The sequence below is a fragment of the Citrobacter sp. Ce006 genome, from assembly GCF_030336535.1.
GTDB lineage: Bacteria > Pseudomonadota > Gammaproteobacteria > Enterobacterales > Enterobacteriaceae > Citrobacter > Citrobacter europaeus.
This window is the reverse complement of the sequence record NZ_JAOWDO010000057.1, coordinates 1-112,954: the sequence shown is the minus strand read 5'-3', so window position 1 is coordinate 112,954 and position 112,954 is coordinate 1. Positions and strand designations below refer to the sequence as shown.

The window sequence follows — 112,954 nt, the reverse complement described above, 5'->3', positions numbered from 1 at the left end:
TCCCAAACCAACGTTTAAGAAAATGCTGTTTTCCCGTCTGGCTGGCATTATTTGGGCTTTTGCATAAGGGAAAACAAATGTTAGTCGGCTATGTGCGCGTATCAACAAGTGAGCAAAACACAGCGCTGCAGCGTGATGCACTGGAACGCTCAGGATGTGAGCTAATTTTTGAAGACAAAATGAGCGGAAAAACAGCAGACAGGCCAGGGCTAAAAAGGTTGCTCAGGACGTTATCAGAGGGAGACACGCTGGTTGTATGGAAGCTCGACAGGCTGGGAAGAAGCATGCGACACCTTGTTACCCTGATAGAAGAACTCCGGCAGCGCGGAGTTAATTTCCGTAGTCTGACTGACAGCATAGACACCAGTACGCCAATGGGGCGGTTTTTCTTTCACGTTATGGGGGCACTGGCGGAGATGGAACGCGAGCTGATAGTGGAACGAACCCGTGCGGGACTGGAAGCTGCAAGAGCTAAAGGCAGGATTGGAGGGCGAAGACCAAAACTGACGCCAGAGCAATGGGCACAGGCTGGCAGGTTACTTGCTGCAGGTGAAACACGGCAGCGGGTTGCTTTAATTTTTGATGTGGGGATCTCGACGTTATACCGCAAATATCCTGCGACATTGTGTGATTAACAGGACAACGCCGCGCAGCTGTCTGCGTGACGTAATCAATACAACATAGGGCGAAGCCTATTCCAATCAGGAGGTTCGCCGCTATGGCTCAGGATTACCACCACGGGGTGCGCGTTGTTGAAATCAACGAGGGCACCCGATCCATTACCACGGTGAGCACCGCCATCGTGGGCATGGTCTGCACCGGCGATGATGCTGATGCGTCTATGTTTCCCCTCAACAAGCCGGTTCTGCTGACCGATGTGCTGACCGCCAGCGGCAAAGCGGGAGAGTCCGGTACGCTGGCCCGTTCGCTGGATGCGATTGCAGACCAGGCTAAACCCGTGACCGTCGTTGTGCGCGTGGCGCAGGGCGAAACCGAAGCGGAAACCACCTCCAACATTATCGGCGGTGTGACTGCTGACGGTAAAAAAACGGGCATGAAAGCGCTGCTATCGGCGCAGTCGCAGCTCGGTGTCAAGCCGCGCATTCTCGGTGTGCCGGGACACGACGCGCAGGCAGTTGCCACTGAGCTGCTGAGCGTGGCGCAGAGTCTGCGCGGGTTTGCCTATCTGTCCGCCTACGGCTGCAAAACGGTAGAAGAAGCAATTGCCTACCGTGACAATTTCAGCCAGCGCGAGGGGATGCTGATCTGGCCTGACTTTATCAACTTTGACACTGTGCTGAATGCAGACGCGACAGCTTACGCCTCCGCCCGTGCGCTCGGCCTGCGAGCCAAAATTGACGAGCAGACCGGCTGGCACAAGACCCTGTCCAACGTGGGCGTGAACGGTGTCACCGGCATTTCCGCTGATGTGTTCTGGGATCTGCAGGACCCGGCAACCGATGCGGGACTGCTCAACCAGAATGACGTCACCACGCTTATCCGCAAAGACGGCTTCCGCTTCTGGGGTTCCCGCTGCCTCAGTGACGATCCGCTGTTTGCCTTTGAGAACTACACCCGCACGGCGCAGGTGCTGGCTGACACCATCGCTGAAGCGCACATGTGGGCGGTGGATGGCGTGCTCAACCCATCGCTGGCCCGTGACATTATCGAAGGTATCCGCGCTAAGCTGCGCAGCCTGAAAACGCAGGGCTACATCATCGGTGCAGACTGCTGGCTGGATGAGTCGGTGAACGATAAAGACTCCCTGAAAGCAGGGAAACTCACTATCGACTACGACTACACGCCGGTGCCGCCGCTTGAAAACCTGATGCTGCGCCAGCGCATCACCGATCAGTACCTGCTGGATTTCTCCAGCCAGGTCAGCGCGTAAGGGGACACCATGGCTTTACCACGTAAGTTAAAACACCTGAACCTGTTCAACGACGGGAACAACTGGCAGGGGATTGTCGAGTCTCTGACCCTGCCGAAATTCACCCGCAAGTTTGAGAAGTATCGCGGCGGCGGTATGCCGGGCGCGGTGGATGTGGACATGGGGCTGGATGACGGCGCACTGGACACGGAATTTTCAATCGGCGGCACCGAACTGCTGTTATTCAAGCAGATGGGCAAGGCAACCGTTGACGGCATCCAGCTGCGTTTCACCGGTTCCATTCAGCGTGACGATACTGGCGAAGTGCAGGCCGTTGAGCTGGTTGTGCGCGGGCGTCATAAAGAAGTGGATTCCGGCGAGTGGAAAACCGGCGAGAGTAGCGCCACCAAGGTCAGCAGTACCAACAGCTACGCGAAGCTGACCATTAACGGTGAGGTGCTCTATGAGGTCGATCTGGTCAACATGGTTGAAATCGTTGACGGCGTGGATCTGATGGAAGAACACCGTAATGCCCTCGGCCTCTGATTAACCTTAACGGCGCGGGCAGCCGCGCCAGTATTTCATTAACAGGATACGAACATGAGCGACAAGCTGACTGAAAAGACCGTAAAACTGGATACCCCCATCATGCGCGGTAAAACTGAAATTACCGAAATTGTGCTGCGCAAGCCGCAGTCCGGCACACTGCGCGGCACCCGTCTGCAGGCCATTATGGATATGGACGTGGGCGCGATGATGACTGTGATCCCGCGAATCTCCACTCCGACGCTGACCGCGCAGGAAATGGCAGAGCTGGACCCCGCCGATCTGACAGCAATGGCTGTAGAGGTGGTGACTTTTTTGTTGCCGAAGTCGGTGCTTGTCGATTTGCCGACAACCTGACGGTTGATGATCTGGTGGCAGATATTGCCACCATCTTTCACTGGTCGCCGTCCATCACTGACGTTATGCCGCTGACTGATGTGCTGGAGTGGCGGCATAAGGCAATTCAGAGAAGCGGGGCCAGCGATGAGTGATAATAACCTGCGACTGCAGGTAGTTCTGGGGGCGGTGGATAAGTTAACCCGCCCATTTAAAAATGCACAGGCTGGCTCTAAGGAGCTGGCATCAGCTATTCGACAAACCCGCGATCAGATTAAAAAGCTGAGTGATGCTGGAGGTCAGCTTAAATCTTTCGATCAACTAACTAAAAGTGTTAGCCGTACTGGTGCCGAACTGGATCAGGCGAGGCTACGCGCTCAAATGATGACGCGCGAAATGTCATCTTTGGAATCCCCGACAAAAAAACAAACGCAGGCGCTGGAAGCTCAGTGGCGTGCTGTTTCACGTCTTGAACAAAAACAGCAACAGGAAACTCGCCAGATGGCGGCAGCCAGGGCTGAGCTTTATCGGCTGGGGTTATCTGCTGGGGGCGGAGCGCGCGAGACGGCACGGATTGCACGAGAAACTGAACGGTATAACCGACAGTTGGCTGAGCAGGAGCGCAGGCTGCGTGAAGTTGGCGAGCGTCAGCGAAAGCTCAACGCTATCAAAGCCAAGGCTGAAAAGACCCGCGAGTTAAGGAACTCTCTGGCAGGTAATGGTGCAGGGGCGATGGCGGCTGGGGTAACTACTGGTATGACGTTGTTGGCTCCAGTAAAAGCCTATTCAGAATCAGAAAATGCAGCGAATCAGCTCGCCGGTTCAATGATGGGACCGGGCGGAAAGGTAGCGCCTGAATTTGAAAAAATTAACCGGCTTGCAGTTGCTTTGGGCGATAAGCTGCCGGGAACAACAGCCGACTTTCAGAACATGATGACTATGCTACGCCGTCAGGGTATGTCGGCGCAGGTCATCCTGGGCGGCTTGGGAGAGTCAGCAGCTTATCTTGGCGTGCAGTTACAGATGGCTCCCACTGCAGCAGCTGAGTTTGCGGCTAAGTTACAAGATGCTACTCAGACCTCCGAAAAAGACATGATGAATCTGATGGACGTGATCCAGAAAGGATTCTACGCGGGGGTAGATTCAGGAAATATGCTGCAGGGGTTCTCAAAAATCAGCAGCGCGATGGATATTATTCATAAAAAGGGATTGGACGCGGCTAAGACATTTGCTCCTCTATTAGTTATGGCTGATCAGGCTGGTATGGCTGGAGAGTCAGCTGGTAATGCCTACCGAAAAGTATTTCAGTCCGTCATGAATACGGAAAAAGTGAAGGATGCTAATGATGAACTAAAAGGCACTGGCGTTAGGTTCGATTTTACTGATGGAAAGGGGGAGTTTGGCGGGCTGGAGAAAATGTACACGCAATTAGCTCAACTCCAAAAGCTTAATACTGAGAAAAGGTTAGCTACGTTAAAAGGTATTTTTGGGGATGATGCGGAAACGCTGCAGGTGCTAAATATTATGATTACCAAAGGCATCTCAGGGTATCGTGAAACGGCTTCAAAGCTACAAAATCAGGCTTCTCTGCGCGAGCGTGTTGATGCCTCCTTGAATACTCTTGGTAATAAATGGGAAGCCGCTACAGGTTCCTTTACCAATGCTATGGCTAGTATCGGTGAAACAGTTGCCCCTGCATTAAAGAAGCTGGCTGACTGGTTGGGTGAACTGGCTTCGCGTCTGGATGGTTTTGTTAAACGACACCCTCAATTGACCTCTGCGCTGTTTAAGCTGGCAGCAGGCTTTGCCATTGTTGCCACCGCCGCTGGGGTTGTTTCACTGGCGCTGGCGTCTGTGTTAGGGCCAATGGCAGTAGTGCGAATGAGCGCAGGGGTGATGGGGCTAAAATTTTCATCTGCATTTGGTCTTATTGGGAAAGCAATAAGTTCTGTTGGCAAGTCAGTTATATGGCTGGGCCGATTGATGTTTGCAAACCCTATACTGGCTGTCATAGGGCTGATCGCCGCTGGTGCTATTTATATCTGGCAGAATTGGGACACTCTTGGGCCAAAGTTCAAGGCCATGTGGGATGCCGTATGTAATGCCACAGGTACGGCATGGGATTGGATTAAAGAAAAGGCCAGTGCCGCATGGGAGGGGATTAAGTCACTGTTATTTAATTATACCTTGCCGGGATTAATAGCTAAAAATTGGGATGCAATAAAATCTGGCGTTTCTGACGCGTGGGCCAATATCAGACAATCTATTAGTGATAAATGGAATTCGATCCTGGCTGATGTTGCCGCGCTTCCTGCGAAGTTTCAGGACATGGGCAGCGCCATTATTGACAGCATTCTCGATGGAGTTAATGCCAAATGGGAGACACTCAAAAGCAAGCTTTCCTCAGTCACCGATTATCTGCCTGACTGGATGACCGGAAATAATAAAACACAAGGTAAAGCACAGGTGCAGGTGGTTGGTGGAGCTGCAGCTGCAGCTGCAGCCGTTCCGTTTGCCGGGATGTATGACAGTGGTGGGATTATTCCGCGTGGTCAGTTTGGTATTGTTGGGGAGAACGGCCCTGAAATTGTGAACGGCCCCGCAAATGTGACCAGCAGGCGGCGCACTGCCGCGCTGGCTTCCGTCGTTGCAGGTGTCATGGGCGTAGCGGCAGCGCCTGCAGAGGCTGCTCCACTACATCCTTACAGTCTGCCTACTGTGGCATATAAACAAAGCCAGCCTGCGAAATCTGCCAGTGCGCCGCCAGTGATGCACTTTGAGACTCACGCGCCGATCACTATCTATGCTCAGCCTGGGCAGAGTGCGCAAGATATTGCCCGTGAAGTTGCCCGACAGCTTGACGAACGCGAGCGCAAGACCAGGGCTAAAGCGCGCAGTAATTTCAGTGATCAAGGGGGATATGAATCATGATGATGGCGCTGGGGTTATATGTCTTTATGCTGCGTACAGTGCCATATCAGGAGCTGCAGTATCAGCGAAGCTGGCGACACGCCGCCAACAGTCGGGTGAACCGACGACCATCAACGCAGTTTATTGGCCCGGATAATGACTCGCTGACGTTATCTGGCGTACTGCTGCCGGAGGTCACCGGGGGCAGGCTGTCATTGCTCGCGCTGGAGCAAATGGCAGAGCTGGGCAAAGCATGGCCCCTGATTGAGGGAAGCGGGACCATTTACGGCATGTTTGTAATCGAGAGCCTGAGTCAGACAAAAACGGAATTTTTTGAAAGCGGAATACCCAGGCGCATTGAGTTTACGATCACCCTCAAACGGGTTGATGAATCGCTGTCTGACATGTTCGGGAGCCTGAGTGACCAGCTCAGCAACCTGCAGGACTCTGCTGCCTCTGCGATTGGGGGGATTAAGAACACGATAGGAGGATTGCTGCAGTGAACGTTAATTCTGATCTCCTGAATCTGAACAGCAAAAGCCCGGCATTCAGTATCGTCATTGAAGGTAAGGACGTGACGACCGTGCTGGATACCCGCCTGATGAGTCTGACGCTGACGGATAACCGGGGCTTTGAAGCGGACCAGCTTGATCTGGAGCTGGACGACGCCGACGGGCTGATCTCCCTGCCGCGACGTGGGGCAGTGATTCAGCTGGCGCTGGGCTGGAAAGGCCAGCCGCTTTTCCCTAAAGGGGCTTTTACCGTGGATGAAATTGAACACAGCGGCGCCCCTGACCGGCTGACCATCAGGGCGCGTAGCGCAGATTTCCGTGAAACCCTCAATACACGGCGCGAAAAATCATGGCATCAGACAACGGTGGGGGAGGTGGTAAAGGAAATAGCCGCCCGGCATAACCTCAAAATGGCGCTGGGCAAAGACCTGACGGATAAGGCGCTGGATCATCTGGACCAGACCAATGAAAGCGATGCAAGTTTTCTGATGAAACTGGCGAGACAGTATGGGGCGATTGCTTCCGTTAAGGACGGGAATCTGCTGTTTATCCGGCAGGGACAGGGAAGAACGGCGAGCGGCAAGCCGCTGCCGGTTATCACCATCACGCGCAAATCCGGTGACGGTCATCGGTTCACCCTTGCTGATCGTGGTGCCTATACCGGTGTTATTGCCAGCTGGTTGCATACGCGTGAACCCAGGAAAAAAGAGATAACCAGTGTTAAGCGTCGTCGAAAGAAAACCACCACACCCAAAGAGCCGGAAGCAAAACAGGGCGATTATCTGGTGGGAACGGATGAAAACGTGCTGGTTCTTAATCGTACCTACGCCAACCGGAGCAATGCAGAGCGCGCAGCAAAAATGCAGTGGGAACGTCTGCAGCGTGGGGTTGCTTCATTTTCCCTGCAGCTCGCTGAGGGGCGGGCTGATCTCTATACGGAAATGCCGGTGAAGGTGACGGGGTTTAAGCAGCCGATCGATGATGCAGAATGGACCATTACCACCCTGACGCATTCTGTCAGCCCGGATAATGGATTTACAACCAGCATGGAGCTTGAAGTAAAGATTGATGATTTAGAAATGGAATGAATTTGTTCACAAAATGGATGTGTAGTGTATCATTATGTGATTGCAGGAATTGGTGGGGGAAACGGATATGATGAATTGTCCAAAATGTGGGCATGCGGCGCATACTCGTAGCAGCTTTCGGGTATCTGATAACACTAAGGAGCGTTACTGCCAGTGCCAGAATATTAATTGTGGCACCACCTTTGTCACACATGAAACGGTGGTGCGCTTTATTGTCACCCCTGGACTAATCGATCACGCTCCGCCACACCCATTAAACAGTGGTCAAGGCCACATGAATTTCTAACAAGAAACCCGCCTCGGCGGGTTTTTTATTGGAGGCAGTAAAAATTCTGCTGCCATTTTGCTGCCAATTAGGTTCTATTAAATAAAAAAGCCACTCGCTAGAGTGGCTTAATTATATGATTTTAAAGCTAAAATTTGGTGGCCCCTGCTGGACTTGAACCAGCGACCAAGCGATTATGAGTCGCCTGCTCTAACCACTGAGCTAAGGGGCCGTGGCGGTGGATTATAAAGTAACTCTGCGTTGCAATCCAGACATAAGCGTACGGATGCTGTTTTTATAAACAATGTATTTTCAGTCCGTTATACTTGTTCCCTTGATGTATTGTTCGGAGTAATTATGGTTAAGGACATACTGGCGCCGGGGCTACGGGTGGTGTTTTGCGGCATTAACCCAGGGCTGTCTTCCGCAGGTACAGGATTCCCCTTTGCACACCCCGCTAATCGCTTCTGGAAGGTCATCCATCAGGCGGGATTTACCGATCGTCAGCTAAAACCTGAAGAGGCACAGCACCTGCTGGACTTCCGCTGCGGCGTGACTAAATTTGTCGACAGACCAACGGTGCAAGCCAATGAGGTGAAGCTGCAGGAGATGCGTAGCGGCGGTCGTCTGCTCATTGAGAAAATTGAGGAGTATCAGCCTGCGGCGCTCGCTATCCTTGGCAAGCAGGCATTTGAGCAGGGTCTTAGCCAGCGTGGGGCGCAGTGGGGGAAACAGACGTTGACCATTGGCGCGACGCAAATATGGGTATTGCCGAATCCCAGCGGGTTAAGCCGGATCACGCTGGATAAACTGGTGGAGGCGTATCGGGAAGTGAATGACGCCTTGCTCAGGCGAGGACTATAAAGAAAAACGCCACCTTGCGGTGGCGTTTATGCTTATGCGGCGAGATTAATCGTCGAGGAAGCTACGCAGTACTTCAGAGCGGCTCGGGTGACGCAGTTTACGCAGCGCCTTTGCTTCGATCTGACGGATACGTTCACGGGTAACGTCGAACTGTTTACCCACTTCTTCCAGCGTGTGGTCGGTATTCATATCGATACCGAAACGCATACGCAGAACTTTCGCTTCACGGGCGGTCAGGCCAGCCAGCACGTCGTGCGTTGCGGCACGCAGGCTCTCGGTGGTCGCAGAGTCCAGCGGCAGCTCGAGGGTGGTATCCTCGATGAAATCACCCAGATGCGAATCTTCATCGTCGCCTATCGGCGTTTCCATGGAGATAGGCTCTTTAGCGATCTTCAGCACTTTACGGATCTTGTCTTCCGGCATTAGCATGCGTTCAGCCAGTTCTTCCGGCGTCGGCTCACGGCCCATCTCTTGCAGCATCTGACGGGAGATACGGTTGAGCTTGTTGATGGTCTCAATCATATGTACCGGGATACGGATGGTACGCGCCTGATCCGCGATCGAACGAGTGATCGCCTGACGGATCCACCAGGTTGCATAGGTGGAGAACTTGTAACCACGACGGTATTCAAACTTATCAACCGCTTTCATCAGACCGATGTTACCTTCCTGAATCAGATCCAGGAACTGCAGACCACGGTTGGTGTACTTTTTGGCGATAGAGATAACCAGACGTAAGTTCGCTTCAACCATCTCTTTTTTCGCACGACGGGCTTTCGCCTCACCGATGGACATGCGACGGTTGATATCTTTAACCTGCTCGATGGTCAGGCCGGTTTCTTCTTCAATCTGCTGCAGTTTCTGCAGGCCGCGGTGAACGTCATCTGCTACATCGTGCAGTTTTTCAGACCACGGTTTGTTCATCGCGATTGCCGCGTTGAACCAGGTTTCGCTGGTTTCATTGCCAGTGAACAGAGTGATGAAGTTTTTCTTCGGCATTTTGCACTGCTCAACGCAGAGCTTCATGATCAGACGTTCCTGAGTACGCACGCGGTCCATCATGACGCGCATGCTGTTTACCAGGTAGTCGAACTGCTTCGGCACCAGGCGGAACTGTTTGAACACTTCAGACAGCTTCTGAATTTCTTCCTGCGCGGCAGCATGACTGCGGCCTTTCGCTTTGATGGTGTCGCGAGTGATTTCGTACTGAGTACGCAGTTCACCAAATTTTTCACGCGCTAATTCAGGATCGATGCTGTTGTCGTCATCGCTGCTGTCGTCGTCTTCTTCTTCATCTTCGTCTTCATCGTCATCCAACTCTTCCTGAGAGAGTTCAGAACCGACGTGCGTCGCCGTTGGCGCCATGTCCTCTTCCGCGTTCGGATCGACAAAGCCGGTGATCAGATCGGAAAGACGCGCTTCTTCAGCTTCTACGCGATCGTATTGCTCAAGCAGGTAGGTGATGGCTTCCGGGTATTCGGCAACGGAGCATTGAACCTGGTTAATCCCGTCTTCGATGCGTTTAGCGATGTCGATTTCGCCTTCACGGGTTAACAGTTCAACGGTACCCATTTCACGCATGTACATGCGAACCGGGTCAGTTGTACGACCGATTTCGGACTCAACGCTGGACAGAACCTGGGCAGCCGCTTCTTCCGCGTCTTCATCGGTGCTGTTGGAGGTTTCAGCAAGCAGCAGATCATCGGCATCAGGTGCTTCTTCCATCACCTGAATACCCATGTCATTGATCATTTGGATGATGTCTTCGATTTGATCTGAATCGACGATATCTTCCGGCAGATGGTCATTGACCTCGGCATAGGTCAGATAGCCTTGCTCCTTACCACGTTGGACAAGAAGCTTCAGCTGTGACTGCGGGTTTTGCTCCATAAGACGGTATCCACACTTAATTCGTTTGATTGGTGTTGGGCGGTAAAACCGCCAACGGCAAAACGAGGGCATACTTATATTTTGCCGCTGCCTCTCCGTGCGGCTGTCGGGGGCTTCCCGATCGATATTCGGCAGTTAAGCCGTTAAATACTTCATCCTTCACGTTGTCTCTGCGTTAGCTGCGTTCGTTACTCGGCTCATCCTGAGCCTCGCCCCTTACGGGGCCGCCGCAAGCAGCGTTCAAATCCGCTCCCGGCGGATTTGTCATCCTGGTCATGTACTTATGTACACTTCCAGGCGTTCGTTCACTTGCTGCCTTGATACAACGCGAATGATTTTGTCTTTGTTTTATCTTTCGCTTATTTCTTGGCCAGTTCCTGGTTCAGCGTCCAGAGTTCCCGGCGTTCTTCGCTGCTTAAACCGTGTGTGCGCTCACGAGCTATCAACTCTTCCTGGCGCAGTTCAAGCATCGAATCAAACATATGGTTGAGTGAGTCGGTGAAGGTTTTTTCTGCGATATCTTTATCTGCTATATCGTCCCACATCGACAGTTTTTCAAGGGTCGCAGCATCATTTGTGCCACGATAGTGTTCTAAAAGTTGCCCGGTGGTCAGACCTGGCTGAGCCAGACAAGTGTTGACCAGTTCTCTGAATAAGCCAAGACCAGGCAGCTTATTGCTATCCAGTGCGCCTAACGGTGGAACCAGCGGGGCGAGGCCCGGATTCTGCACCAGCAACCCTATAAGTATACGCATGGTCGTACGTTTTAGCTGTGGAACAGGACGGGAAGCTCCATTTTCTGCCAGTTTTGGCATTAAACGTTCAAGCTGGCTGTCATCCAGAATGCCGAGCTTGTTTCCCAACTCCTGTCGCAGATAAATGCGCAACGTTTCGCCTGGTACCTGAGTAATCAGCGGTAATGCCAGCGTGCTGAGCTGTGCGCGTCCGTCCGGGGTACTCAAATCTACCTGCGGCAACAGGCTGTTAAATAAAAACGCGGAGAGCGGCAGCGCCTGCTCCATCCGGGCTTCAAAGGCCTCTTTCCCTTCTTTACGCACCAGCGTATCGGGGTCTTCGCCGTCAGGTAAAAACATAAAGCGTAGCTGGCGTCCGTCTGTCATATAGGGCAGTGCGGTTTCCAGCGCGCGCCATGCTGCATCGCGTCCGGCACGGTCGCCGTCGTAACAGCAAATTACGTTGTTCGTCGCGCGGAACAACAGCTGGATGTGATCTGCGGTGGTTGACGTCCCAAGGGATGCCACGGCGTAGTTAATGCCGTATTGCGCCAGCGCCACCACATCCATATAGCCTTCTACCACTAACAGGCGCTGCGGATCGGCGTTATCCTGCTGGGCTTCATAAAGGCCATATAGCTGGCGACCTTTATGGAAAATATCGGTTTCCGGGGAGTTGAGATACTTCGGCAGGGCATCGCCCAGCACGCGTCCACCAAAACCAATGACCCGACCGCGTTTGTCGCGGATGGGGAACATCACCCGTTCGCGGAAGCGATCGTAACTGCGTCCTTGATCGTTGGTGACCAACATCCCCGCATCGACCAGCGATTTGCGATTCTCAGCATTGCCGCCAAACCGTTTCAGGACGTTGTCCCAGCCGGGGGGCGCAAAACCAATAGCAAAACGGGTGATAACGTCGCTACTTAATCCTCGCTTTTCCAGGTACTGGCGCGCGGGGGTAGCGGCGGGTTGCATCAAAGACTGTTGATAAAAAGTGTTCAGGCCGTCCATCAATTGATAAAGGCTTTGCCGTTGATGGCGCTCTATCTGACTGGGGCCACTGCCTGCTTCATAGGGCACTTCAAGGTTGTGCATTGCGGCCAATTCTTCGACGGTTTCCACAAACTCGAGCTTGTCGTAGTTCATGAGAAAGTCGACGGCGTTGCCATGCGCGCCACACCCAAAGCAGTGATAAAACTGTTTTTCACCGTTTACGGTGAAAGAGGGGGTTTTTTCGTTATGGAACGGACAGCACGCGTGATAATTTTTGCCCTGCTTTTTCAGCTTTACCCGCGCGTCGATGAGATCGACGATGTCGGTTCTTGCCAGCAGGTCATTAATAAAAACGCGAGGAATTCGTCCAGCCATAAGCCCCTGTTTTTTGATGACTCATATACACAAAATCATTCAGGATGCATCAAGGCGGCAATGGAGCGAATCCTCAGGAGCGTACATAAGTACGTGACTGGGGTGAACGACTGCAGCCAACGCAGAGGCAGCTTGAATGATGACGTGTATAAACGAAAATAAGCCGCGCATTCCTTCCGGAAGCACGGCCTTACAACTACAACTCAGTCTGAATTGAGAGCTTTAGCTCTCAATGGATTAGTACAGACGAGTACGGCGTGCGTTTTCGCGAGCCAGTTTCTTCGCGTGACGTTTCACAGCAGAAGCTTTAGCGCGCTTACGTTCGGTAGTCGGTTTTTCATAGAACTCACGACGACGAACTTCCGCCAGAACACCTGCTTTTTCGCATGAACGCTTGAAGCGACGCAGTGCTACGTCGAACGGCTCGTTTTCACGTACTTTAATTACCGGCATGTAACTCTCACCTTTAATAAATTCGGTTTGCCGCTGGCATCAACGCCAGCTTATTTCAAAATGGTGCGGAATTTTACTGCAATTGCTGCTGCTTTGTAAAGCACCGACGCGATTTTGAAAGGGACTTTTATAAGGACAAGGAGTATACACGAGCGAAACTCCTGGGGCGAACAAAGTTTTACATCAACCCGCATTGGTCCTACACTGCGCGGTAATAAAGCGAGGTAAAACAAGTCATGCGTGTACTGGGTATTGAAACGTCCTGCGATGAAACCGGCATCGCCATTTACGACGATGAAAAAGGTCTTTTAGCCAACCAATTGTATAGTCAGGTGAAATTACACGCTGACTACGGCGGCGTAGTGCCAGAACTGGCCTCGCGCGATCACGTACGTAAAACCGTACCGCTGATCCAGGCCGCGCTGAAAGAAGCGGGGCTGACGGCAAAAGAGATTGATGCGGTAGCGTATACCGCAGGTCCTGGTTTGGTTGGCGCGCTGCTGGTTGGCGCAACCGTAGGACGTTCGCTGGCGTTCGCCTGGGGCGTACCGGCAATTCCTGTGCACCATATGGAAGGGCATCTGCTGGCGCCGATGCTGGAAGATAATCCTCCTGCTTTCCCGTTTGTCGCGCTGCTGGTTTCCGGCGGTCACACGCAGTTGATCAGCGTCACCGGTATCGGTCAGTATGAATTACTCGGCGAATCGATTGATGATGCCGCAGGCGAAGCGTTCGACAAAACAGCCAAGCTGTTGGGGCTGGATTATCCTGGCGGCCCAATGCTGTCAAAGCTGGCTTCGCAAGGCGTTGAAAAACGTTTTGTTTTCCCGCGTCCAATGACCGACCGTCCGGGGCTGGATTTCAGCTTCTCCGGTCTGAAAACCTTCGCTGCGAATACCATTCGTAATAACGAAAATGACGATCAGACCCGCGCAGATATCGCCCGTGCGTTTGAAGATGCGGTGGTTGATACGTTGATGATCAAGTGCAAACGCGCGCTGGATCAAACCGGTTTTAAACGTCTGGTGATGGCGGGGGGCGTGAGCGCGAACCGTACGCTGCGCGCAAAACTGGCAGAGATGATGCAAAAACGTCGTGGCGAAGTGTTTTATGCGCGTCCGGAATTTTGCACCGACAACGGGGCGATGATCGCCTACGCGGGCATGGTGCGTTTTAAAGCGGGTGCAACGGCGGATCTTGGTGTGACCGTGCGTCCACGCTGGCCGCTGGCGGAATTACCGGCAGCATAAGCTCACAATATCGTAGGCCCGGTATGCGTAGCGCCACCGGGCAATACGCTACATCCGCAGCATTCCTTTCTCTTCCAGAAACGCGATAATTTTTTCCAGACCATCTCCGGACTTTAAATTACTAAACGTCCATGGACGCTCGCCGCGCATGCGTAAGGTATCGCGCTCCATCACCTCCAGCGAGGCGCCCACATAAGGGGCCAAATCGGTTTTATTGATCACCAGAAAATCGGATTTGGTGATCCCCGGCCCGCCTTTACGCGGGATCTTCTCGCCTTCAGCAACGTCGATCACATAGATCGTCAGATCCGCGAGTTCCGGGCTGAAGGTGGCGCTCAGATTATCGCCGCCGCTTTCCACAAAAATCAGATCCAGATTGCCGAATTTCTCACTCAGCGCTTCTACGGCAGCCAGATTCATCGATGCATCTTCACGGATGGCGGTATGCGGACAGCCGCCGGTTTCCACGCCGACGATCCTGTCCGGTTCCAGTGCGCCTGCCTCGGTGAGAATGCGCTGATCTTCTTTGGTGTAGATATCGTTGGTCACCACCGCCAACTGATAGCTCTTGCGCATGGCTTTGCATAACGCTTCCAGCAGCGCCGTTTTGCCCGAGCCAACCGGGCCGCCAACGCCCACACGCAGGGGATGCTTGTTATTACTCATTTTTTCTCCTCAGGAGCGGAATAATCGGGAATATTGGGTTTCATGCCGGGCAGACGCGATAGCGGCCAGCGGCGTTGCGGAGCCGAGGCTGGCGTCAGGACACGCCAGCGCCTGTGCCAGACCCTGCGCATAGCGATCGCAGAGCGCAATAATCAAACGCTGGGCCGCCTGTTGTCCAAAGGGAACAAGTTTGACGCCGGCCATGACTGCGCTCTCAATCCAGCTGTAGCCGAGGCTTAACGCCAGCTGCGTCAGGGGGATTTTCCAGCGCACGCCCAGCCAGGCCATGCCGCAGAGTTGGCTGTCGATAAAGAGCGCGCGCCACTCCCGCGAGCAGTCCGCTTCCCAGTCGGTGACCAGCCGTGTAAACGCCGCGCCCCGACTGCGTTCTTCATCTCGTAATTCGCGGGTTTCGCGACAGGCCAACAGGTAAGCGCTCCAGCGGCGTGCGGCGGCGAGATCGTCCTGCTCGCAGGCGCGATACAGTCTTGCCAGCAGCGGCAGGTCGACGGTAAAAAAGTTCTGCTCCATCTGCTGGATTTGCCAGGCAGAGAAGTCATCGACGCTTTTCACCCAGCCGATTTCCACCGCCCATTCCAGGCCCTGGGACCAGGTAAACGAACCCACCGGGAGAGCGCTGCTGGCGAGTTGCATCAGACGTAGCTGTTGGGTGTTATGCATCAGTGCGCATGGCCATGATGATGCCCATGTGATTCGCTGGCATAAGCGCCTGCTTCAGGTTCAAACGGCAACTGGGCGAACGTCACCTCAAGATTGAACTGGCGCAGCATGTCGTCCAGCACATGATCGTGATGGTAGCGTAGTTGGTCGGGGAGAATTTGCAGTGGAACGTGACGATTGCCGAGGTGATAACAGGCTTTGGCGAGCAGAAAAGGATCGGCGCAGCTCACCACGGAAACCGACTCCGGCGCGGCGATCACTTCGATCACTTCGCTGCCATCTTCGGTACTTAGCAGATCGCCGCCGCGCAGCAGCAAACCACGCGGTAGCATTAGCCCGGCTTCGCGACCGTCGTTCAGCGCCACTCTGGCGCGACTTTTAACCCGAACATCAATGGGTAGCGTGACGCTTGCGGTGGCGCGGTGGGCGTGGTCAAGGCGTTGGGTCAGGTAGATCATCGTCACTCCTCAAAACAGAAAATAGCGTTGCGCCATCGGCAAAACGTCTGCCGGTTCGCTGGTGATAAGTTCGCCATCAATACGCACCTCGTAGGTCTGAGCATCGACGGTGATATTGGGTTGCAGGCCGTTGTGGATCATGTCGGCCTTTTTCACCGTCCGGCAGCCTTTGACGACGGCGATAGTGCTTCGCAAACCGAGCTGCTGCGGGATGTTTTGCGCGTCAGCGGCTTGCGAAATAAAGGTCAGCCGGGTGTGATGCCGCGCTGCGCCAAGTGCGCCGAACATCATGCGGTAATGCACCGGCTGCGGGGTGGGGATCGAGGCGTTGATGTCGCCCATCGGCGCGCAGGCGATCATCCCGCCCTTGACGATCGTCGCCGGTTTTACGCCAAAAAAGGCGGGCGACCACAGCACCAGATCGGCCAGTTTGCCAGGCTCAACGGAGCCGACTTCATGGGCGATACCATGGGTTAACGCCGGGTTGATGGTGTATTTAGCAACGTAGCGTTTAACGCGCTGATTGTCGTTGTCGCCGGTTTCTTCTGCCAACGGACCACGCTGAACTTTCATGCGATGTGCCACCTGCCAGGTGCGCAGGATCACTTCGCCCACGCGCCCCATCGCCTGTGAATCGGACGAAGTCAGGGAAAACGCGCCAATGTCATGCAGAACATCTTCGGCAGCGATCGTTTCCCGGCGAATGCGTGATTCGGCAAAGGCTACGTCTTCGGCAATATCCGGGTCGAGGTGGTGGCAAACCATCAGCATGTCGAGATGCTCGTCGATGGTGTTGACGGTATAGGGCAGCGTCGGGTTAGTGGAGGAGGGCAGAATATTCGGATGTGCGCAGGCGGTGATGATATCCGGCGCATGGCCGCCGCCCGCGCCTTCGGTGTGGAAGGTATGAATGGTGCGATCGCCAATCGCCGTCAGCGTATCTTCAACGAAACCGGACTCATTGAGCGTGTCGCTGTGCAGCGCTACCTGGATGTCCATTTCGTCGGCCACGGTTAGCGCGCAGTCGATAGCGGCAGGCGTGGCGCCCCAGTCTTCATGGATTTTCAGGCCAATTGCCCCCGCGCTGATTTGCTCGCGCAGGGCGTCAGGATTTGAGCCGTTGCCTTTGCCCAGCAAACCGATGTTAACCGGCAATGCGTCTGCCGCCTGCAGCATACGCGCGATGTACCACGGGCCCGGCGTGCAGGTGGTGGCGTGAGTTCCTGCCGCCGGACCGGTGCCGCCGCCGATCATCGTCGTCACGCCGGAAACCAGCGCCTCCTGGGCCTGCTGTGGGCAGATCCAGTGAATATGCGTATCTACGCCGCCCGCAGTGACGATCTTGCCTTCCCCGGCGATGACTTCAGTTCCCACGCCTATCGGGATCATGACGTTGGGCTGAATATCGGGATTACCCGCTTTGCCGATGGCGAAGATCCTGCCTGCTTTGATACCGATATCCGCTTTCACGATCCCCCAGTGATCGACGATTAGTGCGTTGGTAATCACCAGATCCACACACGCTTGCGCGCGCATTTGGCCCTGGCCCATGCCGTCGCGGATCACTTTTCCGCCGCCAAATTTGACCTCTTCGCCGTAAGTGGTGAAGTCTTTTTCCACCTCGATCCACAGGTCGGTATCCGCCAGGCGCACTTTATCGCCGGTGGTTGGGCCAAACATGTCGGCATACGCTTGCCGGGAAATTTCACTCATTATCTGCCTCCAGCGCGCCCATCACTTCGCTGCGAAAGCCCACGATCCTTTGTGCGCCGGCTACATGCACCAGTTCGACTTCGCGTTTTTGCCCCGGCTCAAAACGTACCGCTGTGCCCGCCGCAATGTTCAGACGAAAGCCACGTGCGGCCAGCCTGTCAAAATGTAGCGCCGGGTTCACCTCGTAAAAGTGATAGTGCGATCCCACCTGGATGGGTCTGTCGCCATGATTTTCCACCACGATCGTGCAGGTCTCCCGTCCCTGATTGAGCGCGATAGTGCCTTTTGCGATCTGATATTCACCTGGGATCATTGCCGCTCCTTAGACGATCGGATTGTGGACGGTGACCAGCTTCGAACCGTCCGGAAAGGTGGCTTCAACCTGAATATCCGGGATCATTTCCGGCACGCCTTCCATCACCTGATCGCGGCGCAGGACGTGACGCCCGTCCTCCATCAACGCGGCCACGGTTTGCCCGTCGCGTGCCCCTTCCATGATGAAAGCGCTAATCAGCGCCACCGATTCCGGGTAGTTCAGCTTAAGCCCGCGGGCCAGGCGACGTTCCGCCACCAGCGCGGCGGTAAACAGCAACAGCTTGTCTTTTTCTCTGGGGGTCAGTTCCATAAGGATTCTCTTAGGTTTGCCAGATTCGCGGTAGTACGGGCACTTTGTGCGTCAGCAGCGGGCGCAGAAATTGCCAGATGTCACGCATAACGCGCTGAACAACCAGGTTGTCGTCGGCAAGAAAGCGAATTGTCAGCAGCGAGTCGTTAAGCGTTGCCCCGGCGTAATCGCCAAGTGACGTAAGCCGCTCGCGGGTGCCCTCCAGCATGAGTTCGCTGGCCGGATAACACAGTAACGTGCCGACCCAGGGAAAGTGCGCGACGCCGCTCAGATTCCCCTCTCGCAATTGCAAGCGTTCTATCAGCAGCGGCTGCCCATCCCGCCACACTTCCAGACGGTTTTGCAGCGTGCCGTGGCTGAAGACTTCCTGCATAACCGGTCGCCCAAGACACAGCAGATCCCAGGCCAGCAGGTGGCTTGCGGATGTCAGATGAAAGACGGTCTGAATAGCGGCGTTGGCACCGGGAAAGAGGATCGTATCCTGCGGCAGCCACTCCAGCGTGGCGTGTGAGGCAAGCGTGAAATGCTGGCGCAACAATGCCTGTGGTCCGCGGCTGCGATAAAATTTTCCCGCGCCTGGCTGGGTGATTAACGCGTGGCTGTTTTCGTCGAGCGTTACGGCGATATGGAGCTCATCCCCGCCGACGATCCCCGCCGGTGGATGAAGCAAATAGAGATGGCAAACGTCCTCTTCCGGGTAAAACGGGCGCTGAACCGTCAATGGACCCTGATGGCGCGCCGAGACGAGCACCGTTTTGTGCCCGGTGCGGGTAAAATGCAGATCCAGTTCGGCCTGCCAGCCCCGTGTGAGTGTCTCGTGCGCAACCGTGTCCAGAGCGTTTCCCTTATCAGCATGAGGGTGTTTGCATACAAAAAAGTATGCCTCAGCGCATCGGGAAATCGATCATATGAGAAGCTTATGGATAAAGGGGCGGCAATACGCCGCCCCACCAGAGTCTTACAGTAAAACGAGGGGCATCCAGACCAGACCGGTAATCACCAGCAGCACGAGGAAAATCAGGCCAAAAATAGCACCGAGTCGCCAGTAATCCGCCGTTGGCAAGTAGCCGCTGCCATAGTAGATAGGGCTGGGACCGGTGGCGTACGGGGTCAGAATGCTTCCGAGGCCAATGGCTGCGCCGACCATCAGGCAGAAGACCGGAAGCGGGATTTCCGGCATTGCCAGCGCGGCGGCAATCATCATCGGCGCCAGGGCGGAGGTATACGCCGTGGCGCTGGCAAAGAAGTAGCGCAGCAGATAGAAAACCACGATCAGCGCCACCATCACCATCATTGGCGAATAGCCGCTCAGCCCGTTTGCCAGCAGCTTGCCAAACCAGGTAATAAAACCGGTGTTATTGAGCCCGGTGGCCAGCGTGATCAGCGAGGCCAGCCAGAAAAAGACGTTCCACGCGGCTTTATTGCTGATAATGTCATCCCAGCTAATGATGCGCAGTACCAGCATCAACGCCACCACGCTGTATCCGACCATCGCAGCGTCAATGTAATCGCCGCCGAAGATCCACAGCACCAGCGCGCCGACCATCAGCACCAGCATCTTTTTCTCGCGAGCGCAGAGCGGTCCCATCGCTTTTAGCTCCGCATCCGCCCAGCGCGGAACCTGATCGCCGGATTTCAGCACCGGTGGATACAACACGTACGCCAGCCAGGGCACAATCAGCACCAGTAAAATGCTCAGCGGCAGCATGCCTAAGAACCAGTCGCCCCAGCTCAGCGCCGTGTGGGAGGCTCCTTTCATCAGGCCGATCAACAGCAGGTTCGGTGCCATCGCCGTTAAGAAAATAGCGCTGGTAACGCAGTCGGCGACAATGCCCATCCACATGATATATGAGCCAATGGAGCGTGAACTGGCGCTATTGGGCTGTGAGTTATACAGCGGCGGCAGGTTGCGGATAATCGGGTAGATTATTCCGGCTCCGCGCGCGGAGTTGGAAGGCGTGACGGGGGCGAGGATAAGCTCAGAGAACATCACCGCATAGCCGAGAAACAGCGTCCGGTGCCCCATCTTTTTCACCAGCATCAGCGCGATACGCCGCCCAAGCCCGGTTTTCTCATAGCCGGTACCAAACATAAAGGCCGCGAAGATCAGCCAGATGACCGAGTTTGAAAAGCCAGATACCGCCCACGACAGCGATTTGGCGGTAAATTTAAAACCGTCCTGCGCGAGTTGCTCCGGGCTGAACAGCAGCCATGGCGAAAGGACGGCGATGATCGAAATACCAATCATCGCCACCACCGCGCCCGGTACAGGTTCCAGAATAAGCCCGACAATCACACCGGTAAAGACGGCAAAATAGAGCCAGGTGTGGCTCTCAAGACCGGTGGGAACGGGCAGAACAGCAATAATGGCGATGACCACCAGCGGAGCCAGGTATCGCCACCAACCAGCTAAAGGTGCCATTGTTGTATCCCTACGAAAGGGGAGAGGCGCAGCGCCTCTCCGGGAGGGTTATTTGATGTAGTGCACGTGCTCGCAGATTTCATCGACGATAGGATCGCGACGTTCAGCGAACAGTTTTTTGTTTTCGGCGATCAGGTTGTTACCGTGGGTATCGATGGAAACGATCAGCGGGCCGAACTCTTTTACCCGACACACCCACAGGGACTCCGGCATGCCGAGTTCCGTCCAGTGAACCTCTTCGATCTCCTCAACCTGGGTTGCCGCCACGACCGCACAGCCTGCCGGGAAGATGACGTGTAGCGCTTTAAACTGCTTGCAGCCTTCTTCTGTCAGCGGTCCCATGCCGCCCTTGCCGACCACCAGCTTGACGCCAGTCTGTTCGATAAAGTCTTTCTCAAACGCTTCCATACGCATGCTGGTGGTTGGGCCGACGGAGACCATCTCCCATTTCTCACCGTTCTTACGTACGATTGGGCCTGCGTGGAAAATGGCTTTGCCGTTCAGGTCATAAGGAATCGGGCGCTTCAGTTCGATCAGGCGACGGTGGCAAACGTCACGGCAGGTCACCAGCGTACCCGTCAGGTAAATAACATCGCCAACGCGAATGTCTGCCAGATCTTCGGCTTTGATCGGGGTTGTGAGGATCTTTTTCATAACGCGCTCCGGGTGTGAGACAGGTTTTCGAAGGAGAGGTCTGCATGAACCAACAGCGTGCCGCGGCGGTGCGCCCAGCAGCCGGTAGAGACGGCAACGCCGATAGTCGACGGATGGCGTGCGGCGGATTCGATATGCACGCCCATTACCGAGCTATTCCCGGTCAACCCTTGTGGACCAATACCCAGACGGTTAAGCCCTTCTTCCAGACGCAGTTCCAGTTCGGCCGCTTTCGGATTCGGATGACGTGATCCGATAGGGCGCAGCACCGCTTTACGAGATAGAACAGCGGCGGTTTCTACGGAGGTGGCAATACCTACGCCCACCAGCACCGGCGGACAGGCGTTGACTGCCAGCGTGGAGATATTTTCGAAGACAAATTTCACCACGCCTTCGTAACCTTCAGAAGGCATTAACACTTTCGAGCGTCCCGGCAGCGTACAGCCGCCGCCTGCCATGTAGACTTCGATTTCCGCGTCATCATTATCAGGAATGATGTCCCAGGTGACCCACGGCACACCGGTACCGGTATTTTTGCCGGTATTCACTTCATCAAAAATCTCGACAGCGTTATGGCGCAACGGCGCTTTTACCGTGGCGTCTTCAACGGCCTGCTTCAGGATGCTTTGCAGTTCGCCGAGGAGTGGAAAACGGGAACCAACCTTCACAAAAAACATAATCTCGCCGGTGTCCTGACAGGCAGGACGGTTCAGGTCGATAGCCTTCTGCATGTTGTCAAACATGGTGTGGTAGATGATTTTACCCATCGGCGAGGTTTCGCCTTCACGCAGTTGCTTTAATTTATCCACGACGTCGTCGGGCATGCGGGTAGAAATCATGGCGGTAAAGTCCGCGACAATGTTCGTCAGCGTAGTTATCGCATTTTGGTTATTTTGATTGCTCATCTTGTTAACTCCAGTTCTTTTATTTGTCTGGAAATAAATTCTCCGTCACAAACTACCATTAAAAGTGTGGTTTTATATTATTTGCCACTGTGAATATCCAATTAACAGTTCGTGAATGATGTCCGGATAAGACAATAAAAATTGCGCAAAGGCAGGGTTTAATACGCATGAGGGAATTACACTGCGGTTAACAACATTACGGATCTACCGATCATGCTGAACACGTATCCCCTGGCGAAAGACCTGCAGGTGCTGGTCGAAATTGTGCGTAGCGGCAGCTTCAGCGCCGCCGCAGCGACGCTTGGCCAAACGCCGGCGTTTGTGACGAAACGCATTCAGATCCTTGAGGCCACGCTGGGAGCGACGCTGCTAAGCCGCTCTGCGCGCGGTGTGGCATTAACGGAGAGTGGTCAACGTTGCTATGAACATGCGCAGGCTATTCTTGCGGGCTATCAGCATCTGGTCGATGACGTCACGCAGCTCAAAACACGCCCGGCAGGGATGATTCGTATCGGCTGTAGCTTTGGTTTTGGGCGCAGTTATATTGCACCGGCAATTACCGAATTGATGCATAGCTATCCTGAATTACAGGTGCATTTTGAACTTTACGATCGGCAAATTGATTTGGCACAGGATAATATTGATTTGGATATTCGTATTAATGACGAAATTCCTGATTATTATATTGCGCATTTGTTAACGAAAAACAGAAGAATATTATGTGCAGCACCGATGTATTTACAAAAATACGGCAAACCGATGACGCTACAGGAATTAAGCCGGCATGATTGTCTGGTTACCAAAGAACGCGATATGACTCACGGGGTGTGGGACCTGGATAACGGCAAGGAGAAAAAGTCGATCAAGGTAGCGGGTCATCTTTCCTCTAACAGCGGTGAGATTGTGCTGCAGTGGGCGCTTCAGGGGAAAGGGATTATGCTGCGTTCCGAATGGGACCTGCAGCCGTTTCTGGCAAGCGGTGAACTGGTGCGTGTGCTGCCGGACTATGCGCAAAGCGCCAATATCTGGGCGGTTTATCAGGAGCCGCTGTATCGCAGCGTGAAGCTGCGCGTGTGCGTGGAGTTTCTGGCGACGTGGTGTCAGAACCGTTTAGGCAAACCGGTGGAGGGGTATCACATTCCTCACGCCGGATAAGACGCCGTCGCGTCGCTATCCGACATCGAAATCACTCGGGATCTCTTTCGCGCTTTTTCTTCAGCTTGGTCCAGATCTTTGGTTCCTGACGACGCCACAGACGCTGAATGTTGTCATGGTGACGTAGCAGAATTAAGCACGACAGCATAGACACCGGGAACGTGAACTGGGGATTGAACCACCAGACGTAGAAGGGGGCGATCAGCGCGCTGACGATAGCGCCTAACGACGAATAGCCGCTTAATAAGACGGTCAGCAGCCAGGTTCCGGCCATCACGCCGGTTAAGTCCCAACCAATCGGCGCAATTGCGCCAAAGGCGGTGGCAACGCCTTTCCCACCTTTAAAGCCGAAGAATACTGGCCAGATGTGTCCCAGACAGGCGGCGATCGCGATCAATCCCAGCCAGAAGGGGCTGACGCCTAGCGCATAGGCACCCCAGACGGGTAACATACCTTTCAGGACGTCGAAAATTAGTACCGCGACGGCGGCTCCCTTGCCACCAATGCGCAATACGTTCGTCGCGCCCGGATTCCCAGAGCCGCTGTCGCGCGGGTCCGGCAATCCAGCAAGGCGGCATACCAGAATAGCACTGGAAATTGAGCCACAGAGGTACGCGAAGATAATCATTCCAGGCGCGATTGCACTCATAAGCTGTTCCGTTTTGAAAATGTCGTGTAAAACGCTACTTCTGTGGATAATACGCATATTTCGCCGGAAGTGGTATCCGGGTTAGCCAAAAAGCAGGCAGGTCGTGATGGATATTGTATTTATAGAGCAACTTTCTGTAATCACCACTATTGGTGTTTACGACTGGGAACAAACGATCGAGCAACGATTGGTGTTCGATATCGAAATGGCGTGGGATAACCGCAAATCGGCTAAAAGCGATGATGTGGCTGATTGCCTGAGCTATGCTGATATTGCTCAAACGGTTGTTAATCATGTGGAAGGTGGGCGTTTTGCGTTGGTAGAACGCGTGGCGGAAGAGGTGGCGGATCTGCTGCTTAGCCGCTTTAATTCTCCCTGGGTACGGATCAAACTCAGTAAACCTGGCGCGGTAGCCCGTGCGGCGAACGTCGGGGTTATCATTGAGCGTGGCAATAATCTGAAAGAAAATAATTAATTTAATAATTTCTAAAACAAACGGGTATAAAAGGGTCCTTTCGTCGGCTCTTTTTTGCCGTGGTTTCTCTATCTAGGGGTTTATTAATGAGTGATATGCACTCGCTGCTGGTGGCGGCAATTTTGGGTGTGGTCGAAGGGTTGACGGAATTTTTACCCGTTTCCAGTACCGGCCATATGATTATTGTTGGCCACCTGCTGGGTTTTGAGGGTGACACCGCAAAAACTTTCGAGGTGGTAATCCAGCTAGGTTCTATTCTGGCAGTCGTGGTGATGTTCTGGCGACGTCTGTTTAGTTTGATTGGCATTCACTTCGGCAAAGCCCCGCATGAAGGTACTGGCAAAGGTCGACTGACGCTGGGACATATTCTGTTGGGGATGATCCCAGCCGTAGTGCTGGGGCTGATATTCCACGACACCATCAAATCGCTGTTTAACCCGATCAACGTGATGTATGCGCTGGTGGTAGGGGGCGTGCTGCTGATTGCCGCAGAATGCCTGAAGCCGAAAGAGCCGCGTGCGCCGGGTCTGGATGATATGACCTATCGGCAGGCGTTTATGATCGGCTGTTTCCAGTGTCTGGCCCTGTGGCCGGGCTTTTCTCGCTCCGGGGCGACGATTTCTGGCGGTATGCTGATGGGCGTGAGCCGTTACGCGGCGTCTGAGTTTTCTTTCCTGCTGGCCGTGCCGATGATGATGGGTGCAACGGCGCTGGATCTCTACAAGAGCTGGTCGTTTCTCAGCGCATCAGATATCCCGATGTTTGCCGTCGGTTTCGTGACGGCGTTTATCGTGGCGCTGGTAGCGATCAAAACCTTCCTGCAGCTGATTAAGCGTATCTCGTTCATTCCGTTTGCGATTTATCGCTTTGTTGTAGCGGCTGCCGTTTACGTCGTGTTCTTCTGATGACTTACCGTGGTGCCGGATGGCGGCGTTCCGCCTTATCCGGCCTACGGGTTATATCCGTTTAGGTGGTGGGTTTAGGGCAACGCTGCTCCTTCCAACATGCCACTGCCGCGATGCGACGCCGGGTCAGCTCCTCGCGAATAGCCTGACCTTTGAATCCCGCCTCAACGACGTCTTTCGTTGGCACCGCCTGCGCAACCCGCCAGGCTTCGCGCAACAGTCTGCCTTGCGGGTAATCCGCCGCTTCAAAACCGGTTCGCCCGCGTACGTCGGCCTCGCTGGTCAGGGCGATTTGCTCCACGCGCTGCGGTTTACGCCAGGCATCGATGGAATCAAACAGCTTAACGATGGTTTTTGGCTGCAGGATCGGGAAGGTATGAATGAGGTCGTGGAACTCGGCCACCAGTTTGGCTAAATCACGGATGTCATTCGGCACGCGCAGGCGCAGACACAGTTGCTCGACCAGCTTAACGCCAGCCGGACCGTGGCCGTGGTGGCGCGGCCACAGCGCTTTTGGCGTCAACGCCTTGCCAAGATCGTGGCACAGCGTGGCGAAACGCACGTCGACCTCCGGACTTAACATGGCTGCCATCGACAGCGTCATCAACGTGTGAATACCGGTATCGATTTCCGGGTGCCACTGAGCGGGCGCGGGAACGCCGAACAGAGCATCCACTTCCGGAAACAGAACGCGCAGTGCGCCGCAGTCGCGCAGGACCTGAAAAAATACCTGTGGGTTGCGGGTGGTTAATGCGCCTTCTGTTTCTTTCCACACCCGCTCTGGCGTCAGGTGTTCCAGTTCGCCAGCGTCGTTCATGTCGCGCATCAGCGTCATGGTTTCGTCAGCGATACGAAAGCCGAGGTGCGCATAGCGGGCAGCAAAGCGCGCCACGCGCAGCACGCGCAGCGGATCTTCGCTAAAGGCAGGAGAAACATGGCGCAGCAGACGCCTTTCCAGATCGTCGCGTCCGTTATACGGATCGATAATCTCTCCATCGTCATCGCGGGCGATTGCGTTGATAGTCAGGTCGCGCCGCTGAAGATCGGCCTCCAGCGTTACATCCGGCGCGGCGTAGCAGGTGAACCCGGTATACCCCGAACCGGATTTACGTTCGGTACGCGCCAGCGCATACTCTTCCCGGGTTTGCGGATGCAGAAACACGGGAAAATCGCGGCCTACCTGCTGGTAGCCCGCGTCGAGCATCTCTTGCGGCGTGGCGCCGACAACAACCCAATCTTTATCTTTAATCGGTAGCCCTAATAACGCATCCCGAACAGCACCACCGACCAGATAAATCTTCACGCCACTTTCCTTTTGAAATTATGATCTCTTAATCATATGTCAGTGTGGCGGAGAAGGCGATTCAGTTCATCCAGCGATCTTTGCGTTTACGGCTTGGGATCATGTGTGGCAGAACCAGACCGAGCAGCAGACCAAGACCCAGTACGCCGCCGCCGTACATGAACCACTGCATAATGATGGTGCGCTGTTTGTCATCAAGCTGAAGGTTGGCTGCGCTGACCTTCTTTTGCGCCACAATAAGCTCGTTCTTCAGCTTCTGGTTTTCTTGTTTCAGACCGTCGATCACGCTGTCGCTTTGCGATACTTTTTGCTGCATATCGGCGGTGCGCTGATTCCACGTGGTATCGATATTATTGAGCTTATCGGTCAAGGTCTTAACCTGGTTTTCCAGATCGGGAACGCGGGTACGCAGGCTCGGCGTACTGTTCAGCTCTTTCAGCGGGATCCAGGCGGTACGACCGGTGCTGTCTTTCACCTGGCCGTAGTTAGTGTTGGCATCGGTCTGTAATAGCGTAACTTCCTCGCCGGCGTTAACCGTGCCCACGAGGCGATAATTATCTCCCGGACCGCTGCGGACCCAGGTGTTCAGTTCGTCAGAGACATAGCGCTTTTCTTCGGCATGAGAAACTGCAGTGGCGCTAAGTGCGAGTAAAGTTAATCCAATCAGGCGTAATTTTGGCATCAGGCTGTCGTTATTGTCATAGAAAGTGGAACGATAGTAGTGGCATCAGTGTCTCTACGCAAAGCATTCGACATCAATCGGAATCATCTGTGTCCTTTTAGCCACCACCCGAAACTTTTACGCCCGTCAAATTGCTCGTTGCATGGCAATTTGGCGCAAAATACTATCTACTGACCATAAAGAACGAACTTAGTTCGCAGTCAGTTTTCTCAACTGTGACATAACCCATAAGTACAAGACCATGGCCCAGGAAATCGAATTAAAATTTATCGTCAATAGTGATGCTGTAGATGCGCTACGTGAACGTCTGAATACGCTGGGGGGGGAGCATCATGCGCCCAGTCAGTTGCTGAATATCTACTACGAAACGCCGGATGCGTGGTTGCGTGGTCACGATATGGGGCTGCGTATTCGTGGTGAGAATGGTCATTACGAAATGACCATGAAAATTGCCGGACGGGTGACGGGCGGCCTGCATCAGCGGCCTGAATATAACGTTGCGCTAAACGCGCCAGAGCTGGATCTCGCTCTGTTCCCAACGGAAGTCTGGCCCGATGGCGAGCTGCCTGCTGAACTTGCCTCTCAGGTGCAGCCGCTGTTCAGTACCGATTTTTATCGTGAGAAATGGCTCCTTGATGTTGACGGCAGTCGAATTGAAATGGCTCTCGACCTTGGGGAAGTGAAAGCGGGCGAGTTTGCTGAACCTATCTGTGAGCTTGAACTTGAACTGCTAAGCGGCGATACCCGTGCGGTATTGAAGCTGGCAAACCAGCTGGTTTCGCAAGCCGGCTTACGCCAGGGCAGTCTGAGTAAAGCGGCGCGTGGCTATCATCTGGCTCAGGGGAATGCGCCGCGTGAACTCAGACCTACGCGCATTTTGAAGGTTCCGGCGAAGGCGAGCATTGAGCAAGGGCTGGAAGCGGCGCTGGAGCTGGCATTATCACAGTGGCAGTACCATGAAGAGCTGTGGGTGCGCGGCGTCAAAGGAGCGAAAGCCGAGGTGCTGGCGGCAATGGGCCTGGTGCGTCACATACTGATGCTGTTTGGCGGTAATGTGCCGCGAAAAGCGAGCGCTCACTTACGTGATTTGCTGACCCAGTCGGAAGCGGTCATGGCGTCGGATGTTTCTGCCGTTTCGGCGGTTTACAGCACGCAAACAGCAATGGCTAAACTGGCCCTGACCGAATGGCTGGTGACCAAAGGATGGCAGTCGTTCCTGGATGAGAAGGCGCAGGGCAAAATTGCCGACTCCTTTAAGCGTTTCTCAGATACTCATCTTTCGCGCCATGCCGCTGAACTGAAAACCGCTTTTGCTCAGCCGCTTGGCGATCAGTACGCCGATCAACTTCCACGCCTGACGCGCAATATTGATAGCATGCTGATGCTGGCGGGGTACTACGACGAAAATGTTGCCTCGGAATGGATCGCCAACTGGCAGGGTCTGCGTCACGCCATTGCGGCCAACCAATATATTGAAATTGAACACTTCCGCAACGAGGCAATCGCGCTGGAACCGTTCTGGCTGCATAGCGGTAAACGATAATCAGGGTTGAGACCGGGATGCCTGATGGCGCTGCGCTTATCAGGCCTATAAGGCCATACCTTGGGCCTCAATACGCAAAGGATGTCCATAAATGAAGCAGCTCTCTTCACCGTTACAGCAGTACTGGCCGACCGTTGTGGGGCGGCTGCCAGCAGCAATATCTGAGTCCTCGCTTAGCGTGCAGGCGAAGTCAGTGCTTACATTCAGTGATTTTGTCCGCGACAGCATTATTGCCCATCCCGAATGGCTGGTAGATCTGGAAAGCGCGCCCCCTCAGGCGGATGAATGGCAACACTATGCCGACTGGTTACAGCAAGCATTGGCCGACGTCAGCGATGAAAACACGCTGATGCGCGAGCTACGCCTGTTTCGCCGTCACATCATGGTGCGTATCGCCTGGGCGCAGACGCTGTCGCTGGTGGCGGAAGAGAGTATTTTGCAGCAGTTAAGCCATCTGGCTGAAACGCTGATCGTCGCCGCGCGCGACTGGTTATACGCCGCCTGCTGTCGCGAGTGGGGAACGCCCTGTAATCCTGAAGGTGTTGCGCAGCCGCTGCTGATTTTAGGCATGGGGAAACTGGGCGGCGGCGAGCTGAATTTTTCCTCTGATATTGACCTGATTTTTGCCTGGCCGGAGCACGGCAGTACGCAGGGTGGGCGTCGCGAACTGGATAACGCGCAGTTCTTTACCCGTATGGGCCAGCGGCTCATCAAAGTGCTGGATCAGCCCACAATGGATGGGTTTGTTTATCGAGTGGATATGCGATTACGTCCGTTTGGCGACAGCGGCCCGCTGGTGCTGAGCTTCTCCGCGCTGGAGGATTATTACCAGGAACAAGGGCGCGACTGGGAACGCTATGCGATGGTCAAAGCCCGCATTATGGGCGATTCCGATGGCACTTACGTCAGCGAGCTTCGCGCTATGCTGCGACCTTTTGTCTTCCGCCGCTATATTGATTTTAGCGTGATCCAGTCTCTGCGTAACATGAAAGGGATGATTGCCCGAGAAGTGCGCCGCCGTGGCCTGAAAGACAACATCAAGCTGGGGGCGGGCGGCATTCGTGAAATCGAATTTATCGTACAGGTATTCCAACTGATTCGCGGTGGGCGCGAGCCGTCGCTGCAATCCCGCTCGCTGTTACCGACGCTTAGCGCCATCAATGCGCTGCACCTGCTGTCTGATACCGATGCGGAACAACTGCGAGCAGCCTATCTCTATTTACGCCGCCTCGAAAACCTGCTGCAAAGCATCAATGATGAACAGACCCAAACGCTTCCTGGCGATGAACTGAATCGCGCGCGGCTGGCGTGGGGGATGAACGTCGATGACTGGCAGCAGTTAACCGATGTGCTGGCAAGTCATATGAACAACGTGCGCCGGGTATTTAACGAGCTGATTGGCGATGACGAAGCTGAAACCCAGGAAGAGTCGCTCTCAGAACAATGGCGCGAACTGTGGCAGGACGCCTTGCAGGAAGATGACACCACGCCGGTGCTGACGCATCTGGCTGATGACGATCGCCGGCGCGTGCTGTCTCTGATTGCTGATTTCCGCAAAGAGCTGGATAAACGCACCATTGGCCCACGCGGACGGCAGGTGTTGGATCATTTAATGCCGCATCTGCTGAGCGATGTCTGTTCGCGTGACGACGCCTCGGTACCGCTGTCGCGCATTACACCGCTGCTGGTGGGTATTGTGACCCGCACGACCTATCTGGAGCTGCTGAGCGAATTCCCAGGAGCGCTGAAGCACCTGATCTCGCTCTGTGCCGCCTCGCCGATGATCGCCAGCCAGCTGGCGCGGTATCCGCTGTTGCTCGATGAACTGCTGGATCCGAACACCCTGTATCAACCCACCGCGACGGACGCCTACCGTGATGAGTTACGCCAGTATTTGCTGCGCGTGCCGGAAGATGACGAAGAGCAGCAACTGGAAGCGCTGCGGCAGTTTAAGCAAACGCAGTTGTTGCGTATTGCCGCGGCTGATATCGCCGGAACGCTGCCGGTGATGAAGGTAAGCGATCACCTAACCTGGCTGGCGGAAGCTATTATTGATGCGGTAGTCCAGCAAGCGTGGATGCAGATGGTTGCTCGCTACGGGCAACCCACTCATCTTAGCGAACGCGAGGGGCGCGGTTTTGCCGTCGTCGGTTATGGCAAGCTGGGCGGCTGGGAGCTGGGATACAGCTCGGATCTCGATTTGATCTTCCTGCATGACTGTCCGATGGACGTGATGACGGACGGTGAGCGTGAGATTGACGGGCGACAGTTCTATCTGCGTTTGTCGCAGCGCATTATGCACCTTTTCAGCACCCGTACCTCGTCCGGTATTTTGTACGAAGTGGATGCGCGCCTGCGTCCGTCTGGCGCGGCGGGAATGCTGGTGACATCAACCGACGCCTTCGCCGATTACCAGCGCAACGAAGCCTGGACATGGGAACATCAGGCGCTGGTACGTGCGCGCGTGGTATACGGCGACCCGCGGTTGACCTCTCAGTTCGATGCGATTCGTCGCGATATCATGACCCTCGTTCGCGATGGCAAAACCTTGCAGACCGACGTGCGCGAAATGCGTGAGAAAATGCGTGCCCATTTGGGCAATAAGCATCGCGATCGTTTTGATATTAAAGCGGATGAAGGCGGTATCACCGACATTGAGTTTATTACGCAATATCTGGTGTTGCGCTATGCGCATGAAAAACCGAAGCTGACGCGCTGGTCGGATAACGTGCGCATTCTGGAGTTACTGGCGCAAAACGACATTATGGATGAGCAGGAAGCGCTGGCGCTTACTCGTGCTTATACGACGCTGCGCGATGAACTTCACCATCTTGCGTTACAGGAACTTCCGGGCCATGTGGCGCCGGAGCACTTCGACGCTGAACGTACGCTGGTGCGTGACAGCTGGCAGAAGTGGCTGGTTGCCGAGTGAAGTGTGCTATTATCGCGCGCAAATTTTAAGACCCTCAGAGAATCTCTCAGGAGACAGGAATGAAAGTAACGCTGCCAGAGTTTGAACGTGCAGGAGTCATGGTTGTCGGTGATGTGATGCTGGATCGCTACTGGTACGGTCCTACCAGCCGTATTTCACCTGAAGCGCCGGTGCCGGTGGTGAAGGTTGATACCATCGAAGAACGTCCCGGTGGCGCAGCAAACGTGGCGATGAACATAGCCTCTCTGGGAGCGAATTCGCGTCTGGTGGGCCTGACCGGCATTGACGACGCGGCGCGTGCGCTGAGCAAAACGCTGGCGGATGTGAACGTAAAATGTGACTTCGTTTCCGTGCCCACTCATCCGACGATCACCAAACTGCGCGTACTTTCCCGTAACCAGCAACTGATTCGCCTGGATTTCGAAGAAGGCTTTGAAGGTGTGGATCCGCAGCCGCTGCACGAGCGTATTAACCAGGCGCTGGGGTCTATCGGCGCACTGGTGCTCTCCGACTATGCCAAAGGCGCGCTGGCAAGCGTGCAGCAGATGATTGCGCTGGCGCGGAAGGCTGGGGTGCCGGTGCTTATCGATCCTAAAGGGACCGATTTTGAACGCTACCGTGGTGCAACGCTGCTGACGCCGAACCTGTCTGAGTTTGAAGCGGTAGCGGGCAAGTGCAAAAGCGAAGATGAACTGGTTGAGCGCGGCATGAAAGTGATTGCGGATTTTGACCTTTCCGCACTGCTGATCACGCGCTCCGAACAGGGGATGACGCTGCTGCAACCGGGCAAATCGCCGCTGCATATGCCGACGCAGGCGCAGGAAGTGTATGACGTGACCGGTGCGGGCGATACGGTTATTGGCGTGCTGGCGGCGACGCTGGCGGCGGGTAACTCCCTGGAAGAAGCGTGCTATTTTGCTAACGCCGCAGCAGGCGTAGTCGTCGGTAAGCTGGGGACCTCCACCGTTTCTCCTATTGAACTGGAAAACGCCGTGCGCGGTCGGGCCGATACTGGCTTTGGCGTGATGAGCGAATCTGAGCTGAAACGGGCCGTTGCCAGCGCCCGCAAGCGCGGTGAGAAAGTGGTGATGACCAACGGCGTGTTCGACATCCTGCATGCGGGCCACGTTTCCTATCTGGCGAATGCGCGCAAGCTGGGCGATCGCCTGATCGTAGCGGTAAACAGCGATGCTTCGACCAAACGTCTGAAAGGCGAATCTCGCCCGGTCAATCCGCTGGAACAGCGTATGATCGTGCTGGGCGCGCTGGAGTCCGTCGACTGGGTGGTTTCTTTTGAAGAAGATACGCCGCAGCGTCTGATTGCCGGCATCCTGCCGGATCTGCTGGTCAAAGGCGGCGACTATAAGCCGGAAGATATTGCGGGCAGCGAAGAGGTGTGGGCGAACGGCGGTGAAGTGCTGGTGCTGAACTTCGAAGATGGCTGCTCAACGACCAATATCATCAAGAAGATCCAGAAAGACAGCGATAAGTAACACCTGGAAAGTTTGCCGGATGGCGGATAAAACGCGTCAGCGTTGCCATCCGGCAATTCTATATCTTATTCTTCAGTCGTTTTCTCAACAGGCTGTGGGCTGTTTTTCAGCGGATCGGCCAGCGCCGACAGCGAACCGCCGGACAAACCAATTTCATTTAACAGCGAGTCAATCAGCGGCGCTTGTGTACGATAGGCAAGAGCTGCGGATAATGCTTGCTCCGCCAGATTCCCACCGTTTACGTTACCTGCGGTCACTTCACCAACTGCACCGCCGCGATTGAGACCATCAACCTGAATAATCTTGATCCCATCGATAGACTTCATTGGCTCAACGGATTTCTCAATGACTGCTGGCAGGGACTGCAGCAGGGCCAGCTTAAATTTCAGACTGGTCTGTTCGTCGGAAAGCACGTTGATGGCATCGTTCAGCGCGCGTTGTGCTTCTGCTTCCGCCAGACCTTTTTTCCGCGTGGCTTCAGCCAGTTCAACAATCGCGGCGGCCTGCAATTCTGCCGCCTCTTTCTCCGCTTTCGCACGTACGGTTAGCTCAACGGCCTGTGTTTCCGCATCCTGCGCGGCGGCAATCAACGCCACCTGTTTGGCACGATCCGCTTCTGCAGTCTGACGGGTGGTTTCTACGTTTTGTTGGGCGCGAACCGCTTCGGCCAGCGCATCGTTAGCGCGTGCTTCAGCCTGAGACTGCTGTTCGGACTTGGCGGCAATAGCGATGGACTTGGTCTGGTTGGCGATCTCCGTTGCCTGCTGCTGTTCGATCTCTTTGATGCGAACTTCACGCTCGGCCTCGACTTTTCTTGAACGCACCGCCTGTTCGCGCTCGATTTCTGTTTCCTGAATCTGGCGTTCAGCAAGGATACGCGTCTGTTCAGCTTCACGATGACGTTCGGCTTCAAAGGCGGCAATTTTGGCGTTTTGCTCGGCCGTGCGGGTTTTCACCTGCTGCTCCTGCTCGAGCGTCATGAAGGCTTCCTGCTGTTCGATCTCCAGCTTGCGCGACAGCGCATCACGGTTTTTCTCTCGAACGGCAACTTCTACGTCCTGCTCGACTTCGTTACGTTCGCGACGACGACGTTCCGTTTCCTGGGTCAGTTTGGTCAGACCCTCGGCATCAAAGGCGTTATTGGGGTTGAAATGCACTTTTTCGGTCTGGTTAAAGTTGGTGAGTGAAACGCTCTCCAGTTCCAGGCCGTTTTTGGACAGGTCTTCCGCGACGGTATTTTGTACGCCCTGAACGAAGTTTTCACGCGTATCCTGCAGTTCATGCATGGTCATCTGCGACGCAGTGGCACGCAGGGCATCGACAAACTTATCTTCTATTAGCACACGTAAATCCTCTGGTGACAGCGTACGCTGTCCCAGCGTCTGTGCGGCGGTAGCAATACCTTCCACAGACGGTTTTACACGCACGAAAAAGGCGACGACGACATCCACGCGCATACGGTCTTTGGTGATGAGACTGTCGACAGTTGAACGGCTCACCTCAAGTTTGAGGGTGTTCATGTTGATAGGAATAATTTCGTGGAAGATAGGCATGACAATTGCGCCGCCGCTCATCACCACTTTTTGCCCGCCAAGGCCGGTACGCACAAACGCCTGTTCAGCAGACGCGCGGCGATACAGGCGGGCAAAAATAATCCCGATAATTACTAAGACGATCACCGCGACAATGGCGGTAAACATCCATGAAGGTAACATGCCTAAAACATCATCCATCTATAAGGTCCCTCTGTATAAAATTATAAAACAGTCGGCCAGGGGTTTAGCTCGGCCAGGTAACGCGTTGCAGAGAGTCGGCAAATAATCAGCACCTTGTCTCCTTTTTTGAATTCTTTGCCCGCCTCAGGCTCCAGCAGCACATAGTGGGTCTGCCCAAACTTGTCGGTAAATTTGCCTTCGCATGGGGTTCCGGCACTCGCAGAATGGCCGGTAATAATTGCCATGCTGCCGATAAACTCATCTTCAGCGAGGGCGGTGGTTTCATCCCGTGGCAGCCAGGGGGCGATAATTTTCCCGCTGTAATGCACGGCGAAGACCGCAAAAATAAAGCTCACCGGCGCCAGCAGCAGATTGCTGAGCGGTGCTTGCCACAGCGTGACCCAGCCATGCTGAAGGAGGATACCGAAGAGTCCAAAGAAGCCTGCGAGTAAGCACAGTACGATCAGCGCCGGGATCCGCCCGATATTGAGATAGTGAAGCGCCTGGCCGATATTGCCGGAGGTCAGGGCATCGTAATGTTCGAGGTGAGCATCAAGCGCACCTGAAAGAAAATGGCCAAAAATCAGAGAGATGATTTCCAGTAGGCCAATCAGCAGTACAAATGAAATAGCAAACAGGTAGGGGCTGTTGTAATCCGTGAATAATACCAAGTTGTTTCCTCCTGTTACTGCGTTCCCTGTCAGTATCAAAAGTAATGGTTTTACCCCTTACTTTTACATGTCGTTACAATAACATGCGTCACCCTGACCTTAAATCCGAAAAGGGGGTCATCCCCCTCTTAGATTTCGTAGGAAACTGTGAAGCAGGCGGTTTTTTTGCGCACAATATGTACAGAATAACTTCGTATCCAGGGAAATACTGAAATTAGAAAAAGCATATGGCCTTAGCAGATATTCAATAACTGGAGGGTATGCTCATGAACAGCAATATGTATTCAATGAACAATTTCGATTTCCTGGCCCGTAGTTTTGCCAGGATGCAGGCTGAGGGCCATCCCGTTGATATCCAGGCGATAACTGGGAACATGGATGAAGAACATCGTAGCTGGTTTTGCAAACGCTATGCGCTGTACTGCCAGCAGGCTACAGAGGCCAGGAAGCTAGAACTGGAACACTAACAGAAAAACGGGCCTTGCGGCCCGTTGTCGTTTTACTCTTGCGGATCGACTGGCGGGATCGCGGGGGCAGGCTTAACTTCTGCCGTTTTTTCACGCGACTCCAGCTCAGTCAGACGTTGCTCAAGCAGCGCCAGTTTTTCACGGGTACGCAGCAAAACCTGAGTCTGTACATCAAACTCTTCACGGCTTACCAGATCCAGACGGGTTAGCTGTGACTGCAGCGTTTGACGAATTTTCTTCTCGACGTCTTCGCCAAACTCGCGGATCCCTTTCGGCATCGACTCGTGAACCTGACGAGCAATCTGCTCAATTTTTTTCGGGTCAATCATTGTGGTTTCCCTGAACTGGTACGTGTTGCTGCCTATTGTAGTGCGAACTGGCACAGGCATAAACCAGAATTGTGTGAAGCTAAGACGAGCAAAGGCGTTGATGAAGGTAATCAATAGCGTTATAGTTAACCCGCTTATTCTCAGGGCGGGGCGAAATTCCCCACCGGCGGTAAATCAACGAATGTTGAAAGCCCGCGAGCGCTTTTTGTTACGGCAAAAAGGTCAGCAGATCCGGTGTAATTCCGGGGCCGACGGTTAGAGTCCGGATGGGAGAGAGTAACGATCCAGTCGGGCATGGACCCGCTCACGTTATTTTTTTGCCGCTTAGACGGTACTCCTAAGACTGCCCTGATTCTGGTAACCATAATTTTAGTGAGGTTTTTTTACCATGAATCAGACGCTACTTTCCTCTTTTGGTACGCCTTTCGAACGTGTTGAACATGCGCTGTCTGCGCTGCGTGAAGGACGCGGTGTAATGGTGCTTGACGACGAAGATCGTGAAAACGAAGGCGATATGATTTTCCCGGCAGAAACAATGACCGTTGAACAGATGGCGCTGACCATCCGCCACGGCAGCGGTATTGTATGCCTGTGCATCACTGAAGACCGACGCAAACAGCTCGATCTGCCAATGATGGTGGAAAATAACACCAGCGCCTACGGTACCGGTTTTACCGTGACCATTGAAGCAGCAGAGGGCGTGACCACCGGTGTTTCCGCTGCGGACCGTGTGACTACGGTGCGTGCGGCAATTAAGGATGGCGCCAAACCTTCCGATCTTAACCGTCCGGGGCACGTTTTCCCGCTGCGTGCTCAGGCAGGCGGCGTGTTGACCCGCGGTGGTCATACTGAAGCAACCATCGACCTGATGACGCTGGCAGGGTTTAAACCGGCAGGCGTGCTGTGCGAACTGACCAACGACGATGGCACCATGGCGCGTGCGCCAGAATGCATCGAATTTGCCGGCAAGCATAATATGGCGGTGGTTACTATCGAAGATCTGGTGGCCTACCGTCAGGCGCATGAGCGCAAAGCCAGCTAATCGCAAGACGAACGGGTAAAACGCAAAAAGCCGATGCAATGTCATCGGCTTTTTTGCGCTTAGTTGTAGTTAATTTTAAATAATACCACCGTTTCGAAAGGGCCGGTCTTTACGGTATCGCCAGTCACCTGACTTAATTCAGCCTGATAACTTTTCTCTCTGGTCAGTAATTCTGTATCGAATTCGGCATACTCAGAGTAGGCGTTATAGGTTGAGAGCGTATTATCTTCCGTATTGCGTATTTTTAATTGTAAACCATTGCCGATTCTTAAGGATGTGTCATTTTCTGCCAATTCTTCTGTGGTATAGAATGATGATGAAACCTTAAACGTATCGGTACATCCACTGTCAGAATTCAGATTCTTGGTTGTTTTAATCGAGAACGCTTTTGTCAGCGTTTTGGCGTTAATCTCCATATTATTGAAGGTACCAAAATCAATAGTCTGATTTTCCGGGAAAATATTGAATTTAACGCTACAGTCCAGCACGCGAATTTGATCTAAGCCGGTGACGTGATATTTCAGGTTCGAGGCATCCGGGCTGACGTTAATCCCACCAACACCATCAAACTGCACCAGAATATAATCACCGATGCTACTGGCGTAGTCGTGGGGGGGCATCGAAATCACTTTTACGTACAGGCGCATGCGGGCAATAAACGTTCTTGAATAGTGCGTATCTTCTGCATTACCTGAACAGAGATAATGTTCCCAACCACTGGCTTTGATTTGCGCGGCGGTATAGATCTTAAGCTTCTGATTATCAATGCACTGATGTGTATCAATACTCACTGCGCCTTGCGTGGCGTCATAATCAACGCCTTCATAGGTGACGCCCAGTTGATAATAGGTATCGTTGACTGAGGTGTAGGGATTGACCCATGCGTAGACGTTTTCGCTGCTATAAGCATTTTCGGAGGTTGCGTTATCGCAGTAGACGGGGATTTTTATATCGTTGCTTTCCCAGATTTTGTCCCCGGGTTTGGCGTTGTTAGGGACTGCAAACGGCTCGATAGCGGTATAACCTTCAACAGGACCACCGGTGGCTCCCAGATAGCAGTGAACCGCCAGCGCTGAACGAAAAGGGAGTGCGATGAATATTAACAGCAGAAATAACCGTAGCGTGCGGATCATTTTCTGGCCTCCGGCACGATAAGATCGCATTGACCATGGCATTTCACGTTCAGCATGCGCAGTCCGCCATAATCATCCATATATCCTAGTGCGAACGCATTTCCGTTATAACCGCCGGCATTTAATGTGACAGAGGAAAAAGGGGCAATCATTTTACTGCTAAAGCCTGACAATTGGCTTTTGCTGTCTTTGCCAAAAAAAGCCAACGTAATGTAGTAGGCGGTAGGATTATTAACCAACAGCGTATTTCCCTGTTGGCTAACTTTGAGCTGAAGTTCAACTTCAGTACCCGGCTTTTTCTTCAAAGCCGCTGGACGCCAGAATAATTTCAACTGGGATTGCAGCGCCATCTGCACGATGGCATTGTTGCCTTTATTTTCTGGTGCAGGTGGAATTTCCCGAACATTAAAGTAAAACAGTGATTCCCGATCCTGAGGAAGCGAGCGTGCTTTATCTTGCTTAACAATTCTCACCTGCGAAATTGCCCCAGGGTTTAACCGCTGTATTGGGGGCAGGGCGACTAAAAAAGAGTCATCCTTATTACCTTTTTCATCTTCAATCCACGAGTAAGCCAGATAAGGTAACTGCTTGCTCTGGTTTTCAATTTTCAGACTGCTGGCCTTATCGTTGCCGTTGAAGATAATCCGCGTTCTGTCAGGCTGAATTGCCGCCTGGCTGGTGAGCGATAAGGCGAGTAATACAATTGGTAATCCTTTGAATAATGCCATTTTTCATCCTTAATTAATGACAAGGTAAAATCAGGTACTGGGTGGAGATATCCAGCGCGTCTGGCAAAGTGATGGTGCAAGTCTGTTTGTCACCCCACATCACCGTAAACTGCTGTCCACTGTCGACACCGCCAAGCCAGGCATGACCATCTTCGCTGACCATTCCTACTTCTGCGTTGTTTTCAATTTGACGTACGATCGCGCCGAGTGGCGGGAAGTCGCCATTTTCCATTCTGATAGCGACGGTAATATTTTTGCCTGAGCGTGATACCAGTGATTTGTAGCCAATGGCACCTTCGGTCCAGGTCTGACGGGTGATCGTTTCATCAACGGTAACGCCGTCAGGCAGATCGTTCATATTGACGGCGATGGTTGAGGGCTGATAACTGGAAATCATCGGTACAACGGCATAGCCAAAATGGTTAGTACGGTTGCTGTCGCCCTGCACAGGAATGTCGGCAACGCCGTCGGCCCCGACCATGACTCTGGGTTCATTGCCAAAGCTGCGGCGATGTAACGCGATGCCGTTGCTCGTCGCGGTCATTGAGCCGTTCCAGCTGGCGCTGGCAGAGGTGTAGTCGCTGGCGGCATAGCTTCCGGAGAACTGCAGTTCTCCTGCAGGGGTGGTATGTTGGTAATTTCCCCTGAACTGCGCGCCGTTGTTCGGCCTGTCAGTCGCGGTTCCTGTTGATACGCCCCAGGTGTTGTGTGGATCGGAGGAGTCATTCCACGAGAGTGTATTGGTAGTGTTGCTGCTATTACGCATGTCGTAATTCAACCGTCGACCATAGTCGAAAGGAACGGAGAGCGAAACGTAAAACTGCTTGTCGTTATCACTCTCCTCGTAGTGCGTTGTACTGAAGGATGTCGACAGCGATAAGCCTTTCCAGTCACCGAGATCGAAATTAAAACCGGCGGTCACCGACGCGGTAGTGGAGCTGTCGCCATCCCACCATTGCTGGCGCAGTGCGCTGACGTACAGGTTCATCCGCAGCGGATCAATCGGCTGGTTGAAAGAGATGCTTACGGTCTGCTTTTCGTCCTGAGTATCCGCATTATTGAATTGATGGGCGACAAAGTTGGCATAGCTATGAAATTCGCGCTCGGAGAAACGATATGCAGCGAGTGAAATCTGACTGTTGGTCGCATCAAAGCGTTTACTGTAGTTCAGTCGATAGCTGAGGCCACTTTCTTCATGGCCGTCATCGAAGGTACTGCTGGAATGCGTAACATCAAAGGAAACGGCCCCCAGCCACAGCATGTTCTGCCCAATTCCTAACGCCGCAGAGCGGTAATCGCTGCCTGCCGCGAGGATCCCGCCATACAGCGAGGTATTGGATAACATGCCCCATGAGGCTTCGCCGCTGACGAAGGTATCATCAATTACGTGATGCGAGATGTCCGGGCGGGCACGACCCGCCGCGATTTTATAACGGACCTGTCCTTCACGAGTCAGAAAAGGCGTGGAGGCGGCAGAAACCTGAAACGTGTTGGTGCGGCCATCTTCTTCGGTGATTTTTACGTCCAGCGTTCCCTGTACGGATTGATTAAGATCGGTAATGACAAAGGGGCCAGGGGCCACTTTTGTTTGATAAATCACGCGACCGGAGTGGCTAACGGTGACGGTGGCATTGGTTTGCGCGATCCCGCTGATTTGTGGGGCGTAGCCACGTAATTCCCATGGCAGCATACGGTCGTCGCTCGCCATAGCCGCGCCATTATAGGAAAAACCATCGAAGATATTGGAGCTTAAATCTGTCTCTCCCAGAGTGAGTTTGGCGCCCAGCGAAGGGAGAGGACGAAAAAGATAGGTGCGTGAAATACTCCGCGTTGTTTCGGTGCTTTCGTCGCTGCGGTTTTGGCTGACCTGATAATCGCTACGTAAGCGCCATGCGCCCATGTTCAGGCCCGCGGTGCCATAGGAGTTTAGGTTTTCTGTACTTCCACCTGCGTTGGGGCGGTAGGTGCTGGCAAACAGGTTGTAGTCGAACAGCAGACCGTTCACGCCGTGATCCCAGGTTGAGGGCGGCATCCAGCTTTCTGATTTCCAGGCCAATAGCGACTGAGGAATACTGATATCCAGACGTTGATTCGCCATATCTAAGGTAAAGGTAATATCAGAGTATTCAGTAAAATCGACGCACTCGTGCTGTACAGGCAGTGAACCTAAAATCTTTTCTTTTAATCCCAACTGCCCGGCGAGTTCAGATGGAATACAGGCGGCGACGCTCTCCCCCTGTTTTTCCCAGCTTATCTGGCGGCCTGAGGAGATTTGATTTTTATTTACGGCAACGGTAACAAAATAGCTTCCGGGAGCTATTGCGGAATCTTCTTTCAGCAAAGAGAGATCCACACTGTTGCGCATGGATTTATCCAGTACGTTCAGGTTGAATTCGACAGCCTGAGCGGAAAATGACAACAGCAACCCACATCCACAGGCCGCAATCTTGCAGGTATTCATGGCAATCCTTACCTATACCCAGTCGATGCAAGTGTTAGATGGTGGCCATCCGGCCACCATTGCGTGCTTACTTATAGGTAAGTCTGTAGGTTGCCGTTGCGGCGACGGCGCCCACGGTGACATCCGTTGCGCCCACTTTTTGCATATAGGCCATAAAGGGCAGAATTTGGGTCGCAGAACCTGCGCTTAAATCAATGGTCTTTGCGGTACCCAGAGTAATATTGGCACTCGTTTTATCGAGCAAACGTACACCAACATTCTGCGCGCCGCTGGCGAAAGTGTTGCTTAGCAGGCTGGTGTCTTCCGTTGTAACGCTGTCGCTGTTGAAGGTGACATCGACTTTGCTCACGGCTACGCCGCTACCGTTGTCTGAGTTTGGCAGGTCACAGTTGATTAAATGCAGGCTGGAATCTACCGCATCAGAATGCCCGTTAGCATTAATGTAGGAGGCAGGTACTTCACCCAGTTCGACCTGCTTATCAATATCTTCAGGCAGAATAGCGCATGGGGCATTGATGATAGTACCGGTGAAGGTGATTTTGCCGCTACCGCCATCAACATCGGCTAAGGCATAGCTGGAGGTTAGTGCGGTGATGGCCAGTGCTAACAGCGCCTTATTTGCTGATTTCATATACATTCCTTTAGTGATGAAAATATCCTTGATATACAAGTTAAGGCACGAGGCCTTTTAAAAAATTATATCATCAGATATTCCCAGGATGTTCGTGCTCGTACTGAATTCAGAATTTGACGCGCTACCAATTAAATAATCATATATAATATAAATATTATATTTGCTTTGGTATTAAGAAACGGAATGTGTGATGGTTTATTATGTTTTCTTGTATTAAGGGCAGAAAGACATTTTTTTAAAAATGTGAGTTGGATGCACTATGTTTCTGAAAATCAGAATATATCAATATGGAAAAATTATCGTTGATGTTGGGGGAATATATCTGTGAAATGTTTTTAACTCGAAGAAGCACTAACAGTTGAATTGTATAGCTATTGTGAGAAAAACAGAAGTCTGATTACAGACCTCTGCCTTGGTTTACTCTGCAGTTTGTTTGGCTTTGACCACTTCCCACTTCCCACTTCCCACTCCCCAGTCAGCGCTCATAACCAATAGCAACAATCTGGTTGCAGGTTATTCGTTCGCAAATACCATTTTTATCATGTTCTTATAATGTCGATGAAATCAAAACCATATTGATGAAACTAATTTGATGATAGGCGCATTAATTTTGACAGAGTGTATTATTTCACGTGCTAATATTCTTATATATTTGGATGGTATGTGTACCCTGGTTTAAGGGTTTATTTATTATTTTGAAGTATAGGTTTATCAATATTGGTCTATTTTTTGGAACGCCATTGGCTATTGGCATAGCTGCTGGTTTATATGATCGAAATCATATATTTGTTTGAGGAATATGCCACTATAGGAGTATGTCAGAATAAGGTTGTGTAAAATTTTAACGTTAAATGTTTAATGATGTTAAATTTTAAGGGTAAAAGAATGTTTATTGCCTGGTACTGGATTGTATTAATTGCACTCGTTGCGGTTGGTTATTATTGCCATATGAAGCGTTATTGTCGGGCATTCCGGCAAGATCGGGATGCATTACTCGAGGCGCGAAACAAACTCTTTCGTCATTCTGGCGAGGATAACAGCGCGGTTAAGGAACAGGAATAGTCCTTCACGTTCTGCTATGGATGAGCGGATGCTGTAAATTAGCAGGGTGGCATCCGCCCTATGAATTAGCCGATTCCCATGGACTGGAGGATGACGAGACTTAACCCCATCACCGACATGCCGCAAAGTACCCCATAACTGGGATTATTATTCGGGTCGATCTCTTTTGCCAACGGCATGAGTTCATCGACGGACAGCGCCACCATAATACCTGCAACTGCCGCCATTATTGCCGCCATCACCACCGGTGAGATTAAGCTCCCCAGAATTAACCACGCCAGTACGCCGCCCAGTATTTCCGCCATGCCCGAGATCCCGGCCCAGAATATCGCCGTACGTTTGGAGCCTGTAGCGGCATAGACCGGACCCGCAACGGCTAATCCTTCAGGAATATTGTGTAATGCGACGGCAAGGGCAATACCAAAGCCCAGCTCGAGGTTGCTGCTGGCGGTAACAAACGTTGCGATCCCTTCCGGAAAGTTGTGCAGGCTGATGCCGAGCGTTAATAAAATTGCGGTTCGTTTAATAGAGCCGGGCAGAGGCTGCGTTGTTTTCTGTACCAGATCCTGAGGGTGCGCGTGCGGCAATAGACGGTCCAGGCCAAAGTAGCCCAGTAAGCCAACGATGAACATTCCGTAGCCTAATACCGGTGACATGCCTTCAGCGGCCAGCGCAGCTGGTAGCATCTCCATTAGTGAGATCAGTAACATAATCCCGGCGGCGAAGCCTAAAGAAAAGGCGAGAACGCGGTTGGAGGGCTTTTGCCCTAACACGCCGAGAAATGCGCCGATAAACGTGGCGGCACCTGCCAGTAAAGTCAGAAGTAAAGGTACTGACATCGACAAATAAAACTCCTTATCAATCTGCTTTGCGGATTAGATCGTCAAAATAACTGATGATCTTCATCATGGTTATCTGAGTTCTTCATCAACCGAATAAGCGTATTGTGGTGGTATCAAAATGACTCCCTCAGTAAGGATATCATCATGTCTTCAACTCGTATGCCAGCATTGTTTTTGGGCCATGGTAGCCCGATGAATGTTCTGGAAGATAACGTTTATACCCGTGCCTGGCAGCAACTGGGGGAAACGTTGCCGCGTCCGAAAGCCATTGTGGTGGTCTCGGCGCATTGGTTCACTCGTGGCACGGGCGTAACGGCCATGGAAGCGCCTAAAACGATCCACGATTTTGGCGGTTTTCCGCAAGCATTATATGACACCCATTACCCGGCTCCCGGTTCACCTGAACTGGCACAGCATCTGGTTGACCTGCTGGCACCGGTGCCCGTTACTTTAGATAAAGAGGCGTGGGGCTTTGACCACGGTTCATGGGGCGTGCTGATCAAGATGTACCCGAATGCGGATATTCCGATGGTGCAACTGAGCATTGACAGCACTAAACCCGCAGCCTGGCATTTTGAGATGGGTCGCAAGCTGGCGGCGCTGCGTGATGAGGGTATTATGCTGGTAGCCAGCGGTAACGTGGTGCATAACCTGCGTACTGCGCGTTGGCACGGTGAAAACACGCCGTATCCATGGGCAACCTCATTCAATGATTATGTTAAGGCAAACCTGACATGGCAGGGACCAGTTGAACAGCACCCACTGGTGAACTATCTCGATCATGAAGGTGGATCGTTATCAAACCCGACGCCGGATCACTATCTGCCGCTGCTGTATGTATTAGGCGCGTGGGATGGCAAAGAGCCGGTGACTATTCCTGTTGATGGGATTGAGATGGGAAGTTTGAGCATGTTGTCGGTTCAGGTCGGATGAAGTATGCCCGCTGGCGCTGCGCTTATCGGGCATTAAGTTCATGCTGAAGGCCGGGTAAGGCGGAGCCGCTACCCGGCACTCTCAATCATTCGACAAAAATATGCGGATAGAAACGCGAGAGATCCTGCGTGATCAACGCGCGGTCTTCGCGAATGCCGATACCCGCTGGTTGATCGTTGATCAGCCAGCTGCCGATCAGCATATAGCTGTCGCCAAACTTCGGTAGCTGATGGAACTGCTGGACGATCATACCTTCTTCACCGTACGGTCCTTCCACTGCTTCGATCGTTTTACCGTTTTCGATAATGGAAACGTTAGCGCCTTCACGCGAGAAGATCGGCTTGACGACGAATTTTTCCATCTGCGGATAGTCATCTTCGGCGAAATACGCAGGCAGCAGGTTCGGATGATCAGGGAACATTTCCCACAACAGAGGTAACAGCGCTTTGTTGGAGATGATGCTCTTCCAGGCTGGTTCCAGCCAGCGAACACCGGCATCTTCCAGCTTGGTGGAGAACATTTCACGCAGCATGAATTCCCACGGATACAGCTTGAACAGGTTAGCAATGACCTGATCCTGCATATCCGTGAACTGGCCTTTTTCACCAAGACCGATATCTTCGACATAGAGGAATTCAGTGGCGATTTCAGCTTCGGCAGCGCAATCCTGCAGATACTGGATCGTACCGCGATCTTCCACCGTATCGCGACAGCAGGTCAGATGTAGCAGTTGAAAACCATACTGCTCACGCAGCTCGGTGAAACGCTCGATCAGTTTTTCCTGCAAGCTATTGAACTGATCGCTGCCTTCCGGCAGATTGCCTGCATTGAGCTGATCTTCCAGCCAGATCCACTGGAAAAACGCGGCTTCGTACAGTGAGGTTGGCGTATCGGCGTTGTTTTCTAAAAGCTTAGGCTCACCCGTACCGTCCCACGCCAGATCGAGGCGCGAGTAGAGCGACGGTTGCTGTGTCTGCCAGGACTGGCGGACAAAGCCCCAGGTATGCTTCGGAATGCGAAACTTCGTCATCAGCTCATCGCTGGCGATGACCCGTTCCACCACTTTGAGGCACATCTGATGCAGCTCTGCGGTGACCTCTTCCAGCTTTTCGACCTGAGCAAGCGTGAGCTTGTAGTACGCGTCTTCACACCAGTACGGCTCGCCGTACATCGTGTGAAAGTTGAAACCGTATTCGGTGGCTTTATCGCGCCAGTCCGGGCGCTCAACAATACTGACTCTTTCCATGACGGTCAGCCGCCCATTGAACGTGTGGTGGTACCGCTTGCGCTACGCTGCATGGTGCTCTGTTTAGCCACAGATTCGCCAAATCCACCGCGGGTTACGGTAGAGGTGGTGGCCGGTTTCGGCGCCATGGCGGTTTTCGGTACGGTCATGGTGCGACCCGGCGTTGCTGCACCGTAGTTTTTGCCGCCTGCATCCGTATATTTGCCGTATGCCGGGCTGGCCGGATTTTTCGAGCTGAACAGCGGCTGCTGAGCGCCCATACCGCCACCCATCATGCGGCCCATCATATAACCGGCCATCAGCGGCATCCAAAAGCTGCCGCTGCTTTGATTCTGCGCCTGAGCCTGACCTTCACCGGTCGGCGCCATACCTGCCTGTGCAGGTGTCTGCTGGCACTGGCCTTCGCCAAATTCAGCGATACAGTCTTCGCGAGTGGCGTATTTTGGCGCGGTGCGTTCAGCTTCTTTCAGCGCATTGTTAAACGCGGTGGTACATTCGGCGCTTTTACCCGGATTAGCTGCAGAGCAGTCGTCCGCGTTCTGATAAAGCGAAACCGTTTCGTCACTCTTTTCACAGCCCGCGAGCATAAACACAGCGGTAACTGCCAAAGCGACAGGAGTCAGGTGGCGTGCGCTCCAGCTTTTGCGGAACGAGGCGTGATGTATAGATTTTGTCCGTTTCATTTATGTCTTCCAGGACCCAGTGGTAACTCTGCTCAGAATAGAGGATGACTGGTCGAAATTGAAGCGGGAAGAGGCGAGAATGCGGAAGAAGAGGCGGATCTTTACGTTGTCTTACGTTCAGACGGGGCCGAAGCCCCGTCATCAGCATCAGTTACGGAACGGGTTGTTGCCGTTGCTGCTGGTTGAACGTGCGGCCGTTGGCTGAGCCGCAGGGATATTGCCCGTGCTGTTAAAGTCATTCACCGCGGCATCTTGCTGCGGATTTTGCGGTGCCACGCTATCCGGAGAAGTTGGGATCGGTTTACCCAGCGTATTGTTCAGCGCCACCAGATCCTGCTCGTTCAGCGTACCGAGCGCAGATTTGACGTTAAGCTGGTTAATAAGATAGGTATAACGCGCATTCGCCAGTTGCTGCTTGGCGTTGTACAGCGTGGTGGTGGCATCCAACACATCCACGATGGTACGGGTACCTACGGAATAGCCGGCTTCCATCGCATCTAAAGAGCTTTGGGCAGAGACAACCGCTTGTTTGTACGCGTTAATGCTACTGATGGAAGCATTAATGTTGTTGAACGAAGAACGCACGGTTTGCACCACGCTGCGGTGCGCGCTTTCCAGTTGTTCGCTCGCGCCAACAAAGTTGTACTGCGCTTGTTTCACCTGCGAGTTAACCATTCCGCCCTGGTATAGCGGCAGCGAGAAGCTCAGACCGATTTTGTTCTGGCCCATGTTGCTGTCGTCATACTGGGAACCAGTTGCACCACGGGTTTTAGACCCACTGTAAGAGGTATCAGAAACGCCGGTAGAGGCAGTCAAATCCAGGGTCGGTAAGTGACCATCCTGCGCCTGACGAATCTGCTCACGCGCCAGATCCTGGCTCAAACGCGCCTGCAATAACGTCAGGTTGCGGTTTTCTGCTTCTTTCAGCAGTGCGTTTACCGCCTGCGGTTTGTTGGTTTTAAAGCCGTCAACGTTCAGAGATGCCAGTTCCGGATAATAGTTACCGGTTACCTGACGCAACTCTTCCACAGCGTTATCCAGATTGTTACGCGCGGTAACTTCGTTCGCCAGCACGGTATCGTATTGTGAACGGGCGTTTTGCACGTCAGTGATGGCGACCAGGCCAACGTTAAAACGCTGTGTGGTCTGATCTAACTGACGATAGACCGCATCTTTTTGCGCCTGAGTGTAAGACAGCACGTCAATCGCGTTCAATACTTTAAAATAAGCGGTAGCGGTATTCAGGATCAGCGTTTGCTGATCGGTCTGATACGTTACGTCCTGGATGCCGGCTGATTTTTCTTGCAGCGTCAGGGTGCGCCATTTAGACATGTCGAACAGCGTCTGAGTCAATTGTAATGACGCGCTGGTTGCGTTGGAGTTGACGCCATTTGCATCACGGTAGCCATTGCTGTAGGTGTAATCGGCACCTAAACCCAGTTGCGGCAGTAATGGGCTACGCGCTTCGTTAATTTTTTCGAATGCAGCATCGCGATCGGCGGCGGATTTACGCAATTCCGGGTTGCTCAGGCGTGCTTGCTGATAAACCTGCATCAGGTTTTCTGCCTGGCTCAAAGTACTGAACCCCGACAGGCTCAGGCCGATAAGGATGGGGAGCAATTTCTTCATTTGCATTCCTTGTTGTGAAGCAGTATTTAGCGCTGATCAAATTGTAAAAATATTTGCTGATTCTAGCAGAATCCGCCACTTCAAAAAGTTGGCGTTACGTGCCATACGGCGTTAATTTGCATCAATTTAACACAAGGGCGTTCAAACATCAGTCAAACGACCTTGAAATTCACATTTTAATCACTATTGGTTTCAGGACAGCACAATGCGTAAACCAGACAGCTTGCCAATGACTTTCACTAAAAATGATGTAGAAATTATTGCACGAGAAACGCTATACCGCGGTTTTTTTTCATTGGATCTTTATCGGTTCCGCCATCGCCTGTTTAACGGCGGTATGAGCGGCGAGGTAAAGCGCGAAATTTTTGAGCGCGGACACGCAGCAGTCTTGCTACCCTTTGACCCTGAGCGGGACGAAGTTGTGCTGGTTGAGCAGATCCGCATCGCGGCGTTTGACACCAGCGAAAGCCCGTGGCTCCTGGAAATGGTAGCCGGGATGATCGAAGAGGGTGAAACCGTTGAGGATGTTGCCCGACGTGAAGCGATGGAAGAGGCCGGGCTGGAAGTTAAACGTACGAAGCCCGTTCTGAGCTATCTGGCAAGCCCGGGCGGCACCAGCGAGCGCCTGTCTATTTTAGTTGGCGAAGTGGACGCCACGACCGCGAGCGGGATCCACGGTCTGGCTGATGAAAACGAAGATATTCGTGTTCATGTGGTGAGTCGGGAGCAGGCTTACCAATGGGTAGAAGAGGGGACAATCGACAACGCGGCTTCTGTCATCGCCTTGCAATGGTTACAGCTGCACTATCAAGAGTTAAAAACTGAGTGGAAAAAATGAAGCGTTACACACCTGACTTCCCTGAAATGATGCGCCTGTGCGAAACCAACTATTCGCAATTGCGCCGCCTGTTGCCGCGTAATGACGCAGCCGGTGAAACAGTGAGCTATCAGGTAGCAAACGCACAATATCGGTTAACGATCGTTGAATCGACCCGATACACTACGCTTGTCGCGATCGAACAAACGGCACCGGCGGTCACATACTGGAGCCTGCCGTCATTGACCGTGCGCCTGTATCATGACGCAAGGGTGGCTGAAGTGTGTTCGAGTCAGCAGATCTTTCGCTTCAAAGCGCGGTATGATTATCCAAATAAAAAGTTGCATCAACGCGACGAAAAGCATCAAATTAATCAGTTTCTGGCCGACTGGTTACGGTACTGTTTAGCACATGGAGCGATGGCGATTCCGGTTTATTAGCGTCGTGAAACCTAAGGACACCATTTGGAAAGCCTGTTAACCCTTCCTTTGGCTGGTGAGGCCAGAGTCAGGATCTTACAAATTACAGACACTCACCTGTTTGCCGAAAAGCATGAAACGCTGCTGGGTGTGAACACCTGGGATAGCTATCAATCCGTACTGGATGCAATACATGCAGAGTCGCCTGAGTACGATCTGATCGTCGCGACGGGGGATTTGGCGCAGGATCAATCCGCTGCGGCTTATCAGCATTTTGCTGAGGGCATCGCAAGTTTTCGTGCGCCCTGCGTTTGGCTACCGGGCAATCACGATTTTCAGCCAGCAATGTACAGCGCGCTTCAGGATGCAGGGATTTCCCCCGCTAAACGCGTCTTCATTGGCGAGCAGTGGCAAATCTTGTTGCTCGACAGTCAGGTGTTCGGCGTTCCACACGGTGAGTTAAGCGAATTTCAGCTCGAATGGCTGGAACGTAAACTTGCCGATGCGCCTGAGCGCAATACCTTACTGCTTCTGCATCATCATCCTCTGCCTGCGGGCTGTAGCTGGCTCGATCAGCATAGCCTGCGTAATGCCGCAGAGCTGGATAACGTGCTGGTGAATTATCCTCGCGCTAAATATCTGTTGTGCGGGCATATTCATCAGGAGCTGGATCTGAACTGGAACGGACGCCGCCTGCTGGCGACGCCGTCGACCTGCGTGCAGTTCAAGCCGCACTGTTCCAACTTCACGTTAGATACCATTAGCCCCGGCTGGCGGACGCTGGAGCTTTTTGCTGACGGGACGTTGCAGACTCAGGTACGTCGTCTGCAGGGTAATCGCTTCCACCCTGATACCGCTTCAGAAGGCTACTGATGTCTACGCTTCTCTATCTTCACGGATTTAACAGTTCTCCTCGCTCGGCGAAGGCGTGCTTGCTGAAAAACTGGCTGGCGGAGCACCATCCGCACGTTGAGATGATCGTACCGCAACTGCCGCCGTATCCGGCCCAGGCCGCAGAGATGCTGGAATCGATCATTCTTGAACATGGCGGAGAGTCGCTGGGCATTGTCGGTTCCTCGTTGGGAGGCTATTACGCCACCTGGCTGTCGCAATGTTTTATGCTGCCAGCGGTGGTAGTGAACCCTGCTGTCCGACCTTATGAACTGCTGGTCGACTATCTCGGTCAAAACGAGAACCCCTACACGGGGCAGCAATATGTGCTAGAGTCACGCCATATTTACGATCTTAAAGTCATGCAGATTGACCCGCTGGAAGCGCCGGATTTGATCTGGCTGCTTCAACAAACGGGCGATGAAGTGTTGGACTACCGCCAGGCGGTGGCGTATTACGCCTCCTGCCGCCAGACAGTTATTGAGGGCGGAAACCACGCATTCACGGGCTTCGAAGATTATTTCAACCCGATTGTCGATTTCCTTGGACTGCACAGTTTCTGACGATCAATTCGAATTGCTTATTTAAACCATGACGCAAACTTATAACGCTGATGCCATTGAGGTACTCACTGGGCTTGAGCCGGTACGCCGTCGCCCGGGGATGTACACCGATACCACCCGTCCGAACCATCTTGGACAGGAAGTGATTGATAACAGTGTGGATGAAGCACTGGCGGGCCACGCGAAACGCGTGGACGTGATCTTACATGCCGACCAGTCTCTGGAAGTTATTGATGATGGCCGTGGCATGCCGGTAGACATTCACCCTGAAGAAGGCGTTCCGGCGGTAGAGCTGATCCTCTGTCGTCTGCACGCGGGCGGTAAATTCTCCAACAAGAACTATCAGTTCTCTGGTGGTTTGCATGGGGTGGGGATCTCTGTGGTTAACGCCCTGTCGAAGCGTGTGGAAGTGAACGTGCGCCGTGACGGGCAGGTGTACAACATCGCGTTTGAGAACGGCGATAAGGTGCAGGATTTACAGGTTGTCGGTACCTGCGGTAAACGCAATACCGGAACCAGCGTGCACTTCTGGCCGGATGAAAGCTTCTTTGACAGCCCGCGCTTTTCCGTTTCGCGCTTAACGCACGTACTGAAAGCTAAAGCGGTGCTGTGCCCGGGCGTTGAGATCACCTTCAAGGATGAGGTCAATAACAGCGAACAGCGCTGGTGCTACCAGGATGGTCTGAATGACTATCTGAGCGAAGCGGTGAATGGCCTGCCGACGCTTCCTGAAAAACCGTTTATCGGTAATTTTAGCGGTGAGACGGAAACTGTGGACTGGGCGCTGCTCTGGCTGCCTGAAGGCGGCGAGCTGCTGACCGAAAGCTATGTGAACCTGATCCCAACTATGCAGGGCGGTACGCACGTTAACGGTCTGCGTCAGGGTCTGCTGGATGCGATGCGCGAGTTCTGTGAATACCGCAATATCCTGCCGCGCGGCGTGAAGCTGTCGGCGGAAGATATCTGGGATCGCTGTGCTTACGTGCTGTCGGTAAAAATGCAGGATCCGCAGTTTGCCGGACAAACCAAAGAGCGCCTCTCTTCGCGTCAGTGTGCGGCATTCGTCTCTGGCGTCGTGAAAGATGCTTTCAGCCTGTGGCTGAACCAGAATGTGCAGTCGGCTGAACTGCTGGCTGAGATGGCGATTTCCAGCGCCCAGCGTCGTTTGCGTGCGGCGAAAAAAGTGGTGCGTAAAAAGCTGACCAGCGGTCCGGCGCTGCCGGGGAAACTGGCGGACTGTACCGCTCAGGATCTCAATCGCACCGAACTGTTCCTCGTCGAAGGTGACTCGGCGGGTGGATCGGCAAAACAGGCGCGCGATCGTGAATATCAGGCGATCATGCCGCTGAAAGGTAAGATCCTCAATACCTGGGAAGTTTCTTCCGATGAAGTGCTGGCCTCGCAGGAAGTTCACGATATTTCGGTGGCGATCGGCATCGATCCGGACAGCGACGATCTGAGCCAATTGCGCTACGGCAAGATCTGTATCCTGGCGGATGCGGACTCCGATGGTCTGCACATCGCCACGCTGCTTTGCGCATTGTTTGTGAAACACTTCCGCACGCTGGTGAAACACGGTCACGTCTACGTGGCGCTGCCGCCGTTATACCGTATCGACCTTGGTAAAGAGGTGTATTACGCACTGACGGAAGAAGAGAAAGCGGGCGTGCTGGAGCAGTTAAAGCGCAAGAAAGGCAAGCCGAACGTGCAGCGCTTTAAAGGTCTGGGCGAAATGAACCCGATGCAGTTGCGTGAAACCACGCTGGATCCGAACACCCGTCGCCTGGTGCAGCTCATCATTGATGATGAAGACGATCAGCGTACCAACGCAATGATGGATATGCTGTTGGCCAAGAAGCGTTCTGAAGATCGCCGTAACTGGTTGCAGGAGAAAGGCGACCTGGCGGATCTCGAAGGATAATTGACCGTGAATGCCGGATGGCGGCGTAAACCGCCTTATCCGGCGTTACTGTTTATGCCGCTTGCGATACTGCAGCGGCGTCTCGCCAATGCCTTTGCCGAAGGCGCTGATAAAGTACGTCACCTCTGAAAATCCCACCTTTTGCGCAATCTCCCGCACGCTGATTTCACTGTGTAGCAGCGCTTCACAGGCTTTTCGCAGACGTAGAGTATTGAGATAGTCGAGAATGCTCTCGCCCGTTTCCATCTGGAAGCGGCGGGAAACATAGCTTTTTGATTTGCCCAGCTCCTGCGCCAGCGCCGCCAGACTAAATTTGTGGGTGTAATGCTCATCCAGCCAGAACATTACCTGACTGGCAATTCCACTGCTAATTTCTGGCATATTGCCGTTATCTTCGGGTAACAGGCTGAATAAATTAACTAACAGACAGGCAACCTGCTCAGTGTTCAGCGGCTTCTGTGCAGCCATTTTTTCATAACGGCTGAAAAGAAAATCAACATGGGTGTGGATATCCGCCGCGTCGACAACCCATGCTTCGCTGCCGCGCACGCTCAGATTTTGCAGATGCTGCTGAGTGTGCGGAAAGTCGCGTAGCACCTTCAGCACCGCATGTTGATCGAGATGAATAATGGTACGCCGATAACCATCCCGCGCCTGCTCGTCGACCCATATCTTGTGTAGGGTAAACGGCGGAAAAAAGAACATCCGTCCTGGTCGCATGGTGAACTGCTTATGGTCAACCGTGACCACGCCAAAGCCTTCTTCCACATACAGCACTTCCAGACACTGATGCCAGTGGTGGTAACGCACCGTATTGGCGAATAAACGGCTGAACGATGCAATCGCATCGTTGAGGGCGATCAGCTCCAGATGTTCTTGCTGTGAGGATAAGGTCATAGTGCAATAAATTTAAATTTTTTCCGCCGAATAGTAATTTATAAACCCTATTTTTAAATTTCCTCAATCGCTGTTTTACTTTAATGCTGGTGGTGTGATTGACGTAACATTTCTGCTGCTCTGCGATTCACTATTCTTTAGCCACTTAATTCAGAGGGGCAGAGTATGTGGTCAACAACTGAAGAAAAATCAAATCCATTGTCATCACGCGAAGACGTAACCTGCGCTGTTCACGCCATTTTGCGTGCGCTGGATCAGCAGTTTCCGGTAGGACAGGCTCAGTTTTCACTTGGCAATACCTGTGCTCACTACAGCGTGGATATTGCCTGTATGGAAGGACTTTCCCGGGCGCTGTGGGGACTGTTTCCGCTGATGGCGGGCGGGGCTGATGCGCCGTATGCCGAAAAATACATTCAGGCGATAAAACTTGGCACCGATCCGCAAAGTCCACACTACTGGGGGGATACCGGCCCGTACGATCAGCGCCTGGTCGAGATGGCTGCATATGGTCTGGGTCTGGCATTGTTACAGACGCAACTGACGGACTGCTTCTCCTTGCGCGAACGTGAAAATCTGCATTGCTGGCTGAACCAGATAACCGACGCGCAAATGCCGGACAGCAACTGGAACTACTTTGCGATTATCGTTCAGCTTGGCTTCAAGCGGGCGGGTCTGCCTTATGATCAGGCTGCTATCGATCGCCGTTTTGAACTGATGGAAGCCTACTATCTCGGTGACGGCTGGTATTCCGATGGTCCCGGGCGTCCGAAAGATTACTACATCTCTATGGCCTTCCATTTTTATGGCCTGTTATATGCCACCCTAAGCCCCGATGATGCCGATCGTGCCGCCACTCTGCGTGAGCGCTCGCGTCTGTTTGCCGAAGATTTCATTTATCTGTCCGCAGCAGACGGCGCATCGGTGCCGTTTGGCCGCAGCCTGACCTACCGCTTTGCCATGGTTGCGTTCTGGAGCGCAGTAGCGTTTGCTGAACTGGATGTCTTTTCGCCAGGCGTCATTAAAGGCGTGATCTTGCGCCATTTGCGTTGGTGGCAGAAGCAGCCGATTTTCGATCGTGATGGCATTCTGACACTGGGGTTTGCCTATCCGAACCTGGCGATGTGCGAAGATTACAACTCGCCGGGATCGCCCTACTGGGCATTGAAGGTCTTTTTGATCCTCGCTCTGCCCGAGAAGCATCCCTTCTGGCAGGCTGAAGAGCAGGCCTTACCCGTACTTGACGAAAAACGGGTGATTACGCATGCCGCGCAGATCATGCAGCACAGTGAGCATTCTGAACATGTCACGATGCTGACCTCAGGCCAGCTTGAACTGAACAACTACGTCAATACCGAAGCCAAATACACCAAATTCGCCTACTCCAGCCGTTTCGGTTTCACCATTGAGCGTGGTCGTTACGGCATCAAACATGCGGCCTGTGATTCTATGCTGCTGTTGGCAGACGGCGATGGCTACTATCGTGGCCGTCGTCAGTGCGATGACGTTCGGGTTGATGAGAATTTTATCTGGTCCCGCTGGTCCCGCTGGTCTCCCTGGCATGACGTTACCCTTGATACATGGCTGGTCCCGTTTGGTGAGTGGCATCTTCGTTTGCATCGTATTCACAGCGCGCGAAGCCTGCAAACGGTGGAAGGGGGATTTGCGGTAATGAAAGCCGAGCCTCAGCTACGCGATCGCGGCTGTCTCATTGCGGCACCTAATGGAACCAGCGTTATCGTTGATCTTTCACCGTCCATAGTTCGTCAGCCAGACAACGTGGTCACGCCGCCAAACAGCAGCATCATGTTCCCTGAATGCGCCTCGATCCCTGTGCTTACCGCCGAAATCCCACAGGGCGAAAGCTGGCTTTGCTGCGCCGTGAGCGCCAGTGGACAGCAAAGACAGTACGCCGCCGTTCCGCTGCTTTCTATCAACAATAGCCAGGTTGTTATTCAGCAGCCTGAAAGTGCACGCCAGTTGTCGTTCTTTTTATAGCGAGGATGGTATGAAAAATAGTTCAATGGGAAATCGGACTGAATATTATAAAATAAGTAGTTTTATATTCCTCTATTTCTTTACATGGTCTGCAAGTATTGGTCTGCTGGCTATCTGGTTAGGGCAAAAAGCGCAATTGAGTGGCACGGTGATCGGCACCGTATTTGCCGTGAATGGTATTTTTTCGGTTATTCTGAAACCTATTTATGGCTATATTCTCGATAAAATAGGGATGAGTAAATATCTGCTCTATTTTGTCGTGGTGATGTCTGCATTAATGGCACCCTTTTTTATTTATATCTATCAGCCATTATTACTGTCCCATACAATGCTGGGCATTATCGTTGGCGCGATTTACTTAAGCTTTGCGTGGTATGCCGGGGTGGCTGCCTGTGAATCGTATTCCGATCGCTACAGCCGCCTGAACGGCATGGAGTTTGGGCAAATCCGCATGTGGGGGTCACTTGGCTGGGCAGTGGCGTCATCGTTCTCTGGTCTGCTGTTTAACCTCTCTCCGGCCTATAACTTTATGCTCGGCAGCGTGGCGTCGGTGGTGATGCTGGTTGTTCTGCTGAGTCTGAAAGTCAATGTCAATGCGGCCAACGCCTCGGAGGTGTTAACCAAAGAGAAAATCGCCCCGGCGGATGTGTACGCCCTGCTGCGAAATCGCAAATTCTGGGCATTCTGCCTGTATGTTGCAGGCGTAGCGTGGATGATGTTCATCGCTGAGCAGCAGTTCTCCCGCTACTTCGTCACTTTCTTCTCAGATGTGCATGAAGGGAACGCCGTGTTTGGCTATCTGGGGACCGTGCAGTCGGGAATGGAATTTGTCATGTACATGGTCATCCCGTTATTCGTCAATTATGTTGGCGCGAAGCGTGGCCTGCTGATTGTTGGGCTGCTGGTGGGCGCACGGTTGGTTATCTCCGGTCTGTGCGACTCTCATCTGCTCATTTCTGTGCTGAAACCGCTATACGGTCTGGAGATCTGTTTATTACTGGTTTCCGTCTTTAAATATATTGCCGAGCATTTTGATAAACGGGTAAATGCGACCATGTATTTACTGGGTTATCAGGCCATGCTGTATGTCGGTAACGTGGTAGTTTCATCACCTGCTGGATTAATGTATGACCGGATCGGTTTTGAGAAAACATATATCATTATGGGCATTGTGGCGCTGATCTTTACATTGATATCAGCATTTACTTTATCTGCCTGTCAGAGCAAACGAGGCAAAAATATCGCTCTCGATATCGCTGAAAATAATCCTGCAAAATAATTTACGTAAGAAGGAACCGAAATATGTTAAATCATATCGTTGAGGAATCGTTGCGCGTATTTCCTGGCAGCCCGGTTAATCCTGGTAGCTTTCAGGATCAAATGAGTAGCGCTCGAGAACATGTCCTCGAATTGATTAGCCGTCATTTAACGGAATTCGGTGAACAATTTCCTGCCGAAACCTGTGTGCAAGGTTATTACCCGCTGACAAATAATGTGGAATGGACGACCAGCTTCTGGACCGGGCAGTTATGGCTGGCGTGGGAAATGAGTGGTGAGAGCAAATTTCGTGAGATGGCGGAGAAACATGTGCGTTCGTTTGGCTTGCGTATTGCCGGACGCCACGATACCAACACCCACGACCTGGGATTCCTCTACACGCTTTCCTGCGTGGCGGCCTGGCGATTGACGGGTAATCGTGATGCGCGAGGGTTTTCCCTGATGGCGGCAGAAGCGCTGTTGGAGCGTTTTCATGAAAAGGCGCAGATCATCCAGGCATGGGGCGATCTTCGCGATCCCGAGCAGGCCGGGCGGATGATCATCGACTGCAATATGAATCTGCCGCTGTTGTACTGGGCAAGCGAGCAAACGGGCGATCTGCGTTTTGCGAATGCCGCCAAAGCGCACGTTGCGCAGGCAGCAAAATATCTGATCCGCCAGGATGCCTCGACCTTCCACACCTACTATATGGACGTGCAAACCGGCGAGCCGCGTTACGGTAATACTCAGCAGGGCTATGCCGACGATTCTTGCTGGTCGCGTGGGCAGGCGTGGGGAATTTATGGTTTTCTGCTGAGCTATATCTACACCGGTGATACCCAGATGGTGCAGCTGTCGAAAAAGTTGGCCAACTACTTTCTTAATCGTTTGCCGGAAGATGCCGTTTGCCATTGGGATCTGGCATTAGTCGGGACCGATGCGCTGCGCGATTCATCTTCGGCAGCGATTGCGGTCTGCGGTCTGCTGGAGCTGATTAAACACCTGCCGGTGACCGATCCGGATCGCGAGCGCTATCAGCAGTGGGCGATGGGGATCATGTCTTCGCTGACCAGGCACTATCTGATGGGCAAAGATGAGCTGGGGAACGGGCTACTGAAACACTCGGTGTATCACCTGTCGAGCAACAAAGGGGTCGATGAGTGCGCAAGCTGGGGGGATTATTTCTACGTTGAAGCGTTAATGCGCTTCACCCAGAGCTGGAAGCTTTACTGGTAAAGAATGCCCGGTGGCGCTGCGCTTACCGGGCCTGGAGATTGCTGTGTAAGCCGGATACGTCTGTTTGTGGCGTTATCCGGCAAATCGACAATCTTAAATGCCAGATTCCAGAATACGAATATTCATCTCCAGCACATCACCTTTCACGGCTTCGCTATAGGCTTTCATGTGCGGTGTCTGCAAATGCGCTTCAAGATGCGCAATGCTTTCCCACTGTTCAATCATCACGATTGAGTCCGGGGCCGTGGTCTGAAAACTGACGCCAGCAGCATGATCGACCATCGGCGCGTAGCCGTGGCAGCCTTCTTCTTTCAGTACGGTCGGAACGATTTTAGCGAACTGATCCAGTACCGCCTGGCGGTGATGTTGACCTGGACGTGTACGGATTTCTGCAATAACGGTAAGCATGGTTAACTCCTTCTAATTCCAGGTTACCAGTTAACCAAAAATTTCGTTCAGATGCTTGCGATATTCTGCGATATAACGCGGGACGTCCGGCATTTTAATCACGTCATTGGTGATAAAGGTCGGCAGCGCTTCCATTCCCAGGAACTGGTTTGCTTTATGGAACGGGAGATAAACGCCATCAACGCCAACGCCATGGAAGAACTGATCTTTTTCTGTGAAGGCTTCCATCGGTGCGTTCCAGGTCAGAGACAACATGTATTTTTTGCCCTGAATCAGCCCGCCGGAACCGTATTTTTTAGAGGCATCTGAACGTGTACGGCCATCGCTGGCATACAGCGTACCGTGACCTGCGGTAAACACGTCATCGATGTATTTTTTCACGGTCCACGGTGCGCCCATCCACCAGCCAGGCATTTGCCAGATAACCGCATCGGCCCACACGAAGTTCTGCACTTCTGTTTGAACGTCATAATCGCTGTCTGCGCGTACGACTTTAACATCATGCCCGAGGTCGCGCAGGATACCGTCCGCGACCTCGGTCAGGGTGTCATTCAGTTGACCATTAGAATGGCCGAATTTTTTCGCACCATTGATAATCAGAATGTTGCTCATTTTGTGTCCTCAAGGAAATACGTTTGAGGACGATTTTACTCCCACCAGCGGTGCGGTGAAATTAGCAAAATGTGCAAAGTCTTTTGCTATTTGAGCAATAATAACCCAGTTACCAACTGACCTTAGCTTCAAAGCCACCTTGTGGAGCGTTGCCAAATGAGGCTGACATTCTATGCAAAGTCGCAATACGGCGGACAATCGACAGGCCGAGACCGCTGCCGGTCACGCTTTGTCCCGGAGGGCGATAAAAGCGTTCACCGATGTGGGTAAGGACCTCAGGCGCGATGCCAGGACCATTATCTTTGACGCTGAAATTGCGGGCGTTGAGCGTCACTTCCACAATGCTACCCTGCGGACTGTAGCGGATCGCATTATCCAGCAGATTTCGTACCATCAGGCTGAGTAACAGCGGCTGTCCCGTACGCGTAATGTCGTGCGCGTTAATCTGCAAACGCACATCGATGTGCGCCTGCTGGGCCGGGTGGTAGATATCCATCACCGCGGATTGCAGTAGCTCCTCCAGCGAGATTTCCGCTACATCCTGAAGATTGTCGAGGGAGTCGAGGCGCGAAAGCGTCAGGAGTTGATCGACCAGTCGGGTGGCGCGTTCAATGCCGGTTTGCATCTGCATTAAGGCTTTTTGCCTTGCCTGCGGATCATCGTCAGACAATTGCGCCACTTCGGCCTGTACTTTCAGCGCGGTGAGTGGGCTACGTAGTTCATGAGCCGCATCGGAAGTAAAGCGCCGTTCGCGCACCATGGTGGTGTGAATACGGATAAAAAGTTGGTTGAGCGATTCAACCAGCGGGCGAACCTCGCCGGGAATGCCTTTTAAACTGAGGGGATCTTCAGATTCCGGGTCGCGCAAACGTAACGCCTGCGCCAGTTTTTTCAGGGGTTTGAGCTCAAGACTTAACAATACGATCAGGATTAATAGCATCAATGGCAATGCGATAAGCCAGGGTACCAGTTGCGTTGTCACAATCGCCAGGGCCATGTCTTCACGGTATTCCCATTCCTGCCCCACAACGATGCGGTATTTTTTATCCGCCGACGTCAGCCAGACAAAGCGCCATTTATCGTTGTCGCCGGTTAAATAGCCATCGTCAAAACCTTCCCGACGATAGCTATAGGGAATGTACTGACCATTGTCGCCATCGTGGAGCACCATTTTCCCTTCTGGCGTATAGACAGCAAAGGTCAGCACATCGTCATCAATATGGCCATGTTTGAATTTTTTCGGCGTATGCGCAATGCGCTCTGAGGCTTTTAGCTCGTCAAGATCCAGCGTGCTGAGCCGTTTGGCGAACAGCATCAGTTGCGTATCAAACAGCTCATCGACGTTATCGGTAGTCTGCTTCCAGGCCACAAAGCTGGAAACGGCCCAGGTCGCTGATGCCAGAATCAAAAAAATAAGCGTTAGCCTGACGCGCAGGCTGAGGCGTTGTGTGAGTTTCATGCGTCACCCAGGGTGTAGCCAATGCCATGCACGGTACGGATAAAGTCGCTGCCGAGCTTACGGCGTAAGTGATGGACGTGTACTTCAACCGCATTGCTGGAGACGTTCTCGTCCCAGGTATACAGTTTTTCTTCAATCAGTTTGCGTGGCAGGACGCGACCTTTGTTGCGCATAAGTAGCTCCAGCAGCGCGAACTCTTTGGGTTTGAGAGACAAAGGCTCATCCGCCGCCGTGGCGACCAGCGCGCCGGGATCGAGCGTCACCTGACCATGGCGTAATATGCTGCTGGCCTGGCCGCTGGCACGGCGCACCAGCGCCTCCAGCCTCGCGGCAACTTCAATCAGCGCAAAGGGTTTGCAAAGATAGTCATCCGCGCCCAGACGTAAGCCTTCAACGCGTTCTGCCAGCGCGTCGCGAGCGGTCAGGATCAGCACCGGCTCCTGCTTCCCGTTGGTTCGCCATTCGCGCAAGATGTCCCGTCCGTCTATGCCAGGCAGCGTCAGGTCGAGGATAACTGCATCATAAGGAGCGCTATAAAGCGCTTCTTTCCCCTGACGGCCTTCGCTAAACCAGTCGATGCTGAAACCCATTTTACTCAGACCCGTTTTCAGGCCATCGCCAATCAATGTGTCATCTTCGATCAGTAAAATACGCATATGTTCTTCCCTGCCGCCGCTTTCTTTACCATCAGTAAACCTGTGGCTACAGCCTCTGTACAGCAAAAAAAGTATCTTTTTTTGCCTTAAGAACTTGTTAAGGATTAACTTATTTAATAGTCGTAAACCAACATGAAAGGGAGACATGACGATGAAAAAATTAGCTGCAATGGTTGCCGTAATGGCACTGTGTTCCGCACCTGTTCTGGCAGCTCAGCAGGGCGGCTTCTCTGGACCAACCACCACCACGCAAAGCCAAAACGGCGGATTTGTCGGCCCGAACGGTAGCAGCACAACGGTAGAAAGCGCCAAATCGCTGCGTGATGACACCTGGGTTACCCTGCGTGGGAACATCGTTGAACGTATTTCCGACGACCTGTATGTGTTTAAAGATGCGACCGGCACGGTGAATGTGGATATCGACCACAAGCGCTGGAACGGCGTAACCGTCACGCCGCAGGATGTGGTTGAAATCCAGGGCGAGGTGGATAAAGACTGGAACTCCGTTGAAATCGACGTGAAACAGATTACCAAAGTTGCCAAATAATCCCCATCAGGGCCGCATTCGCGGCCCTTTTCTTTGTGACTCAACACGCCAGATAGGGTAGTATCTGCGGCAATATTGCCCTTTCATTGAGGGGTATAAAGTTGAGGAACCACGATTAATGAGCGATATGGCAGAGCGCCTGGCGCTGCATGAATTCACGGAAAACGCTTATCTGAACTACTCCATGTACGTCATCATGGACAGGGCGTTGCCGTTTATTGGCGATGGTTTGAAACCCGTTCAGCGTCGCATCGTGTACGCGATGTCCGAACTGGGGCTGAATGCCAGCGCCAAATTTAAAAAATCCGCCCGTACCGTCGGTGACGTGCTGGGTAAATACCATCCACACGGCGACAGCGCTTGTTATGAAGCGATGGTGCTGATGGCGCAGCCGTTCTCTTACCGTTATCCGCTGGTTGACGGGCAGGGGAACTGGGGGGCACCAGACGATCCGAAATCCTTCGCGGCGATGCGTTATACCGAATCCCGCCTGTCTAAATATGCGGAAGTCCTGCTGGGTGAACTCGGTCAGGGAACGTCAGACTGGGTGCCAAACTTCGACGGCACCATGCAGGAGCCGAAGATGCTGCCTGCACGTCTGCCCAATATTCTGCTGAATGGTACGACCGGTATTGCCGTGGGTATGGCGACGGACATTCCGCCGCACAACCTGCGTGAAGTGGCAAAAGCAGCGATTACTCTGATTGAGCAGCCGAAAACGACGCTGGATCAGTTGCTGGATATTGTACAGGGGCCGGATTACCCGACCGAAGCAGAGATCATTACCTCGCGTGCGGAGATTCGTAAGATTTACGAAAACGGACGCGGCTCCGTACGTATGCGTGCGGTATGGACGAAAGAAGACGGCGCAGTGGTGATTTCCGCGCTGCCGCATCAGGTTTCCGGGGCAAAAGTGCTGGAGCAGATCGCCGCTCAAATGCGCAATAAAAAGCTGCCGATGGTAGACGACCTGCGCGACGAATCGGATCACGAAAACCCGACCCGTCTGGTGATTGTCCCGCGCTCTAATCGCGTGGATATGGAACAGGTAATGAACCACCTGTTTGCCACCACCGATCTGGAAAAAAGCTACCGCATCAACCTGAACATGATCGGCCTCGACGGTCGCCCGGCGGTGAAAAACCTGCTGGAGATCCTCACCGAATGGCTGGCGTTCCGTCGTGATACCGTGCGTCGTCGCCTGAACTATCGTCTGGAAAAAGTGCTTAAACGCCTGCACATCCTTGAAGGTTTGCTGGTGGCGTTCCTCAACATTGACGAAGTGATCGAAATCATTCGTCATGAAGATGAACCTAAGCCCGAGCTGATGTCGCGGTTTGGTATTTCTGAAACCCAGGCTGAAGCCATCCTTGAGCTGAAATTGCGCCACCTTGCCAAACTCGAAGAGATGAAAATCCGCGGTGAGCAGGATGAACTGGCGAAAGAGCGCGATCAACTGCAGGGCATTCTGGCTTCCGAGCGTAAAATGAGTAACCTGCTGAAGAAAGAACTGCAGGCTGACGCCGAGGCCTATGGCGACGATCGTCGCTCTCCGCTGACAGAGCGCGAAGAAGCGAAGGCGATGAGCGAGCACGACATGCTGCCGTCAGAGCCGGTGACCATTGTGTTGTCCCAGAGTGGCTGGGTGCGTAGTGCGAAAGGCCACGACATCGATGCGCCAGGATTAAGCTATAAAGCGGGCGACAGCTTTAAGTCGGCAGTGAAGGGTAAGAGCAACCAGCCGGTGGTGTTCGTTGACTCGACCGGGCGCAGCTATGCCATCGACCCGATTACGCTGCCGTCGGCGCGTGGCCAGGGCGAACCATTGACCGGTAAGCTCACTCTGCCGCCGGGTGCGACGGTTGAGCACATGCTGATGGAAGGCGACGATCAGAAACTGCTGATGGCTTCCGATGCGGGCTACGGTTTTGTCTGCACCTTCAATGACCTGGTAGCACGTAACCGTGCTGGTAAGGCATTAATTACGCTGCCAGAAAATGCGCGCGTGATGCAGCCAGTGGTGATTGAAGATGAAACCGATATGCTGCTGGCCATCACCCAGGCTGGTCGCATGTTGATGTTCCCGGTAAGCGATTTGCCACAATTGTCTAAAGGCAAAGGGAACAAGATTATCAATATCCCTTCAGCGGAAGCGGCGAAAGGCGAAGATGGCCTGGCGAAGCTCTACGTGCTGCCGCCACAAAGCACGCTGACCATCCACGTCGGTAAGCGCAAAATTAAACTGCGTCCTGAAGAGTTGCAGAAAGTAACCGGCGAGCGTGGCCGTCGCGGGACGCTAATGCGTGGTCTGCAGCGTATCGACAGCATTGATATTGACTCGCCTAGACGCGCCAGTCACGGCGACAGCGAAGAATAACGCTACCGTCCGGCTCTCCCTGTTTTAGCCCAGGGAGAGCCAACGTTAAAAATTCCCGTGAAACCGTTGTTTATTCGTGCGTTGCGATTAACAATACGCTTTTCCAGAGAGCCGCCCTTAACAAAGCCCTAACCTGATACTGCATGATGAATCAGGTGACGTAAAATGCCAGGCTCTTAGGCCTTAGAGGTTGTTATGCTATATATTTTTCGTTTAATCATTACTGTTATTTACTGCATTCTGGTCTGTATTTTCGGTTGTATATACTGTCTGTTCAGCCCACGAAATCCAAAACACGTCGCAACGTTCGGTCATATGTTTGGCCGCCTGGCTCCCCTTTATGGCCTGAAGGTCGAGTGCCGCATGCCGGCAGACGCGCAGAACTATGGTAATGCTATCTATATTTGTAACCATCAGAACAACTATGACATGGTTACCGCGGCGAATATCGTTCAGCCGCCGACGGTGACGGTAGGTAAAAAAAGCCTGCTGTGGATCCCGTTCTTCGGGCAGTTGTACTGGTTAACCGGCAACCTGCTGATTGACAGAAACAACCGCGCAAAAGCGCACAGCACCATTGCAGCCGTGGTGAACCATTTCAAAAAACGTCGCATTTCTATCTGGATGTTCCCGGAAGGAACACGCAGCCGTGGTCGCGGTTTGCTGCCGTTTAAAACCGGTGCGTTTCATGCGGCGATTGCGGCGGGTGTCCCGGTCATTCCAGTGTGCGTTTCAACAACCTCGAACAAGATAAAACTCAACCGACTCAATAATGGTCTGGCGATTGTAGAGATGCTGCCGCCGGTGGATATTAGCCACTTTGGGAAAGATCAGGTTCGTGAACTGGCAGCGCATTGCCGTACGCTGATGGAACAAAAAATCGCAGAACTCGATAAAGAAGTTGCTGAGCGGGAAGCCGCCGGTAAGGTTTAATCCGCGCAATTCGGGTTTTTTACAGGAAAAGATTTCCTGCGTGTTAATCGCCAGTTTTTCATGGAGTTTATATGTCATTCAGTCGGCGTCAGTTCATTCAGGCATCGGGGATCGCACTGTGTGCAGGTGCTGTTCCGCTGAAGGCTAATGCTGCCGGTCAGCAACAACCGTTACCCGTGCCTCCGCTGCTGGAGTCCCGTCGGGGGCAGCCGCTATTTATGACGCTGCAACGTGCGCACTGGTCCTTTACGCAAGGCACCCGCGCGCCTGTCTGGGGGGTTAACGGCCGCTACCTGGGACCGACGATCCGCGTCTGGAAAGGGGATGACGTCAAGCTTATCTACAGCAACCGTTTGACTGAAAATGTCTCGATGACCGTCGCCGGACTACAGGTGCCTGGCCCGCTGATGGGCGGCCCGGCGCGTATGATGTCTCCTAATGCGGACTGGGCGCCAGTGCTGCCGATTCGCCAGAATGCCGCCACGTTGTGGTATCACGCCAATACGCCAAATCGTACCGCCCAGCAGGTTTACAACGGTCTTGCCGGGATGTGGCTGGTTGAAGATGAAGTGAGTAAGTCACTGTCTATTCCAAACCACTATGGCGTGGATGATTTTCCGATCATTATCCAGGACAAGCGCCTGGACAACTTTGGCACGCCGGAATACAGCGAGCCCGGTAGCGGTGGTTTTGTTGGCGATACGTTACTGGTCAACGGGGCGCAAAGCCCGTATGTCGAAGTCTCCCGCGGCTGGGTGCGTTTGCGCTTGCTGAACGCGTCAAACTCGCGTCGTTACCAGCTGCAAATGAGCGATGGCCGTCCGCTGCATGTGATTTCCAGCGATCAGGGTTTTTTACCTGCGCCGGTTTCGGTGAAGCAGCTCTCGCTGGCGCCGGGCGAGCGCCGTGAGATTCTGGTGGATATGACTAACGGAAATGAGGTCTCTATCACCTGCGGTGAGGCGGCCAGCATTGTCGACAGGATCCGCGGATTCTTTGAGCCTTCCAGTATTCTCATCTCCACGCTGGTACTGACGTTGCGCCCGACAGGTCTTCTGCCACTGGTGACTGATAGCCTGCCAATGCGCCTGCTGCCAACTGAAATCCTCAGCGGTTCGCCGATTCGCAGCCGTGATATCAGCCTGGATGACGATCCTGGCATTAACGGTCAACTGTGGGACGTCAACCGTATGGATATTACCGCCCAGCAGGGCTCCTGGGAGCGCTGGACGGTAAGGGCGGATATGCCTCAGTCTTTCCATATTGAAGGCGTCTCGTTCCTGATCCGTAATGTGAATGGCGCGATGCCGTTCCCGGAAGACAGAGGCTGGAAAGATACCGTCTGGGTCGACGGTCAGGTTGAATTACTGGTTTACTACGGACAACCTTCCTGGGCTCATTTCCCGTTCTACTTTAACAGCCAGACGCTGGAAATGGCGGACCGGGGATCTATCGGACAAATGTTGGTGAATCCGGCGCCGTAGCTAATTTATTGATATCGCATGGATTCGTTTTATTGCAAAGGATGCAACGATGATTAGTTTTACCTGGTATGACCTTATTGTATTTTTTTTGATGATGGCGATGCCTGTAATAGCAGGCATCGCTATTTTGGTGTTGATTTGCTCCAGTTTTAAAAATCTCACCAGTCGTCATATCCTGCTATGGCTGGTATTACCACAGTGCGTCGCTTTGCTATCGCTGTGGGGCGTTTTTACTTTTTATGGCGACGAATTAAACTCGCGTATTTTTTTGATCGTTTCCCCTGCGATACTTGCTGGAATATTGGCTTTTTGGTTGCTGTACAAAGGAAAAACACTGCTCGGTTCTTCGGTTGGCGGCCATCTTGTCGCCATAGCCATTTTTTTCGTATGTCAGAATCAACTGGAGCCGCAGCTTTATGTAGATTTCCAGCGCGCGCGAGACATTAATCAACTCTATACGCTGCATCAGGCCAGTGATAGCTTTAAAAACCAGTTAAGCGATCCCGCTTTCCGTCAGAAAATGCTTTCTTATTCGGCATATGAACAAGATATGCCGGAGTCAACGTTCAGGATTTTAATCGCCAGTGGGGCTAATCCTTTTGATAACGCGGTCTACCCTTATGTATCGCCACTGACCCAGGCGGTTAATAGCCAGAATAAGACCGCGCTGAAGGTTTTCAGTGAATTATTGTCAGGTGATTCCGAACAGGCTGCTCGCAATCGGGAAGCGCTGATGGAGGATAACCCATTAAGCAATAATGTTTATTTTTCTGCTATACCAACGACCGAACAAAAACAGCGCTATTTTGCAATGGCAACGGTCTTATTACGCCACATGCCATCGTTATTAAATGATGAGGTTTACCGCAGGATACTCAAAGAAGGCGATGCTGAACTGACGCAGTTTCTGTGGAATCATCGTCAACCGATAAAGCGGATGTACCAGCTCCAGGCCAGAGCGTTGTCAGGAGATGTCACGATCGCGGATGATATTGCCGCTACGCCCGCTATCCTGAAGGCGGAAACCGACTCCGACTATCGCGACCAGCTTTTGAAGTATTTGGTGGAGTATGCGCCGCGTCCGGTGATTCAGGCCATTCTGGACAAAGACGTCGTACAATGGACGGATTTTGACGATCGCGATGGGAACAATAAGGTGCTGGAAGAGGCCATCGACCGTGCGAGGGGCTACAGTAATGGAGATCCGCAAGTCCTTACCCTTGTTATTCGCGACATACTGGAGCGTAAAGCGCCTTACTCTGATAACCAACTGGCGCACGGTTTTTACACTGAAGATAAGGGATCGCAGGTCGTGAGCGCGCTACATGCAGGAGGGATTTCTTGTACGGAACTTCGCGATGCTTTCAGGCAGTATATTGGCGAGTCTTCTGTTTTTGATGGCAAAGCGCGAATAGACGAAGTTTGCGGTGCGGAAAAATAATGCCTAAGCGCTCATAATCTTTCGATCTCTATTGCGTTCCGGCTTATAATCCCCGGCCTTTGATTATTTTTTTACCATTTTTGGAAGCACTATGAGCGCAATATCCCTGATCCAGCCGGACAGAGACCTTTTCTCCTGGCCGCAGTACTGGGCTGCCTGTTTTGGCCCGGCACCGTTTTTGCCGATGTCACGTGACGAAATGGACCTACTTGGCTGGGATAGCTGCGACATCATTCTGGTTACCGGCGATGCATACGTCGACCATCCCAGCTTTGGCATGGCAATTTGCGGCCGTATGCTGGAAGCGCAGGGCTTTCGCGTGGGGATTATCGCCCAGCCGGAGTGGAACAACAAAGACGATTTTATGCGTTTGGGTAAACCGAACCTGTTCTTTGGTGTGACCGCAGGCAACATGGATTCGATGATCAACCGTTATACCGCCGATCGCCGACTGCGCCATGACGATGCCTACACGCCAGACAACGTGGCTGGCAAACGCCCGGACCGCGCCACGCTGGTCTATACCCAGCGTTGTAAAGAAGCATGGAAAGATGTGCCGGTTATTCTCGGCGGCATTGAGGCCAGCCTGCGCCGTACTGCGCACTACGACTACTGGTCTGATACCGTTCGTCGCTCCGTTCTGGTGGATTCCAAAGCCGACATGCTGATGTTCGGCAACGGCGAACGTCCGCTGGTGGAAGTGGCGCATCGTCTGGCGATGGGTGAAACTATCGATCAGATCCGCGACGTGCGTAACACCGCGATTATGGTTAAAGAAGCGCTGCCGGGCTGGAGTGGGGTGGACTCCACGCGTCTCGACACGCCGGGCAAGATTGACCCGATCCCACATCCGTACGGCGAAGATTTGCCGTGTGCCGACAACAAACCTGTCGCCCCGAAAAAACAGGAAGCGAAAGCGGTAACCGTACAGCCGCCACGCCCGAAACCGTGGGAAAAAACCTACGTGCTGCTGCCATCCTTCGAAAAAGTGAAGGGCGATAAAGTGCTGTATGCGCATGCGTCGCGTATCCTGCACCACGAAACCAACCCAGGCTGCGCGCGCGCGCTGATGCAAAAGCATGGCGATCGCTATATCTGGATCAACCCGCCAGCCATTCCGCTGTCTACCGAAGAGATGGACAGCGTCTTTGCGCTGCCGTACAAGCGCGTGCCGCATCCGGCGTATGGCGACAGCCGTATTCCGGCCTATGAGATGATCCGTTTCTCGATCAACATTATGCGTGGTTGCTTTGGTGGCTGCTCTTTCTGTTCGATAACCGAGCACGAAGGCCGTATCATCCAGAGCCGCTCTGAAGATTCGATCATCAATGAAATTGAAGCCATTCGCGACACCGTTCCGGGCTTTACCGGCGTGATTTCCGATCTCGGCGGCCCAACGGCGAACATGTATATGCTGCGCTGTAAGTCACCGCGTGCGGAGCAAACCTGCCGTCGTCTGTCATGCGTCTATCCGGATATTTGTCCGCATATGGATACCAACCACGAACCGACGATTAACCTTTATCGCCGTGCGCGTGATTTGAAAGGCATTAAAAAGATCCTCATCGCTTCCGGTGTGCGCTATGACATCGCAGTTGAAGATCCGCGCTATATCAAAGAGCTGGCGACCCATCACGTTGGCGGCTATCTGAAGATTGCGCCAGAGCATACTGAAGAAGGCCCGCTGTCGAAGATGATGAAGCCGGGGATGGGCAGCTACGATCGCTTTAAGGAATTGTTCGATACCTACTCTAAACAGGCGGGTAAAGAACAGTACCTGATCCCGTACTTTATTTCCGCGCACCCGGGTACGCGTGACGAGGATATGGTGAATCTGGCGCTGTGGCTGAAACAACGTCGTTTCCGCCTCGATCAGGTGCAGAACTTCTACCCATCGCCGCTGGCGAACTCCACAACCATGTATTACACCGGGAAAAATCCGCTGGGTAAAATTGGTTATAAGAGTGAAGACGTGGTGGTGCCGAAAGGTGATAAGCAGCGTCGTCTGCATAAAGCCCTGCTGCGTTACCACGATCCAGCCAACTGGCCGTTAATCCGCCAGGCGCTGGAAGATATGGGTAAAAAGCATCTGATCGGTGGTCGTCGCGAATGTCTGGTTCCGGCGCCTACGCTGGAAGAGATGCGCGAAGCACGTCGTCAGAACCGTCATACTCGTCCGGCGTTGACTAAACATACGCCAGTGGCGCATCAGCGCCAGACGCCTGCCGCGAACAAAAAACGTGGGAAAGTGGCGGGGCGCTAATCCGTCTTGCCCGGTAGTGAAATACTTATCAGGCCTACGAATAGCACGATTTTGTAGGCCGGGTAAGTGGCTTGCGCCGCCATCCAGTAGAGAGACTCAGTACTTACGCCTCACGAATTCTGGCCGCTAATGCGACCAGTTTTGCATCATCCGCCCGTTCATGATCGTGTGACGACAGATACCCTTCATACTGCTCGAAAAATTTGTTCTGCCGCGCTTCAATCGGTTTCCAGTGGGTTAAATCGCCAGTACCGTGCATGGGGCTTAATTTACTGTGCACATGGTCTACGCCGAAACCTTCGAAAAACATCCCCGTACGGCTGACGTCCGGGAAAGCCTTATCCAGTTTCTTAGCCACTTTTTGGGTTGCCAGCATCAGGTCAGCCAACGCCTGCGGCGGCATATCGAAGGCATAGCTGGGGTAATGCTTTTTCGGGATCACCACGGTAAAACCGTCGGTGTTCGGGAAAATCGACAGAAAAGCCAGGTGATGCTCGTCTTCCCAGACCTTATGGCAGGGCGCTTTGCCTTCAACAATTTGACAGAAAATACAGGTCATTGCGGTGACTCTTCCAGGGGATGATGGACTCAGAGTATCATTCGCTCCTGGAAAACGTAAATGGACTTAATTCAAAGTGAGAGCAAGGATGGCTAAGTGGATAAGGTCAGCAGTGCTGCTGACGGTGATACTACAAAGCGGTTGTGTGGCACATCATCAGACGCAGCCCGCGGTGGATGGGCGACTGACAAATAGCGCTGGACAACCCGTTCAGGGTGCGGAAATTACCTTAAACAGTAACGCATCTCCAGTCAGTACCGTGTCCGATCGAGATGGTTTTTTTTCCTTTCCCGATAAGTACGAATGGACATTCTTTCTGCCAATTGGCCCCATGGACTGGATTTATCGCTCCGCGCTGCATATTTCCGCTGAAGGGAATTCGTACGAGGTTGAACTGGGCGGTCGTTTGGGCGGGGTGCATGCGGCAGATGGCGAGGCTTATCGCGTGACATGTTCCTTGCCGGATGCGTCGCATTCGATACCAAAAGCGGGGATTTGCCAGCCTGGTAGTGAGTAAGCCCGGACATCTGGCGCCGGGCTTAAAGGGGGAGTTAACCGCCGAACTGGTCCGGGTCTGGTCCCAGACGTTTGCCCTGATCGAGTTTCGCGATTTCGCCTAATTCATCTTTATCCAGGCGGAAGTCCCAGACGTTAAAGTTTTCTGCGATACGCGCAGGGGTGACCGATTTCGGAATCACCACCAGCCCGCTATCCAGGTGCCAGCGGATGACAATCTGCGCCGGTGTTTTGCCATATTTCTCAGCGAGGTCACGGATGATCTTTTGATCAAAGACGTCCTGCCCGCCCTGCGCCAGCGGGCTCCAGGATTCGGTCTGGATTTTATGTGTGGCGTTCCAGGCATGAAGCTGGCGCTGTTGCATCAGCGGATGAAGTTCTATCTGGTTAATCACCGGAGGTACGCCGGTTTCATCCATCAGCCGCTGGAGATGGTTGATCTGAAAGTTGCACACGCCGATGCTTTTAATCAGACCTTCTTTTTGCAGGTCGATCATGTTTTCCCACGCTTCAACGTAGTGATCGATCGCCGGAACCGGCCAGTGCATCAGGTACAGATCGAGGTAATCAACCTGGAGTTTTTCCATGCTTTCGAGCAAGGCTTCCCGGGGACGTTTTTGGTCATCATTCCACAGCTTGGTGGTGATGAATAACTCGTCCCGTGGTATGCCAGCATCGCGTATTGCTTTGCCGACACCTTCTTCGTTTTTGTACGCCGCAGCGGTATCAATTGAGCGATACCCCACTTCCAGCGCTTTATGAATGGCGGTAATGACTTCTTCGTTGCTTGCCTTCCAGACCCCCAGGCCCAGTTGCGGCATGACGTTACCATCCTGTAGTTTGATCATGGTTGGAGTGGTCATAATTCCCCCCTGAATAACTGTCACCGGAACATACTCCGGTGACATGGTGTGACTTAAGCCTGGTATAAATACCCAAAAACGAAAGGCGGAGGTTAAAAAACCTTAGCGGGCCGCTTCGTAAATCCGACGGCTGACCTCAAGCGTAATGTCCTGATGTTCGCCCAGTTTCGTACCGTCATGCGCTTGCAGTTTTTCCAGCAACGCCGGGATGGAGCTACCGTCCAGGCCGTAGTCAGACAGGCGAGTCGGTACGCCCATTTGTTCGAAGAAAGCGCGGGTTGCGGCAATAGCGGCGTCAATGCGCTGGTCATCATCACCTTCGGTGATATTCCAGATACGCTCTGCGTATTGCAGCAGTTTGGCGCGTTTGGTGTCGCGTTTTTCATTCCACAGCGCTGGCAGAACGATGGCCAATGTTTGAGCATGATCCAGACCGTGCATTGCGGTCAGTTCATGGCCCAGCATATGTGTTGCCCAGTCCTGCGGTACGCCTGCGCCAATCAGGCCGTTCAGCGCCTGGGTCGCCGCCCACATGACGTTCGCACGCACGTTGTAGTTTTCCGGCTCCTGCAGTGCTTTCGGGCCTTCTTCTATCAACGTCAGCAGAATGCCTTCGGCAAAGCGATCCTGAATTTTCCCGTCTACCGGATAAGTCACATACTGCTCAACGGTATGCACAAAGGCATCCACGACGCCGTTCGCAACCTGACGCGGCGGCAGGGTATAGGTGTAAACCGGATCCAGCACGGCAAATACCGGCTGCACAAACGGGGTCATAAAGGCCAGCTTATCGCCGGTGGTTTTACGCGAAATTACCGCACCGGAGTTAGATTCAGAGCCGGTTGCAGGCAGGGTTAATACTGAGCCCATCGGGATAGCGCTTGTTACATCGTTACCGTGGGTTTCCAGAATGCGCCATGGATCGATACCGTCAGCGTACTGTGCCGCTGCCGCGATGAATTTGGTGCCATCCAGCACAGAACCCCCGCCTACAGCCAGCAGGAACGTCACTTTTTCATCACGCACGATTTTTACTGCGTTCATCAGCGTTTCATAAGACGGGTTCGGCTCAATACCGCCAAACTCCAGCACATCCAGGCCTTTCAGCGCATCCTGAACCTGTGCCAGAACGCCGGTTTTTTTCACGCTGCCGCCGCCGTAGGTAATCAGTACGCGAGCATCCTGAGGGATTTGATCGCGCAGCTCAGCAATAGCGCCTTTACCAAACAAAATACGGGTTGGGGTATGGAGATTAAAGTTGTTCATTGCTCGTTCCCTTATGTGGGTAAAAAAGAGGGCAGGAGGTGTCTGCCGGATGATGAACATTGTGGTCGCCCGCCGCGTTGCTCTCAATGCTCATTTCTGCCGATGTCTTGCCCATTTCTACAGACTGCTGGAGAAAACGGATAAATCTGCGCATTATGTCAGGGTTGAAAACCGATGATGAAATGGTGCTCCATGAACCGTGATGAGATCTGCCTTCTGCTGACAGATAAAATTAAGCAGCTGAAAAACAATGAAAATAAACTCAGTGAATTGCTGCCAGATGTCCGCCTGCTGCACGGCACGGAGCCAGCGGCCCGTACGCCGGTCATGTATCAGCCAGGCATCATATTTCTCTTTTCGGGACATAAAATTGGTTACATCAATGAGCGTGTATTTCGTTATGACGCCAACGAATATCTGCTGCTAACCGTTCCTTTACCCTTTGAATGTGAAACGCATGCGACACCGGAGGTTCCCCTGGCCGGTATTTACCTGAATGTCGATATTCTGCAGTTGCAGGAGCTGTTGATGGACATCGGGGAAGATGAGCTGTTCCAGCCCGCCATGGCGGCCAGCGGGATCAACTCCGCGACGCTCTCTGACGAAATTCTTTGCGCCGCTGAGCGCCTGCTGGATGTGATGGAGCGACCGCTGGATGCGCGTATTCTGGGGAAACAGATTATTCGTGAGATCCTCTACCATGTGCTGACCGGGCCGCGTGGCGGCGCGTTACTGGCGCTGGTCAGCCGTCAGACGCATTTCAGTTTGATAAGCCGGGTGCTGAAGCGGATTGAAACCAAATACACCGAAAACCTCAATGTAGAACAGCTGGCGGCAGAAGCGAACATGAGCGTGTCGGCGTTTCATCATAATTTTAAAGCGGTGACCAGCACGTCGCCGCTGCAATATCTGAAGAGCTACCGTTTGCATAAAGCGCGGATGATGATGATCCACGATGGAATGAAGGCCAGTGCGGCTGCCATGCGCGTCGGCTATGAGAGCGCATCGCAATTTAGCCGGGAGTTTAAACGTTTCTTTGGTGTAACGCCGGGGGAAGATGCGGCCAGAATTCGAATGATGCAGGGGAGTTGATTTCATGTTGGCCTGACAGTTACTCCGCAGGCCTTAAAGCTGTGCGCCATCAGGCGAAATGCCGGAGATTATCCGGCCTCGGATGCGGCTCAGGCGCTACAATATTTTTTTTTAATTACCACGAACAGCGTTCCCAACAGACCTGCGGTTAACAGGGCAACCGGCAGGATCATTAAAAAGGTCATCACCTGATCTTCATGACGTTTGACGAACGGGATCATGCTCAATGCATAGCCAAAGCTGGTGACGACGGTCACCCACAGCAGACCGCTCAGCCAGTTAAAAAACTGGAACCGACGGTTTGGAAGGCCAGAAATTCCCGCCATTGTTGGCAGCAAGGTGCGAACAAACGCCAGGAAGCGTCCTGCCAGCAGCGCCATCAGTCCGTGTTGGTCAAACATGCAGGTGGCGCGCTGATGGTATTTTTCAGGCAATTGCGCCAGCCAGCCTTTTACCGTCCGCGTGTTGCCCAGCCAGCGTCCCTGAATGTAGCTTAGCCAGCAGCCCAGACTGGCGGCGGCAGTCAGAATAGCTATGGTAGGTAAAAAACTCATCACGTCCTGAGCGATCAGCGCCCCTGCCAGCAATAACAGGCTGTCTCCGGGTAAAAAGGAGGCGGGTAGCAGACCATTTTCTAAAAACAGTGTGGCGAACATGACGAAGTAAACCACGCTCACAACGTGCGGATCCGCCAGCGCGGCAAAATCGTGTTGCCAGAGCGCGGAGACAATATCTTGAATGACTACCATGGACTTTCCTGTGGAACAGCGTTTATGTGTGGATTGTACTCCTGAATTGTCCGGGATGCCTTGATCCCGGACGCAACAATTGCAGACTTTTCCACCAGAAGTGTCTGCATATATGTCCATCTGTGGCAATTTTACTCGATTCGGGCGAATCCTGCGGCCAAATCGGCAATTAGATCGTCAACATTCTCTAAACCAATATGCAAACGGATGAGCGTTCCGCTGAAGTCCACCTCACCTTGCGGACGGATAGCGGCAATGTGTTCCGGCTGATTAGCGAGGATCAGCGACTCAAAACCACCCCAGGAGTAGGCCATGCTGAACAGGCTGAAGTGATCCAAATACGCGGCAAGCTCCTCATGATTGAGTTTCTTATTCAATACAAAGGAGAACAGGCCGCTGCTGCCGGAGAAATCACGCTTCCAGAATTCGTGACCTTTACTGCCGGGCAGCGCCGGGTGATTCACGCGGGCGACCTGCGGATGGCTGGCCAGCCACTCGGCGACCTTTACGCTGCTTTCATGGTGCTGACGCAGGCGAACGCTCAGCGTACGCAGTCCACGGCTGGTCATATAGGCGGTATCGGCGTCCAGCATTTGCCCCATCAGATAGGCATTTTCGCGCAGTTGATCCCAGCAGCGGGCATTAGATACCGCCGTGCCGACCATGCCGTCGGAATGACCAATCAGATATTTGGTACCTGCCTGAATAGAAATATCGATACCAAAATCCAGCGCTTTGAACAGCACCCCGGCAGCCCAGGTGTTATCAATCATGATGATAGCATCCGGCGCGACGCGTCTGACGGCGGCAACAATAGCTGGAACATCATGCACTTCCATAGTGACAGAGCCGGGAGATTCCAGAAATACGACTTTCGTGTTCGGCTGAATGTGCTTCACTATACCGGCGCCAACCAGCGGATCGAACCAGCCGGTAGACACGCCGAGCTTGCCGAGAATTTTGGTGCAGAAATCCTGGCTGGGTTCATAGGCGGTGTTGGTCATTAGCACATGATCCCCTTGCTCCACAAAGGCGAGGATGGTGTTGGCAACGGCCGCTGCGCCGCAGGGGAACAAGGCGCAACCTGCACCGCCTTCCAGTTCGCACATCGCTTCCTGCAGGGAGAAATGCGTCAGGGTTCCGCGACGGCCATAGAAAAGCCCACCGTTAGCCCGGTTATGCGTAGCCTGCTTTTTGGCCTCGACGGTGTCAAACACCAGCGAAGAAGCGCGCTGGATCACGCTATTTACCGAGCCCTGCGTGTACTTTTTACTGCGTCCTGCGTGGACGAGTTTGGTTTCAAGTTGTTTATCTGCCATGTTGTCTGACCTGTTTTTATACGTCTGGATGTCTAAACTACCATGAATCAAAGGTGATGCATCCTGCGGAACGGTCATACAGTAGAAAATAATCTCAAAATGCTTCTGGTGACTTTTTTACTGCGTAAGCGCAAGGAAAAGAAACCAAAGGTGCGGCAATATGTAAATAGTAATGAGAACGACTATCAATTCGACGTCTTTTTGATATCATTACGCTCAGATTTTGTGATTTGCGTCCTGGAGATACAGAGTGGGTAATAATTTGATGCAGACGGATCTTTCCGTCTGGGGTATGTATCAGCACGCCGATATCGTGGTTAAGTGCGTGATGATTGGGCTGATTTTGGCGTCAGTGGTCACCTGGGCTATCTTCTTTAGTAAGAGCCTTGAGTTCTTTACTCAGAAACGCCGCCTTAAGCGTGAGCAGCAACTGCTGGCGGAAGCCCGCTCTTTAGATAGGGCAAGTGAGATTGCCGCAGGATTCGATGGCAAAAGCCTGGGCGCACAGTTGGTTTATGAAGCGCAGAACGAACTGGAACTGTCAGAAGGCAGCGACGACAACGAAGGTATCAAAGAGCGTACCGGCTTCCGTCTGGAGCGTCGTGTGGCGGCGGTAGGCCGTCATATGGGTCGCGGTAACGGATACCTGGCCACTATCGGGGCTATCTCTCCATTCGTGGGTCTGTTTGGTACCGTATGGGGTATCATGAATAGCTTCATCGGGATCGCACAAATCCAAACGACCAACCTGGCCGTTGTTGCGCCGGGTATCGCAGAAGCGCTATTAGCGACCGCGATCGGTCTGGTCGCGGCAATTCCTGCGGTCGTTATCTACAACATTTTCGCACGTCAGATTGGCAGCTATAAAGCGATGCTGGGCGATGTCGCGGCACAGGTGCTGTTGCTGCAAAGTCGCGATCTGGACCTGAATGCTAGCGCTTCTGCGCATCCAGTACGTGCTGCGCAGAAATTACGTGTAGGATGATGTTCCATGGCAATGAGCTTTAATGAAAACCTGGACGATAACGGTGAAATGCATGAAATCAACGTGACGCCGTTTATCGACGTTATGTTGGTTTTATTGATCATCTTTATGGTAGCCGCGCCGTTGGCAACGGTGGATGTGAAAGTGAATCTCCCTGCTTCCACCAGTACCCCGCAGCCGCGTCCGGAAAAACCGGTTTATCTGTCGGTAAAAGCCGATAAGAGTATGTTTATCGGCAATAATCAGGTGACGGACGACACCATGATTAGCGAATTAAATACGCTGACCGATGGGAAGAAAGACACTACGATTTTCTTCCGTGCGGATAAAACCGTCGATTATGAAACCATGATGAAAGTGATGGATACGCTGCATCAGGCGGGTTTCCTGAAAATTGGTCTGGTCGGTGAAGAGACCGTAAAAGCGAAGTAATCCTCGTTGCCGGGTAATGGTTGTCGCCTTACCCGGCCTGCAGCTCCTGTTCCAGCTCCTCCGCACGCCCTTATCTGTTCTCATCCAGTGCGACAGTCGTTATCCTGGTGGGTTCGTAGTTTCCCTCAGACAGTTTACGCGTCAGGCGTAAGGTGGCCGTTTCTCGCTTGAGTATATGCTGGTAAGTACTCTCCAGTCGGGCCATGATTTTGTCCCGCAGTTCTGGTTGCTGCTCCATAATGGCTTCAATCGCGGCGCCGTAGATCTCTTCCTTAGCCTGTAGTGCATAAATTTCACGGCGATTTTGCCATTTCATCCGCACCAGTGCGGCAGGTATAGAAACTATTTCCTGGGCCACGCTTTCCAGCGTCGCGTTTTTATTGGCAATCAGCACGGCTAAATTTTGCTTTAAGACAAACTCATCGCTTTTATGGTCATCTAAAGCTAAATAAACATTATTATCCTCAACATCTTTCATTTTATTTCTCTTCCAGAGAATAAAAAATAGGATCGCTGGTTTCGCGGGTAATTAAATTAAGCCAAATTTTATTGCCCTGCTCATTAACGGTGGCTGTTTTTGTGGACAAAATTTTACTTAATTCTTGAGCGTTGATGTCACCTTCCGCTTGTAGTGAATTGAGCAGGCGAGTGAATGACTCAATTTTTGCGGCACGAAACAGGCGCTCTTTTAAATGGCGGTCGCACTCTTCAAATAACATATTGCGTGCCTGGCCGGTAGCGGCAGAGCTAATCAAAATATCGGGTTCGTAATCACTTAATGTTCTCTTCCCCTGAGTCAAATTTTCACTATTATCTGCGGGACTGGTATTGGATGAGGAGCTGGATAAGTGAAAACGCGAGGGAACAAGATGCTCGGGAAGCATGTTGAAATATCCTTTGATGCCAATGAGATGTTGTTTTAATTAAACCAGGCCGCGTTGACAATAGCATGGCGTAATTTTAAAATCAAAAAAAATGGAGCCAGTATATGAACAGTATATTTTATTCTGTTATTACCCTGCTATTGCTTACCTGCGGGGTACTTTTGTTGATGCGCAGTGCAAATAAAAACCGAGAAACAGAAAATGGGTACTCTGAAAATCAGCCGGAAATGCTGAGTAAAGAAGAGGGGGAGGATCATTTTTCGCTACTGATGAATTCGATTACCCCGGTATGGTATTGGCGCGTTAATCACGAATATATCGATTTTATCCATTCGACGATCAAACGGATGACAATGGTAGAGTTGAATGAGACGCCAGGTCTATTTGATGCACAGCGGCGTTGTAGCGATCTCAACTCTGCGGTGTATAAATATTACGATAATATTAAAAAGCGCTGTCTGAGCGGTGAGAAAGTCCCGCATGCCGATCTGGACGTGCTCAACTTACGCCAGTGTTTCAGGGAGTTCAGCCTGGAGGCTTATCCTGCGCTTGTCGCGCTGGTGTGGCCGGAATTTCAACGTCCAGAGATTAGAGCGGAAGAGATGTGAGGGACTTGCTGGCCCGTATTACGTGCCGGGGAGGCTAACGCCGCTACCCGGCACGAAGTGGCATACGGTTACTTGTCAGATGAGGCCTGCCACAGGTTCAGCTTTCCGTCCGCAACGTGCTTATCGATCTGCGTCAATTCTTCGGTACTGAACGTCAGGTTAGCCAACGCCTGAACGTTCTCCTCCAGTTGCTCCGGTCGGCTGGCGCCAATTAATACCGAAGTCACCCGGTTATCTTTCAGCAACCAGCTTAAGGCCATTTGCGCCATCGACTGTCCGCGCTGTTGCGCCATCTCATTGAGCAAACGCAGGCTGGTAAGGTTTTCTTCCGTCAGCATGTTTTCCGTCAGCCCTCGAATTTTTTTCCCTTCACGCTGCATGCGGGAACCTTCCGGAATGCCGTTGAGGTATTTCCCCGTCAGCAGCCCCTGGGCCAGCGGCGTAAATGCGATACAGCCCATACCGTTGGATTCCAGCGTATCCAGCAGACCACTACTGTCTACCCAACGGTTAAGCAAGTTGTAGGAAGGCTGGTGGATTAGCAGCGGAATTTTCCATTCCCGCATCAGCTCGGCCATTTTCTGCGTACGGTCCGGGGAATAGGATGAGATGCCGACATACAGCGCTTTGCCGCTTTGCACCGCATGGGCCAGAGCCGAGGCGGTCTCTTCCATTGGCGTATTTTCGTCAACGCGGTGCGAATAAAAGATATCGACATAGTCGAGGCCCATGCGTTTCAGGCTTTGGTCGAGGCTGGCGAGCAGGTATTTCCGCGAACCGCCAGAACCGTATGGCCCTGGCCACATGTCATAGCCTGCCTTGGTAGAAATGATCAGTTCATCACGATAGTGTGCAAAATCCTCGCGCAGTAAGCGGCCAAAATTTTCTTCTGCGCTGCCCGGAGGCGGCCCATAGTTATTGGCTAAATCAAAATGCGTGATGCCTAAATCAAATGCTTTACGCAGCAGGGTGCGCTGGGAATCCAGCGCCTGAACATGCCCAAAACTGTGCCACAAACCTAGCGACAGCGCGGGTAAGCGTAAACCGCTGCGCCCACAGTAGCGATAGAGCATCTGCTCGTAACGTTCAGGATTGGCAAACCAGGCCATGAGATCTCCTTAGTGCAGGTGAATTTCGAAACAACGTTTCTATTCTAGCGGGTTCACGGCGAATATCCCGTTCACCAGGTCACACTGGGATGAAAAACTGGGCAAAAACAGACCACTGTGCTTTGCTTAAAAAAACATCAGCCAGGAGTCCTGCCATGTCGCGTCTAACTGCCAAAGACTTTCCGCAAGAACTGCTCGACTACTATGACTATTACGCTCATGGAAAAATAACGAAACGTGAATTTCTCAATCTTGCGGCGAAATATGCAGTCGGAGGTATGACGGCGCTGGCGTTATTCAACGTGTTGAAACCCAATTATGCTCTCGCAACGCAGGTGGAGTTCACCGATCCTGATATCCTGGCGGAATATATTACCTATCCATCACCCGAAGGGCATGGCGATGTGCGGGGATACCTGGTTAAACCCGCTAATGCGACGGGGAAAGTTCCGGCGGTTGTGGTGGTGCATGAGAATCGCGGGCTGAATCCGTATATTGAGGATGTGGCGCGACGGGTGGCGAAAGCGGGGTATATTGCACTCGCGCCTGATGGATTAAGTTCGGTGGGGGGATATCCTGGCAATGATGATAAAGGCCGGGAGTTACAGCAGCAGGTTGACCCGGTAAAGCTGATGAATGATTTTTTTGCCGCCATTGAATATATGCAGCGTTTTGCCGGCGCGACGGGAAAAGTGGGGATCACTGGTTTTTGCTATGGCGGTGGTGTGTCGAACGCCGCAGCCGTCGCTTTCCCTGAACTGGCCTGCGCGGTGCCTTTCTATGGTCGACAGGTTCCTGCGGCTGATGTCCCCAAAATAAACGCGCCTTTATTACTACACTATGCGCAACTAGATACCCGAATTAATGAGGGATGGCCTGCTTATGAAGCGGCACTGAAGGCTAATAAGAAAGTCTATGAGGCATATATTTATCCCGGCGTTAATCATGGTTTTCATAATGATTCGACACCGCGTTATGATAAAGCAGCTGCTGATTTAGCCTGGGAGCGTACTCTTGCATGGTTTAACAAATATTTACGATAGAAAACAAAGGATTGTTTAGTGCTTCAGGTTAATCATCTGAATAATAATGCTAGCTAATTTCATTAGCATTCATGTTGATATAGTGTAAATAGATATTGAATGTACTTAAGAAAGTAAAAAAATAAAGAACGCATTATATCTTCTCTGTTGCCTGCCGATAACAAGGATAAGTATCGCCTGATGGCGAATTCCTCATCAACGGCAAGGAAATTATTATGCGTTTGCTGAAAAACTTCACTATTCGTATTGTCATGTTGGCAATACTGGGACTTTTTTGCCTGCTCTGGTCGGGCGTGGGTTTATTCAGTCTTCATTCTTTATCAAAAATATCTGAAGGCAATGATATTGACCGTCATCTCGTCCATCAGATGACGGTGCTCAGCCAGGGGAACGATCAGTACTTTCGTTTCGTCACGCGCTTGAGTCGCGCCATGGATGTCAAAATGAGCGGCGGAACGCCTGATTTTGCGCCAGCGCAGCAGTCCCTGGAGAACATGAGCAAAAAACTCCAGGAGATGAAAACGTTGTCTCCAGGACCAATGGATCCGGAAGTGGCCGCGGCGGTACTGACGAAGTGGCAGGCGCTGCTGGACAACGGCGTGATCCCGCAAATGCAACTGGCGCAGCAGGGCACGCTTACGGCCTTTGCGGAACATGCCAGCACCGTTACGCCAGCGCTGAGCCGGGAGTTTGGCGCCAGTGCAGAACGCTTTAACACCACGGCAGGCGAGCGGCTTGATACCACGCGCGTCATGGTTGATGGTAAAACGTCTATCATCCGGACGCTAATCATTACCGCCGTGATCCTCGGTATTGCTCTCCTGTTTTTCACTGACCGTTACCTCGTCGCCATGATGGTGAAGCCGTTGGGACGTATCCGCCAGCAGTTCCAGCAGATTGCACAGGGCGACCTCAGCCATCCAATTGAAGATTTTGGTCGTAACTGCGTGGGCCAACTGGTGCCGTTACTGTGCGCGATGCAGGACAGCCTGCGCGAAGCCGTCAGTACCATCCGTTCAGGTAGTGACAACATCTGGCGAGGTGCTACGGAAATTTCCACTGGCAACAACGATCTCTCCTCGCGTACTGAAGAACAGGCCGCTGCGCTGGAAGAGACCGCTGCCAGCATGGAGCAACTGACCGCCACGGTAAAACTGAACGCTGAAAACGCGCGTGAAGCCAGCCAGCTTGCCGACACGGCGACAGAAACGGCAGGTAAAGGGAGCACCCTGGTATCAGAAGTGGTTGAGACGATGGATGGCATTGCCGCCAGCTCTAAACAGATCGCGGAAATTACCTCTGTTATTAATAGCATCGCTTTCCAGACCAACATTCTGGCGCTGAACGCGGCAGTTGAAGCCGCCAGAGCAGGCGAACAGGGACGTGGTTTTGCCGTCGTTGCCGGTGAAGTGCGTAACCTTGCCAGCCGCAGCGCCGGGGCGGCGAAAGAGATTGAGACGCTGATTGGCGAGTCGTCGCGTCGCGTCGATCAGGGCGCTCGTTTGGTTAAAGAGACGGGATTAACCATGGAGGCGATTCTGCGCGGCGCCACCGAAGTGACCGTCATCATGAAACAAATTGCCTCTGCCTCGGAAGAGCAGAACAAAGGCATCTCGCAGGTGAGCGTAGCGATCACCCAAATGGACAGCGTAACGCAACAGAACGCGGCGCTGGTAGAGCAGGTTTCCGCCGCGGCTGTAGCGCTGGAACGACAAACGGAAGAACTGCAACGTTCGGTGCAACAGTTCCGCCTCTCAGCGAATGATGTGCAGTACGCCGCCGCTAATACCGCTTCCCCTTCAGCAGACAGCAAAACGTCTGCGGCAGCTAAAACGGATGAATGGGTGTCCTTTTAAGCTGACATAAAAAGTTCGTGATACCTCTGGTCTTTGCTTAAAAAATCGCTATATAATTTATTATATAGCGATTGGAGGTTATGCATGGACAATCATTTTGGAAAAGGCCTGATGGCCGGATTAAACGCGTCAAGCGCGGATAGCGCGCGCTCGGTAGCCAACTTTTGTGCTGATTATAAACGCGGCTTTGTACTGGGATTTTCTCATCGAATGTTTGAAAAAACGGGCGATCGACAGCTCAGCGCCTGGGAGGCGGGGATCCTCACGCGCCGCTATGGGCTGGATAAAGAGATGGTTATGGATTTCTTTAAAGAGAACCAGTCCAGTACAACAATTCGTTTTTTCATGGCTGGCTATCGTCTCGAAGCTTGATCCGAAAGGGGTATTATCTTGCTTTAATTAATTACACTATTGACCTACGCCTTCGTTTTGTTGCTCCGCCGAAGTATTATAATGCACATAACCATATAAAAAGTGTGGTAATGGCGCGCCGATCGCAATATGCAACATGCGAATGGTGCAAAATAAAAGCCAGGTCTTCGCAACGGAATAACTATAAAATGACTGGAGATAACTCTCTCATCAATTCGAACGGCATTAATCGCCGTGATTTCATGAAGCTTTGTGCAGCACTGGCCGCTACCATGGGGCTCAGTAGCAAAGCCGCCGCAGAAATGGCCGAATCAGTTTCTCGTCCTCAGCGCCCACCGGTTATCTGGATTGGGGCTCAGGAGTGTACGGGTTGTACTGAATCGCTACTTCGCGCGACACACCCTACAGTGGAAAACCTCGTTCTGGAGACCATCTCTCTGGAATACCATGAGGTGCTCTCCGCCGCCTTCGGCCATCAGGTTGAAGAGAATAAACATAACGCTCTGGAGAAGTACAAAGGGCAATATGTTTTGGTTGTAGATGGTTCTATCCCACTGAAAGACAATGGTATTTACTGCATGGTTGCCGGTGAGCCGATCGTGGATCACATTCGTCGGGCCGCAGAAGGCGCAGCCGCTATCATTGCTATCGGCTCTTGCGCCGCATGGGGTGGTGTTGCTGCTGCTGGCGTTAACCCAACGGGTGCCGTCGGCTTGCAGGAAGTTCTGCCAGGCAAAACCATCATCAACATCCCCGGCTGTCCGCCGAACCCGCACAACTTCCTCGCCACGGTCGCGCATATCATCACCTACGGTAAGCCGCCGAAACTGGATACCAAAAACCGTCCGACATTCGCCTATGGCCGTTTGATTCACGAACACTGCGAGCGTCGCCCGCACTTTGACGCAGGCCGTTTTGCGAAAGAGTTTGGCGATGAAGGTCACCGTGAAGGTTGGTGCCTCTACCATCTCGGCTGTAAAGGACCAGAAACCTACGGCAACTGCTCAACGCTGCAATTCTGCGATGTTGGAGGCGTATGGCCGGTGGCTATCGGTCACCCTTGCTATGGCTGTAACGAAGAAGGTATCGGTTTCCATAAAGGTATTCACCAGCTTGCTCATGTGGAAAACCAAACGCCGCGTTCCGAAAAACCTGACGTCAATATGAAAGAAGGCGGCAATGTTTCTGCCGGAGCGATTGGGCTGCTTGGTGGCGTAGTAGGACTGGTTGCCGGCGTCAGCGTGATGGCGGTTCGTGAACTGGGTCGTCAGCAGAAGAAAGATAACGCTGACTCACGGGGAGAATAACCGTGAACAGACGTAACTTTATTAAAGCAGCCTCCAGCGGGGCATTGCTGTTGGGCGCTGCGCCGTCCATCAGCCATGCGGCTGCAGAAAACCGTCCGCCGATCCCTGGTTCTTTAGGGATGCTCTATGACTCAACGCTGTGTGTAGGCTGCCAGGCTTGTGTCACCAAGTGTCAGGATATCAACTTCCCGGCGCGTAATCCGGAAGGCGAGCAGACCTGGTCAAACAACGACAAACTGTCGCCGTATACCAATAACATCATTCAGGTGTGGCGTAGCGGAACAGGCGTTAACAAAGACCAGGAAGAAAATGGCTACGCATACATTAAGAAACAGTGCATGCACTGTGTCGATCCGAACTGCGTCTCCGTTTGCCCAGTCTCTGCGCTGAAGAAAGATCCAAAAACCGGCATCGTCCACTATGACAAAGATGTCTGCACGGGCTGTCGTTACTGCATGGTCGCCTGCCCATACAACGTTCCTAAGTACGACTACAACAACCCGTTTGGTGCGCTTCACAAGTGTGAACTGTGTAACCAGAAAGGGGTTGAGCGTCTGGACAAAGGCGGTTTACCGGGTTGTGTTGAAGTATGCCCTGCCGGTGCGGTGATTTTTGGTACGCGTGAAGAGCTGATGGCTGAGGCGAAAAAACGTCTCGCCCTGAAGCCAGGCAGCGAATACCACTATCCGCGTCAGACGGTGAAAGCAGGTGATACCTATCTGCATACGGTACCGAAGTATTACCCCCATTTGTACGGCGAGAAAGAGGGTGGTGGTACTCAGGTAATGGTTCTGACAGGTGTTCCTTACGAGGATTTGGATCTGCCGAAGCTGGATGATCTTTCAACCGGTGCACGTTCCGAACATGTTCAACATTCCCTGTACAAGGGCATGATATTACCCCTGGCTGCGCTGGCGGGATTAACCGTGCTGGTTCGTCGTAATACGAAAAACGACCATCACGATGGAGGAGACGATCATGAGTCATGATCCTAAACCGCTGGGCGGAAAAATAATCAGCAAACCGGTCATTATTTTTGGGCCGCTTATCGTCCTGTGTATGCTCCTGATCGTGAAACGTCTGGTCTTCGGATTGGGCTCAGTCTCCGATCTGAACGGCGGTTTCCCATGGGGTGTATGGATCGCGTTTGACCTGTTGATTGGTACCGGCTTCGCGTGCGGCGGTTGGGCGCTGGCATGGGCGGTGTATGTTTTCAACAGAGGACAATACCATCCGCTGGTACGTCCGGCGCTGCTGGCGAGCTTGTTTGGCTACTCGCTGGGTGGTCTGTCGATCACCATTGACGTTGGTCGTTACTGGAACCTGCCGTATTTCTACATTCCGGGCCACTTCAACGTGAACTCGGTACTGTTCGAAACGGCGGTCTGTATGACCATCTATATCGGCATCATGGCGCTGGAATTTGCTCCGGCTCTGTTTGAACGTCTGGGATGGAAAGTTTCTCTCAAGCGTTTGAATAAAGTGATGTTCTTTATTATTGCCCTCGGCGCGCTGCTGCCAACCATGCACCAGTCTTCAATGGGTTCATTGATGATTTCTGCGGGTTATAAGGTGCATCCGCTCTGGCAAGCTTATGAAATGTTGCCGCTTTTCTCCGTATTAACCGCTTTTATTATGGGCTTCTCGATCGTCATCTTTGAAGGCTCGTTGGTACAAGCCGGTCTGAAAGGTAACGGTCCGGACGAGAAAAGTTTGTTCATCAAGCTGACGAATACCATCAGCGTGCTGCTGGCGATTTTCGTGGTACTGCGCTTTGGCGAACTGATCTATCGCGACAAGCTGTCCTATGCGTTCTCAGGCGATCTTTACTCCCTGATGTTCTGGCTTGAAGTCGTGCTGATGGTCTTCCCGCTGGTGGTGCTGCGCGTCACTAAGTTGCGTAATGACTCGCGCATGCTGTATCTGTCTGCGCTGAGCGCATTGCTGGGTTGTGCAACATGGCGTCTGTCCTATTCGCTGGTGGCGTTCAATCCTGGTGGTGGCTACCACTACTTCCCGACCTGGGAAGAACTGTTGATTTCTATTGGTTTTGTGGCTATTGAGATTTGTGCATACATCGTACTCATTCGTCTACTGCCGATACTTCCTCCTTTAAAACAAAACGATCAAAATCGTCATGAGGCGAGCAAAGCATGAGCCAGAGAATTACTATTGATCCGGTAACCCGTATTGAGGGTCATTTACGCATCGACTGCGAAATCGAAAATGGCGTGGTATCTAAAGCATGGGCTTCCGGTACCATGTGGCGCGGCATGGAAGAGATCGTGAAAAACCGCGATCCGCGCGATGCCTGGATGATTGTGCAGCGTATCTGTGGCGTTTGTACGACCACTCACGCTATCTCTTCCGTTCGTGCAGCAGAAAGCGCGCTGAATATTGATGTTCCGGTAAACGCACAGTATATCCGTAACATCATTCTCGCTGCGCACACCACGCATGACCACATTGTTCACTTCTATCAGCTGTCTGCGCTGGACTGGGTGGATATCACCTCTGCCCTGAAAGCTGACCCTGCGAAAGCGTCTGCCATGCTGAACGGCGTGTCCTCCTGGCACCTGAACAGCGCAGAAGAGTTCACCAAGGTTCAGAACAAGATCAAAGATCTTGTCGCCAGCGGTCAGTTAGGCATTTTTGCCAACGGTTGCTGGGGTCATCCGGCAATGCAGCTGCCGCCGGAAGTAAACCTGATTGCGGTCGCTCACTACCTGCAGGCGCTGGAATGCCAGCGAGATGCCAACCGCGTTGTGGCGCTGTTGGGCGGTAAAACGCCGCACATCCAGAACCTGGCGGTAGGGGGGGTTGCTAACCCAATTAACCTCGACGGCCTCGGCGTGCTGAACCTTGAGCGCCTGATGTACATCAAGTCCTTCATCGATAAGCTGAGCGACTTCGTTGAGCAGGTTTACAAGGTAGATACCGCGGTTATTGCGGCGTTCTATCCTGAGTGGCTGGAACGTGGTCAGGGTGCGGTTAACTATCTGAGCGCGCCGGAATTCCCGACTGACGGTAAAAACGGCAGCTTCCTGTTCCCTGGCGGCTATATCACCGATGCCGATCTGTCGACCTATCGTCCGATCACCTCTCATTCCGATGAATACCTGATCAAAGGGATTCAGGAAAGCGCGAAACACGCGTGGTACAAAGACGAAGCGCCGCAGGCTCCGTGGGAAGGCACAACGGTTCCTGATTACACCGGTTGGTCAGATGACGGCAAATATTCCTGGGTTAAAGCGCCGACCTTCTACGGTAAAACGGTTGAAGTGGGGCCGCTGGCCAACATGCTGTGTAAACTGGCGGCTAAACGCGAGTCTACCCATGCCAAGCTGAATGAAATCATCGCGATTTACACCAAGCTGACCGGTAAAACTATCGAAGTATCACAGCTGCACTCTACGCTGGGCCGTATTATTGGCCGTACCGTTCACTGCTGTGAACTGCAGAACGTTCTGCAGGATCAGTACAACGCGCTGATTGTGAACATCGGTAAAGGCGACCACACCACCTTCGTGAAACCGGATATTCCGGCAACGGGCGAATTTAAGGGGGTCGGTTTCCTCGAAGCACCGCGCGGTATGCTGTCTCACTGGATGGTGATTAAAGACGGCATTATCAGCAACTACCAGGCGGTTGTTCCGTCAACCTGGAACTCTGGCCCACGTAACTTTAATGATGAAGTGGGACCGTATGAGCGCTCGCTGGTAGGTACGCCGATTGCCGATCCAAACAAACCGCTGGAAGTGGTTCGTACCATTCACTCCTTCGACCCTTGTATGTCATGTGCGGTGCATGTGGTGGACGTTGACGGGAACGAAGTGGTCTCAGTTAAGGTTCTGTAATGCGGATATTAGTCTTAGGGGTCGGCAATATTTTGCTGACCGACGAAGCCATCGGGGTGCGTATCGTTGAGGCATTAGAGCAGCGGTATATCCTGCCAGACTTTGTTGATGTTCTGGACGGTGGTACGGCTGGGATGGAGCTTCTCGGCGATATGGCGAACAGAGATCATCTGATCATTGCTGACGCCATTGTGTCGAAGAAAAGCACGCCAGGAACGATGATGGTCCTGCGGGATGAAGAGATCCCGGCGCTGTTTACCAACAAAATCTCACCGCACCAGCTTGGCCTGGCCGACGTATTGTCGGCCCTGCGTTTTACCGGCGAGTTTCCGAAAAAGCTGACGTTAGTCGGCGTTATTCCGGAATCGCTGGAACCGCATATCGGGCTAACGCCAACGGTTGAAGCGATGATCGAACCTGCTCTTGAGCAGGTTCTTGCCGCGCTTCGCGAATCAGGCGTTGAAGCGATCCCTCGGGAGGCGACTCATGTCTGAGGAGTTTGTCGGTTTTCAGACGGCCCCGAAGATGCAGATTCAGGCAGCGTTTGAAGAGGTTGCCCGGCGTTCAATGCACGATCTCTCTTTCTTGCATCCGAACATGCCGGTATATGTCTCTGATTTTACGCTGTTTGAAGGACAGTGGACGGGGTGTGTTATCACGCCCTGGATGCTGAGCGCACTGATTTTCCCCGGACCGGACCAGATCTGGCCGGTGCGTAAAGTCAGCGAAAAAGTCGGGTTGCGTCTGCCGTATGGCGAGATGACCTTTACCGTGGGTGAACTGGACGGCGTATCGCAATATTTCTCCTGCTCACTGATGTCGCCGCTTTCGCACAGTATGTCGGCGCAAGAAGGCGTCCGTCTGACTGACGATTGCGCGCGCATGCTGTTATCGCTGCCGGTGAGCGATCCGAATGCGCCGCAGCTAAATCGCCGCGCGCTGCTGCTGGGTCGTCGGAACTGCGAAAATGCATGAGCTGTCCCTTTGTCAGAGCGCGGTTGAGATTGTTCAACAGCAGGCAGAGCAGCACGGTGTCAAACGTGTAACCGGCGTTTGGCTGGAAATCGGGGCGCTCTCCTGCGTTGAAGAGAGCGCCGTTCGGTTTAGTTTCGACATCGTCTGTCAGGGAACGCTGGCCCAGGGGTGTGAACTGCATATTGATTACAAACCAGCCCAGGCGTGGTGCTGGGATTGCAGTCAGGTTGTGGAAATCACCCAGCATGACGCGCAGTGTCCACAATGTCAGGGCGATCGTCTGCGGGTTGATGCTGGCGATTCACTGAAAGTGAAAAGTATTGAAGTCGAATAACCCATAGTTGCTATGGGGCGGAGTCAGATATGTGTATTGGAGTCCCTGGTCAGGTTCTGGCCGTTGGTGAAGATATTCACCAGCTTGCGCAGGTTGAAGTGTGCGGCATCAAACGTGATGTCAATATTGCCCTGATTTGTGAAGGTGATACGGCTGAGCTTGTCGGGCAATGGGTGCTGGTGCACGTAGGGTTCGCCATGAGCATCATTGATGAAGATGAAGCTAAAGCCACGTTAGACGCACTTCGCCGCATGGAGTACGACGTCACCAGCGCGTGATTTTATGCCGGATGGCGCAGCGCTTATCAGGCCCGCGCCTTATATGTAGGCCGGATAAGGCGTTAGCGCCGCCATCCGGCATCTTACGTTAACCCTGGCGCTTATCTTCGGTATTGGTATCGAAGTCGCTGGCGTCATGGCGTTCATGAAGTTGCTCGTTCAGCGGTCCATTAGTGCGGTTTACAATACGACCACGCTTAACCGCCGGGCGCGCTGCAATCTCTTTTGCCCAGCGCTGCACGTGCTTGTAACTTCCTGCGTCGAGGAACTCTGCCGCGTCGTACACGTTGCCCAGCACCACATTGCCAAACCACGGCCAGACCGCCATATCGGCAATGGTGTATTCATCTCCGGCCACAAACTGATGCTGTGCTAGCTGCTTATCCAGCACGTCGAGTAAGCGCTTGGCTTCCATCGTGAAGCGGTTGATCGCGTACTCGATTTTTACCGGCGCATAGTTATAGAAGTGGCCAAAACCACCGCCGAGGAACGGCGCCGCGCCTTGTAGCCAGAACAGCCAGTTCAGCGTTTCGGTACGTTTTGCCAAATCTTGCGGCAGGAAATAACCATATTTTTCCGCAAGATAGAGCAGAATTGCGCCAGATTCGAATACGCGAACCGGTGGGTTTTGCGAGTGGTCGCGCAGCGCCGGGATCTTCGAGTTCGGATTCACTTCAACAAAGCCGCTGGAAAACTGATCGCCATCGCCGATGCGGATTATCCAGGCATCGTATTCTGCGCCTTTCACGCCCTGCGCCAGCAGCTCCTCCAGCATAATCGTCACTTTCTGCCCGTTTGGCGTACCCAGCGAATAGAGCTGCAGCGGATGCTTGCCAACCGGCAGCGTTTTTTCGTGGGTGGCACCGGAAACAGGACGGTTGATATTGGCGAAAGCGCCGCCGTTCGATTTTTCCCACGTCCAGACTTTCGCGGGCTGATAGGTATTGTCTGACATATTGACCTGCCTTCTGAGTGGTTGTGTTGATGCAGTGTAGCAGTTAGGTAGAACTCAATTTAACAGATTGGGACTTTATGTCGCTTTGTGCTGAAAGGGGAAGATAAATCTAACCCGTTCATTGTACCCGGTCCGTACTCCATGAAGAGGAAATCAATGTTGGACGGAAATTGCTACCGTATTCACCATCAAAAATTGGCGGTGAATAAGCAGTAATAATGAAAAATGGTGTTCCAGGAGTAAGCGGTTATCAGGGCCCAGCGGGTGGGTGGGGCGCGGTAAAAGCCGTCACTGCTTCGGTGTTTTCGCAAAAGGCTGTCGCCCGTGACATTATCGCGATGTTCAAAATGAACCAGGTGAAAGGGTTCGATTGTCCGGGCTGTGCGTGGCCGGACCCAGGGCACCGTGCGCCAATGGAGTTGTGCGAAAATGGCGTTAAGGCGGTCTCCTGGGAGACAACCAGCAAGAAAGCGTCACCGGAATTTTTCAGCCGTCATCCGGTTTCTACACTCTGGCACTACAGCGATTATGAACTGGAAAATATCGGTCGTTTGACGCATCCAATGAAATACGATGCCTCAACAGACACCTGGCAGGCGGTGGATTGGGATATCGCCTTCCAGGAGATCGGCGAGCGTCTGCGCAGCTATGATTCAGCACAACAGGTTGAGTTTTACACCTCCGGCAGAACATCAAATGAAGCGGCGTTCTTGTATCAGCTGTTTGCCCGCGAATATGGCAGCAGCAACTTCCCTGATTGCTCAAACATGTGCCACGGACCGACCAGCGCAGGGCTAACTCCTGCCATTGGCCTTGGGAAAGGGACCGTTGAACTGGAGGATTTTGACCACTGCGATTTGGTGATTTGTATCGGGCATAACCCCGGCACTAACCATCCACGCATGCTGACCACCTTACGCGACGTTGCCAGGCGTGGCGCTAAAATTATCTCCATCAATCCCCTGGCCGAGCGGGGGCTTGAGCGCTTTAGCTTCCCGCAAAGCCCGAAAGAGATGTTCACCGGTCAGGCAACGGAGCTAAGCAACGACTACTACCAGGTAAAAATGGGCGGTGACGCTTCGCTGCTCAAAGGCATCATGAAAGCGCTGATCGAAATGGACGAAGCGCGGATCTTACTGGATCAGCAGCCGACGCTCGATCATGCGTTTATCGAAGAGCATACCGCGGGATATGCAGCGCTGTATGACGACTTACGTCAGCATAACTGGGCGGAGCTGGAGCAGGACTCGGGTCTGACTCGTAGCCAGATGGAAGATCTGGCGCACAGCTACAGTAAATCCAGTGCCACTATCGTTTGTTATGGACTGGGCATCACCCAGCATAAAAACGGCACTGAGAACGTCCAGCAACTGGTAAACCTGCTGCTGCTGAAAGGCAATATGGGTAAGCCGGGCGCGGGGATCTGCCCGTTGCGCGGTCACTCTAACGTGCAGGGCGATCGTTCCGTGGGGATCAACGAAGCGGCGTCCGAAGAGTTCCTGCAACGCCTTGAGACGCATTTTTCTATCCGCGTTCCGCGCAAACATGGCCGCTCCAGCGTGGAGAGTATTCGCGCCATCGAGCGGGGAGACGCAAAAGCGCTTATCTGCATGGGCGGCAATTTGGCGGTGGCGATGCCGCAACCGCAGCGTACCTTTGCGGCGATGAAAAATCTGGATCTGCAGGTCCATGTGGCGACCAAACTGAACAGGTCGCATCTGCTGCTGGCAAAGCATAACTACCTGCTACCTGCATTAGGCCGAACGGAGCGCGACATGCAGGCAACGGGGATCCAGTCGGTGACCGTCGAAGATTCTATGTCGATGGTTCACGCTTCCTGTGGCGCGCTGAAACCGGCTTCCCGCTGGCTAAAATCGGAACCCGCGATTGTGGCGGGTATGGCGCGCGCTACGCTGCCGCTTTCGCCGGTAAACTGGGAAGCGTTAACCGGAGATTACACGTTGATCCGTGACGCCATTGAAGCCGTGATTCCCGCATTCCACAACTACAACGCACGTATTGCCGAGCCGGGAGGATTTCGCATGGATACGCCTGCTTCGCGCCGTGAATGGCGAACGGAGAATGGCAAAGCCAACTTTATCGTCAGCCATCAACGGGCGGTTGAGCGGGAAAATCAGCCTGCTGATGCGCTGGTACTGGCAACGCTGCGTAGTCACGATCAGTACAACACCACTATTTATGGTATGAACGACCGCTATCGTGGCATTGCCGGTCGTCGGGATGTGGTGTTTTTAAGCGCCGAAGAGGCGGCGAGCCGTGGCCTGGACCAGGGCGATGTGGTCAATATTCAGGCGCTGGACGACAACGGCCAGCCCTGCGCGGATCGCATTATGTACGGCTTAACAGTAGTGATTTACAACATGGCGGCGGGCTCAATAGGCGCTTATCTGCCTGAAGCGAATGTCCTGCTTTCGCTGGAAGCGGTAGACACACAAAGTTTGACTCCGGCGTATAAAAGCGTACCGGTCACCCTGACAAAAGCGTAGTTCCTGCTGTGAATTTTTCGCCTCTGAGCGCCAGTCGCTGCGTTGAGGTGTATGATGATATTGACCTCTGTCCGGTTAGTGTCGCAGAGCAGGTAATCAGAGCGAAAAATTCACGCCAACCTGCTCAGGCTGTATTGTTTTGAGGTAAGGTGCATGAGCAAAGGAACGACCAGTCAGGATGCCCCATTCGGGACATTATTGGGCTACGCCCCAGGCGGCGTAGCAATCTACTCTTCAGATTACAGCTCCCTCGACCCACGGGACTACGACGATGATGCGGCATTTCGCAGCTATATCGATGATGAATACATGGGCCACAAATGGCAGTGCGTAGAGTTCGCACGCCGCTTTCTCTTCCTTAACTATGGCGTGGTCTTCACCGATGTGGGCATGGCCTGGGAGATCTTCTCCTTACGCTTCCTGCGCGAAGTGGTGAATGACAATATCCTGCCGTTACAGGCATTTCCGAATGGTTCGCCCCGCGCGCCGGTAGCAGGCGCTCTGCTTATCTGGCAAAAAGGCGGTGAATTTAAAGATACCGGGCATGTGGCGGTCGTCACCCAGTTGCTGCAAAACAAAATTCGTATTGCCGAACAGAACGTGCTCCATACGCCGCTTCCTCCCGGACAGCAGTGGACCCGCGAACTGGAGATGGTGGTTGAAAACGGGTGTTACACCCTGCGTGATACCTTTGACGACACCACCATTCTTGGTTGGATGATCCAGACCGATGATACCCGAGACAGTTTGCCGCAGCCGGAGATCGCCAATGACTCGCTGAAAATTGGCGGCGCGCGACTGGAAGATAACGGGCAGTTTGACGGTAAATGGCTGGATGAGCAGGATCCGCTGCAAAAAGCCTACGTGCTGGCGAACGGCCACGTTATTAATCAGGATCCGCATCAGTACTTCACTATTACCGAGAGTGCCGAACAAGAACTGATCAAAGCCACCAACGAACTGCATCTGATGTATCTGCACGCGACCGACAAGGTGCTGAAAGACGATAACCTGCTGGCGCTGTTCGACATCCCGAAAATCCTTTGGCCGCGCCTGCGCCTTTCCTGGCAGCGTCGTCGGCATCATATGATTACGGGGCGTATGGATTTCTGTATGGATGAACGCGGACTGAAGGTGTATGAGTACAACGCCGATTCCGCATCGTGCCATACTGAAGCCGGTTTGATCCTCGAAAGATGGGCCGAGCGAGGCTACACAGGGCAGGGACACAACCCGGCAGAAGGATTGATCAACGAACTGGCGGGGGCCTGGAAGCACAGCCGCGCGCGACCTTTTGTCCACATCATGCAGGATAAGGATATCGAGGAAAACTATCACGCGCAGTTTATGCAGCAGGCGCTGCGTCAGGCCGGGTTTGACAGCAAAATTCTGCGTGGCCTCGATGAGCTACGTTGGGATGACGCCGGTCAGTTGATTGACGGTGACGGTCGCCTGGTGAACTGCGTCTGGAAAACCTGGGCGTGGGAAACCGCGATTGAGCAGGTGCGAGAGGTCAGCGAAACGGAGTACGCCGCGGTGCCAATTCGTACCGGGCATACGAATCAGGAAGTGCGTTTAATCGACGTGCTGTTGCGCCCGGAAGTGTTGGTCTTCGAACCTCTGTGGACGGTGATCCCTGGCAACAAAGCGATTCTGCCTATTCTGTGGCAACTGTTCCCACATCACCGCTATCTGCTTGATACGGATTTCACTGTTAATGAAGAGCTGGCGAAAACCGGTTATGCGGTGAAACCTATTGCAGGACGTTGTGGCAGCAACATCGATCTGGTGAGCCACCAGGAAGAGCTCCTGGATAAAACCAGCGGTAAGTTTGCCGAGCAGAAGAACATTTATCAGCAGCTTTGGTGTCTGCCAAAAGTTGCCGGTAAATATATTCAGGTTTGTACCTTCACCGTAGGCGGTAACTACGGCGGTACCTGCCTGCGCGGCGACGAGTCGCTGGTAATTAAAAAAGAGAGCGATATTGAACCGCTGATTGTGGTGAAGGAAGAGTAATCTTTTTGCGTATTCTCAATTAAATTGTAAAAAGCCGGAGTATATCTCCGGCTTTTATTATTTATAGTTAAATTGGCTGTAATTATAAATTAATAATCAATATTGTTTATGCATATGGCTGTAAATATATTTTGCAATTATGTGTTTTAATTTAAAGGTATTTATTTGATGAATGTATTTAAGGTTAATTAATTCCTGTCGCTTGTATTAGATAAATGATTTCTTGATTTTATTTTTAAATAAGTAATGCTAATGTATTATTTGGTGTATTAGTGATATTGATCATGTTTTCTCTCCGGGAATATATCGGATTACGTCGGCATACTAATTATAATCATTAATTGTCATTAACATTCATTGTTGACGGCTCACAGAAATGACGTTGTAAGAAACACGTTGAGCGATTGGAAAATGCTCCGTTAGGAAACGCAAAATATCGGCTGGAATCGCCGGTCTGAGAGGGACGTATGGGTGACAGTTTTCAGAATGAAGTGCCGACGGCACGCGTTAATATCAAGTTAGATTTACATACCGGAGGCGTTCAAAAAAAGGTTGAATTGCCGTTAAAACTTTTGACCGTAGGTGATTTCAGTAATGGTAGAGAACAACGACCACTATCTGAACGTGAAAAGGTTGATATTAATAAGAATAATTTCAATGATGTGTTAGCTAAGTTCTCACCAGTGGTTAATCTGAGTGTTAAAAATACGTTGGCTGGTGATGACAGAAAGGACGATATTAACCTTACCTTTAAAAATATCCGCGATTTTGAACCCGAGCAGGTCGCACGAAATATCCCCCAATTACGCGTTCTGTTGGCTATGCGTAACCTACTTCGTGACCTGAAATCAAACTTACTTGATAACGCTGCTTTTCGTCGCGAGCTGGAAATTATCCTTAAAGATCCAGCCCTGAGTCAGGAACTGCGTGATGAACTGGCAACCATGATGCCAGAAGAGATTTAACGCTATACAGGGTTTCCTCCGCTCAATTGGCAGGAATAGTAAAGGATCATAAAAGGAATATGTTGATGTCTGTTCAGGAACATACCTCTTCAGTCGCGACCACCACGACCAGTGAACGCAGCGTTTATCAATCCCTCTTTGACAAAATTAATCTTTCCCCGGTTTCGACATTAAAAAATGTTGATGCATGGCAGAGCGATGAAGCGCTTTCTGACGCCGCTCCCGCTGAACGCGTGACTGCTGCTATTCAGGTTCTGGTTTCATGTCTGGCGGATGCTGCGCAGCCCGTAGAGCGCCTGGATAAAACGCTGCTCGATGAGCAAATTGCTCGTCTTGATAAGCAGATTAGCGATCAGGTCAATGAAGTTATGCACCATGCTGAATTTCAGAAGCAAGAATCGCTCTGGCGTGGTTTGCATTCGATGATCACCGGCATTGATTTTCGCCGAAATGTCCGTGTAGAAATGATGGATATCAGCAAGGATGCGCTGCGTGATGACTTTGACGATGCGCCGGAGCTTATCCAGAGCGGGTTATACCGCCATGTTTATATTGAAGAATACGATCAGCCTGGCGGCGAACCCATTGCGGCAATGATTTCAGCGTACGAATTTGATAACAGTCCGCAGGATATTGCACTGCTGCGCAATATTTCTGGCGTGTCGGCGGCCTGTCATATGCCGTTCATTGGTTCCGTTGGGCCGAAATTCTTCTTGAAAGAAAATATGGAAGAAGTCGCAGCTATAAAAGATATCAATGATTATTTCGAACGTGCTGAATACATCAAGTGGAAAGCATTTCGTGATAGCGACGATTCACGCTATATCGGGCTAACTATGCCGCGTGTCCTGGGTCGTTTACCGTATGGCCCTGATACCGTGCCGGTACGCAGTTTTAACTATGTTGAAGAAGTTAAGGGTCCGGATCACGAAAAGTATCTATGGACCAGCGCCTCTTTCTCTTTCGCTGTGAATATGGTGAAAAGTTTTATCAAGAATGGCTGGTGCGTCCAGATCCGTGGGCCACAGGCAGGCGGCGCGGTGAAAGATTTGCCTATCCATTTGTACGATCTGGGTACCGGTAATCAGGTGAAGATCCCGTCTGAGGTGATGATTCCGGAAACCCGGGAGTTTGAATTTGCCAACCTCGGTTTTATTCCGCTTTCTTATTATAAGAATCGTGATTACGCCTGTTTCTTCTCTGCTAACTCGGCTCAAAAACCTGCTCAGTTTGATACTCCGGAAGCGACGGCTAACAGTCGGATTAACTCTCGTTTGCCGTATATCTTCTTGCTTTCTCGTATCGCTCATTACCTGAAAATACTGCAGCGAGAAAATATTGGAACGACCAAAGATCGCCGCCTGCTTGAGCTTGAACTTAATAACTGGCTGCGCAGTCTGGTAACCGAAATGACCGATCCTGGCGATGACTTGCAGGCATCACACCCGCTGCGTGATGGGCGTGTCGTGGTGGAGGATATTGAGGATAACCCAGGTTTCTTCCGTGTGCGCCTGTATGCCATTCCGCATTTCCAGGTTGAAGGTATGGACGTCAGCTTGTCGTTAGTTTCACAAATGCCTAAGTCGAAATCTTAACGACGCAGCGCACAGGAGGTGCGATGAAGATCTATCGTCCGTTATGGAGCGAGGGGGCCTTTCTGGCTCCCCAGCAGTTTCAGCAACAGACACGTTGGGATGCCTATGTAGCTGACGTTGTTGCTCACATGTCGCTTTCATCACCGTGGGGCGTCATCAGCGCGGAGTTTGATGAAAGTGCGCTAACGGTTTCCCGTTTGAATCCCGTTAATCTGGTTGTGCGCTTTCCTGACGGTACGTTAGTGGATACAGGTATTTCAGATAACCTGCCTCCGGCGTGTGATTTATCGCATCTTACTGGTTACAGCAGCGTTGATATCGTCCTCGCGTTGCCGCTGCTTTCGGCTAATGGCGGCAATCTTTCATCAGGCAACGGCGTTAGCCGTCCGTGTCGCTGGCAGCAGGAGTGGCTGCCAGTACAGGATCTCGCAGGTCAGGAACGGACTGATATGGCAGTGCTGCGGCATGCTATCACCCTCCGCTATGCCCATGACGATAACAGCGCTTACCTGACTTGCCCGGTAGCTTGCCTTATTCGTAATGCTCAGGGGCAATGGGAGCTGGGACGCGATTTTTTACCCCCATCGCTTTCACTCTCTGCCAGCCCCTCATTAATCAATTCGCTCAGTGATTTGGTGCATCGTATCCAGGCTCGTTGTCGACGCCTGATGGCCTTGCGCCGCGAAAGTAACGAACGAATGGCGGATTTTGCGGTAGCAGATGTTTCGTTGTTTTGGTTGCTGAATGCGCTTAATAGCTCAGAGCCCGTTCTGAAAGAAATGCTGCAAAACCCAGGCCGTCATCCCGAACTTTTGTGGCGTGAGCTCGCGCGGTTAGCGGGCAGTCTGCTGACCTTTTCATTAGAAAATGATGTCAGCGTTGTGCCTCCATACCAGCACGCCAATCTGCAGCAGGTATTCCCACCCCTGTTTGCACTCCTGGTGGAACTGCTGGAGGCCAGCCTGCCATCTCGCGTTGTCGCTATTGAACTGACGCAGGAGAGACAGTTCTGGTATGGCGCATTGTCGGATGCTCGACTGCGTGAAGGCGCTGATTTTTACCTTTCCGTTCGTTCGGATCTTCCTGCGCATGTCCTCCTAACGCAATTTCCACAGCTCTGTAAAGCAGGGAGCCGGGCAGATGTATCTGATGTCGTCAATGTGGCACTTAGCGGTATTCCATTAAAACCGCTGACGCATGTACCTGCAGCCATCCCGTTACGACTGGAAAATCAATACTTTGCTCTTGAGATTAATCATCCAGCAGCCCAGGCCATGCTGGACGCCGGTAATTGCGCTTTCTATGTGCCGGGAACACTGGGAGAGATTCAACTTGAGTTATTCGCTGTATTAAGGGATTGAAATGTATAAGGATATTGATCAGGTATTCTGGCCAACCTGGCTTGCTGTCAGCCAGTTACGCGGCGGATCGGAAGTCGACGATGGGGCGGCTTTCTATCGCCGGGCCTGCCAATGGGTTGATTCTGCGCGTGAGACATTGCGTGACATGGGGTACAGCGAACACAGCGTTGAACACATGCTCTACACGCAATGTGCGTTACTGGATGAAAGCGTGTTGAAACGCAACCGGCAGGATAGCGGTTATATTACCTGGCTTGCGACACCTTTACAGGCCCGCTTTTTCAACACCACCAATGCCGGGGAAGAACTCTGGGAGCGCATCCGTACCGTTCTGCGCGAGCCCGTTCCTGATACCGCCGTATTAACCTGCTTTTATCGCGCAATCACGCTCGGTTTTGTGGGGCGCTATCGCGAGCAAGGTGACGAACGTCGTGAAGATGTTCTTGAAGCGCTGGCGACTCAGGCGATGCCTTTTAAATTAAAGCACGATGCGCCGGTAATTATGCGGGCTTCCGGCTTTTCTGGCGGTAAGCGCCGCTGGTGGCTGGCATGGATTGTCGGCGCGGTGGCGCTGGGTGCTTTGTGGTTAACATTTTCTCATGTCTTACAAGGGCAGATTGCTCAGCTTATTGGGCAGGGTTAAGACATGGCTCAGTTGCGAGGGATCGTTAACTATGTGCTGGCAACCGTCCTGGCTTTGTTGCTTGTCTGGGGATTCAGTCCGTTAAGTGCGGGTGTCCGGGGCGGCCTTACCGTCTTTATTTTACTGTTTTCCATTCCGGGGATCGTTTATGGCTGGCGTCAATATGGTCGGTTGAAGTCTGCTCATTCGGCTCATGAAGTTCCGCTCCCTCCGGAGAGTTTCAGTGGGCCTGTTGTGCTGGTGTGTGGAGATAATGCCCCTTTGTTTGCCGGACGCGGCGATTCTTGCGAGAGTTCGCAGGGCTGGTATTTATCTGTCCAGTCCCCGGAGCATTATATTGCTCTGGTTCGTCAGATAGCTGTGCAGCGTCCGGGGCTTCTTATGCGCGTTTCCGTGATGCTGGCATTGATCCCGGAACGGCATAATGATGAAGACGCGCTTAAGCACATGCTGCTCAGTTGGCGGCGTGTTGTGACCCAGAGTCGGCGTTGGTTATCAGGTATACCGCCGTTTTGGCTGTGCTGTTGGTTGAATTCGCCTCAATGCAATGAGGCTGTACGTTGGTTTATTCGAACACCCCAGGATGCAGAAGTGCAGTCGGCTACGGGATTAGACGATTTTGTTCCTTTCTCTTCGCAAGAGCGCCCGGCTCGCCATTCTCATCTTACACATGCAGTGTGGTTAGATAATTTACTCGGCTGGCTGAAGAGGGTGCAAGGCGATACGGAGCACCACGCTTCGCCTCTTTTCTCTGCTTTACGGGTGGTATGTTTTACCTCATTAGCGGTCTGCGAAAATAATCTGTTTCAACGGCATATCACTGCGCAAACAACACTTTCCCCTGCGACGTCAGCAGTGTCCGAGCTGCTGCCTTTTCCTGATTTAGTGCTGCCTTTTTTATCTCGCCGTCGGGCGCTGACAGCATTTCAACGTACGGTGGGCGTAAGTGGTCTGCTATGCGGTATTTTTGTCGGACTGGCGATGACGTGCAGCTTTATCAATAACCAACATCTCATCAGGATCACAAACGATCATCTGACGTTATACCGCCATCTTACCGGTAATCCTGTTGAGCCAAAGGTTCAGGCACAGGATCAGCTTCGTCGTGATGCGCAGCGTCTCGATCGCTGGTATCAGCGCGGTGAACCCCTTTCTCTATCAATGGGATTGTATCAGGGGATGAGATTGATCCCACCTTTGCTGGCCGCCATCAGCGACTGGCTGCCACCTGAAAAACCAAAAGTGACCTCTCCGCAAACCGTACGCCTGGACAGTATGTCGCTGTTTGATACGGGCAAATGGGCGTTAAAAGCAGGCTCAACAAAAGTACTCATTGGGGCTTTGGTCAATATCAAAGCCAAGCCCGGTTGGCTGATAGTCATCGCCGGACATACCGATGATGTGGGTGACGATAAATCTAATCAGCAGCTCTCTCTCAAACGCGCGGAATCTGTTCGCGACTGGATGCGTGATACCGGTGACGTCGCGGAGAGTTGTTTTGCCGTTCAGGGTTACGGCGAATTACGTCCCTACAAAAACAACGATACGCCGGAGGGTCGGGCTGCCAACCGCCGTGTAGAGATCAGTCTGGTACCGCAGGCTGATGCCTGTCGGGTGCCGGGCATGAAGGAACCGTCACCGCAAAGCGGTGACGCATTAGCGAAGTAAAAATGGAGAAAGAGTTATGGCAATTCCAGTCTACCTTTGGCTGAAAGATGACGGCGGCGCGGATATTAAAGGCTCTGTTGATGTAAAAGATCGTGTGGGCAGTATCGAAGTAGTAGCTCAGGAACATAACCTGTACATCCCTACCGATAACAACACAGGTAAGTTGACCGGGACGCGCATTCATACCCCGTTCCTTTTCACTAAGGAAATCGATGCCTCCAGCCCGTATCTGTACAAGGCTGTAACTACCGGTCAGACCCTGCGCCAGGCCGAGTTTAAATGGTATCGCATCAATGATGCGGGTCAGGAAGTGGAATACTTCAACACCACTCTGCACAACGTGAAAGTGGTGAAAGTAAACCCTGTGATGTACGACATCAAAGATCCCGCTAAAGAGAAGCATAACCACCTGGAACAGATTGAACTGCGCTACGAGAAGATCGTCTGGACGTATAAGGATGGCAACATTATCCATTCTGACGCCTGGAACGAGCGTACCACCGCGTAATGCACTAACGGATGAGGATTTCCTCATCCGTTTTTTTTATGCCCTCTGCTAAGCGTCCGGGGCGGGGTTTAGCAGAGAGTATCAACGTCACTATTACCTTATGGGCATTGGATTACGGCCACGGGCGGTAGCGTGCCTGAATACAGGGAGCCAGGAAGCAAATGGAACACCAGTCAGCAGTGTTATTACGACGTCTCAACCCCTATTGCGCCCAGGCGCTCGAAGCGGCGGCATCGTTATGTCAGACGCGCGCGCATGCAGAAATCACTCCCGAACACTGGTTACTGAAGCTGTTGGAGCAGGGGGAGGGCGATATGACTGTCATTGCTCGTCGTTATGAATGGGATATCGACAATCTCTGGCAATCGCTGCTGACGCATCTGGATGTTCAGCCTCGTTCCGTGAAAAGCCGCCCGCAGTTGTCTGATGCGCTCCTTTCTTTAATGCAACAAGCGTGGCTGTGTGCCGCAACGGATGAAAATTCGCAGATACGTGGTGTGCATCTACTGATGGCCCTGGTGGGAAAGCCTTCGCTACTGAAGTGTGATGGCCTGTGGCCTCTTCTGAGCGCCGGACATACTCAACTGGAACGCCTCCTGCCGCTATTAAATGTCCAGTCGGATGAACGTCCTGAGAGACAGCAAGAAGCCGCTCTGGCACAGGTTTCTCCTGATGATGAACCGCGTCCTGGCCTGGCTGAATCGACGTTATCGCCAGCATTACAAGGCGTTCTCGATAAATTTACGCTGGACGTGACCGCGAAAGCGCGTGCCGGCGATATCGACCCGGTATTTGGTCGCGATAATGAAATCCGGCAAATGGTGGATGTGTTGTCCCGTCGGCGAAAAAATAATCCCATTCTGGTCGGGGAACCCGGTGTCGGCAAAACCGCTCTGGTGGAAGGTCTGGCGCTGCGTATTGCTGAAGGTAACGTGCCGGATAGCCTGAAATCAGTAACATTACGCACGCTGGATCTTGGGCTGTTACAAGCAGGTGCCGGGGTGAAAGGTGAGTTTGAGCAGCGGTTAAAAAATATCATTGATGCCGTTCAGCAATCGCCAACGCCTGTTCTGCTCTTTATCGATGAAGCACACACCATCATTGGGGCCGGTAATCAGGCGGGAGGCGCTGACGCAGCTAATCTGCTAAAACCCGCTCTGGCCAGAGGTGAATTACGAACCATCGCGGCGACCACATGGAGTGAATATAAACAGTATTTTGAGCGCGATGCTGCGCTGGAGCGGCGTTTTCAGATGGTTAAAGTGGATGAGCCGGATGATGACACTGCTTGCTTAATGCTGCGTGGTCTGAAATCACGCTATGCAGAACACCATGGCGTTCACATCACCGACGAAGCGGTTAAAACTGCTGTTACGCTCTCTCGCCGCTATCTTACCGGGCGACAATTACCCGACAAAGCCGTCGATCTGCTGGACACCGCAGGTGCAAGAGTGCGGATGAGCCTTGATACTGTTCCGGAACCACTGACGCGTTTGAAGTCGGAGATCACCGCGCTTGAAATTGAAAAGCAGGCGTTGCTTGCAGACCTCGCGGTAGGAAATGGTCAGCATGGTGAAAGGCTGGCCACCATTGAACAGCGTGAAAATCGTCTGCTTATCGAACTGGATGAACGCGAAACCCAGTATGGTCAGGAATTAACGCTCACTGAGCAACTGCTGGCCAGCCGCCGTGATATTTCTCGTCAGGCGGAAACGGTTGAATTGCAACTGCAGCTAAGTATGCTTCAGCAGGGCCATCCTTTGCTGTTTCCGGATGTAGACGCGCGCACCGTTGCTACGGTAATTGCCGACTGGACCGGTGTACCATTGTCATCATTAATGAAGGACTCCCAGGCAGACTTGCTGACGCTTGAAACCCAGATGGGAGAACGCGTTGTTGGCCAGAATTACGCGCTGAATGCGATCGCACAGCGGTTGCGGGCATCAAAAACAGGACTGACGCCGGAAAACGGCCCACAGGGTGTGTTCCTGCTTACTGGACCAAGTGGAACCGGCAAAACGGAGACGGCGCTGGCACTGGCTGACATTCTGTTTGGTGGTGAAAAATCGCTAATCACGATTAATTTGTCTGAATATCAGGAGCCGCACACCGTGAGCCAGCTAAAAGGCTCACCTCCGGGATATGTGGGTTATGGTCAGGGAGGGATCCTGACCGAGGCGGTGCGAAAACGCCCCTATAGCGTGGTACTGTTGGATGAAGTAGAAAAAGCGCATCGCGACGTCATGAATCTGTTTTACCAGGTATTTGACCGTGGTTTCATGCGTGACGGCGAAGGCCGTGAAATTGATTTTCGCAATACCGTTATTTTGATGACCTCCAATCTTGGCGGTGACGCTGTAATGCAGATGCTGGAAGAACAGCCGGAAACCACAGAGTCTGAGTTGCACGAACTGCTGCGACCACTTTTGCGCGATCACTTCCAGCCAGCGCTACTGGCCCGCTTCCAGACGATTATCTACCATCCGCTCTGTGAATCTGCGTTACGTACGATTGTACAAATGAAACTGGATCAGGTTAGCCAGCGATTACTGCGTCACTACGGCATAACCACGACGATATCCGAGAGCCTTTTTGATGCCCTGACCGCCGCTTGCCTGCTACCGGATACGGGGGCGAGGAATATCGATAGTCTGCTCAATCAACAAATCTTACCTGTGCTTAGTCAGCAGTTGTTAACGTATCTTTCCCGGCAGCAAAAACCTCAGCAGCTTACTTTGAGTTGGCATGATGAAGAGGGAATGATGCTGGAGTTTAATGATGAGTAAACGTAACGATATTATTGAACCTTCCGAGTGGACATCGGATCGTAAAACAGGGCTTGTTTATAGCGAAATATTGGGATGGATAGATATAGGCCATGCACAGGGAAGTGATATTAAAAACCTACTGATAGATATAAAACGAGGTGAATCAGGCCGTGATGGTTATTATGAAGTCATTTATAGCCAAAAGATGTTTGTATATCATCGCCAGTTTGGTACAGGAAAGTTTGTTAGGTGGCGTATCAAACAAGGTTTATCTGCATGTGAGAAAAACAGCGTTGCGTTAGCCATGATGATGACGACTGCACGCTTGTTTGAAAGTTTGCAATCTAATTTGTGTTTTAGTTGGTATACCGACAGTGGTTTTAGCGGAGAGGACCTTACCTCCGATCTTTTAGGCTTCTATCGGGCAATTCTTCCCTCAGACTACCAGTCAAGACTGAGGCTCGTCAGTAAAGAGCAGGCCCTGAGTAGATGGGATTTTTATGGGCCGATAGGCAATTATAAGAATAAAGGATTTTTACCATTACTGTTTCCAGAACCCATGGATAACTGTGCTGTGCATAAACCCTATAAGGGAAGCTTACCTTCGTTTATGACATGGGTGCAACCGTGGAGTGACTTCACTTCTGGTCGGATAGAAGTTATCACCGGGGATGGCGGTTATTATTCATTTTTGTCGAGGTGAATGGTAATGAGCTACTATAAAATAATACTGATGACGATTGTTTTGATTTTTTTGTCACCGTTGTTAATACCCTGGCCAGATAAATTAGAATATCGGGAAAGCGATCTTTTTAACTATTATTTCTACACCGATGTTGATATCAAGCAGGCTCCAAGGATATCAAATGATTATTACTTTGAATATATTTCTCCTGATGGGAGTACACGAGAAACAAATCTTATTATTTTTCGCGGTGGTGATGCAGGCATTATTCGTAATTATCTAACAGGTCTTGGCTTTCATCTTTATGATTATAGTAATAATGGAAGGGAAGAGCTTTGGATATCAAATGATAATCGTCAATTTACTTTTTCTATTGTCACTAATGAGAAAACGGATTTGGTTAGTCTGATAAAAACAATGCGTTGAACGCAGCTTTTATTATCTGAAAAATAGCTCTTTATAAAATAACAAGGGTTAAATATATGGGAATGTCTGAATCACTGGGTGGCGGGATTTCATTTATAAATGAAAATACATTAAACCGTTATCAATTGTATATCCCTTCATGCAAATCTGTACTGGATGTTATTAGCTTTAATGGTACAGAGGAAATGAGTTCGTTGTATCGATACGTAGTAAATTTTTCCAGCCATGACAAAGACATTGCAGCAGAGTCGATACTTAGAAAATCAACAACATTGACCATGGGAATGGGGAAGTTAAGTGAGTTAACTGCCCGCAAAATGGTACATGGTATTGTAACATCGTTCCATCGTATCAGTGGTTCAAAAGACCAGGCAACCTATCAGTTAATCATTGAACCTTTTGTCGCGTTGCTGAAAAACCAATTTCGTACACACCGTTTCTTTATTAATATGTCAGTTCCGGAAGTTGTTACTCAAATTTTACAGGAACATGGTTTAAAAGACTGGGAATATAATTTTGATTTGGTAATGGAATATCCAAAAAGAGAGCAAATTAATCAGTATCAGGAGAGTGATCTGATTTTTATTGAACGCCTGCTCTCTGAAGTTGGGATTTTCTTCTTCTTTAGGCTTCAGCCTGATGCTGGCACTGAGGTGATCTATTTTGCTGACAAACAAAGCGCATGGGAGTTTGGCAAAACATTACCGCTGAATAGTCCCTCCGGAATGAATGACAATGGCATCGACTCAGTCTGGGATATTCAGTTCCAACAGTCTGCGGTGCAGGCATCGGTTACTGCCGGGGATTATAACCATCGCCAGGCTCAGAAAATATTATTTTCTGCACAAACCGATATGACTTACGGTGAAGGTGACGAGGTGACTTACGGGGATGTTTACCACTATCGCCCACGCCATCTTGAAACGGGTGATAAGGTTTCGCCGGCGCCTGAGACAGGGAATTTTTGGGCGCGTCTGGAACATGAGCGTTATCTCTCCTCACAAGCGACAATCTCTGGATTATCAACCGATGTAAGCCTCAGCCCGGCTCAGGTCCTGAATATTACGGAATCGACACCTGTCCCAACGCTTCCTGTCAGCGTGCGTAACAGCTTGCTGGTTACGGCGGTTTCATTCAGCGCAAGCCGAAAGGAAGCGCTACAAGTGGTGTTGATGGCGACCATTTACAGTGAAACGCGCTGTTGGAGACCTCCACTCAAACCGCGACCAGTAATTAGCGGTACGCTAATGGCACGTGTTTCAAGCCCGAAAAAGAATGATGAATATGCTCATTTAAATCAGAGCGGGCTTTATTGGGTTAAGTTTGATGCGGACCGCGATGCTAAACAACAGGGCTACGAAAGTATGCCAGTACGCCTTGCCAAACCCTACGGCGGCGACACTTACGGTATTCACTTCCCGCTGATACAGGGCACAGAAGTGGCGGTGGCGTTCCATGAAGGGGACCCGGACCGGCCCTATATCGCGCATGCGCTGCATGACTCCCGGCATCCGGACCACGTGACACAGGCAAACCATACCCGCAACGTCATCCGCACGCCGGCGAACAACAAGCTGCGTATGGAGGATAAACGGGGCGAGGAGCACATCAAGCTCAGCACCGAGTACGGCGGGAAGACGCAGCTGAACCTGGGGCATAACGTGGATGCGGGGCGTGCGCTGCGGGGAGAAGGGGCTGAGCTACGCACGGACGACTGGGTGGCGGTACGCGGTGGTAAAGGGGTCTTAATTAGTGCTTATAACCAGCCGCAGGCCCAGGGAGAGATGTTGGACATGCGGGCTGCAATTGCTGAGCTGCAAAATGCACTCGAACTGGTTACAGCGTTAGCGAGTAGCGCCAAGGTATCCGGTTCACTTGATGCCGATATTGCTTCACAGCAGGAACTGACGAAAACGCTGGCGCAATTAAAAGGAGCGGGTTTGTTACTGAATGCCCCTGCTGGCATAGGTGTGGCCACTCCCAAAAATATACAGCTCACCACAGGCCATTCTTTAACTGTCACAACGGGAGAAAATGCAGATCTGACGTTGTTTAAACGTCTGACCGTTGCCGCCGGAGAAGCAATTAGTCTGTTTGCCCAAAAAATGGGTATGAAAATTTTTGCTGCCAGAGGAATGATCGATATTCAGGCGCAAACTGATGCGATGCGATTGCAGTCAGATAAAACGATGAATATTAATAGCGTTAATGGCGAAGTTGTTTTAAACGCTCAGCAGGGGATTACGCTCACCAGCACTGGCGGGGCGTATATAAAAATCAAAGATGGATCCATCGAGCTTGGGGCACCGGGGAGTCTTAAGCTAAAAAGTCTTGATATCCAGTGGGGGGGAGTAGGCATCCTGGAAAAAGCACTTAAGCCGATGACTGTTTCTGACCCGCAATATAAATACCCTATGAATGGTTCTTTTCAGATCGTTGATAAAGGGGATGGTAAGCCTAAACCTTACATAAAATATCGTATTGAAACTGAAAGTGGTGAAACTATTCGTGGTGTGACTGATGAGAATGGATATACCCAATCTCATTACGGCCTTGAACCCCAGACTATGAAATTATTCTTTGAATAAAACCAGGTTGGTATCATGAGCGATACATCCACATTACCCGTAGCAGAGAATCAGTTAAGTAAAAAAGAAAATAATACCGTACAGATATCACATGAATCATGTGATATCTATTATTGCACTGAAAGTCAGGAGTTATTATTCTTAACGACGGCAGCAGCGAAAAATATTGATGAGCATGCCAGTGAAATAATGACGGCGGTTGATGAATTTCATCAGGCTAACGAGGAATATTCTAAGGCTGTTGAAGAGTTTGGTGTGTTAAATTCAAAAATAGAGGAAAGTTCTGCACTTACAGACAAAGAAACTAATATTTCTAATCAAGAAGCTAATTTAACCGGCAAAAGGGATGCTTTACAAAAAGTAATTGGTAAGTTTGAATCCGAAGGTGCTGGTTATGATGATGTGGTTGAGCTCATCCCTATCTCTCGAAAAAATGGTGGCGCTGGCACTAAGAAACGCTATGCTTTTGCAAAAAAAGGATATGTTGATAATTTAGGAGCAGGAGTCAGACATAAAGTAAAGTTTAAACAATCGGATGCGGATAGTATCCTAAAAAGAGAAAATGGTAATATAACAGGAATATCAGTTTCTAAATTAAAAAAGCAGATTAAAGATCTGGAGTTCGAAAATAAAGGTGTAAACCTTTTTGATCCAATTGACAAGAAATTAATAGATGAAACGTTAACGGGCTGGGCAGAAAGCTGGAATAACAGTCTGGTTTCGCATAAAGAAATTGGCCAGTTTATCGATTTTTCAGCGGGTGCGCAGTTCATGCGCTGCACGTCTAATTTGGCGGCTTCTGCCGAATGGGATCCATCAACGGGCGAGTTGGCCATCAAAGGTGAGTTTAAGGCCACGCTTTCTCTGGCTTCTGGCATTGTTGAAACGACATTTTATCTTCCGGATCGCGTCGGCTGGAGCCTGACATTTCAGCCTGAAAATCGAACTGAGCCATTAAAAATGGGAATGCTCAGAGTTTATCTGAAAACCTCACTGATTGGCTTTGTGGGGGCTTCTGCCCAGGCAGAAGCGCAATTGCAGATTACTACCTATGGCGGTAAGCAAATGATTATGGGTAACAGCGCCGGGCGTCTACCGAGATTTAGCGAACGGCATGTGAGCGGTGCAACCTTCCATAAGGCCAGAGAGGAAAACGAAGATGGCGCCAAAGTGAGCGCAGAGGCTTTTGGCGGCGCGCGCGCAGAACTAAAGCTCGCAGGTGGAGTACAGTGGTTGCAGCCGCCGGAACTTACCGTACGCCAGGGCAAGACCGGAGATGATGCCAAAGAAGCTAACGAGTTCGCCGATTTTTGTACCTTTACTGAAAGTCTGGTCGGAATGGCCGGCGCCGGAATTGGTGGTACTTTTCAGTGTGATTTTGTTAACGGTAAGTTTTGTTTCAAGATCGCGGCCAGCCTCTGTGTCGGACTCGGGGCAAAAGGTAGCTTTGAAGCCGAAGTGGATTTTGACAAATTTTATGAATTTTCAAAATGGCTCATTTATCAGTTGTATGGATTAGACTATGCCTTTTTTGAAATAATGGCACAGAAAGCTTTTGAGGCCTTTACCCAGGTTAGTGTTTTACTGCTTTCAGATATGGAGGAATCAATAGCTAAAGGGCTTAAAAGTTCACAAGAAACATTAGTTACAATAAAAGAAAAATATACTAGCTTGGTAGAAATTATTGAGTCCGCCTTTGATGAATCGGAAAGAAGAAATCAGCTGGCAGCAAATATTATTAAGAGCCCTGATTTACTTCTGATGCGTACCCCTGAGGCCAAAGGAATATTACTCTACTTGCTTACCCGCCACAGTACCGCAGATCATTTTGATTTTGATAATCGTGGTGATTATTTTATCGATATTTATCAGGAGCGCAAACAAGCGATTATTGTCGTTTTACAATCCATCCAGACGCAGCGGGAATGGTTCCAGATATTTAGCCGATTTAATGCCAGTGGGAGTGACATGGCAGAGGGTAACTCTGCCTTAAAATATATGGTGGCGCAAAATTCAATGAATGCGGTAAGGCGTTTTCTCCAGGAAGGCTTCGATAAAGTCAATGAAATGGATCTTATCTATAAAAGATTAAGAACGACGCCTGCCTGGGGATATGCCCTGACGATGAACAATACCACTGCGTATCGCTTAACGACGGCGGATAACCCTTTTTATCCGCGTATGGGAACATTTTCACCACTGTCTGGCGCAAATTCTGAGGAATGGTCATGAAGATGAAATATCCGTTATTACTCCTGAGCCTGGCAGTCAGCGCGATGGCTGGCTGCGATCAAAACCCCACCTCAGTCCCCCCCCGGCACAGTGCGGAAGACCAGGCCCGGCTGCAGGAATTTGTGGCGCAGATAAAGTCAGAGCAGGTATTTGTGGAAGGCGGTGAATACCTGATGGGGGATTTTGGCGAAGAGTATGGCGTGGAGAGACTGCAGTACGACGGGCGTAAAGACAGCAAGCCTTTGCACCGGGTGGAGTTAAGCAGCTATTCGCTGAGTAAGTTCAAAGCCAGCAACCAGCAGTATCAGTTTTATCTGGCCTGGAATGGCCTGAAGGGCCGAGAGGTTAAGGGGCGTTTAAGCGGGAGGGACTGGAATGATAGTAAACGGATCCCGGATACGCCAGCCCGCGTGGACTGGCACGAAGCGGAGCGGTACTGCGCGTGGCTTGGGGAAGTGACGGGTCTGCCGTTCTCGCTGCCGACGGAAGCGCAGTGGGAATACGCGGCGCGTAGCCGGGGTAAATATGTGGT

106 protein-coding genes, 1 tRNA gene and 1 riboswitch are annotated in these 112,954 nt (G+C 52.2%); of the genes, 65 read left to right on the top strand and 42 right to left on the bottom strand.

The window, feature by feature from the left end; all coding sequences use genetic code 11:
- The first annotated feature begins 77 nt into the window (after positions 1–77).
- The 9 genes from OGV94_RS05035 to OGV94_RS04995 all read left to right on the top strand — a co-directional run bounded on the left by OGV94_RS05035 (position 78) and on the right by OGV94_RS04995 (position 7,548).
- A complete protein-coding gene (locus OGV94_RS05035) occupies positions 78–635 on the top strand; it encodes a recombinase family protein (RefSeq protein WP_048233364.1) in 558 nt (185 codons plus the stop codon).
- Positions 636–718: 83 nt separating this feature from the next.
- Positions 719–1,891: a phage tail sheath protein gene (locus tag OGV94_RS05030; protein ID WP_286522754.1), complete on the top strand. Its 1,173-nt coding sequence runs from the start codon at positions 719–721 to the stop codon at positions 1,889–1,891.
- Between the two features lie 9 nt (positions 1,892–1,900).
- On the top strand, positions 1,901–2,416 hold the full coding sequence (locus OGV94_RS05025; protein WP_032266119.1) for a phage major tail tube protein: 516 nt from the start codon (positions 1,901–1,903) through the stop codon (positions 2,414–2,416).
- Positions 2,417–2,470: 54 nt separating this feature from the next.
- Positions 2,471–2,773, top strand: a complete 303-nt coding sequence (locus OGV94_RS05020) for a phage tail assembly protein (RefSeq protein WP_286522751.1) — start codon at positions 2,471–2,473, stop codon at positions 2,771–2,773.
- Between the two features lie 14 nt (positions 2,774–2,787).
- On the top strand, positions 2,788–2,907 hold the full coding sequence (locus tag OGV94_RS05015) for a GpE family phage tail protein (protein WP_000763315.1): 120 nt from the start codon (positions 2,788–2,790) through the stop codon (positions 2,905–2,907).
- Positions 2,900–5,683 (top strand): phage tail tape measure protein, encoded by a 2,784-nt coding sequence (locus tag OGV94_RS05010; protein ID WP_286522749.1) that lies wholly within the window; start codon positions 2,900–2,902, stop codon positions 5,681–5,683. The genes OGV94_RS05015 and OGV94_RS05010 overlap by 8 nt, the downstream gene beginning before the upstream one ends.
- Positions 5,680–6,165, top strand: a complete 486-nt coding sequence (locus OGV94_RS05005) for a phage tail protein (protein WP_286522747.1) — start codon at positions 5,680–5,682, stop codon at positions 6,163–6,165. The genes OGV94_RS05010 and OGV94_RS05005 overlap by 4 nt, the downstream gene beginning before the upstream one ends.
- The gene (locus tag OGV94_RS05000) at positions 6,162–7,262 is read left to right on the top strand and encodes a phage late control D family protein (RefSeq protein ID WP_286522745.1); all 1,101 of its coding nucleotides are present in this window, start codon (positions 6,162–6,164) and stop codon (positions 7,260–7,262) included. Before OGV94_RS05005 ends, OGV94_RS05000 begins: the two co-directional genes overlap by 4 nt.
- Before the next feature lie 67 nt (positions 7,263–7,329).
- Complete coding sequence (locus tag OGV94_RS04995; RefSeq protein WP_058215518.1) at positions 7,330–7,548, top strand: ogr/Delta-like zinc finger family protein; 219 nt, start codon at positions 7,330–7,332, stop codon at positions 7,546–7,548.
- A 135-nt stretch (positions 7,549–7,683) separates the two neighbouring features.
- Here OGV94_RS04995 and OGV94_RS04990 read toward each other — a convergent pair.
- Positions 7,684–7,759, bottom strand: a tRNA-Ile gene (locus OGV94_RS04990).
- A 125-nt stretch (positions 7,760–7,884) separates the two neighbouring features.
- On the opposite strand from OGV94_RS04990, the gene mug reads away from it, so the two are divergent.
- Positions 7,885–8,391 (top strand): G/U mismatch-specific DNA glycosylase, encoded by a 507-nt coding sequence (gene mug / locus OGV94_RS04985; protein WP_047408510.1) that lies wholly within the window; start codon positions 7,885–7,887, stop codon positions 8,389–8,391.
- Between the two features lie 45 nt (positions 8,392–8,436).
- On the opposite strand, the gene rpoD is transcribed toward mug, so the two are convergent.
- The 3 genes from rpoD to rpsU form a co-directional block, all read right to left on the bottom strand.
- Positions 8,437–10,281, bottom strand: a complete 1,845-nt coding sequence (gene rpoD / locus OGV94_RS04980; RefSeq protein ID WP_043017666.1) for an RNA polymerase sigma factor RpoD — start codon at positions 10,279–10,281, stop codon at positions 8,437–8,439.
- A 359-nt stretch (positions 10,282–10,640) separates the two neighbouring features.
- Positions 10,641–12,386, bottom strand: coding sequence for a DNA primase (gene dnaG, locus OGV94_RS04975; RefSeq protein WP_003828467.1), 1,746 nt, complete (start codon positions 12,384–12,386; stop codon positions 10,641–10,643).
- 237 nt (positions 12,387–12,623) lie between these two features.
- Positions 12,624–12,839, bottom strand: coding sequence for a 30S ribosomal protein S21 (rpsU, locus tag OGV94_RS04970; RefSeq protein ID WP_001144069.1), 216 nt, complete (start codon positions 12,837–12,839; stop codon positions 12,624–12,626).
- A gap of 236 nt (positions 12,840–13,075) precedes the next feature.
- Here rpsU and tsaD point away from each other — a divergent pair, with 236 nt between their 5' ends.
- Positions 13,076–14,089 carry a tRNA (adenosine(37)-N6)-threonylcarbamoyltransferase complex transferase subunit TsaD gene (tsaD, locus tag OGV94_RS04965; RefSeq protein WP_003024694.1) on the top strand — a complete coding sequence of 338 codons (1,014 nt, stop codon included), beginning with the start codon at positions 13,076–13,078 and terminating at the stop codon, positions 14,087–14,089.
- A 48-nt stretch (positions 14,090–14,137) separates the two neighbouring features.
- Here the strand turns inward: tsaD and ureG are convergent, their stop codons facing one another.
- The 10 genes from ureG to ttdA form a co-directional block, all read right to left on the bottom strand.
- Positions 14,138–14,755, bottom strand: coding sequence for an urease accessory protein UreG (ureG, locus tag OGV94_RS04960; protein WP_047408513.1), 618 nt, complete (start codon positions 14,753–14,755; stop codon positions 14,138–14,140).
- A 9-nt stretch (positions 14,756–14,764) separates the two neighbouring features.
- Positions 14,765–15,436 carry an urease accessory protein UreF gene (locus OGV94_RS04955; RefSeq protein ID WP_043017664.1) on the bottom strand — a complete coding sequence of 224 codons (672 nt, stop codon included), beginning with the start codon at positions 15,434–15,436 and terminating at the stop codon, positions 14,765–14,767.
- Positions 15,436–15,894, bottom strand: coding sequence for an urease accessory protein UreE (gene ureE, locus OGV94_RS04950; RefSeq protein WP_047408519.1), 459 nt, complete (start codon positions 15,892–15,894; stop codon positions 15,436–15,438). The genes OGV94_RS04955 and ureE overlap by 1 nt, the downstream gene beginning before the upstream one ends.
- Positions 15,895–15,903: 9 nt before the next feature.
- Positions 15,904–17,607 carry an urease subunit alpha gene (ureC, locus tag OGV94_RS04945; RefSeq protein ID WP_286522743.1) on the bottom strand — a complete coding sequence of 568 codons (1,704 nt, stop codon included), beginning with the start codon at positions 17,605–17,607 and terminating at the stop codon, positions 15,904–15,906.
- Entirely contained in the window at positions 17,600–17,920 is a 321-nt protein-coding gene (locus OGV94_RS04940; RefSeq protein WP_043017661.1) for an urease subunit beta, read from the bottom strand. The genes ureC and OGV94_RS04940 overlap by 8 nt, the downstream gene beginning before the upstream one ends.
- A 9-nt stretch (positions 17,921–17,929) precedes the next feature.
- Positions 17,930–18,232: an urease subunit gamma gene (locus OGV94_RS04935; RefSeq protein WP_003024678.1), complete on the bottom strand. Its 303-nt coding sequence runs from the start codon at positions 18,230–18,232 to the stop codon at positions 17,930–17,932.
- 10 nt (positions 18,233–18,242) lie between these two features.
- Positions 18,243–19,067, bottom strand: coding sequence for an urease accessory protein UreD (locus OGV94_RS04930; protein ID WP_196770178.1), 825 nt, complete (start codon positions 19,065–19,067; stop codon positions 18,243–18,245).
- A gap of 123 nt (positions 19,068–19,190) precedes the next feature.
- Positions 19,191–20,654 carry an anion permease gene (locus OGV94_RS04925; protein WP_075145613.1) on the bottom strand — a complete coding sequence of 488 codons (1,464 nt, stop codon included), beginning with the start codon at positions 20,652–20,654 and terminating at the stop codon, positions 19,191–19,193.
- Between the two features lie 48 nt (positions 20,655–20,702).
- The gene (gene ttdB, locus OGV94_RS04920) at positions 20,703–21,308 is read right to left on the bottom strand and encodes a L(+)-tartrate dehydratase subunit beta (protein WP_003828447.1); all 606 of its coding nucleotides are present in this window, start codon (positions 21,306–21,308) and stop codon (positions 20,703–20,705) included.
- Positions 21,305–22,213 carry a L(+)-tartrate dehydratase subunit alpha gene (gene ttdA, locus OGV94_RS04915; protein ID WP_016154538.1) on the bottom strand — a complete coding sequence of 303 codons (909 nt, stop codon included), beginning with the start codon at positions 22,211–22,213 and terminating at the stop codon, positions 21,305–21,307. The genes ttdB and ttdA overlap by 4 nt, the downstream gene beginning before the upstream one ends.
- A 213-nt stretch (positions 22,214–22,426) precedes the next feature.
- Here ttdA and ttdR point away from each other — a divergent pair, with 213 nt between their 5' ends.
- Positions 22,427–23,368 (top strand): L-tartrate utilization transcriptional activator TtdR, encoded by a 942-nt coding sequence (ttdR, locus tag OGV94_RS04910; protein WP_047408535.1) that lies wholly within the window; start codon positions 22,427–22,429, stop codon positions 23,366–23,368.
- A 31-nt stretch (positions 23,369–23,399) separates the two neighbouring features.
- Here ttdR and plsY read toward each other — a convergent pair whose 3' ends face one another.
- Positions 23,400–24,017, bottom strand: coding sequence for a glycerol-3-phosphate 1-O-acyltransferase PlsY (gene plsY / locus OGV94_RS04905; RefSeq protein ID WP_003828443.1), 618 nt, complete (start codon positions 24,015–24,017; stop codon positions 23,400–23,402).
- Positions 24,018–24,123: 106 nt separating this feature from the next.
- Between plsY and folB the strand changes: the two genes are divergently transcribed.
- Positions 24,124–24,492, top strand: coding sequence for a bifunctional dihydroneopterin aldolase/7,8-dihydroneopterin epimerase (folB, locus tag OGV94_RS04900; protein ID WP_003024659.1), 369 nt, complete (start codon positions 24,124–24,126; stop codon positions 24,490–24,492).
- Between the two features lie 86 nt (positions 24,493–24,578).
- Complete coding sequence (gene bacA / locus OGV94_RS04895) at positions 24,579–25,397, top strand: undecaprenyl-diphosphate phosphatase (RefSeq protein ID WP_003024655.1); 819 nt, start codon at positions 24,579–24,581, stop codon at positions 25,395–25,397.
- A 61-nt stretch (positions 25,398–25,458) separates the two neighbouring features.
- Here the strand turns inward: bacA and OGV94_RS04890 are convergent, their stop codons facing one another.
- Both OGV94_RS04890 and OGV94_RS04885 read right to left on the bottom strand, forming a co-directional pair.
- Positions 25,459–26,700: a multifunctional CCA addition/repair protein gene (locus OGV94_RS04890; protein ID WP_080626079.1), complete on the bottom strand. Its 1,242-nt coding sequence runs from the start codon at positions 26,698–26,700 to the stop codon at positions 25,459–25,461.
- A 61-nt stretch (positions 26,701–26,761) separates the two neighbouring features.
- The gene (locus tag OGV94_RS04885) at positions 26,762–27,382 is read right to left on the bottom strand and encodes a TIGR04211 family SH3 domain-containing protein (protein WP_043017656.1); all 621 of its coding nucleotides are present in this window, start codon (positions 27,380–27,382) and stop codon (positions 26,762–26,764) included.
- A gap of 241 nt (positions 27,383–27,623) precedes the next feature.
- Here OGV94_RS04885 and OGV94_RS04880 point away from each other — a divergent pair, with 241 nt between their 5' ends.
- The 3 genes from OGV94_RS04880 to hldE all read left to right on the top strand — a co-directional run bounded on the left by OGV94_RS04880 (position 27,624) and on the right by hldE (position 33,350).
- Positions 27,624–28,925 carry a CYTH domain-containing protein gene (locus OGV94_RS04880; RefSeq protein WP_043017655.1) on the top strand — a complete coding sequence of 434 codons (1,302 nt, stop codon included), beginning with the start codon at positions 27,624–27,626 and terminating at the stop codon, positions 28,923–28,925.
- Positions 28,926–29,016: 91 nt separating this feature from the next.
- Entirely contained in the window at positions 29,017–31,857 is a 2,841-nt protein-coding gene (glnE, locus tag OGV94_RS04875) for a bifunctional [glutamate--ammonia ligase]-adenylyl-L-tyrosine phosphorylase/[glutamate--ammonia-ligase] adenylyltransferase (RefSeq protein ID WP_286522741.1), read from the top strand.
- 59 nt (positions 31,858–31,916) lie between these two features.
- The gene (gene hldE, locus OGV94_RS04870; RefSeq protein ID WP_286522739.1) at positions 31,917–33,350 is read left to right on the top strand and encodes a bifunctional D-glycero-beta-D-manno-heptose-7-phosphate kinase/D-glycero-beta-D-manno-heptose 1-phosphate adenylyltransferase HldE; all 1,434 of its coding nucleotides are present in this window, start codon (positions 31,917–31,919) and stop codon (positions 33,348–33,350) included.
- A gap of 65 nt (positions 33,351–33,415) precedes the next feature.
- Here the strand turns inward: hldE and OGV94_RS04865 are convergent, their stop codons facing one another.
- The gene (locus OGV94_RS04865; protein WP_075145616.1) at positions 33,416–35,083 is read right to left on the bottom strand and encodes a flotillin family protein; all 1,668 of its coding nucleotides are present in this window, start codon (positions 35,081–35,083) and stop codon (positions 33,416–33,418) included.
- Positions 35,084–35,106: 23 nt separating this feature from the next.
- Positions 35,107–35,736 (bottom strand): OB-fold-containig protein, encoded by a 630-nt coding sequence (locus tag OGV94_RS04860; protein ID WP_047408545.1) that lies wholly within the window; start codon positions 35,734–35,736, stop codon positions 35,107–35,109.
- Positions 35,737–35,996: 260 nt separating this feature from the next.
- Between OGV94_RS04860 and glgS the strand changes: the two genes are divergently transcribed.
- Positions 35,997–36,203 carry a cell surface composition regulator GlgS gene (glgS, locus tag OGV94_RS04855; protein ID WP_019077704.1) on the top strand — a complete coding sequence of 69 codons (207 nt, stop codon included), beginning with the start codon at positions 35,997–35,999 and terminating at the stop codon, positions 36,201–36,203.
- A gap of 32 nt (positions 36,204–36,235) precedes the next feature.
- On the opposite strand, the gene ubiK is transcribed toward glgS, so the two are convergent.
- Positions 36,236–36,532: a ubiquinone biosynthesis accessory factor UbiK gene (gene ubiK / locus OGV94_RS04850; RefSeq protein WP_032940759.1), complete on the bottom strand. Its 297-nt coding sequence runs from the start codon at positions 36,530–36,532 to the stop codon at positions 36,236–36,238.
- Positions 36,533–36,664: 132 nt separating this feature from the next.
- Positions 36,665–36,814, top strand: a riboswitch (FMN riboswitch).
- A 106-nt stretch (positions 36,815–36,920) separates the two neighbouring features.
- Here ubiK and ribB point away from each other — a divergent pair.
- Entirely contained in the window at positions 36,921–37,574 is a 654-nt protein-coding gene (gene ribB / locus OGV94_RS04845; protein WP_003828424.1) for a 3,4-dihydroxy-2-butanone-4-phosphate synthase, read from the top strand.
- A gap of 59 nt (positions 37,575–37,633) precedes the next feature.
- On the opposite strand, the gene OGV94_RS04840 is transcribed toward ribB, so the two are convergent.
- The 4 genes from OGV94_RS04840 to OGV94_RS04825 all read right to left on the bottom strand — a co-directional run bounded on the left by OGV94_RS04840 (position 37,634) and on the right by OGV94_RS04825 (position 42,527).
- The gene (locus tag OGV94_RS04840) at positions 37,634–38,707 is read right to left on the bottom strand and encodes a fimbrial protein (RefSeq protein ID WP_047408556.1); all 1,074 of its coding nucleotides are present in this window, start codon (positions 38,705–38,707) and stop codon (positions 37,634–37,636) included.
- Positions 38,704–39,435: a fimbrial biogenesis chaperone gene (locus OGV94_RS04835; protein ID WP_075145618.1), complete on the bottom strand. Its 732-nt coding sequence runs from the start codon at positions 39,433–39,435 to the stop codon at positions 38,704–38,706. The genes OGV94_RS04840 and OGV94_RS04835 overlap by 4 nt, the downstream gene beginning before the upstream one ends.
- A 13-nt stretch (positions 39,436–39,448) precedes the next feature.
- On the bottom strand, positions 39,449–41,896 hold the full coding sequence (locus OGV94_RS04830; RefSeq protein ID WP_286522737.1) for a fimbria/pilus outer membrane usher protein: 2,448 nt from the start codon (positions 41,894–41,896) through the stop codon (positions 39,449–39,451).
- A gap of 67 nt (positions 41,897–41,963) precedes the next feature.
- Positions 41,964–42,527: a fimbrial protein gene (locus OGV94_RS04825; protein WP_181231059.1), complete on the bottom strand. Its 564-nt coding sequence runs from the start codon at positions 42,525–42,527 to the stop codon at positions 41,964–41,966.
- Positions 42,528–43,415: 888 nt separating this feature from the next.
- Here OGV94_RS04825 and OGV94_RS04820 point away from each other — a divergent pair.
- Positions 43,416–43,592: a hypothetical protein gene (locus tag OGV94_RS04820; protein ID WP_072033368.1), complete on the top strand. Its 177-nt coding sequence runs from the start codon at positions 43,416–43,418 to the stop codon at positions 43,590–43,592.
- Between the two features lie 65 nt (positions 43,593–43,657).
- On the opposite strand, the gene zupT is transcribed toward OGV94_RS04820, so the two are convergent.
- The gene (gene zupT, locus OGV94_RS04815; RefSeq protein WP_003024600.1) at positions 43,658–44,431 is read right to left on the bottom strand and encodes a zinc transporter ZupT; all 774 of its coding nucleotides are present in this window, start codon (positions 44,429–44,431) and stop codon (positions 43,658–43,660) included.
- A 147-nt stretch (positions 44,432–44,578) separates the two neighbouring features.
- Here zupT and ygiD point away from each other — a divergent pair, with 147 nt between their 5' ends.
- A complete protein-coding gene (ygiD, locus tag OGV94_RS04810) occupies positions 44,579–45,367 on the top strand; it encodes a 4,5-DOPA-extradiol-dioxygenase (RefSeq protein WP_043017645.1) in 789 nt (262 codons plus the stop codon).
- A gap of 85 nt (positions 45,368–45,452) precedes the next feature.
- On the opposite strand, the gene OGV94_RS04805 is transcribed toward ygiD, so the two are convergent.
- The 3 genes from OGV94_RS04805 to tolC form a co-directional block, all read right to left on the bottom strand.
- Entirely contained in the window at positions 45,453–46,613 is a 1,161-nt protein-coding gene (locus OGV94_RS04805; protein WP_043017644.1) for a glutathionylspermidine synthase family protein, read from the bottom strand.
- 5 nt (positions 46,614–46,618) lie between these two features.
- Complete coding sequence (locus OGV94_RS04800) at positions 46,619–47,296, bottom strand: DUF1190 family protein (RefSeq protein WP_286522735.1); 678 nt, start codon at positions 47,294–47,296, stop codon at positions 46,619–46,621.
- 147 nt (positions 47,297–47,443) lie between these two features.
- Positions 47,444–48,925 (bottom strand): outer membrane channel protein TolC, encoded by a 1,482-nt coding sequence (tolC, locus tag OGV94_RS04795; RefSeq protein WP_193145384.1) that lies wholly within the window; start codon positions 48,923–48,925, stop codon positions 47,444–47,446.
- 205 nt (positions 48,926–49,130) lie between these two features.
- On the opposite strand from tolC, the gene nudF reads away from it, so the two are divergent.
- Genes nudF through parE form a run of 5 tightly spaced genes read left to right on the top strand, consistent with a single transcriptional unit; the run spans position 49,131 to position 53,536 of the window.
- Positions 49,131–49,763, top strand: a complete 633-nt coding sequence (nudF, locus tag OGV94_RS04790; protein ID WP_286522733.1) for an ADP-ribose diphosphatase — start codon at positions 49,131–49,133, stop codon at positions 49,761–49,763.
- Positions 49,760–50,182: a DUF1249 family protein gene (locus OGV94_RS04785; RefSeq protein ID WP_003024582.1), complete on the top strand. Its 423-nt coding sequence runs from the start codon at positions 49,760–49,762 to the stop codon at positions 50,180–50,182. The genes nudF and OGV94_RS04785 overlap by 4 nt, the downstream gene beginning before the upstream one ends.
- Positions 50,183–50,206: 24 nt before the next feature.
- Positions 50,207–51,034: a 3',5'-cyclic-AMP phosphodiesterase gene (gene cpdA / locus OGV94_RS04780; RefSeq protein WP_043017641.1), complete on the top strand. Its 828-nt coding sequence runs from the start codon at positions 50,207–50,209 to the stop codon at positions 51,032–51,034.
- The gene (gene yqiA, locus OGV94_RS04775) at positions 51,034–51,615 is read left to right on the top strand and encodes an esterase YqiA (protein ID WP_003024575.1); all 582 of its coding nucleotides are present in this window, start codon (positions 51,034–51,036) and stop codon (positions 51,613–51,615) included. The genes cpdA and yqiA overlap by 1 nt, the downstream gene beginning before the upstream one ends.
- 28 nt (positions 51,616–51,643) lie before the next feature.
- Entirely contained in the window at positions 51,644–53,536 is a 1,893-nt protein-coding gene (parE, locus tag OGV94_RS04770) for a DNA topoisomerase IV subunit B (RefSeq protein WP_003024571.1), read from the top strand.
- Between the two features lie 45 nt (positions 53,537–53,581).
- On the opposite strand, the gene OGV94_RS04765 is transcribed toward parE, so the two are convergent.
- Positions 53,582–54,433 carry a helix-turn-helix transcriptional regulator gene (locus tag OGV94_RS04765; protein WP_043017639.1) on the bottom strand — a complete coding sequence of 284 codons (852 nt, stop codon included), beginning with the start codon at positions 54,431–54,433 and terminating at the stop codon, positions 53,582–53,584.
- Between the two features lie 165 nt (positions 54,434–54,598).
- Between OGV94_RS04765 and OGV94_RS04760 the strand changes: the two genes are divergently transcribed.
- Genes OGV94_RS04760 through OGV94_RS04750 form a run of 3 tightly spaced genes read left to right on the top strand, consistent with a single transcriptional unit; the run spans position 54,599 to position 58,921 of the window.
- Entirely contained in the window at positions 54,599–56,428 is a 1,830-nt protein-coding gene (locus OGV94_RS04760) for a DUF2264 domain-containing protein (protein WP_286522731.1), read from the top strand.
- Positions 56,429–56,438: 10 nt separating this feature from the next.
- A complete protein-coding gene (locus OGV94_RS04755; RefSeq protein WP_286522729.1) occupies positions 56,439–57,707 on the top strand; it encodes an oligosaccharide MFS transporter in 1,269 nt (422 codons plus the stop codon).
- Between the two features lie 23 nt (positions 57,708–57,730).
- The gene (locus tag OGV94_RS04750) at positions 57,731–58,921 is read left to right on the top strand and encodes a glycoside hydrolase family 88 protein (RefSeq protein WP_286522727.1); all 1,191 of its coding nucleotides are present in this window, start codon (positions 57,731–57,733) and stop codon (positions 58,919–58,921) included.
- 93 nt (positions 58,922–59,014) lie between these two features.
- Here the strand turns inward: OGV94_RS04750 and OGV94_RS04745 are convergent, their stop codons facing one another.
- From OGV94_RS04745 to qseB, 4 genes are all read right to left on the bottom strand, one after another.
- Complete coding sequence (locus tag OGV94_RS04745; RefSeq protein WP_042289259.1) at positions 59,015–59,329, bottom strand: putative quinol monooxygenase; 315 nt, start codon at positions 59,327–59,329, stop codon at positions 59,015–59,017.
- Positions 59,330–59,359: 30 nt separating this feature from the next.
- The gene (locus tag OGV94_RS04740) at positions 59,360–59,941 is read right to left on the bottom strand and encodes an NAD(P)H-dependent oxidoreductase (protein ID WP_043017635.1); all 582 of its coding nucleotides are present in this window, start codon (positions 59,939–59,941) and stop codon (positions 59,360–59,362) included.
- A 109-nt stretch (positions 59,942–60,050) separates the two neighbouring features.
- The gene (gene qseC / locus OGV94_RS04735; RefSeq protein ID WP_043017634.1) at positions 60,051–61,400 is read right to left on the bottom strand and encodes a quorum sensing histidine kinase QseC; all 1,350 of its coding nucleotides are present in this window, start codon (positions 61,398–61,400) and stop codon (positions 60,051–60,053) included.
- Complete coding sequence (gene qseB / locus OGV94_RS04730; RefSeq protein ID WP_286522725.1) at positions 61,397–62,056, bottom strand: quorum sensing response regulator transcription factor QseB; 660 nt, start codon at positions 62,054–62,056, stop codon at positions 61,397–61,399. Before qseB ends, qseC begins: the two co-directional genes overlap by 4 nt.
- Before the next feature lie 151 nt (positions 62,057–62,207).
- Here qseB and OGV94_RS04725 point away from each other — a divergent pair, with 151 nt between their 5' ends.
- The 6 genes from OGV94_RS04725 to OGV94_RS04700 all read left to right on the top strand — a co-directional run bounded on the left by OGV94_RS04725 (position 62,208) and on the right by OGV94_RS04700 (position 71,101).
- A complete protein-coding gene (locus OGV94_RS04725) occupies positions 62,208–62,603 on the top strand; it encodes a YgiW/YdeI family stress tolerance OB fold protein (protein ID WP_005123105.1) in 396 nt (131 codons plus the stop codon).
- Between the two features lie 118 nt (positions 62,604–62,721).
- Positions 62,722–64,980 carry a DNA topoisomerase IV subunit A gene (gene parC, locus OGV94_RS04720; protein WP_043017632.1) on the top strand — a complete coding sequence of 753 codons (2,259 nt, stop codon included), beginning with the start codon at positions 62,722–62,724 and terminating at the stop codon, positions 64,978–64,980.
- Between the two features lie 195 nt (positions 64,981–65,175).
- Complete coding sequence (gene plsC, locus OGV94_RS04715; protein ID WP_043017631.1) at positions 65,176–65,913, top strand: 1-acylglycerol-3-phosphate O-acyltransferase; 738 nt, start codon at positions 65,176–65,178, stop codon at positions 65,911–65,913.
- Positions 65,914–65,984: 71 nt separating this feature from the next.
- A complete protein-coding gene (gene ftsP, locus OGV94_RS04710) occupies positions 65,985–67,397 on the top strand; it encodes a cell division protein FtsP (protein ID WP_047408602.1) in 1,413 nt (470 codons plus the stop codon).
- 49 nt (positions 67,398–67,446) lie between these two features.
- A complete protein-coding gene (locus OGV94_RS04705) occupies positions 67,447–68,838 on the top strand; it encodes a hypothetical protein (protein ID WP_286522722.1) in 1,392 nt (463 codons plus the stop codon).
- A 91-nt stretch (positions 68,839–68,929) separates the two neighbouring features.
- Positions 68,930–71,101, top strand: coding sequence for a YgiQ family radical SAM protein (locus tag OGV94_RS04700; protein ID WP_286522720.1), 2,172 nt, complete (start codon positions 68,930–68,932; stop codon positions 71,099–71,101).
- A 103-nt stretch (positions 71,102–71,204) separates the two neighbouring features.
- Here OGV94_RS04700 and OGV94_RS04695 read toward each other — a convergent pair whose 3' ends face one another.
- Positions 71,205–71,660, bottom strand: a complete 456-nt coding sequence (locus OGV94_RS04695; protein WP_172862398.1) for an HIT family protein — start codon at positions 71,658–71,660, stop codon at positions 71,205–71,207.
- Between the two features lie 88 nt (positions 71,661–71,748).
- Between OGV94_RS04695 and OGV94_RS04690 the strand changes: the two genes are divergently transcribed.
- Positions 71,749–72,177, top strand: coding sequence for a carboxypeptidase-like regulatory domain-containing protein (locus OGV94_RS04690; RefSeq protein ID WP_075145632.1), 429 nt, complete (start codon positions 71,749–71,751; stop codon positions 72,175–72,177).
- Between the two features lie 34 nt (positions 72,178–72,211).
- On the opposite strand, the gene dkgA is transcribed toward OGV94_RS04690, so the two are convergent.
- Both dkgA and yqhD read right to left on the bottom strand, forming a co-directional pair.
- Positions 72,212–73,039 (bottom strand): 2,5-didehydrogluconate reductase DkgA, encoded by an 828-nt coding sequence (gene dkgA / locus OGV94_RS04685; protein ID WP_080626092.1) that lies wholly within the window; start codon positions 73,037–73,039, stop codon positions 72,212–72,214.
- Positions 73,040–73,141: 102 nt separating this feature from the next.
- Entirely contained in the window at positions 73,142–74,305 is a 1,164-nt protein-coding gene (gene yqhD / locus OGV94_RS04680; RefSeq protein ID WP_286522718.1) for an alcohol dehydrogenase, read from the bottom strand.
- Between the two features lie 192 nt (positions 74,306–74,497).
- On the opposite strand from yqhD, the gene OGV94_RS04675 reads away from it, so the two are divergent.
- Positions 74,498–75,397: an AraC family transcriptional regulator gene (locus tag OGV94_RS04675; protein ID WP_140389834.1), complete on the top strand. Its 900-nt coding sequence runs from the start codon at positions 74,498–74,500 to the stop codon at positions 75,395–75,397.
- 89 nt (positions 75,398–75,486) lie between these two features.
- Here the strand turns inward: OGV94_RS04675 and yghB are convergent, their stop codons facing one another.
- Both yghB and metC read right to left on the bottom strand, forming a co-directional pair.
- Entirely contained in the window at positions 75,487–76,146 is a 660-nt protein-coding gene (gene yghB, locus OGV94_RS04670) for a DedA family general envelope maintenance protein YghB (protein ID WP_043017623.1), read from the bottom strand.
- A 131-nt stretch (positions 76,147–76,277) separates the two neighbouring features.
- Positions 76,278–77,465 carry a cystathionine beta-lyase gene (metC, locus tag OGV94_RS04665; protein WP_286522717.1) on the bottom strand — a complete coding sequence of 396 codons (1,188 nt, stop codon included), beginning with the start codon at positions 77,463–77,465 and terminating at the stop codon, positions 76,278–76,280.
- Positions 77,466–77,715: 250 nt separating this feature from the next.
- On the opposite strand from metC, the gene exbB reads away from it, so the two are divergent.
- Both exbB and exbD read left to right on the top strand, forming a co-directional pair.
- The gene (gene exbB / locus OGV94_RS04660; RefSeq protein WP_286522715.1) at positions 77,716–78,450 is read left to right on the top strand and encodes a tol-pal system-associated acyl-CoA thioesterase; all 735 of its coding nucleotides are present in this window, start codon (positions 77,716–77,718) and stop codon (positions 78,448–78,450) included.
- Between the two features lie 6 nt (positions 78,451–78,456).
- Positions 78,457–78,882 carry a TonB system transport protein ExbD gene (exbD, locus tag OGV94_RS04655; protein ID WP_016154501.1) on the top strand — a complete coding sequence of 142 codons (426 nt, stop codon included), beginning with the start codon at positions 78,457–78,459 and terminating at the stop codon, positions 78,880–78,882.
- 70 nt (positions 78,883–78,952) lie between these two features.
- Here exbD and OGV94_RS04650 read toward each other — a convergent pair whose 3' ends face one another.
- Both OGV94_RS04650 and OGV94_RS04645 read right to left on the bottom strand, forming a co-directional pair.
- Positions 78,953–79,360: a hypothetical protein gene (locus OGV94_RS04650; RefSeq protein ID WP_043017621.1), complete on the bottom strand. Its 408-nt coding sequence runs from the start codon at positions 79,358–79,360 to the stop codon at positions 78,953–78,955.
- 1 nt (position 79,361) lies between these two features.
- Complete coding sequence (locus OGV94_RS04645; RefSeq protein WP_043017620.1) at positions 79,362–79,766, bottom strand: hypothetical protein; 405 nt, start codon at positions 79,764–79,766, stop codon at positions 79,362–79,364.
- 104 nt (positions 79,767–79,870) lie between these two features.
- Here OGV94_RS04645 and OGV94_RS04640 point away from each other — a divergent pair, with 104 nt between their 5' ends.
- Positions 79,871–80,374 (top strand): ESA_00282 family adhesion-associated protein, encoded by a 504-nt coding sequence (locus OGV94_RS04640; protein ID WP_213733239.1) that lies wholly within the window; start codon positions 79,871–79,873, stop codon positions 80,372–80,374.
- A gap of 68 nt (positions 80,375–80,442) precedes the next feature.
- Here OGV94_RS04640 and OGV94_RS04635 read toward each other — a convergent pair whose 3' ends face one another.
- On the bottom strand, positions 80,443–81,483 hold the full coding sequence (locus tag OGV94_RS04635) for an aldo/keto reductase (RefSeq protein WP_213733240.1): 1,041 nt from the start codon (positions 81,481–81,483) through the stop codon (positions 80,443–80,445).
- Between the two features lie 155 nt (positions 81,484–81,638).
- On the opposite strand from OGV94_RS04635, the gene yghX reads away from it, so the two are divergent.
- The 11 genes from yghX to hybG all read left to right on the top strand — a co-directional run bounded on the left by yghX (position 81,639) and on the right by hybG (position 91,505).
- The gene (yghX, locus tag OGV94_RS04630; RefSeq protein WP_043017617.1) at positions 81,639–82,526 is read left to right on the top strand and encodes a YghX family hydrolase; all 888 of its coding nucleotides are present in this window, start codon (positions 81,639–81,641) and stop codon (positions 82,524–82,526) included.
- A 215-nt stretch (positions 82,527–82,741) separates the two neighbouring features.
- Positions 82,742–84,382 (top strand): methyl-accepting chemotaxis protein, encoded by a 1,641-nt coding sequence (locus OGV94_RS04625; protein ID WP_043017616.1) that lies wholly within the window; start codon positions 82,742–82,744, stop codon positions 84,380–84,382.
- Between the two features lie 84 nt (positions 84,383–84,466).
- Complete coding sequence (locus OGV94_RS04620) at positions 84,467–84,754, top strand: DUF2623 family protein (protein ID WP_003024490.1); 288 nt, start codon at positions 84,467–84,469, stop codon at positions 84,752–84,754.
- 188 nt (positions 84,755–84,942) lie between these two features.
- Positions 84,943–86,061 carry a hydrogenase 2 small subunit gene (hybO, locus tag OGV94_RS04615; protein WP_043017615.1) on the top strand — a complete coding sequence of 373 codons (1,119 nt, stop codon included), beginning with the start codon at positions 84,943–84,945 and terminating at the stop codon, positions 86,059–86,061.
- Positions 86,062–86,063: 2 nt separating this feature from the next.
- A complete protein-coding gene (gene hybA / locus OGV94_RS04610; protein WP_003828357.1) occupies positions 86,064–87,050 on the top strand; it encodes a hydrogenase 2 operon protein HybA in 987 nt (328 codons plus the stop codon).
- Entirely contained in the window at positions 87,040–88,218 is a 1,179-nt protein-coding gene (gene hybB / locus OGV94_RS04605; RefSeq protein WP_003828354.1) for a Ni/Fe-hydrogenase cytochrome b subunit, read from the top strand. The genes hybA and hybB overlap by 11 nt, the downstream gene beginning before the upstream one ends.
- Positions 88,215–89,918 (top strand): hydrogenase 2 large subunit, encoded by a 1,704-nt coding sequence (gene hybC, locus OGV94_RS04600; RefSeq protein WP_003828353.1) that lies wholly within the window; start codon positions 88,215–88,217, stop codon positions 89,916–89,918. Before hybB ends, hybC begins: the two co-directional genes overlap by 4 nt.
- Positions 89,918–90,412: a HyaD/HybD family hydrogenase maturation endopeptidase gene (locus OGV94_RS04595; RefSeq protein ID WP_047408632.1), complete on the top strand. Its 495-nt coding sequence runs from the start codon at positions 89,918–89,920 to the stop codon at positions 90,410–90,412. Before hybC ends, OGV94_RS04595 begins: the two co-directional genes overlap by 1 nt.
- Complete coding sequence (hybE, locus tag OGV94_RS04590) at positions 90,405–90,893, top strand: hydrogenase-2 assembly chaperone (protein WP_043017613.1); 489 nt, start codon at positions 90,405–90,407, stop codon at positions 90,891–90,893. The genes OGV94_RS04595 and hybE overlap by 8 nt, the downstream gene beginning before the upstream one ends.
- Positions 90,886–91,227, top strand: coding sequence for a hydrogenase maturation nickel metallochaperone HypA (hypA, locus tag OGV94_RS04585; protein WP_016157467.1), 342 nt, complete (start codon positions 90,886–90,888; stop codon positions 91,225–91,227). The genes hybE and hypA overlap by 8 nt, the downstream gene beginning before the upstream one ends.
- Before the next feature lie 29 nt (positions 91,228–91,256).
- Complete coding sequence (gene hybG / locus OGV94_RS04580; RefSeq protein WP_003024459.1) at positions 91,257–91,505, top strand: hydrogenase maturation factor HybG; 249 nt, start codon at positions 91,257–91,259, stop codon at positions 91,503–91,505.
- An 88-nt stretch (positions 91,506–91,593) separates the two neighbouring features.
- On the opposite strand, the gene yghU is transcribed toward hybG, so the two are convergent.
- Positions 91,594–92,460: a glutathione-dependent disulfide-bond oxidoreductase gene (gene yghU / locus OGV94_RS04575; RefSeq protein WP_038633828.1), complete on the bottom strand. Its 867-nt coding sequence runs from the start codon at positions 92,458–92,460 to the stop codon at positions 91,594–91,596.
- Positions 92,461–92,678: 218 nt separating this feature from the next.
- On the opposite strand from yghU, the gene OGV94_RS04570 reads away from it, so the two are divergent.
- The 14 genes from OGV94_RS04570 to OGV94_RS04505 form a co-directional block, all read left to right on the top strand.
- Positions 92,679–94,967, top strand: a complete 2,289-nt coding sequence (locus OGV94_RS04570; RefSeq protein WP_286522710.1) for an FdhF/YdeP family oxidoreductase — start codon at positions 92,679–92,681, stop codon at positions 94,965–94,967.
- 153 nt (positions 94,968–95,120) lie between these two features.
- Positions 95,121–96,983, top strand: a complete 1,863-nt coding sequence (gene gss, locus OGV94_RS04565; RefSeq protein WP_075146363.1) for a bifunctional glutathionylspermidine amidase/synthase — start codon at positions 95,121–95,123, stop codon at positions 96,981–96,983.
- Between the two features lie 467 nt (positions 96,984–97,450).
- Entirely contained in the window at positions 97,451–97,948 is a 498-nt protein-coding gene (tssB, locus tag OGV94_RS04560) for a type VI secretion system contractile sheath small subunit (RefSeq protein ID WP_043017609.1), read from the top strand.
- A 65-nt stretch (positions 97,949–98,013) separates the two neighbouring features.
- On the top strand, positions 98,014–99,543 hold the full coding sequence (gene tssC, locus OGV94_RS04555; RefSeq protein WP_043017608.1) for a type VI secretion system contractile sheath large subunit: 1,530 nt from the start codon (positions 98,014–98,016) through the stop codon (positions 99,541–99,543).
- A 23-nt stretch (positions 99,544–99,566) separates the two neighbouring features.
- On the top strand, positions 99,567–100,904 hold the full coding sequence (gene tssK / locus OGV94_RS04550; RefSeq protein ID WP_043017607.1) for a type VI secretion system baseplate subunit TssK: 1,338 nt from the start codon (positions 99,567–99,569) through the stop codon (positions 100,902–100,904).
- Between the two features lies 1 nt (position 100,905).
- Positions 100,906–101,547, top strand: coding sequence for a type VI secretion system protein TssL, short form (gene tssL, locus OGV94_RS04545; RefSeq protein WP_286522708.1), 642 nt, complete (start codon positions 100,906–100,908; stop codon positions 101,545–101,547).
- Positions 101,548–101,550: 3 nt separating this feature from the next.
- Complete coding sequence (locus tag OGV94_RS04540; RefSeq protein WP_193145360.1) at positions 101,551–103,215, top strand: OmpA family protein; 1,665 nt, start codon at positions 101,551–101,553, stop codon at positions 103,213–103,215.
- 16 nt (positions 103,216–103,231) lie between these two features.
- Positions 103,232–103,723, top strand: coding sequence for a type VI secretion system tube protein TssD (gene tssD / locus OGV94_RS04535; RefSeq protein ID WP_003024437.1), 492 nt, complete (start codon positions 103,232–103,234; stop codon positions 103,721–103,723).
- A gap of 161 nt (positions 103,724–103,884) precedes the next feature.
- Positions 103,885–106,509 (top strand): type VI secretion system ATPase TssH, encoded by a 2,625-nt coding sequence (gene tssH, locus OGV94_RS04530; RefSeq protein WP_286522705.1) that lies wholly within the window; start codon positions 103,885–103,887, stop codon positions 106,507–106,509.
- The gene (locus tag OGV94_RS04525) at positions 106,502–107,194 is read left to right on the top strand and encodes a hypothetical protein (RefSeq protein WP_075145640.1); all 693 of its coding nucleotides are present in this window, start codon (positions 106,502–106,504) and stop codon (positions 107,192–107,194) included. Before tssH ends, OGV94_RS04525 begins: the two co-directional genes overlap by 8 nt.
- A gap of 6 nt (positions 107,195–107,200) precedes the next feature.
- Complete coding sequence (locus tag OGV94_RS04520) at positions 107,201–107,602, top strand: hypothetical protein (RefSeq protein WP_125461438.1); 402 nt, start codon at positions 107,201–107,203, stop codon at positions 107,600–107,602.
- Positions 107,603–107,658: 56 nt separating this feature from the next.
- A complete protein-coding gene (locus OGV94_RS04515) occupies positions 107,659–110,190 on the top strand; it encodes a type VI secretion system Vgr family protein (RefSeq protein WP_181231073.1) in 2,532 nt (843 codons plus the stop codon).
- Between the two features lie 15 nt (positions 110,191–110,205).
- Entirely contained in the window at positions 110,206–112,422 is a 2,217-nt protein-coding gene (locus OGV94_RS04510; protein WP_181231074.1) for an ATPase, read from the top strand.
- Positions 112,419–112,954 (top strand): formylglycine-generating enzyme family protein (locus tag OGV94_RS04505; RefSeq protein WP_286522699.1); only part of this gene is annotated, 536 nt, incomplete at its 3' end. The genes OGV94_RS04510 and OGV94_RS04505, both read left to right, overlap by 4 nt.

Bases quoted from the DNA above. Each gene is read 5' to 3' on its own strand.
- OGV94_RS05035 (WP_048233364.1), top strand. From the start codon at position 78: ATGTTAGTCGGCTATGTGCGCGTATCAACAAGTGAGCAAAACACAGCG.
- OGV94_RS05030 (WP_286522754.1), top strand. From the start codon at position 719: ATGGCTCAGGATTACCACCACGGGGTGCGCGTTGTTGAAATCAACGAG.
- OGV94_RS05025 (WP_032266119.1), top strand. From the start codon at position 1,901: ATGGCTTTACCACGTAAGTTAAAACACCTGAACCTGTTCAACGACGGG.
- OGV94_RS05020 (WP_286522751.1), top strand. From the start codon at position 2,471: ATGAGCGACAAGCTGACTGAAAAGACCGTAAAACTGGATACCCCCATC.
- OGV94_RS05010 (WP_286522749.1), top strand. From the start codon at position 2,900: ATGAGTGATAATAACCTGCGACTGCAGGTAGTTCTGGGGGCGGTGGAT.
- OGV94_RS05005 (WP_286522747.1), top strand. From the start codon at position 5,680: ATGATGATGGCGCTGGGGTTATATGTCTTTATGCTGCGTACAGTGCCA.
- OGV94_RS04995 (WP_058215518.1), top strand. From the start codon at position 7,330: ATGATGAATTGTCCAAAATGTGGGCATGCGGCGCATACTCGTAGCAGC.
- mug (WP_047408510.1), top strand. From the start codon at position 7,885: ATGGTTAAGGACATACTGGCGCCGGGGCTACGGGTGGTGTTTTGCGGC.
- rpoD (WP_043017666.1), bottom strand. From the start codon at position 10,281: ATGGAGCAAAACCCGCAGTCACAGCTGAAGCTTCTTGTCCAACGTGGT.
- dnaG (WP_003828467.1), bottom strand. From the start codon at position 12,386: ATGGCTGGACGAATTCCTCGCGTTTTTATTAATGACCTGCTGGCAAGA.
- rpsU (WP_001144069.1), bottom strand. From the start codon at position 12,839: ATGCCGGTAATTAAAGTACGTGAAAACGAGCCGTTCGACGTAGCACTG.
- tsaD (WP_003024694.1), top strand. From the start codon at position 13,076: ATGCGTGTACTGGGTATTGAAACGTCCTGCGATGAAACCGGCATCGCC.
- ureG (WP_047408513.1), bottom strand. From the start codon at position 14,755: ATGAGTAATAACAAGCATCCCCTGCGTGTGGGCGTTGGCGGCCCGGTT.
- OGV94_RS04955 (WP_043017664.1), bottom strand. From the start codon at position 15,436: ATGCATAACACCCAACAGCTACGTCTGATGCAACTCGCCAGCAGCGCT.
- ureE (WP_047408519.1), bottom strand. From the start codon at position 15,894: ATGATCTACCTGACCCAACGCCTTGACCACGCCCACCGCGCCACCGCA.
- ureC (WP_286522743.1), bottom strand. From the start codon at position 17,607: ATGAGTGAAATTTCCCGGCAAGCGTATGCCGACATGTTTGGCCCAACC.
- OGV94_RS04940 (WP_043017661.1), bottom strand. From the start codon at position 17,920: ATGATCCCAGGTGAATATCAGATCGCAAAAGGCACTATCGCGCTCAAT.
- OGV94_RS04935 (WP_003024678.1), bottom strand. From the start codon at position 18,232: ATGGAACTGACCCCCAGAGAAAAAGACAAGCTGTTGCTGTTTACCGCC.
- OGV94_RS04925 (WP_075145613.1), bottom strand. From the start codon at position 20,654: ATGGCACCTTTAGCTGGTTGGTGGCGATACCTGGCTCCGCTGGTGGTC.
- ttdB (WP_003828447.1), bottom strand. From the start codon at position 21,308: ATGAAAAAGATCCTCACAACCCCGATCAAAGCCGAAGATCTGGCAGAC.
- ttdA (WP_016154538.1), bottom strand. From the start codon at position 22,213: ATGAGCAATCAAAATAACCAAAATGCGATAACTACGCTGACGAACATT.
- ttdR (WP_047408535.1), top strand. From the start codon at position 22,427: ATGCTGAACACGTATCCCCTGGCGAAAGACCTGCAGGTGCTGGTCGAA.
- plsY (WP_003828443.1), bottom strand. From the start codon at position 24,017: ATGAGTGCAATCGCGCCTGGAATGATTATCTTCGCGTACCTCTGTGGC.
- folB (WP_003024659.1), top strand. From the start codon at position 24,124: ATGGATATTGTATTTATAGAGCAACTTTCTGTAATCACCACTATTGGT.
- bacA (WP_003024655.1), top strand. From the start codon at position 24,579: ATGAGTGATATGCACTCGCTGCTGGTGGCGGCAATTTTGGGTGTGGTC.
- OGV94_RS04885 (WP_043017656.1), bottom strand. From the start codon at position 27,382: ATGCCAAAATTACGCCTGATTGGATTAACTTTACTCGCACTTAGCGCC.
- OGV94_RS04880 (WP_043017655.1), top strand. From the start codon at position 27,624: ATGGCCCAGGAAATCGAATTAAAATTTATCGTCAATAGTGATGCTGTA.
- glnE (WP_286522741.1), top strand. From the start codon at position 29,017: ATGAAGCAGCTCTCTTCACCGTTACAGCAGTACTGGCCGACCGTTGTG.
- hldE (WP_286522739.1), top strand. From the start codon at position 31,917: ATGAAAGTAACGCTGCCAGAGTTTGAACGTGCAGGAGTCATGGTTGTC.
- OGV94_RS04865 (WP_075145616.1), bottom strand. From the start codon at position 35,083: ATGGATGATGTTTTAGGCATGTTACCTTCATGGATGTTTACCGCCATT.
- glgS (WP_019077704.1), top strand. From the start codon at position 35,997: ATGCTCATGAACAGCAATATGTATTCAATGAACAATTTCGATTTCCTG.
- ubiK (WP_032940759.1), bottom strand. From the start codon at position 36,532: ATGATTGACCCGAAAAAAATTGAGCAGATTGCTCGTCAGGTTCACGAG.
- ribB (WP_003828424.1), top strand. From the start codon at position 36,921: ATGAATCAGACGCTACTTTCCTCTTTTGGTACGCCTTTCGAACGTGTT.
- OGV94_RS04840 (WP_047408556.1), bottom strand. From the start codon at position 38,707: ATGATCCGCACGCTACGGTTATTTCTGCTGTTAATATTCATCGCACTC.
- OGV94_RS04835 (WP_075145618.1), bottom strand. From the start codon at position 39,435: ATGGCATTATTCAAAGGATTACCAATTGTATTACTCGCCTTATCGCTC.
- OGV94_RS04830 (WP_286522737.1), bottom strand. From the start codon at position 41,896: ATGAATACCTGCAAGATTGCGGCCTGTGGATGTGGGTTGCTGTTGTCA.
- OGV94_RS04825 (WP_181231059.1), bottom strand. From the start codon at position 42,527: ATGAAATCAGCAAATAAGGCGCTGTTAGCACTGGCCATCACCGCACTA.
- OGV94_RS04820 (WP_072033368.1), top strand. From the start codon at position 43,416: ATGTTTATTGCCTGGTACTGGATTGTATTAATTGCACTCGTTGCGGTT.
- zupT (WP_003024600.1), bottom strand. From the start codon at position 44,431: ATGTCAGTACCTTTACTTCTGACTTTACTGGCAGGTGCCGCCACGTTT.
- ygiD (WP_043017645.1), top strand. From the start codon at position 44,579: ATGTCTTCAACTCGTATGCCAGCATTGTTTTTGGGCCATGGTAGCCCG.
- OGV94_RS04805 (WP_043017644.1), bottom strand. From the start codon at position 46,613: ATGGAAAGAGTCAGTATTGTTGAGCGCCCGGACTGGCGCGATAAAGCC.
- OGV94_RS04800 (WP_286522735.1), bottom strand. From the start codon at position 47,296: ATGAAACGGACAAAATCTATACATCACGCCTCGTTCCGCAAAAGCTGG.
- tolC (WP_193145384.1), bottom strand. From the start codon at position 48,925: ATGAAGAAATTGCTCCCCATCCTTATCGGCCTGAGCCTGTCGGGGTTC.
- nudF (WP_286522733.1), top strand. From the start codon at position 49,131: ATGCGTAAACCAGACAGCTTGCCAATGACTTTCACTAAAAATGATGTA.
- OGV94_RS04785 (WP_003024582.1), top strand. From the start codon at position 49,760: ATGAAGCGTTACACACCTGACTTCCCTGAAATGATGCGCCTGTGCGAA.
- yqiA (WP_003024575.1), top strand. From the start codon at position 51,034: ATGTCTACGCTTCTCTATCTTCACGGATTTAACAGTTCTCCTCGCTCG.
- parE (WP_003024571.1), top strand. From the start codon at position 51,644: ATGACGCAAACTTATAACGCTGATGCCATTGAGGTACTCACTGGGCTT.
- OGV94_RS04765 (WP_043017639.1), bottom strand. From the start codon at position 54,433: ATGACCTTATCCTCACAGCAAGAACATCTGGAGCTGATCGCCCTCAAC.
- OGV94_RS04760 (WP_286522731.1), top strand. From the start codon at position 54,599: ATGTGGTCAACAACTGAAGAAAAATCAAATCCATTGTCATCACGCGAA.
- OGV94_RS04755 (WP_286522729.1), top strand. From the start codon at position 56,439: ATGAAAAATAGTTCAATGGGAAATCGGACTGAATATTATAAAATAAGT.
- OGV94_RS04750 (WP_286522727.1), top strand. From the start codon at position 57,731: ATGTTAAATCATATCGTTGAGGAATCGTTGCGCGTATTTCCTGGCAGC.
- OGV94_RS04745 (WP_042289259.1), bottom strand. From the start codon at position 59,329: ATGCTTACCGTTATTGCAGAAATCCGTACACGTCCAGGTCAACATCAC.
- OGV94_RS04740 (WP_043017635.1), bottom strand. From the start codon at position 59,941: ATGAGCAACATTCTGATTATCAATGGTGCGAAAAAATTCGGCCATTCT.
- qseC (WP_043017634.1), bottom strand. From the start codon at position 61,400: ATGAAACTCACACAACGCCTCAGCCTGCGCGTCAGGCTAACGCTTATT.
- qseB (WP_286522725.1), bottom strand. From the start codon at position 62,056: ATGCGTATTTTACTGATCGAAGATGACACATTGATTGGCGATGGCCTG.
- OGV94_RS04725 (WP_005123105.1), top strand. From the start codon at position 62,208: ATGAAAAAATTAGCTGCAATGGTTGCCGTAATGGCACTGTGTTCCGCA.
- parC (WP_043017632.1), top strand. From the start codon at position 62,722: ATGAGCGATATGGCAGAGCGCCTGGCGCTGCATGAATTCACGGAAAAC.
- plsC (WP_043017631.1), top strand. From the start codon at position 65,176: ATGCTATATATTTTTCGTTTAATCATTACTGTTATTTACTGCATTCTG.
- ftsP (WP_047408602.1), top strand. From the start codon at position 65,985: ATGTCATTCAGTCGGCGTCAGTTCATTCAGGCATCGGGGATCGCACTG.
- OGV94_RS04705 (WP_286522722.1), top strand. From the start codon at position 67,447: ATGATTAGTTTTACCTGGTATGACCTTATTGTATTTTTTTTGATGATG.
- OGV94_RS04700 (WP_286522720.1), top strand. From the start codon at position 68,930: ATGAGCGCAATATCCCTGATCCAGCCGGACAGAGACCTTTTCTCCTGG.
- OGV94_RS04695 (WP_172862398.1), bottom strand. From the start codon at position 71,660: ATGACCTGTATTTTCTGTCAAATTGTTGAAGGCAAAGCGCCCTGCCAT.
- OGV94_RS04690 (WP_075145632.1), top strand. From the start codon at position 71,749: ATGGCTAAGTGGATAAGGTCAGCAGTGCTGCTGACGGTGATACTACAA.
- dkgA (WP_080626092.1), bottom strand. From the start codon at position 73,039: ATGACCACTCCAACCATGATCAAACTACAGGATGGTAACGTCATGCCG.
- yqhD (WP_286522718.1), bottom strand. From the start codon at position 74,305: ATGAACAACTTTAATCTCCATACCCCAACCCGTATTTTGTTTGGTAAA.
- OGV94_RS04675 (WP_140389834.1), top strand. From the start codon at position 74,498: ATGAACCGTGATGAGATCTGCCTTCTGCTGACAGATAAAATTAAGCAG.
- yghB (WP_043017623.1), bottom strand. From the start codon at position 76,146: ATGGTAGTCATTCAAGATATTGTCTCCGCGCTCTGGCAACACGATTTT.
- metC (WP_286522717.1), bottom strand. From the start codon at position 77,465: ATGGCAGATAAACAACTTGAAACCAAACTCGTCCACGCAGGACGCAGT.
- exbD (WP_016154501.1), top strand. From the start codon at position 78,457: ATGGCAATGAGCTTTAATGAAAACCTGGACGATAACGGTGAAATGCAT.
- OGV94_RS04650 (WP_043017621.1), bottom strand. From the start codon at position 79,360: ATGAAAGATGTTGAGGATAATAATGTTTATTTAGCTTTAGATGACCAT.
- OGV94_RS04645 (WP_043017620.1), bottom strand. From the start codon at position 79,766: ATGCTTCCCGAGCATCTTGTTCCCTCGCGTTTTCACTTATCCAGCTCC.
- OGV94_RS04640 (WP_213733239.1), top strand. From the start codon at position 79,871: ATGAACAGTATATTTTATTCTGTTATTACCCTGCTATTGCTTACCTGC.
- OGV94_RS04635 (WP_213733240.1), bottom strand. From the start codon at position 81,483: ATGGCCTGGTTTGCCAATCCTGAACGTTACGAGCAGATGCTCTATCGC.
- yghX (WP_043017617.1), top strand. From the start codon at position 81,639: ATGTCGCGTCTAACTGCCAAAGACTTTCCGCAAGAACTGCTCGACTAC.
- OGV94_RS04625 (WP_043017616.1), top strand. From the start codon at position 82,742: ATGCGTTTGCTGAAAAACTTCACTATTCGTATTGTCATGTTGGCAATA.
- OGV94_RS04620 (WP_003024490.1), top strand. From the start codon at position 84,467: ATGGACAATCATTTTGGAAAAGGCCTGATGGCCGGATTAAACGCGTCA.
- hybO (WP_043017615.1), top strand. From the start codon at position 84,943: ATGACTGGAGATAACTCTCTCATCAATTCGAACGGCATTAATCGCCGT.
- hybB (WP_003828354.1), top strand. From the start codon at position 87,040: ATGAGTCATGATCCTAAACCGCTGGGCGGAAAAATAATCAGCAAACCG.
- hybC (WP_003828353.1), top strand. From the start codon at position 88,215: ATGAGCCAGAGAATTACTATTGATCCGGTAACCCGTATTGAGGGTCAT.
- OGV94_RS04595 (WP_047408632.1), top strand. From the start codon at position 89,918: ATGCGGATATTAGTCTTAGGGGTCGGCAATATTTTGCTGACCGACGAA.
- hybE (WP_043017613.1), top strand. From the start codon at position 90,405: ATGTCTGAGGAGTTTGTCGGTTTTCAGACGGCCCCGAAGATGCAGATT.
- hypA (WP_016157467.1), top strand. From the start codon at position 90,886: ATGCATGAGCTGTCCCTTTGTCAGAGCGCGGTTGAGATTGTTCAACAG.
- hybG (WP_003024459.1), top strand. From the start codon at position 91,257: ATGTGTATTGGAGTCCCTGGTCAGGTTCTGGCCGTTGGTGAAGATATT.
- yghU (WP_038633828.1), bottom strand. From the start codon at position 92,460: ATGTCAGACAATACCTATCAGCCCGCGAAAGTCTGGACGTGGGAAAAA.
- OGV94_RS04570 (WP_286522710.1), top strand. From the start codon at position 92,679: ATGAAAAATGGTGTTCCAGGAGTAAGCGGTTATCAGGGCCCAGCGGGT.
- gss (WP_075146363.1), top strand. From the start codon at position 95,121: ATGAGCAAAGGAACGACCAGTCAGGATGCCCCATTCGGGACATTATTG.
- tssB (WP_043017609.1), top strand. From the start codon at position 97,451: ATGGGTGACAGTTTTCAGAATGAAGTGCCGACGGCACGCGTTAATATC.
- tssC (WP_043017608.1), top strand. From the start codon at position 98,014: ATGTCTGTTCAGGAACATACCTCTTCAGTCGCGACCACCACGACCAGT.
- tssK (WP_043017607.1), top strand. From the start codon at position 99,567: ATGAAGATCTATCGTCCGTTATGGAGCGAGGGGGCCTTTCTGGCTCCC.
- tssL (WP_286522708.1), top strand. From the start codon at position 100,906: ATGTATAAGGATATTGATCAGGTATTCTGGCCAACCTGGCTTGCTGTC.
- OGV94_RS04540 (WP_193145360.1), top strand. From the start codon at position 101,551: ATGGCTCAGTTGCGAGGGATCGTTAACTATGTGCTGGCAACCGTCCTG.
- tssD (WP_003024437.1), top strand. From the start codon at position 103,232: ATGGCAATTCCAGTCTACCTTTGGCTGAAAGATGACGGCGGCGCGGAT.
- tssH (WP_286522705.1), top strand. From the start codon at position 103,885: ATGGAACACCAGTCAGCAGTGTTATTACGACGTCTCAACCCCTATTGC.
- OGV94_RS04525 (WP_075145640.1), top strand. From the start codon at position 106,502: ATGAGTAAACGTAACGATATTATTGAACCTTCCGAGTGGACATCGGAT.
- OGV94_RS04520 (WP_125461438.1), top strand. From the start codon at position 107,201: ATGAGCTACTATAAAATAATACTGATGACGATTGTTTTGATTTTTTTG.
- OGV94_RS04515 (WP_181231073.1), top strand. From the start codon at position 107,659: ATGGGAATGTCTGAATCACTGGGTGGCGGGATTTCATTTATAAATGAA.
- OGV94_RS04510 (WP_181231074.1), top strand. From the start codon at position 110,206: ATGAGCGATACATCCACATTACCCGTAGCAGAGAATCAGTTAAGTAAA.